General features: G+C 43.6%; 130 protein-coding genes and 4 pseudogenes (2 of these 134 cut by a window edge). 96 read left to right on the top strand and 38 right to left on the bottom strand.

What is annotated here, in order from left to right:
- The 5 genes from rho to NSQ12_RS19620 all read left to right on the top strand — a co-directional run.
- Positions 1 to 362: the final stretch of a transcription termination factor Rho gene (gene rho, locus NSQ12_RS19640; protein ID WP_003221939.1), read on the top strand. Its footprint begins 922 nt before the window's first position; 362 of the gene's 1,284 nt are visible here — the last part of the coding sequence; its start codon lies beyond the left edge, outside the window; its stop codon occupies positions 360 to 362.
- 118 nt (positions 363 to 480) lie between these two features.
- Positions 481 to 681 carry a 50S ribosomal protein L31 gene (rpmE, locus tag NSQ12_RS19635; protein WP_003151132.1) on the top strand — a complete coding sequence of 67 codons (201 nt, stop codon included), beginning with the start codon at positions 481 to 483 and terminating at the stop codon, positions 679 to 681.
- Between the two features lie 88 nt (positions 682 to 769).
- A complete protein-coding gene (locus NSQ12_RS19630; RefSeq protein ID WP_014478269.1) occupies positions 770 to 1,357 on the top strand; it encodes a thymidine kinase in 588 nt (195 codons plus the stop codon).
- A 289-nt stretch (positions 1,358 to 1,646) separates the two neighbouring features.
- The gene (gene malS, locus NSQ12_RS19625) at positions 1,647 to 3,344 is read left to right on the top strand and encodes an oxaloacetate-decarboxylating malate dehydrogenase (protein WP_003244309.1); all 1,698 of its coding nucleotides are present in this window, start codon (positions 1,647 to 1,649) and stop codon (positions 3,342 to 3,344) included.
- 81 nt (positions 3,345 to 3,425) lie between these two features.
- Entirely contained in the window at positions 3,426 to 4,385 is a 960-nt protein-coding gene (locus NSQ12_RS19620; protein ID WP_003242497.1) for an AEC family transporter, read from the top strand.
- Positions 4,386 to 4,418: 33 nt separating this feature from the next.
- Here NSQ12_RS19620 and racA read toward each other — a convergent pair whose 3' ends face one another.
- Both racA and NSQ12_RS19610 read right to left on the bottom strand, forming a co-directional pair.
- Positions 4,419 to 4,973: a chromosome-anchoring protein RacA gene (gene racA, locus NSQ12_RS19615; RefSeq protein ID WP_003227642.1), complete on the bottom strand. Its 555-nt coding sequence runs from the start codon at positions 4,971 to 4,973 to the stop codon at positions 4,419 to 4,421.
- 121 nt (positions 4,974 to 5,094) lie between these two features.
- On the bottom strand, positions 5,095 to 5,481 hold the full coding sequence (locus NSQ12_RS19610; protein ID WP_003227644.1) for a VOC family protein: 387 nt from the start codon (positions 5,479 to 5,481) through the stop codon (positions 5,095 to 5,097).
- 125 nt (positions 5,482 to 5,606) lie between these two features.
- Between NSQ12_RS19610 and prfA the strand changes: the two genes are divergently transcribed.
- Genes prfA through NSQ12_RS19595 form a run of 3 tightly spaced genes read left to right on the top strand, consistent with a single transcriptional unit; the run spans position 5,607 to position 7,892 of the window.
- Entirely contained in the window at positions 5,607 to 6,677 is a 1,071-nt protein-coding gene (gene prfA, locus NSQ12_RS19605; RefSeq protein WP_003227645.1) for a peptide chain release factor 1, read from the top strand.
- A gap of 1 nt (position 6,678) precedes the next feature.
- Positions 6,679 to 7,545 carry a peptide chain release factor N(5)-glutamine methyltransferase gene (prmC, locus tag NSQ12_RS19600; RefSeq protein WP_021480814.1) on the top strand — a complete coding sequence of 289 codons (867 nt, stop codon included), beginning with the start codon at positions 6,679 to 6,681 and terminating at the stop codon, positions 7,543 to 7,545.
- A 59-nt stretch (positions 7,546 to 7,604) separates the two neighbouring features.
- Positions 7,605 to 7,892 (top strand): DUF5316 family protein, encoded by a 288-nt coding sequence (locus NSQ12_RS19595; protein WP_116315750.1) that lies wholly within the window; start codon positions 7,605 to 7,607, stop codon positions 7,890 to 7,892.
- 16 nt (positions 7,893 to 7,908) lie between these two features.
- On the opposite strand, the gene NSQ12_RS19590 is transcribed toward NSQ12_RS19595, so the two are convergent.
- The gene (locus NSQ12_RS19590) at positions 7,909 to 8,271 is read right to left on the bottom strand and encodes a UPF0715 family protein (RefSeq protein WP_014478265.1); all 363 of its coding nucleotides are present in this window, start codon (positions 8,269 to 8,271) and stop codon (positions 7,909 to 7,911) included.
- Between the two features lie 140 nt (positions 8,272 to 8,411).
- On the opposite strand from NSQ12_RS19590, the gene spoIIR reads away from it, so the two are divergent.
- The 18 genes from spoIIR to NSQ12_RS19500 all read left to right on the top strand — a co-directional run bounded on the left by spoIIR (position 8,412) and on the right by NSQ12_RS19500 (position 22,694).
- Positions 8,412 to 9,086 (top strand): stage II sporulation protein R, encoded by a 675-nt coding sequence (spoIIR, locus tag NSQ12_RS19585; RefSeq protein ID WP_003227654.1) that lies wholly within the window; start codon positions 8,412 to 8,414, stop codon positions 9,084 to 9,086.
- Between the two features lie 66 nt (positions 9,087 to 9,152).
- A complete protein-coding gene (locus NSQ12_RS19580; RefSeq protein WP_003244265.1) occupies positions 9,153 to 9,596 on the top strand; it encodes a hypothetical protein in 444 nt (147 codons plus the stop codon).
- 156 nt (positions 9,597 to 9,752) lie between these two features.
- Positions 9,753 to 10,793, top strand: coding sequence for an L-threonylcarbamoyladenylate synthase (locus NSQ12_RS19575; RefSeq protein WP_019712588.1), 1,041 nt, complete (start codon positions 9,753 to 9,755; stop codon positions 10,791 to 10,793).
- Positions 10,794 to 10,871: 78 nt separating this feature from the next.
- Positions 10,872 to 11,429 (top strand): manganese efflux pump MntP family protein, encoded by a 558-nt coding sequence (locus tag NSQ12_RS19570; RefSeq protein WP_042975495.1) that lies wholly within the window; start codon positions 10,872 to 10,874, stop codon positions 11,427 to 11,429.
- Positions 11,430 to 11,504: 75 nt separating this feature from the next.
- Positions 11,505 to 11,957, top strand: a complete 453-nt coding sequence (gene prpB / locus NSQ12_RS19565; protein WP_014481190.1) for a protein arginine phosphatase PrpB — start codon at positions 11,505 to 11,507, stop codon at positions 11,955 to 11,957.
- Between the two features lie 156 nt (positions 11,958 to 12,113).
- Positions 12,114 to 12,563, top strand: a complete 450-nt coding sequence (gene rpiB / locus NSQ12_RS19560) for a ribose 5-phosphate isomerase B (RefSeq protein WP_003221910.1) — start codon at positions 12,114 to 12,116, stop codon at positions 12,561 to 12,563.
- A 12-nt stretch (positions 12,564 to 12,575) separates the two neighbouring features.
- The gene (locus NSQ12_RS19555; protein ID WP_003227667.1) at positions 12,576 to 13,118 is read left to right on the top strand and encodes a TIGR01440 family protein; all 543 of its coding nucleotides are present in this window, start codon (positions 12,576 to 12,578) and stop codon (positions 13,116 to 13,118) included.
- Positions 13,119 to 13,324: 206 nt separating this feature from the next.
- Positions 13,325 to 14,572: a serine hydroxymethyltransferase gene (gene glyA, locus NSQ12_RS19550; protein WP_003227669.1), complete on the top strand. Its 1,248-nt coding sequence runs from the start codon at positions 13,325 to 13,327 to the stop codon at positions 14,570 to 14,572.
- A gap of 134 nt (positions 14,573 to 14,706) precedes the next feature.
- Positions 14,707 to 15,336, top strand: a complete 630-nt coding sequence (gene upp / locus NSQ12_RS19545; RefSeq protein ID WP_003227670.1) for a uracil phosphoribosyltransferase — start codon at positions 14,707 to 14,709, stop codon at positions 15,334 to 15,336.
- Positions 15,337 to 15,759: 423 nt separating this feature from the next.
- A complete protein-coding gene (gene atpI, locus NSQ12_RS19540; RefSeq protein WP_015251014.1) occupies positions 15,760 to 16,143 on the top strand; it encodes an ATP synthase subunit I in 384 nt (127 codons plus the stop codon).
- Positions 16,144 to 16,150: 7 nt separating this feature from the next.
- Positions 16,151 to 16,885, top strand: coding sequence for a F0F1 ATP synthase subunit A (atpB, locus tag NSQ12_RS19535; RefSeq protein WP_003242621.1), 735 nt, complete (start codon positions 16,151 to 16,153; stop codon positions 16,883 to 16,885).
- Positions 16,886 to 16,930: 45 nt separating this feature from the next.
- Entirely contained in the window at positions 16,931 to 17,143 is a 213-nt protein-coding gene (gene atpE / locus NSQ12_RS19530; protein WP_003151167.1) for a F0F1 ATP synthase subunit C, read from the top strand.
- A gap of 162 nt (positions 17,144 to 17,305) precedes the next feature.
- Complete coding sequence (atpF, locus tag NSQ12_RS19525; RefSeq protein WP_003244051.1) at positions 17,306 to 17,818, top strand: F0F1 ATP synthase subunit B; 513 nt, start codon at positions 17,306 to 17,308, stop codon at positions 17,816 to 17,818.
- Positions 17,815 to 18,360 (top strand): F0F1 ATP synthase subunit delta, encoded by a 546-nt coding sequence (locus NSQ12_RS19520; RefSeq protein WP_003243176.1) that lies wholly within the window; start codon positions 17,815 to 17,817, stop codon positions 18,358 to 18,360. Before atpF ends, NSQ12_RS19520 begins: the two co-directional genes overlap by 4 nt.
- A gap of 16 nt (positions 18,361 to 18,376) precedes the next feature.
- Positions 18,377 to 19,885, top strand: coding sequence for a F0F1 ATP synthase subunit alpha (gene atpA / locus NSQ12_RS19515; RefSeq protein ID WP_003243657.1), 1,509 nt, complete (start codon positions 18,377 to 18,379; stop codon positions 19,883 to 19,885).
- Positions 19,886 to 19,961: 76 nt separating this feature from the next.
- Complete coding sequence (gene atpG, locus NSQ12_RS19510; protein ID WP_003244388.1) at positions 19,962 to 20,825, top strand: ATP synthase F1 subunit gamma; 864 nt, start codon at positions 19,962 to 19,964, stop codon at positions 20,823 to 20,825.
- A 25-nt stretch (positions 20,826 to 20,850) separates the two neighbouring features.
- Complete coding sequence (gene atpD / locus NSQ12_RS19505) at positions 20,851 to 22,272, top strand: F0F1 ATP synthase subunit beta (protein ID WP_003227686.1); 1,422 nt, start codon at positions 20,851 to 20,853, stop codon at positions 22,270 to 22,272.
- Positions 22,273 to 22,295: 23 nt separating this feature from the next.
- Positions 22,296 to 22,694: a F0F1 ATP synthase subunit epsilon gene (locus NSQ12_RS19500; protein WP_021480810.1), complete on the top strand. Its 399-nt coding sequence runs from the start codon at positions 22,296 to 22,298 to the stop codon at positions 22,692 to 22,694.
- Positions 22,695 to 22,727: 33 nt separating this feature from the next.
- Here the strand turns inward: NSQ12_RS19500 and NSQ12_RS19495 are convergent, their stop codons facing one another.
- Positions 22,728 to 23,201: a hypothetical protein gene (locus tag NSQ12_RS19495; RefSeq protein ID WP_043940215.1), complete on the bottom strand. Its 474-nt coding sequence runs from the start codon at positions 23,199 to 23,201 to the stop codon at positions 22,728 to 22,730.
- Positions 23,202 to 23,370: 169 nt separating this feature from the next.
- Here NSQ12_RS19495 and NSQ12_RS19490 point away from each other — a divergent pair, with 169 nt between their 5' ends.
- From NSQ12_RS19490 to NSQ12_RS19395, 20 genes and pseudogenes are all read left to right on the top strand, one after another.
- Positions 23,371 to 23,601, top strand: a complete 231-nt coding sequence (locus NSQ12_RS19490) for a DUF1146 family protein (RefSeq protein WP_003227691.1) — start codon at positions 23,371 to 23,373, stop codon at positions 23,599 to 23,601.
- Positions 23,602 to 23,735: 134 nt separating this feature from the next.
- Entirely contained in the window at positions 23,736 to 24,476 is a 741-nt protein-coding gene (locus NSQ12_RS19485; protein WP_032727046.1) for a YwmB family TATA-box binding protein, read from the top strand.
- 33 nt (positions 24,477 to 24,509) lie between these two features.
- The gene (gene murA, locus NSQ12_RS19480) at positions 24,510 to 25,820 is read left to right on the top strand and encodes a UDP-N-acetylglucosamine 1-carboxyvinyltransferase (RefSeq protein WP_029726057.1); all 1,311 of its coding nucleotides are present in this window, start codon (positions 24,510 to 24,512) and stop codon (positions 25,818 to 25,820) included.
- Positions 25,821 to 26,015: 195 nt separating this feature from the next.
- Positions 26,016 to 27,047: a stage II sporulation protein D gene (spoIID, locus tag NSQ12_RS19475; RefSeq protein ID WP_029726056.1), complete on the top strand. Its 1,032-nt coding sequence runs from the start codon at positions 26,016 to 26,018 to the stop codon at positions 27,045 to 27,047.
- Between the two features lie 385 nt (positions 27,048 to 27,432).
- Positions 27,433 to 28,116, top strand: coding sequence for a VWA domain-containing protein (locus NSQ12_RS19470; protein WP_024571497.1), 684 nt, complete (start codon positions 27,433 to 27,435; stop codon positions 28,114 to 28,116).
- Between the two features lie 130 nt (positions 28,117 to 28,246).
- Entirely contained in the window at positions 28,247 to 28,387 is a 141-nt protein-coding gene (locus tag NSQ12_RS19465) for a hypothetical protein (RefSeq protein ID WP_003227702.1), read from the top strand.
- Between the two features lie 52 nt (positions 28,388 to 28,439).
- A complete protein-coding gene (locus tag NSQ12_RS19460) occupies positions 28,440 to 29,114 on the top strand; it encodes a VWA domain-containing protein (protein ID WP_029726055.1) in 675 nt (224 codons plus the stop codon).
- A gap of 94 nt (positions 29,115 to 29,208) precedes the next feature.
- On the top strand, positions 29,209 to 29,370 hold the full coding sequence (locus NSQ12_RS19455; protein ID WP_003227706.1) for a hypothetical protein: 162 nt from the start codon (positions 29,209 to 29,211) through the stop codon (positions 29,368 to 29,370).
- Between the two features lie 246 nt (positions 29,371 to 29,616).
- On the top strand, positions 29,617 to 30,405 hold the full coding sequence (gene fdhD / locus NSQ12_RS19450; RefSeq protein WP_003227709.1) for a formate dehydrogenase accessory sulfurtransferase FdhD: 789 nt from the start codon (positions 29,617 to 29,619) through the stop codon (positions 30,403 to 30,405).
- Positions 30,406 to 30,420: 15 nt separating this feature from the next.
- Positions 30,421 to 31,446 (top strand): GTP 3',8-cyclase MoaA, encoded by a 1,026-nt coding sequence (moaA, locus tag NSQ12_RS19445; RefSeq protein ID WP_003243488.1) that lies wholly within the window; start codon positions 30,421 to 30,423, stop codon positions 31,444 to 31,446.
- Between the two features lie 191 nt (positions 31,447 to 31,637).
- A complete protein-coding gene (gene rapB / locus NSQ12_RS19440; RefSeq protein WP_003227715.1) occupies positions 31,638 to 32,771 on the top strand; it encodes a response regulator aspartate phosphatase RapB in 1,134 nt (377 codons plus the stop codon).
- Positions 32,772 to 32,926: 155 nt separating this feature from the next.
- Positions 32,927 to 33,406 (top strand): hypothetical protein, encoded by a 480-nt coding sequence (locus tag NSQ12_RS19435; protein WP_003244390.1) that lies wholly within the window; start codon positions 32,927 to 32,929, stop codon positions 33,404 to 33,406.
- Positions 33,407 to 33,478: 72 nt separating this feature from the next.
- Positions 33,479 to 33,667 carry a stress response protein CsbD gene (csbD, locus tag NSQ12_RS19430; protein WP_003227718.1) on the top strand — a complete coding sequence of 63 codons (189 nt, stop codon included), beginning with the start codon at positions 33,479 to 33,481 and terminating at the stop codon, positions 33,665 to 33,667.
- Between the two features lie 213 nt (positions 33,668 to 33,880).
- Positions 33,881 to 34,049 (top strand): annotated as a pseudogene (locus NSQ12_RS19425) (urea ABC transporter substrate-binding protein); the annotation flags it as partial.
- Positions 34,050 to 34,320: 271 nt separating this feature from the next.
- A pseudogene (locus NSQ12_RS19420) lies at positions 34,321 to 34,481 on the top strand (hypothetical protein).
- 190 nt (positions 34,482 to 34,671) lie between these two features.
- Positions 34,672 to 34,989: an urease subunit gamma gene (gene ureA, locus NSQ12_RS19415; protein WP_003227724.1), complete on the top strand. Its 318-nt coding sequence runs from the start codon at positions 34,672 to 34,674 to the stop codon at positions 34,987 to 34,989.
- Complete coding sequence (ureB, locus tag NSQ12_RS19410; protein WP_003227726.1) at positions 34,986 to 35,360, top strand: urease subunit beta; 375 nt, start codon at positions 34,986 to 34,988, stop codon at positions 35,358 to 35,360. Before ureA ends, ureB begins: the two co-directional genes overlap by 4 nt.
- Positions 35,357 to 37,066 carry an urease subunit alpha gene (gene ureC, locus NSQ12_RS19405; protein ID WP_003243090.1) on the top strand — a complete coding sequence of 570 codons (1,710 nt, stop codon included), beginning with the start codon at positions 35,357 to 35,359 and terminating at the stop codon, positions 37,064 to 37,066. The genes ureB and ureC overlap by 4 nt, the downstream gene beginning before the upstream one ends.
- A 134-nt stretch (positions 37,067 to 37,200) precedes the next feature.
- Positions 37,201 to 37,602 carry an Rrf2 family transcriptional regulator gene (locus NSQ12_RS19400; protein ID WP_003227734.1) on the top strand — a complete coding sequence of 134 codons (402 nt, stop codon included), beginning with the start codon at positions 37,201 to 37,203 and terminating at the stop codon, positions 37,600 to 37,602.
- 67 nt (positions 37,603 to 37,669) lie between these two features.
- Entirely contained in the window at positions 37,670 to 38,311 is a 642-nt protein-coding gene (locus tag NSQ12_RS19395) for an NAD(P)-dependent oxidoreductase (protein WP_029318720.1), read from the top strand.
- Between the two features lie 34 nt (positions 38,312 to 38,345).
- Here the strand turns inward: NSQ12_RS19395 and NSQ12_RS19390 are convergent, their stop codons facing one another.
- Positions 38,346 to 38,729: a DUF5362 family protein gene (locus NSQ12_RS19390; RefSeq protein WP_003227738.1), complete on the bottom strand. Its 384-nt coding sequence runs from the start codon at positions 38,727 to 38,729 to the stop codon at positions 38,346 to 38,348.
- A 142-nt stretch (positions 38,730 to 38,871) separates the two neighbouring features.
- Here NSQ12_RS19390 and mta point away from each other — a divergent pair, with 142 nt between their 5' ends.
- Entirely contained in the window at positions 38,872 to 39,645 is a 774-nt protein-coding gene (mta, locus tag NSQ12_RS19385) for a transcriptional activator Mta (protein ID WP_263723548.1), read from the top strand.
- Between the two features lie 20 nt (positions 39,646 to 39,665).
- On the opposite strand, the gene cls is transcribed toward mta, so the two are convergent.
- Positions 39,666 to 41,114 carry a cardiolipin synthase gene (cls, locus tag NSQ12_RS19380; protein WP_003243311.1) on the bottom strand — a complete coding sequence of 483 codons (1,449 nt, stop codon included), beginning with the start codon at positions 41,112 to 41,114 and terminating at the stop codon, positions 39,666 to 39,668.
- 242 nt (positions 41,115 to 41,356) lie between these two features.
- Between cls and NSQ12_RS19375 the strand changes: the two genes are divergently transcribed.
- Entirely contained in the window at positions 41,357 to 41,791 is a 435-nt protein-coding gene (locus NSQ12_RS19375; protein WP_003244359.1) for a DUF5392 family protein, read from the top strand.
- Here NSQ12_RS19375 and NSQ12_RS19370 read toward each other — a convergent pair.
- From NSQ12_RS19370 to NSQ12_RS19360, 3 genes are all read right to left on the bottom strand, one after another.
- Entirely contained in the window at positions 41,788 to 41,919 is a 132-nt protein-coding gene (locus NSQ12_RS19370; RefSeq protein WP_003227748.1) for a hypothetical protein, read from the bottom strand. The two genes, NSQ12_RS19375 and NSQ12_RS19370, sit on opposite strands and share 4 nt — an antisense overlap.
- Positions 41,920 to 42,077: 158 nt before the next feature.
- Positions 42,078 to 42,596, bottom strand: a complete 519-nt coding sequence (locus NSQ12_RS19365) for a DUF5362 family protein (RefSeq protein WP_015714857.1) — start codon at positions 42,594 to 42,596, stop codon at positions 42,078 to 42,080.
- Positions 42,593 to 43,084 carry a GNAT family N-acetyltransferase gene (locus NSQ12_RS19360; RefSeq protein ID WP_072173812.1) on the bottom strand — a complete coding sequence of 164 codons (492 nt, stop codon included), beginning with the start codon at positions 43,082 to 43,084 and terminating at the stop codon, positions 42,593 to 42,595. Before NSQ12_RS19360 ends, NSQ12_RS19365 begins: the two co-directional genes overlap by 4 nt.
- A 140-nt stretch (positions 43,085 to 43,224) precedes the next feature.
- Here NSQ12_RS19360 and spoIIQ point away from each other — a divergent pair, with 140 nt between their 5' ends.
- Both spoIIQ and NSQ12_RS19350 read left to right on the top strand, forming a co-directional pair.
- Positions 43,225 to 44,097 (top strand): stage II sporulation protein spoIIQ, encoded by an 873-nt coding sequence (spoIIQ, locus tag NSQ12_RS19355; protein WP_014481160.1) that lies wholly within the window; start codon positions 43,225 to 43,227, stop codon positions 44,095 to 44,097.
- Between the two features lie 110 nt (positions 44,098 to 44,207).
- Positions 44,208 to 44,630: a VanZ family protein gene (locus NSQ12_RS19350; protein WP_003227753.1), complete on the top strand. Its 423-nt coding sequence runs from the start codon at positions 44,208 to 44,210 to the stop codon at positions 44,628 to 44,630.
- Positions 44,631 to 44,670: 40 nt separating this feature from the next.
- Here the strand turns inward: NSQ12_RS19350 and bcrC are convergent, their stop codons facing one another.
- From bcrC to amtB, 3 genes are all read right to left on the bottom strand, one after another.
- Positions 44,671 to 45,252, bottom strand: a complete 582-nt coding sequence (gene bcrC, locus NSQ12_RS19345; protein WP_015714854.1) for an undecaprenyl-diphosphate phosphatase BcrC — start codon at positions 45,250 to 45,252, stop codon at positions 44,671 to 44,673.
- 181 nt (positions 45,253 to 45,433) lie between these two features.
- A complete protein-coding gene (locus NSQ12_RS19340; protein WP_003221829.1) occupies positions 45,434 to 45,784 on the bottom strand; it encodes a P-II family nitrogen regulator in 351 nt (116 codons plus the stop codon).
- A gap of 11 nt (positions 45,785 to 45,795) precedes the next feature.
- Positions 45,796 to 47,010: an ammonium transporter AmtB gene (amtB, locus tag NSQ12_RS19335; RefSeq protein ID WP_015251031.1), complete on the bottom strand. Its 1,215-nt coding sequence runs from the start codon at positions 47,008 to 47,010 to the stop codon at positions 45,796 to 45,798.
- A gap of 281 nt (positions 47,011 to 47,291) precedes the next feature.
- Between amtB and NSQ12_RS19330 the strand changes: the two genes are divergently transcribed.
- The 5 genes from NSQ12_RS19330 to NSQ12_RS19310 all read left to right on the top strand — a co-directional run bounded on the left by NSQ12_RS19330 (position 47,292) and on the right by NSQ12_RS19310 (position 53,030).
- Entirely contained in the window at positions 47,292 to 47,756 is a 465-nt protein-coding gene (locus tag NSQ12_RS19330; RefSeq protein ID WP_072173785.1) for a hypothetical protein, read from the top strand.
- A 183-nt stretch (positions 47,757 to 47,939) separates the two neighbouring features.
- Positions 47,940 to 48,509 carry a hydrolase gene (locus NSQ12_RS19325; protein ID WP_003227761.1) on the top strand — a complete coding sequence of 190 codons (570 nt, stop codon included), beginning with the start codon at positions 47,940 to 47,942 and terminating at the stop codon, positions 48,507 to 48,509.
- Positions 48,509 to 49,867, top strand: coding sequence for an MFS transporter (locus NSQ12_RS19320; protein ID WP_080530095.1), 1,359 nt, complete (start codon positions 48,509 to 48,511; stop codon positions 49,865 to 49,867). The genes NSQ12_RS19325 and NSQ12_RS19320 overlap by 1 nt, the downstream gene beginning before the upstream one ends.
- Positions 49,868 to 50,045: 178 nt before the next feature.
- Positions 50,046 to 51,518: an allantoin permease gene (gene pucI / locus NSQ12_RS19315; protein WP_003243156.1), complete on the top strand. Its 1,473-nt coding sequence runs from the start codon at positions 50,046 to 50,048 to the stop codon at positions 51,516 to 51,518.
- A 105-nt stretch (positions 51,519 to 51,623) separates the two neighbouring features.
- Positions 51,624 to 53,030: a right-handed parallel beta-helix repeat-containing protein gene (locus NSQ12_RS19310; RefSeq protein ID WP_032722677.1), complete on the top strand. Its 1,407-nt coding sequence runs from the start codon at positions 51,624 to 51,626 to the stop codon at positions 53,028 to 53,030.
- A gap of 92 nt (positions 53,031 to 53,122) precedes the next feature.
- Here NSQ12_RS19310 and NSQ12_RS19305 read toward each other — a convergent pair whose 3' ends face one another.
- Together NSQ12_RS19305 and NSQ12_RS19300 are read right to left on the bottom strand one after the other, a co-directional pair.
- The gene (locus NSQ12_RS19305; protein WP_032722676.1) at positions 53,123 to 54,313 is read right to left on the bottom strand and encodes an MFS transporter; all 1,191 of its coding nucleotides are present in this window, start codon (positions 54,311 to 54,313) and stop codon (positions 53,123 to 53,125) included.
- Positions 54,314 to 54,334: 21 nt separating this feature from the next.
- Positions 54,335 to 54,748 carry a MarR family transcriptional regulator gene (locus tag NSQ12_RS19300; protein WP_032722675.1) on the bottom strand — a complete coding sequence of 138 codons (414 nt, stop codon included), beginning with the start codon at positions 54,746 to 54,748 and terminating at the stop codon, positions 54,335 to 54,337.
- A 224-nt stretch (positions 54,749 to 54,972) separates the two neighbouring features.
- Here NSQ12_RS19300 and NSQ12_RS19295 point away from each other — a divergent pair, with 224 nt between their 5' ends.
- The 5 genes from NSQ12_RS19295 (at position 54,973) to flhP (ending at position 58,363) form a co-directional block, all read left to right on the top strand.
- The gene (locus NSQ12_RS19295) at positions 54,973 to 55,083 is read left to right on the top strand and encodes a protein usd (RefSeq protein WP_010886628.1); all 111 of its coding nucleotides are present in this window, start codon (positions 54,973 to 54,975) and stop codon (positions 55,081 to 55,083) included.
- A 14-nt stretch (positions 55,084 to 55,097) separates the two neighbouring features.
- Positions 55,098 to 55,379 carry a sporulation transcriptional regulator SpoIIID gene (gene spoIIID, locus NSQ12_RS19290; protein WP_003221804.1) on the top strand — a complete coding sequence of 94 codons (282 nt, stop codon included), beginning with the start codon at positions 55,098 to 55,100 and terminating at the stop codon, positions 55,377 to 55,379.
- A 165-nt stretch (positions 55,380 to 55,544) separates the two neighbouring features.
- Positions 55,545 to 56,546, top strand: a complete 1,002-nt coding sequence (gene mbl / locus NSQ12_RS19285) for a cell shape-determining protein Mbl (protein WP_003227776.1) — start codon at positions 55,545 to 55,547, stop codon at positions 56,544 to 56,546.
- Between the two features lie 162 nt (positions 56,547 to 56,708).
- Positions 56,709 to 57,521 (top strand): flagellar hook-basal body complex protein FlhO, encoded by an 813-nt coding sequence (gene flhO / locus NSQ12_RS19280; RefSeq protein ID WP_032722674.1) that lies wholly within the window; start codon positions 56,709 to 56,711, stop codon positions 57,519 to 57,521.
- Positions 57,522 to 57,553: 32 nt separating this feature from the next.
- Complete coding sequence (flhP, locus tag NSQ12_RS19275; protein WP_032722673.1) at positions 57,554 to 58,363, top strand: flagellar hook-basal body complex protein FlhP; 810 nt, start codon at positions 57,554 to 57,556, stop codon at positions 58,361 to 58,363.
- A gap of 22 nt (positions 58,364 to 58,385) precedes the next feature.
- Here the strand turns inward: flhP and rapD are convergent, their stop codons facing one another.
- Positions 58,386 to 59,450 (bottom strand): aspartate phosphatase RapD, encoded by a 1,065-nt coding sequence (gene rapD / locus NSQ12_RS19270; RefSeq protein ID WP_014481149.1) that lies wholly within the window; start codon positions 59,448 to 59,450, stop codon positions 58,386 to 58,388.
- 191 nt (positions 59,451 to 59,641) lie between these two features.
- Between rapD and fabZ the strand changes: the two genes are divergently transcribed.
- Together fabZ and mscL are read left to right on the top strand one after the other, a co-directional pair.
- Complete coding sequence (fabZ, locus tag NSQ12_RS19265) at positions 59,642 to 60,067, top strand: 3-hydroxyacyl-ACP dehydratase FabZ (RefSeq protein WP_003221796.1); 426 nt, start codon at positions 59,642 to 59,644, stop codon at positions 60,065 to 60,067.
- A gap of 71 nt (positions 60,068 to 60,138) precedes the next feature.
- A complete protein-coding gene (mscL, locus tag NSQ12_RS19260) occupies positions 60,139 to 60,534 on the top strand; it encodes a large conductance mechanosensitive channel protein MscL (RefSeq protein WP_021445844.1) in 396 nt (131 codons plus the stop codon).
- A gap of 46 nt (positions 60,535 to 60,580) precedes the next feature.
- On the opposite strand, the gene NSQ12_RS19255 is transcribed toward mscL, so the two are convergent.
- The gene (locus NSQ12_RS19255; RefSeq protein WP_029726040.1) at positions 60,581 to 61,417 is read right to left on the bottom strand and encodes a histidine kinase; all 837 of its coding nucleotides are present in this window, start codon (positions 61,415 to 61,417) and stop codon (positions 60,581 to 60,583) included.
- Between NSQ12_RS19255 and NSQ12_RS19250 the strand changes: the two genes are divergently transcribed.
- Positions 61,325 to 61,690, top strand: coding sequence for a prealbumin-like fold domain-containing protein (locus tag NSQ12_RS19250; protein ID WP_259407082.1), 366 nt, complete (start codon positions 61,325 to 61,327; stop codon positions 61,688 to 61,690). The two genes, NSQ12_RS19255 and NSQ12_RS19250, sit on opposite strands and share 93 nt — an antisense overlap.
- A pseudogene (locus tag NSQ12_RS19245) lies at positions 61,677 to 62,069 on the top strand (class A sortase); the annotation flags it as partial. The gene NSQ12_RS19250 and the pseudogene NSQ12_RS19245, both read left to right, overlap by 14 nt.
- Before the next feature lie 139 nt (positions 62,070 to 62,208).
- Here the strand turns inward: NSQ12_RS19245 and NSQ12_RS19240 are convergent.
- Positions 62,209 to 62,619: a YwpF-like family protein gene (locus tag NSQ12_RS19240; protein ID WP_003227794.1), complete on the bottom strand. Its 411-nt coding sequence runs from the start codon at positions 62,617 to 62,619 to the stop codon at positions 62,209 to 62,211.
- A gap of 174 nt (positions 62,620 to 62,793) precedes the next feature.
- On the opposite strand from NSQ12_RS19240, the gene ywpG reads away from it, so the two are divergent.
- The 4 genes from ywpG (at position 62,794) to ywpJ (ending at position 65,459) form a co-directional block, all read left to right on the top strand.
- On the top strand, positions 62,794 to 63,177 hold the full coding sequence (gene ywpG, locus NSQ12_RS19235) for a DynA interaction protein YwpG (RefSeq protein WP_014478204.1): 384 nt from the start codon (positions 62,794 to 62,796) through the stop codon (positions 63,175 to 63,177).
- A 76-nt stretch (positions 63,178 to 63,253) separates the two neighbouring features.
- A complete protein-coding gene (gene ssbB, locus NSQ12_RS19230; RefSeq protein ID WP_029726038.1) occupies positions 63,254 to 63,595 on the top strand; it encodes a single-stranded DNA-binding protein SsbB in 342 nt (113 codons plus the stop codon).
- A gap of 224 nt (positions 63,596 to 63,819) precedes the next feature.
- Positions 63,820 to 64,596: a transcriptional regulator GlcR gene (glcR, locus tag NSQ12_RS19225; RefSeq protein ID WP_003244075.1), complete on the top strand. Its 777-nt coding sequence runs from the start codon at positions 63,820 to 63,822 to the stop codon at positions 64,594 to 64,596.
- 5 nt (positions 64,597 to 64,601) lie between these two features.
- Positions 64,602 to 65,459 carry a phosphatase YwpJ gene (gene ywpJ / locus NSQ12_RS19220; RefSeq protein WP_029726037.1) on the top strand — a complete coding sequence of 286 codons (858 nt, stop codon included), beginning with the start codon at positions 64,602 to 64,604 and terminating at the stop codon, positions 65,457 to 65,459.
- 125 nt (positions 65,460 to 65,584) lie between these two features.
- Here ywpJ and NSQ12_RS19215 read toward each other — a convergent pair whose 3' ends face one another.
- Positions 65,585 to 68,353 carry a DEAD/DEAH box helicase gene (locus tag NSQ12_RS19215; RefSeq protein ID WP_029726036.1) on the bottom strand — a complete coding sequence of 923 codons (2,769 nt, stop codon included), beginning with the start codon at positions 68,351 to 68,353 and terminating at the stop codon, positions 65,585 to 65,587.
- Positions 68,340 to 69,950, bottom strand: a complete 1,611-nt coding sequence (locus NSQ12_RS19210) for an SWIM zinc finger family protein (protein ID WP_029726035.1) — start codon at positions 69,948 to 69,950, stop codon at positions 68,340 to 68,342. Before NSQ12_RS19210 ends, NSQ12_RS19215 begins: the two co-directional genes overlap by 14 nt.
- A 203-nt stretch (positions 69,951 to 70,153) precedes the next feature.
- Here NSQ12_RS19210 and NSQ12_RS19205 point away from each other — a divergent pair, with 203 nt between their 5' ends.
- From NSQ12_RS19205 to NSQ12_RS19145, 13 genes and pseudogenes are all read left to right on the top strand, one after another.
- On the top strand, positions 70,154 to 70,297 hold the full coding sequence (locus NSQ12_RS19205) for a hypothetical protein (protein WP_003242876.1): 144 nt from the start codon (positions 70,154 to 70,156) through the stop codon (positions 70,295 to 70,297).
- A 233-nt stretch (positions 70,298 to 70,530) separates the two neighbouring features.
- The gene (gene tkmA, locus NSQ12_RS19200; protein ID WP_003227811.1) at positions 70,531 to 71,277 is read left to right on the top strand and encodes a protein-tyrosine kinase activator TkmA; all 747 of its coding nucleotides are present in this window, start codon (positions 70,531 to 70,533) and stop codon (positions 71,275 to 71,277) included.
- Complete coding sequence (ptkA, locus tag NSQ12_RS19195) at positions 71,267 to 71,983, top strand: tyrosine-protein kinase PtkA (protein WP_015714839.1); 717 nt, start codon at positions 71,267 to 71,269, stop codon at positions 71,981 to 71,983. Before tkmA ends, ptkA begins: the two co-directional genes overlap by 11 nt.
- Positions 71,984 to 72,031: 48 nt before the next feature.
- Positions 72,032 to 72,796, top strand: a complete 765-nt coding sequence (locus NSQ12_RS19190; protein WP_014481136.1) for a tyrosine-protein phosphatase — start codon at positions 72,032 to 72,034, stop codon at positions 72,794 to 72,796.
- Between the two features lie 194 nt (positions 72,797 to 72,990).
- Positions 72,991 to 74,313 (top strand): UDP-glucose 6-dehydrogenase UglF, encoded by a 1,323-nt coding sequence (uglF, locus tag NSQ12_RS19185; RefSeq protein ID WP_015251054.1) that lies wholly within the window; start codon positions 72,991 to 72,993, stop codon positions 74,311 to 74,313.
- Positions 74,314 to 74,512: 199 nt separating this feature from the next.
- On the top strand, positions 74,513 to 75,298 hold the full coding sequence (locus NSQ12_RS19180; RefSeq protein ID WP_015714838.1) for a YwqG family protein: 786 nt from the start codon (positions 74,513 to 74,515) through the stop codon (positions 75,296 to 75,298).
- Between the two features lie 49 nt (positions 75,299 to 75,347).
- Positions 75,348 to 75,470, top strand: a pseudogene (locus tag NSQ12_RS19175) (hypothetical protein); the annotation flags it as partial.
- A 219-nt stretch (positions 75,471 to 75,689) separates the two neighbouring features.
- Entirely contained in the window at positions 75,690 to 76,112 is a 423-nt protein-coding gene (locus NSQ12_RS19170; protein WP_010332155.1) for a DUF5082 family protein, read from the top strand.
- Between the two features lie 9 nt (positions 76,113 to 76,121).
- Complete coding sequence (locus NSQ12_RS19165; protein WP_032722664.1) at positions 76,122 to 76,382, top strand: YwqI/YxiC family protein; 261 nt, start codon at positions 76,122 to 76,124, stop codon at positions 76,380 to 76,382.
- Between the two features lie 18 nt (positions 76,383 to 76,400).
- Positions 76,401 to 78,407 carry a T7SS effector LXG polymorphic toxin gene (locus tag NSQ12_RS19160; protein WP_339175398.1) on the top strand — a complete coding sequence of 669 codons (2,007 nt, stop codon included), beginning with the start codon at positions 76,401 to 76,403 and terminating at the stop codon, positions 78,405 to 78,407.
- A complete protein-coding gene (locus NSQ12_RS19155; protein ID WP_326146909.1) occupies positions 78,407 to 78,892 on the top strand; it encodes a hypothetical protein in 486 nt (161 codons plus the stop codon). Before NSQ12_RS19160 ends, NSQ12_RS19155 begins: the two co-directional genes overlap by 1 nt.
- A 185-nt stretch (positions 78,893 to 79,077) precedes the next feature.
- A complete protein-coding gene (locus tag NSQ12_RS19150; protein WP_187001930.1) occupies positions 79,078 to 79,728 on the top strand; it encodes a hypothetical protein in 651 nt (216 codons plus the stop codon).
- A 109-nt stretch (positions 79,729 to 79,837) separates the two neighbouring features.
- Positions 79,838 to 80,554 carry an endonuclease V gene (locus NSQ12_RS19145; RefSeq protein ID WP_339175393.1) on the top strand — a complete coding sequence of 239 codons (717 nt, stop codon included), beginning with the start codon at positions 79,838 to 79,840 and terminating at the stop codon, positions 80,552 to 80,554.
- Positions 80,555 to 80,640: 86 nt separating this feature from the next.
- Here NSQ12_RS19145 and NSQ12_RS19140 read toward each other — a convergent pair whose 3' ends face one another.
- Positions 80,641 to 81,522 carry a LysR family transcriptional regulator gene (locus tag NSQ12_RS19140; protein WP_086344401.1) on the bottom strand — a complete coding sequence of 294 codons (882 nt, stop codon included), beginning with the start codon at positions 81,520 to 81,522 and terminating at the stop codon, positions 80,641 to 80,643.
- Between the two features lie 122 nt (positions 81,523 to 81,644).
- Here NSQ12_RS19140 and NSQ12_RS19135 point away from each other — a divergent pair, with 122 nt between their 5' ends.
- Positions 81,645 to 82,190 (top strand): flavodoxin family protein, encoded by a 546-nt coding sequence (locus tag NSQ12_RS19135; protein ID WP_032727010.1) that lies wholly within the window; start codon positions 81,645 to 81,647, stop codon positions 82,188 to 82,190.
- Positions 82,187 to 82,408 carry a hypothetical protein gene (locus NSQ12_RS19130; RefSeq protein ID WP_032722655.1) on the top strand — a complete coding sequence of 74 codons (222 nt, stop codon included), beginning with the start codon at positions 82,187 to 82,189 and terminating at the stop codon, positions 82,406 to 82,408. The genes NSQ12_RS19135 and NSQ12_RS19130 overlap by 4 nt, the downstream gene beginning before the upstream one ends.
- A 26-nt stretch (positions 82,409 to 82,434) precedes the next feature.
- Here the strand turns inward: NSQ12_RS19130 and chrA are convergent, their stop codons facing one another.
- From chrA to chrS, 3 genes are read right to left on the bottom strand one after another with little or no spacing between them, the layout of a single operon-like run.
- Positions 82,435 to 82,971, bottom strand: a complete 537-nt coding sequence (gene chrA / locus NSQ12_RS19125; RefSeq protein ID WP_014665634.1) for a chromate resistance efflux protein ChrA — start codon at positions 82,969 to 82,971, stop codon at positions 82,435 to 82,437.
- Positions 82,968 to 83,561 carry a chromate efflux transporter subunit ChrB gene (gene chrB, locus NSQ12_RS19120; RefSeq protein WP_015251064.1) on the bottom strand — a complete coding sequence of 198 codons (594 nt, stop codon included), beginning with the start codon at positions 83,559 to 83,561 and terminating at the stop codon, positions 82,968 to 82,970. Before chrB ends, chrA begins: the two co-directional genes overlap by 4 nt.
- 13 nt (positions 83,562 to 83,574) lie before the next feature.
- On the bottom strand, positions 83,575 to 84,051 hold the full coding sequence (chrS, locus tag NSQ12_RS19115; RefSeq protein WP_014478181.1) for a chromate efflux transcriptional regulator ChrS: 477 nt from the start codon (positions 84,049 to 84,051) through the stop codon (positions 83,575 to 83,577).
- A 213-nt stretch (positions 84,052 to 84,264) separates the two neighbouring features.
- Here chrS and ggt point away from each other — a divergent pair, with 213 nt between their 5' ends.
- Positions 84,265 to 85,842: a gamma-glutamyltransferase gene (gene ggt, locus NSQ12_RS19110; protein ID WP_128422436.1), complete on the top strand. Its 1,578-nt coding sequence runs from the start codon at positions 84,265 to 84,267 to the stop codon at positions 85,840 to 85,842.
- Positions 85,843 to 85,846: 4 nt separating this feature from the next.
- Here ggt and NSQ12_RS19105 read toward each other — a convergent pair whose 3' ends face one another.
- The 3 genes from NSQ12_RS19105 to cotG form a co-directional block, all read right to left on the bottom strand.
- Positions 85,847 to 86,182, bottom strand: coding sequence for a DUF4181 domain-containing protein (locus NSQ12_RS19105; RefSeq protein ID WP_014481121.1), 336 nt, complete (start codon positions 86,180 to 86,182; stop codon positions 85,847 to 85,849).
- A gap of 177 nt (positions 86,183 to 86,359) precedes the next feature.
- Positions 86,360 to 86,977 (bottom strand): flavin reductase family protein, encoded by a 618-nt coding sequence (locus NSQ12_RS19100; RefSeq protein WP_160221866.1) that lies wholly within the window; start codon positions 86,975 to 86,977, stop codon positions 86,360 to 86,362.
- A 173-nt stretch (positions 86,978 to 87,150) separates the two neighbouring features.
- The gene (cotG, locus tag NSQ12_RS19095) at positions 87,151 to 87,738 is read right to left on the bottom strand and encodes a spore coat protein CotG (protein WP_339175386.1); all 588 of its coding nucleotides are present in this window, start codon (positions 87,736 to 87,738) and stop codon (positions 87,151 to 87,153) included.
- A gap of 140 nt (positions 87,739 to 87,878) precedes the next feature.
- On the opposite strand from cotG, the gene cotH reads away from it, so the two are divergent.
- The 3 genes from cotH to NSQ12_RS19080 all read left to right on the top strand — a co-directional run bounded on the left by cotH (position 87,879) and on the right by NSQ12_RS19080 (position 91,136).
- Positions 87,879 to 88,967 (top strand): spore coat protein CotH, encoded by a 1,089-nt coding sequence (cotH, locus tag NSQ12_RS19090; protein WP_015714831.1) that lies wholly within the window; start codon positions 87,879 to 87,881, stop codon positions 88,965 to 88,967.
- Between the two features lie 127 nt (positions 88,968 to 89,094).
- Positions 89,095 to 90,399, top strand: coding sequence for a spore coat protein CotH (locus tag NSQ12_RS19085; protein ID WP_339175383.1), 1,305 nt, complete (start codon positions 89,095 to 89,097; stop codon positions 90,397 to 90,399).
- A 59-nt stretch (positions 90,400 to 90,458) separates the two neighbouring features.
- On the top strand, positions 90,459 to 91,136 hold the full coding sequence (locus tag NSQ12_RS19080; protein WP_003227857.1) for a DUF2642 domain-containing protein: 678 nt from the start codon (positions 90,459 to 90,461) through the stop codon (positions 91,134 to 91,136).
- A 55-nt stretch (positions 91,137 to 91,191) separates the two neighbouring features.
- Here NSQ12_RS19080 and NSQ12_RS19075 read toward each other — a convergent pair whose 3' ends face one another.
- Both NSQ12_RS19075 and alsR read right to left on the bottom strand, forming a co-directional pair.
- Positions 91,192 to 92,520 carry an arsenic transporter gene (locus NSQ12_RS19075; RefSeq protein ID WP_080529885.1) on the bottom strand — a complete coding sequence of 443 codons (1,329 nt, stop codon included), beginning with the start codon at positions 92,518 to 92,520 and terminating at the stop codon, positions 91,192 to 91,194.
- Between the two features lie 210 nt (positions 92,521 to 92,730).
- On the bottom strand, positions 92,731 to 93,639 hold the full coding sequence (gene alsR, locus NSQ12_RS19070; RefSeq protein WP_003227859.1) for an acetoin biosynthesis transcriptional regulator AlsR: 909 nt from the start codon (positions 93,637 to 93,639) through the stop codon (positions 92,731 to 92,733).
- Between the two features lie 157 nt (positions 93,640 to 93,796).
- Between alsR and alsS the strand changes: the two genes are divergently transcribed.
- The 3 genes from alsS to NSQ12_RS19055 all read left to right on the top strand — a co-directional run bounded on the left by alsS (position 93,797) and on the right by NSQ12_RS19055 (position 96,965).
- Complete coding sequence (gene alsS, locus NSQ12_RS19065) at positions 93,797 to 95,509, top strand: acetolactate synthase AlsS (protein ID WP_014478171.1); 1,713 nt, start codon at positions 93,797 to 93,799, stop codon at positions 95,507 to 95,509.
- Between the two features lie 61 nt (positions 95,510 to 95,570).
- Entirely contained in the window at positions 95,571 to 96,338 is a 768-nt protein-coding gene (gene budA / locus NSQ12_RS19060) for an acetolactate decarboxylase (RefSeq protein WP_003244457.1), read from the top strand.
- A 99-nt stretch (positions 96,339 to 96,437) separates the two neighbouring features.
- Entirely contained in the window at positions 96,438 to 96,965 is a 528-nt protein-coding gene (locus NSQ12_RS19055; RefSeq protein ID WP_015714827.1) for an NAD(P)H-dependent oxidoreductase, read from the top strand.
- Between the two features lie 39 nt (positions 96,966 to 97,004).
- On the opposite strand, the gene NSQ12_RS19050 is transcribed toward NSQ12_RS19055, so the two are convergent.
- From NSQ12_RS19050 to NSQ12_RS19015, 8 genes are all read right to left on the bottom strand, one after another.
- Complete coding sequence (locus NSQ12_RS19050) at positions 97,005 to 97,301, bottom strand: DUF3892 domain-containing protein (protein WP_003227867.1); 297 nt, start codon at positions 97,299 to 97,301, stop codon at positions 97,005 to 97,007.
- A gap of 155 nt (positions 97,302 to 97,456) precedes the next feature.
- Positions 97,457 to 97,993: an SH3 domain-containing protein gene (locus NSQ12_RS19045; protein WP_015251071.1), complete on the bottom strand. Its 537-nt coding sequence runs from the start codon at positions 97,991 to 97,993 to the stop codon at positions 97,457 to 97,459.
- 81 nt (positions 97,994 to 98,074) lie between these two features.
- Positions 98,075 to 98,992, bottom strand: a complete 918-nt coding sequence (gene rbsB, locus NSQ12_RS19040; protein WP_015714825.1) for a ribose ABC transporter substrate-binding protein RbsB — start codon at positions 98,990 to 98,992, stop codon at positions 98,075 to 98,077.
- A 12-nt stretch (positions 98,993 to 99,004) separates the two neighbouring features.
- A complete protein-coding gene (rbsC, locus tag NSQ12_RS19035) occupies positions 99,005 to 99,973 on the bottom strand; it encodes a ribose ABC transporter permease RbsC (protein ID WP_003227873.1) in 969 nt (322 codons plus the stop codon).
- 1 nt (position 99,974) lies between these two features.
- Positions 99,975 to 101,456: a ribose ABC transporter ATP-binding protein RbsA gene (gene rbsA / locus NSQ12_RS19030; RefSeq protein WP_014478164.1), complete on the bottom strand. Its 1,482-nt coding sequence runs from the start codon at positions 101,454 to 101,456 to the stop codon at positions 99,975 to 99,977.
- Positions 101,457 to 101,471: 15 nt separating this feature from the next.
- Positions 101,472 to 101,867 carry a D-ribose pyranase gene (gene rbsD / locus NSQ12_RS19025; protein WP_088327110.1) on the bottom strand — a complete coding sequence of 132 codons (396 nt, stop codon included), beginning with the start codon at positions 101,865 to 101,867 and terminating at the stop codon, positions 101,472 to 101,474.
- On the bottom strand, positions 101,864 to 102,745 hold the full coding sequence (gene rbsK, locus NSQ12_RS19020; RefSeq protein WP_339175375.1) for a ribokinase: 882 nt from the start codon (positions 102,743 to 102,745) through the stop codon (positions 101,864 to 101,866). Before rbsK ends, rbsD begins: the two co-directional genes overlap by 4 nt.
- 1 nt (position 102,746) lies before the next feature.
- On the bottom strand, positions 102,747 to 103,727 hold the full coding sequence (locus NSQ12_RS19015; protein ID WP_032722637.1) for a LacI family DNA-binding transcriptional regulator: 981 nt from the start codon (positions 103,725 to 103,727) through the stop codon (positions 102,747 to 102,749).
- 783 nt (positions 103,728 to 104,510) lie between these two features.
- Between NSQ12_RS19015 and pgsB the strand changes: the two genes are divergently transcribed.
- The 5 genes from pgsB (at position 104,511) to pgdS (ending at position 108,881) form a co-directional block, all read left to right on the top strand.
- Complete coding sequence (pgsB, locus tag NSQ12_RS19010) at positions 104,511 to 105,692, top strand: poly-gamma-glutamate synthase PgsB (RefSeq protein WP_198878452.1); 1,182 nt, start codon at positions 104,511 to 104,513, stop codon at positions 105,690 to 105,692.
- Between the two features lie 14 nt (positions 105,693 to 105,706).
- Positions 105,707 to 106,156, top strand: coding sequence for a poly-gamma-glutamate biosynthesis protein PgsC (gene pgsC / locus NSQ12_RS19005; protein ID WP_003227889.1), 450 nt, complete (start codon positions 105,707 to 105,709; stop codon positions 106,154 to 106,156).
- A gap of 18 nt (positions 106,157 to 106,174) precedes the next feature.
- The gene (gene pgsA, locus NSQ12_RS19000; RefSeq protein ID WP_003243306.1) at positions 106,175 to 107,317 is read left to right on the top strand and encodes a capsular polyglutamate synthetase PgsA; all 1,143 of its coding nucleotides are present in this window, start codon (positions 106,175 to 106,177) and stop codon (positions 107,315 to 107,317) included.
- Between the two features lie 14 nt (positions 107,318 to 107,331).
- Positions 107,332 to 107,499 carry an extrachromosomal elements maintenance protein EdmS gene (gene edmS / locus NSQ12_RS18995; protein WP_003227896.1) on the top strand — a complete coding sequence of 56 codons (168 nt, stop codon included), beginning with the start codon at positions 107,332 to 107,334 and terminating at the stop codon, positions 107,497 to 107,499.
- A gap of 140 nt (positions 107,500 to 107,639) precedes the next feature.
- Positions 107,640 to 108,881, top strand: a complete 1,242-nt coding sequence (pgdS, locus tag NSQ12_RS18990; RefSeq protein ID WP_339175372.1) for a gamma-DL-glutamyl hydrolase — start codon at positions 107,640 to 107,642, stop codon at positions 108,879 to 108,881.
- 33 nt (positions 108,882 to 108,914) lie between these two features.
- Here pgdS and ywtE read toward each other — a convergent pair whose 3' ends face one another.
- Positions 108,915 to 109,775, bottom strand: a complete 861-nt coding sequence (gene ywtE / locus NSQ12_RS18985; protein WP_198878453.1) for a 5-amino-6-(5-phospho-D-ribitylamino)uracil phosphatase YwtE — start codon at positions 109,773 to 109,775, stop codon at positions 108,915 to 108,917.
- 155 nt (positions 109,776 to 109,930) lie between these two features.
- Positions 109,931 to 110,899, bottom strand: a complete 969-nt coding sequence (gene tagT / locus NSQ12_RS18980) for a polyisoprenyl-teichoic acid--peptidoglycan teichoic acid transferase TagT (protein ID WP_017697352.1) — start codon at positions 110,897 to 110,899, stop codon at positions 109,931 to 109,933.
- 332 nt (positions 110,900 to 111,231) lie between these two features.
- On the opposite strand from tagT, the gene NSQ12_RS18975 reads away from it, so the two are divergent.
- A protein-coding gene (locus tag NSQ12_RS18975) for a sugar porter family MFS transporter (RefSeq protein WP_024571920.1) crosses the window boundary here: on the top strand, positions 111,232 to 111,348 show its beginning. The gene runs 1,257 nt beyond the window's last position; only the first 117 of its 1,374 coding nucleotides appear in the window; the start codon lies at positions 111,232 to 111,234; its stop codon lies beyond the right edge, outside the window.

Here is a 111,348-nt window from a genome sequence, read left to right as displayed (position 1 = left end):
AGGGCGGCAGCTTAACCATCCTTGCTACGGCTCTGGTTGATACAGGTTCACGTATGGATGATGTCATTTATGAAGAATTCAAGGGAACAGGCAACATGGAACTCCATCTTGACCGCTCTCTTGCCGAGCGCCGCATCTTCCCTGCCATCGATATCCGCCGTTCAGGAACGCGCAAAGAAGAACTGCTTGTGCCTAAAGAGCATCTTGATCGTTTATGGTCTATCCGCAAAACGATGTCTGATTCACCTGATTTCGCAGAAAAGTTCATGAGAAAAATGAAAAAAACCAAAACAAACCAGGAATTTTTCGATATTCTCAATCAAGAATGGAAACAGGCAAATCTATCATCCGCAAGAAGGTAAATTGTATTTGCAAAAGAAGTAAATCACTGATATAATTTTCTCATATGCGTTTCGGACAATGCTCCGAAATAATAACTCTGTTTCCACACGGGATTCAGGGCGGAAGGAGATGGATACAATGAAAGCAGGAATTCATCCTAATTTCAAAAAAGCAACAGTTAAATGCGCTTGCGGAAATGAATTTGAAACAGGCTCAGTAAAAGAAGAGGTACGCGTTGAGATTTGCTCTGAATGCCACCCATTCTACACTGGCCGTCAAAAATTCGCTTCTGCTGATGGTCGTGTTGATCGCTTTAACAAAAAATACGGTCTTAAGTAATAATAGATTTCTCAACAGGCAAGCAGCAGTCTTGCCTGTTTTTTATATTGTCTAAAACACAGCTGGCAGAGAGAGGGGAGCGAAGCCTATGTACATAATGAAACAAAGCGGGTGGCTTGAGCTGATTTGCGGCAGCATGTTCTCGGGGAAATCTGAAGAGCTGATCAGAAGAGTGAAGAGAGCAACTTATGCCAAGCAGGAAGTCAGGGTATTTAAGCCTGTAATTGATAACCGATACAGCGAAGCTGCTGTTGTCTCCCATAATGGAACATCGATGACGAGCTATGCCATTTCGTCTGCTGCGGACATTTGGGATCACATCAGTGAAAGTACAGATGTGATTGCGGTTGATGAAGTGCAGTTTTTTGATCAGGAAATTGTTGAGGTTTTATCATCTCTTGCCGATAAAGGCTACCGTGTGATAGCAGCAGGCCTTGATATGGATTTTAGGGGAGAGCCGTTCGGTGTCGTCCCGAATATCATGGCGATTGCGGAAAGTGTGACAAAGCTGCAAGCCGTCTGTTCTGTTTGCGGATCACCGGCGAGCAGAACACAGCGCCTCATTGACGGCAAACCTGCTTCTTACGATGATCCGGTCATTTTGGTTGGTGCATCTGAATCATATGAAGCAAGATGCAGACATCATCACGAAGTCCCAGGTAAATCTAAAAAATAGTCCAAAACATGGGTATAAAGATAGAATGCACCGGCTAAAAACACCGGTGTTTTTTTTATATTCTGATAATATGCAATTAAAAAATTTAAATAAGTATATTAAAAAATTAAGTAATTTTCTTCCCTTGAATTTTGATTTTGACAGGCATACAATAGCTTACGTAATGTAAATAGTTTTGAGACATTGTTCGAATAATTGTCACAAAGTCGCATAAAGATCATGATCGGTCATATTTTAGATGGGTTATTACTTAACTTGGTTAACTATTTCAAGAAAGAAGGAGATTTGCTTGAATAACATAAAAAAAACGAAAGAAGGCCACTTAGAAACAACTCTTAGAGGAAAAGAAGTTTTATCTATTCCTACTTTAAATAAAGGCGTTGCTTTTTCACTAGAAGAAAGACAAGAACTCGGCTTAGAAGGGCTTCTGCCGCCAACTGTACTTTCTCTTGATCAACAAGCACAACGCGCGTACGAGCAATTCCAAGCGCAGCCTGACCGCCTTCGTCAAAATGTTTACTTAAGTGATCTTGCAAACCGTAACGAAGTTCTTTTCTATAAATTGCTGAAAAACCATCTTCGCGAAATGCTTCCTGTTGTGTACACGCCAACAGTTGGTGAAGCGATTCAGGAATACAGCCATGAATATAGAAGACCTCAAGGAATCTACTTGTCAATCGATAACATTGACGGTATTGAAAAAGCGTTTGAAAACCTTCATGCGACAGCAGGCGATATTGATCTTATCGTTGCTACTGACTCCGAAAGCATTCTCGGTATCGGTGACTGGGGTGTAGGCGGTATTAATATTGCAATCGGTAAATTGGCTGTCTACACTGCTGCAGCTGGTATTGACCCTAGCCGTGTTATCCCGGTTGTGCTTGATGTCGGTACGAACAACGAAAAACTTCTAAACGATCCTTTATATATTGGTAACAAGCATGAACGTGTTCAAGGTGAACGCTACGAAGCTTTCATTGACGCTTATGTAAAAGCTGCATTGAAATTCTTCCCTAAAGCGCTTCTTCACTGGGAAGACCTTGGCAACAAAAATGCACGCAACATCATGAAAAAATACAATCATGAAATCCTGACATTTAATGATGATATTCAAGGTACTGGTGCGATTACACTTGCAGGTGTGCTTGCCGCTATGAAGAAAACCGGCGCTTCTATTAAAGATCAGCGTGTTGTTATCTTCGGTGCTGGTTCTGCTGGTATCGGTATTGCTGACCAAATCCGTGACACAATGGTGCTAGCCGGATTATCTGAAGAAGAAGCTAACAAACGTTTCTACACACTTGATTACAGAGGCTTGCTGACTGAAGACATCGAAGGCATCCTTGATTTCCAAAAACCTTACCTTCGCAATGCGGATGAAGTGAAAGACTGGAAGCGCGATGAAAAAGGTCAAATTCCATTCGATGAAGTTGTTCGTCAAGCGAAACCAACAATCTTGATTGGTACTTCAGGGGTTTCAGGTGCATTCACAGAGGAAATTGTAAAAGAAATGGCATCTCACGTAGACCGTCCGGTTATCATGCCGATGTCTAACCCGACTCACCTTGCTGAAGCTGTTCCTGAAGATCTGTTCAAATGGACTGACGGAAAAGTGCTTATTGCAACAGGAAGCCCATTTGACAATGTAGAATACAACGGTGTTTCTTATGAAATCGGACAATCTAACAACGCATTCGCGTTCCCTGGTCTTGGACTTGGTTCAATTGTAGCTGAAGCGCGTATCATTACACCTGCTATGTTTGCTGCAACTGCTGATGCGATTGCTGAAATGGTTGATCTTGAAACACCTGGAGCAGGATTGCTTCCAAGCATTGATAAGCTTCAAGAGGTTTCTATCCAAGTTGCGATTGCCGTTGCTGAAGCAGCAATTAAAGACGGCGTGGCAAATCGTCAGCCTGAAGATGTGAAACAAGCGGTACTTGATGCAATGTGGACACCTGAATACAAAAAAGTCATCGCGAAATAATTAGCGAGTAAATTTTTCTGTCCGAGGGAAAGCTTTTTGTAAAGCTAAAGTATACGGACATAGGATTTGGAGGAGAATATTTTGAGCATCTTAGATATCTTAATCCTCCTGGCGCCGATCTTCTTTGTTATCGTGCTGGGTTGGTTTGCAGGACATTTTGGAAGTTATGATGCCAAGTCGGCAAAAGGGGTAAGTACGTTAGTAACGAAATACGCACTTCCAGCTCACTTTATCGCTGGTATTTTGACAACTTCCAGAAGTGAATTTTTATCACAAGTACCTTTAATGATTTCTTTAATTATTGGGATTGTTGGTTTCTATATCATCATTCTTTTGGTTTGCAGATTTATATTCAAGTATGATTTAACGAACTCATCTGTATTTTCTTTGAACTCTGCACAGCCGACATTCGCATTTATGGGTATCCCGGTATTGGGAAGCTTATTCGGAGCGAATGAAGTTGCGATTCCGATCGCGGTCACAGGTATCGTGGTTAACGCGATTCTTGATCCGCTCGCGATCATTATCGCTACTGTTGGTGAGTCTTCTAAGAAAAACGAAGAGAGTGGCGACAGCTTCTGGAAGATGACAGGAAAATCAATCCTGCATGGTCTTTGTGAGCCGCTTGCAGCTGCTCCGTTAATCAGTATGATCTTGGTGCTGGTTTTCAATTTCACTCTTCCTGAGCTGGGTGTTAAAATGCTTGATCAGCTTGGAAGCACAACATCTGGTGTTGCTCTCTTCGCTGTTGGTGTTACCGTTGGTATTCGTAAAATTAAACTCAGTATGCCGGCTATCGGTATTGCGTTACTAAAAGTTGCGGTTCAGCCTGCGTTAATGTTCCTGATTGCTCTTGCTATCGGACTTCCGGCTGACCAAACAACAAAAGCAATCCTTCTTGTTGCATTCCCTGGTTCTGCCGTTGCAGCCATGATTGCGACTCGTTTCGAGAAACAAGAAGAAGAAACTGCAACTGCGTTTGTGGTCAGTGCGATTCTGTCATTGATTTCACTTCCAATCATTATCGCGCTTACTGCGTAACAAAAAAAGCTCCCTTTAAGGGAGCTTTTTGCTTTAGGTTTGAAATTTGAACAGTGACAGCAGCGGTTTTTTTCTTGTTTTGGTTTTTTCAGAAGCAGCAGCAGTCTCGGGGATCGAATGAGCGGTGAATTCTTTCATTTGTGAGGTCAGTGATTGCAGATCTGCAAGAATATCATCGATTTCTCTGCGGTGCTGAAGCAGCTGGTAAGATACACCTTCATCGGCTTTTTGTTTCAGCTGGCGTTCCAGTTCCGACATCCTTGCCATCAATTCGCTTTCGTCCTGCCTTTGCTGTAAAAGGGTGTCCAGCTTTTGTTCAAGCTGCTCGATTCTTCGTTCTGTGTCGCTACTTGTTTTTTGGACAAGGAAGCCTGTGCGCTTTTTAGCGCTTTTCGGCAGATGAATATCCTGAATCGCCGTGCCTTCAGAGATTTGTTTTTGAACGGATTTTAGAACCTTCACGTCTTCTGCCGTGAACGAATAGTGTCCGAGCTCATTGCGTTCGGCCGGAAGATTCAGCTGCTTCACCCACCGCTGCACCGTTTTTGCGGAGACGCCGAGTTCACTTGCTACCATATTTGTATTCATGATCCCATACCTCCTTTTAAGCTAGGTATTCGACCATAGAATGCGGTTCCCTTCCCGTTAGACAAAACAAGAAAAGATTCGGCAAAGAAAGTGGGTATCTCCTTTTTTTCTTCAAAAACTGTTATTGTTCATACAGTTCTAATGGAAGCTGGTCAGGATCAAAAAAGAAGGTGAAACGCTTGCCGGTCAGCGGATCTGTTCTGATTGGCTCTGTTTCGATTCCTTTTTCATGAAGCTCCTGAACCGCCTTATCCAAGCTGCCGACTGTAAAGGCGAGGTGACGCAGGCCTGCGGCTTCAGGCCGGGTTTGTCGTTCGGGCGGATCGGGAAACGAGAACAGCTCAATGACATACGAGCCGTTAAGCGACAAATCAAGCTTATAGGAGCCGCGCTCTTCGCGGTACGTTTCTTGAATCACCTGAAAACCAAGCTTATGTACGTAGAAAGCTTTCGACTTTTCGTAATCTGAACATATGATTGCAATATGATGTATGGATTTCAGCAACATCATCCCTCCTCGAATTCCAGTATAGCAGAGGGAGCTTTTCCAGCTGGGATTGAAATGCTTTTGACTGGGGTTAATCACTATACTATAATGAGAATGTTACGCACAGGAAAACAGAGGTGAAGACCGTGTTAGACCGTTTAAAATCAATTGAAGAACGATACGAGAAATTAAATGAGCTTTTAAGCGATCCAGAAGTAGTCAACGATCCGAAAAAGCTAAGAGAATATTCAAAAGAGCAATCTGATATACAAGAAACAGTTGACGTATATAGACAATACAGAGATGCGTCAGAACAGCTGGCTGATGCAAAAGCGATGCTTGAAGAGAAGCTGGACGCTGAGATGCGCGACATGGTGAAGGAAGAGATTTCTGAACTTCAGAAGGAAACGGAAACACTGTCAGAACGGCTGAAGGTGCTCCTGATCCCGAAAGATCCTAATGACGACAAAAACGTTATCATGGAGATCCGCGGGGCTGCGGGAGGCGAGGAAGCCGCTTTATTCGCGGGCAACCTGTACAGAATGTATTCCCGTTATGCTGAGCTTCAAGGCTGGAAAACAGAGGTCATGGAAGCGAATGTAACCGGAACGGGCGGCTACAAAGAGATCATCTTTATGATTACAGGAAGCGGCGCGTATTCTAAACTCAAATATGAAAACGGCGCCCACCGCGTGCAGCGTGTTCCGGAAACGGAATCCGGCGGCCGTATCCATACATCCACTGCAACAGTGGCATGTCTTCCTGAGGCAGAAGAGGTAGAGGTTGACATCCATGAGAAGGATATCCGTGTCGATACGTTTGCTTCAAGCGGACCGGGCGGACAAAGCGTTAACACAACAATGTCTGCGGTTCGTCTGACTCACTTGCCGACAGGTGTAGTTGTATCATGCCAGGATGAAAAATCTCAAATTAAGAACAAAGAAAAAGCAATGAAGGTTCTCCGTGCCAGAATCTATGATAAATTTCAGCAGGAAGCCCAGGCTGAATATGATCAAACACGGAAATCAGCAGTCGGATCTGGTGACCGCTCTGAACGTATCCGCACATACAACTTCCCGCAAAACCGTGTGACGGATCACAGAATCGGTTTGACGATTCAAAAGCTTGATCAGATTCTTGAAGGAAAACTTGACGAAGTGGTTGAAGCGCTGATTGTTGAAGATCAGGCAAGCAAGCTTCAGCAGTCGGAAGGTTAAGATGAAGACGATATTCGAAGCCCTGAAATGGGCTTCTTCTTATTTAACCGAAGCGGGAAGAGAAGAAAATGCGGCCGAGCTCCTATTGCTTTATGATACCGGAATGGAGAGAAGCAAACTGCTCGCAAGCTTACAGGAACCGATTGGTGAAGACGAACTGTATCGCTTTAAGCGTCACGTTGAGATGCATAAAGAGGGCGTGCCGGTTCAATACATTATAGGAAAAGAGTTTTTTTATGGACGGGAATTTATGGTGAATGATGATGTGCTGATCCCGCGGCCGGAAACTGAAGAAGTTGTCTTTCATTTGCTTGAAAAATATCGGAGTGTCTTTTCTGAAGACGGCAAGCTCGAAGTTGTTGACGTTGGTACAGGGAGCGGCGCAATAGCCGTCACGCTTGCGCTTGAAAACCAAAGCTTTTCTGTGTCGGCGGTCGATATTTCGAAAGAGGCGCTGCAAGTCGCCTCTGCCAATGCAGAAAAACTCGGAGCAAATGTGCGCTTTTATCAGGGCGATCTGCTTGAGCCTTTTATTAAGGCGGGAAAAAAAGCGGATATCATTGTCTCAAACCCGCCATATATTTCAGAGGAAGAAATGGCTGATTTATCGGAAATTGTCCGTTTTCATGAGCCGCTGCACGCTCTCACCGATGGCGGAGACGGGCTGAAATTTTATAAGCGGTTTATGGAAGACATTCCGCTTGTCATGAAGGATAAAGTATTTGTCGTTTTTGAAATCGGCTGGAACCAGGGAGCGGCGGTCAAAGACCTGATCCTCAAGGCGTTTAAGGGAGCGGAAGTGGAAGTGCTGAAAGATATTAATGGAAAAGACAGAACCATATGCGCTCTGATTCATAAAAATAAATAAGCAGCTTGCTGGCGAGTGAATGGATCAAGCTGTTTAACACCAGCAAAGGGGATGTAAACATGAAAAAGGCCCTGACAGCAGGAATCCTGCTCATTGCGATTGAGAGCATGATTGGCACCATTTTTCCGCAGGCTCTTTCATATGAAGCGATTTTTGGCGTTGCGTCTCTCGTTTTAGTGGGGCTCGCGATCATTACATCGGGTTTGGCTGTAAGCGGAAGCGATCAGCGGGCAAACTACCATTCAGAAACCAAAGAAGGCCGTACATCTCGCATGAAAATGGCGGCCGTTTTCTTTGTTGCGGCGATACCTTCCATTCTATGTTATTTGCTGACGATTTTGTTTTAATAAAAAAGGAAGCCTCTTAGGCTTCCTTTTTTTGCAGTAAAACAGAATCCCATATCCAATAGATAAGAGCTGTTAATACAGCGAAAAGATAGAAGGCTGTATTTTGAAACAAAGATTGTCCCGAAGGCTGAAGCACGCCGAATATGATCGCGTTGGCAATAAAAGCAGCGGCAAGGTAATACAGCAGATACAAAGGGCTGAACCGTTTCGGCTTTTTATTCATCATGATTTGAAGCGGCAGTGCGAAGATCAAATAAGGAAACAGAAAATAAAATGCCATTGTGATGAGAGCGGCAATGATAAATGAATGAATATAAATTACTGAATAAAGAACGGACATCGTGAATGCTGATAACAGCACTGTATAATTGTATTTCATCTTAAACCTCCTAAAACACTATCGTACCATAAATAAGATTAACAGCTTGCTAGATTTTTTTCACCCTGCACGTTTACCCCCGGCTATCCTTGTCCATAATAGGGCTAGAAACAAAGCACGGAGAGGAACGGTGGGGACCGATGAAAAAAACAGTAATCATTTGTATATATATCTTTCTTTTACTATCTGGAGCGCTCGTAGGGCTGGCAAAAGAAGAGACGGCACAGAAATCGGAAAATCAGCCGGTGGTCATACCGGATCAGGCGATTCGTCTGAGAATATTGGCAAACAGCGATAGTGACCAAGATCAGCAATTAAAACGTCATATAAGAGACGCGGTGAATAAAGAAATCACAACTTGGGTAAAGGATATTACTTCTATTGAAGAAGCGCGTCGCGTGATTCGTTCAAAGCTGCCTGAAATCAAAGCAATTGCAAAGGAAACAATGGAGAAAGAAGGAGCGAATCAGTCGATATCCGTTGATTTTGACAAAATCTCGTTTCCGACAAAGCTTTACGGCAACATGGTATATCCCGCCGGTGAGTATGAAGCGATTTTGATTACGCTTGGAAATGGAGACGGAGCCAACTGGTGGTGTGTGCTGTTCCCGCCCCTCTGCTTTCTCGATTTTTCTAACGGGGAAGCCGTCAAAGAACAAGAAGATAAAGAAGCCTCAAAAAAGCAGACTGAAAAAGTGCTTGAGGACGTAACCGCTAAAGCGGAAAAAGCCAAAAAAGAAGAGAACGAAGAAAAAGAAGACGGCACAGAAGTGAAATTCTTTTTAGTCGAATGGATTTCCGACCTTTTTTCCTAATCATCTGGTCTAAAAATAGATTTGCCTCATAGATTGGAAGAAAGAACGCAAAAACGGGGTGAACGGATGTTTTATCAACTGCGGGTGGCAAGGGAAAAAGACGGAGATGTGCTCGAGGCATTTTTAAAACAGGCAAAAACCAGCTATGAAGGCGTGAAAGAAGGCTTCACTCAATTTCTTATGCTGGAGGACAGTGAGAAAAACATTGCCGGATGCCTCGGTATTGAAAAAATAAGCTGTGACCAGGGGCTGCTGCGATCACTTGTCATATCGGACAAGCTTCACCAAGGCCACATCGTCACGCTTTTTCAAAGCATGGAGGTGCTGTGCGAAAAGCATCAGATCAAAACCGTGTACCTAGTAGCAAATCAGCATTCCTCTGCGGACTTTCTGACGGCCATGGGTTTTGAAAGAGCTGAGAGTGTACCGGAGGAGCTGTTTTCTTCTGATCACTTCTGTGAATCGCGGCAAACAGAAGGAGCCGTTTTGATGAAAAAAGCGTCTGGATAAGTGCAGTTTATACACATACTTATCCACTTCTTTATTAGCGTTGTCCACAATTTGTGGATAACGCTTGTTTTATTACAGGACATCTTTTATACTTTCAAAAGGATTACACGCGTAAAACAATCGTTTTATTGTTGTGAATAAGGAGTTTGGTCAGAAATGAAAACGAAAAGATGGTTTGTGGATGTAACTGACGAGTTATCCACAAATGATCCACAAATTGCACAAGCAGCCGCTTTGCTCCGAGAAAATGAGGTCGTTGCCTTTCCGACAGAAACAGTATATGGCCTAGGCGCAAACGCAAAAAATACGGATGCCGTCAAAAAAATATATGAGGCGAAAGGGCGGCCGAGCGATAATCCCCTGATTGTCCACATTGCGGATATCAGCCAGCTTGAGGATTTAACGGGCCCGGCGCCGGAAAAGGCGAAAACATTGATGAAACGGTTTTGGCCGGGAGCACTTACGCTCATTCTGCCTTGCAAACCTGATGCGCTTTCACCTCGTGTAACGGCAGGTCTTGAAACGGTTGCCATTAGAATGCCGGATCATCCGCTTGCCCTTGCATTGATTCGCGAATCGGGACTGCCGATTGCAGCACCGAGCGCCAATCTATCAGGCAAGCCAAGTCCCACAAAAGCGGAGCATGTGGCTCACGACTTGGATGGCCGCATAGCCGGTATTATGGATGGAGGCCCTACCGGAATCGGGGTCGAATCAACTGTGCTTTCATGTGCGGACGACATCCCTGTTCTCCTGCGTCCGGGCGGCATTACGAAGGAACAAATTGAGGCCGTGATCGGGCCGATCCATGTGGATAAAGGGCTCAGCGATCAAAACGAGAAGCCGATTTCTCCAGGGATGAAATATACACATTATGCGCCGACAGCGCCTCTTGCCATTTGCGAAGGCAGCCCAGAGCGCATTCAGCACCTCATTCAAGAATATCAACAGGGCGGAAGACGGGTCGGTGTCCTGACGACAGAAGAAAACGCGGGCGTTTATTCCGCTGATTATGTGAAGAGCTGCGGAAGACGGGCTCAGCTTGAGACTGTTGCGGCAGGGCTGTATGATGCTTTGCGCAGCTTTGATGAGAATAAGGTGGATTTCATTATAGCGGAATCCTTTCCGGATACAGGTGTCGGTCTTGCTATTATGAACAGGCTGATGAAAGCCGCCGGAGGAAGAGTGATTCGCTGAAAGCAGTCAGATGTTCTAACCCTTTTTGGACACGCATAGGCTAAAAAAGCGGGGCGTGTCCAAGGGGGTTATTTATGTATGTCGGATTTGTTTATAGGCGAACTGATTACATTAAGCATCATGGCGTTTGCTTTAGGGATGGATGCTTTTTCTGTCGGCCTTGGAATGGGCATGGTCAAACTTAGAAAGAAGCAGATATTCTATATTGGTTTCATCATCGGCCTCTTTCACGTCATCATGCCTCTCGCAGGGATGGCGGCCGGTAACATGCTGTCAGGGCTCCTCGGCGTGTTAGCGGTTTATATCGGTGGGGCGCTGCTTTTTGTTCTTGGGGTTCAAATGCTTATGGCCTCTTTTAAACAGTCAGAAGAACGATTCATGTCACCGGCAGGGCCGGGCTTATTGCTGTTTGCCATCGGTGTCAGCCTTGACAGCTTTTCCGTCGGCTTGAGCTTGGGGATATACGGCTCGCATCCGCTCCTCACAATTACCCTGTTCGGGCTGTTCAGCATGATGTTGACATGGCTGGGCCTGCTGGTAGGAAAACAAGTGCAGTCATGGCTTGGCACATACAGCGAAGCGCTCGGGGGCATCATATTAATCGCGTTTGGATTAAAGCTGCTTTTGCCAATTTAATATACCAATAAAAGAAACGAAGTCGCCGTTTCTTTTTTCTTCATATATAATAGAGAAAAATAAGGGGTGACTGACATGGATATTATTTTTGTCTGTACTGGAAATACGTGCCGCAGCCCAATGGCTGAGGCGCTTTTTAAATCAATTGCAGAAATGGAAGGGCTGAATGTCAATGTCCGCTCGGCAGGCGTGTTTGCTTCACCTAATGGGAAAGCGACGCCTCATGCAGTCGAAGCGCTGTTTGAAAAACACATTGCCCTTAATCATGTGTCTTCTCCATTAACTGAAGAACTTATGGAATCGGCTGATTTGGTTCTGGCTATGACCCATCAGCACAAACAGATCATTGCCAGCCAATTTGGACGTTATCGTGATAAAGTGTTTACGTTAAAAGAATATGTCACAGGCAGCCATGGTGATGTCATCGATCCGTTCGGCGGCTCAATTGACATCTATAAACAAACGCGAGATGAGCTTGAAGAGCTTCTTCGGCAGCTGGCAAAACAGCTGAAAAAAGACCGCAGATAAGTTGTCAGAAAATCTGCAAACAGGTCATTTGCAAATCCTGCGTGAAGGAGTAGAATATAGTGAAAAGCACATCATATGGTGTGAATCAAAGAGCGGACAGGCTGCGCGGTCAATAAAGCGGGCGGGCCGCATCACACACGCTGGGAGGAAAAGCAGATGAAAGTAGCCATTGCATCGGATCATGGCGGCGTTCACATTCGAAATGAAATCAAAGAGTTAATGGACGAATTGCAAATTGAATATATTGATATGGGCTGTGACTGCGGCAGCGGCTCTGTCGATTATCCGGATTATGCTTTTCCGGTGGCCGAAAAAGTGGTTAGCGGCGAAGTTGACAGAGGCATTTTAATTTGCGGGACAGGCATCGGCATGAGCATTTCCGCTAATAAAGTAAAAGGGATTCGCTGTGCGCTTGCGCACGATACCTTCAGCGCGAAGGCGACGAGGGAGCATAATGACACAAACATCCTTGCGATGGGTGAACGGGTGATCGGACCTGGTTTGGCTCGGGAAATCGCAAAAATCTGGCTGACTACTGAGTTTACCGGGGGAAGACACCAAACGCGTATTGGAAAAATCTCAGATTATGAAGAGAAAAACCTGTAGGGGTGCTGTTTAATGAATGAGTTGAAACAAACGTGGAAGACGATGCTGTCTGAGTTTCAGGACCAAGCGGAATTGAAACAAGATCAGCTCTTCGTCCTTGGATGCAGCACGAGCGAAGTGGCCGGCAGCCGGATCGGCACATCGGGCAGTGTAGATATCGCTGAAAGCATCTACAGCGGACTTGCCGAGCTTCGGGAAAAAACGGGAATCCATCTGGCGTTCCAATGCTGCGAGCATTTGAACAGAGCGCTTGTCGTCGAAGCAGAAACAGCCAAGCTGTTCAGGCTTCCAACCGTTTCTGCCGTGCCCGTTCCAAAAGCGGGCGGAGCGATGGCGTCTTATGCGTTTAAGCAGATGAAGTCTCCTGTTCTTGTTGAAACCATTCAGGCTGACGCCGGAATTGATATAGGCGATACGTTTATCGGCATGCATCTGAAGCCGGTGGCTGTCCCTGTGCGTGTCTCTCAAAACAGCCTCGGTTCAGCTCATGTGACATTGGCGCGTACACGGCCGAAACTAATCGGCGGAGTGCGGGCGGTTTATGAGTGCGAATGAAAGGACTGCATAGCCAGTCTTTTCTTTTATTTTAAGACAGTGAAATAAATTCCGAACTTTAAATTAAATTTAAGTTATCAATATTCGTTTTTACCAATAAAAATTTAGATTTTTTAAAAATAATCTTTTACATCGGCCTTAAAAACCATGTACAATAGTGATGGTAAAAACAAAGAACAGGATACGGATAGGAGAGGATCTCGCTGATGAAACATTTACCTGCGCAAGACGAACAAGTGTTTAACGCCATTAAAAATGAGCGTGAACGCCAACAGACTAAGATCGAATTGATTGCTTCTGAGAACTTTGTAAGTGAAGCGGTTATGGAAGCACAAGGATCTGTTTTGACAAATAAATACGCAGAAGGATATCCGGGCAAACGCTACTACGGCGGATGCGAGCACGTCGATGTCGTTGAAGATATCGCCCGTGACCGCGCGAAGGAAATCTTTGGAGCGGAGCATGTAAACGTTCAGCCTCATTCAGGCGCGCAAGCAAACATGGCAGTGTACTTCACGATTTTGGAGCAAGGCGATACTGTACTTGGGATGAACCTCTCCCACGGCGGCCATTTAACACACGGAAGCCCAGTCAACTTCAGCGGTGTTCAATATAACTTTGTTGAGTACGGCGTAGATAAAGAAACTCAATATATTGATTACGATGACGTGCGTGAAAAAGCCCTCGCTCATAAACCGAAGCTTATCGTAGCAGGAGCAAGTGCGTATCCTCGTACAATCGACTTTAAGAAATTCCGTGAAATTGCTGATGAAGTCGGCGCTTACTTCATGGTGGATATGGCACATATCGCAGGACTTGTTGCGGCAGGCCTTCATCCAAACCCGGTTCCTTACGCTGATTTCGTTACAACAACAACACATAAAACACTTCGCGGTCCTCGCGGCGGTATGATCCTTTGCCGTGAAGAGTTTGGCAAGAAAATTGATAAATCGATCTTCCCTGGAATTCAAGGCGGCCCTCTGATGCACGTTATTGCCGCAAAAGCTGTTTCATTCGGTGAAGTATTGCAGGACGATTTCAAAACATATGCACAAAACGTCATTTCAAACGCGAAACGTCTGGCTGAAGCCTTAACGAAAGAGGGCATCCAGCTCGTTTCAGGCGGAACAGACAACCACCTTATCCTTGTTGACCTTCGTTCGCTCGGACTGACTGGTAAGGTTGCGGAGCATGTACTTGATGAAATTGGTATTACGTCTAACAAAAACGCGATTCCATATGATCCTGAAAAACCTTTCGTAACAAGCGGCATCCGTCTTGGTACAGCTGCTGTAACCAGCCGCGGTTTTGACGGAGACGCATTAGAAGAAGTCGGTGCTATCATTGCGCTTGCATTGAAAAACCACGAAGATGAAGGAAAACTTGAAGAAGCAAGACAGCGTGTTGCTGCTCTGACTGATAAATTTCCTTTATATAAAGAATTAGATTATTAAGATCCTAAAACCCGCTTGGGCTTATGCCCGGCGGTTTTTTTGACGATGTTCTTGAAACTCAATGTCTTTTTTTGTAGAATCAATAGAAGTGTGTAATTGTTGATGGGACAATAAAAAAGGAGCTGAAACACAGTATGGGAAAGGTTTATGTATTTGATCATCCTTTAATTCAGCACAAGCTGACATATATACGGAATGAAAATACAGGTACGAAGGATTTTAGAGAGTTAGTAGATGAAGTGGCTACACTCATGGCATTTGAAATTACCCGCGATCTTCCTCTGGAAGAAGTGGATATCAATACACCGGTTCAGGCTGCGAAATCGAAAGTCATCTCAGGGAAAAAACTCGGAGTGGTTCCTATCCTCAGAGCAGGATTGGGAATGGTTGACGGCATTTTAAAGCTGATTCCTGCGGCAAAAGTGGGACATGTCGGCCTTTACCGTGATCCAGAAACCTTAAAACCCGTGGAATACTATGTCAAGCTTCCTTCTGATGTGGAAGAGCGTGAATTCATCGTAGTTGATCCGATGCTCGCTACGGGCGGTTCCGCAGTTGAAGCCATTCACAGCCTTAAAAAACGCGGTGCGAAAAATATCCGTTTCATGTGTCTTGTAGCAGCGCCGGAGGGTGTGGAAGAATTGCAGAAGCATCATTCGGACGTTGATATTTACATTGCGGCGCTAGATGAAAAATTAAATGAAAAAGGATATATTGTTCCAGGTCTCGGAGATGCGGGTGACCGCATGTTTGGAACAAAATAAAAAAGTGAAATCCCCAAAAGGGGGTTTCATTTTTTTATCCAGTTTTTTGCTATTCGGTGAATCTGTATACAATTATAGGTGAAATTGTGAACATTCTGTGGAGACGTAAAGTATAAAAAGTTTTTTAACTTTAAACAGATTGACACATGTTAGGGGCTATTGTATGCTAAACGAGGGTATTATGAGAAGGTTTTCATAGCTTTCATTATAGTCCTCATCCTCAATGTAAATCCTCTCAGCAAACCCGTATTATGAGGATTTATTTAAGCGAATGAAACAGCATCCCTGCAAGGCTTGCGGATGAATGATTTTTTCGAACAGGCCCGTTTTGCCGGTCAAAAAAGGTCTTCTACTAAGGGTTAACCGCTGATTTTTGCCGTATCCAAGCTATACATTATTTTTTCATCAGGAGACAGATAATTGATGGACGATCCCAAGCTTACATTTAGCAGACAACGCAAATATTTATTGTTCATTTTGGCAGTGTATGTACTGGGTTATGGTTTAACAGCGTATAAAACCGTTTTTTTAGGCCTTATTCTGGGAACTGTTTTCAGTTTGTTTAATTTTTTACTGCTCGTCAGAAGAATGAATGCTTTTGACAGAGCTGTTGAGAAAGGAAAGTCCATACGATCTCTCGGGAGCGCAGCGCGGTGGTGCAATGCGATTCTTGCTGTGGCTGTTGCCTATAAAAATCCCGGATATTTTCATATGGCAAGTACAGTTATTGGATTAATGACAATATACCCTGTCATTATGATAGATTCCTTTATCCAGCTTAAACGTTCATCAATGGAAGAGAGGTGAAAACCCTTTGAATCATGGTTACAGAACTATAGAATTTCTAGGTCTTACTTTTAATCTGACAAACATTCTGATGATTACTGTGGCGAGTGTGATTGTTTTATTGATTGCTATATTGACGACAAGAACGCTTTCGATCCGTCCCGGAAAAGCCCAGAACTTTATGGAATGGATTGTTGATTTCGTCCGCAATATTATTGGCAGTACAATGGATTTAAAAACAGGGGCTAACTTCTTGGCACTTGGTGTCACATTGCTGATGTACATATTTGTGTCGAATATGCTGGGGCTGCCGTTCTCTATTACAATCGGACATGAGCTCTGGTGGAAGTCTCCGACAGCCGATCCTGCCATTACATTAACGCTAGCCGTGATGGTTGTTGCTTTAACCCACTACTATGGTGTGAAGATGAAAGGGCTCAAGGAATATTCCAAAGACTATTTAAGACCTGTTCCATTCATGCTCCCGATGAAAATCATCGAAGAGTTTGCGAATACGCTGACTCTAGGTTTGCGGCTGTATGGTAACATCTTCGCCGGTGAGATTCTTCTCGGCCTGCTTGCGGGATTAGCAACAAGCCATTATTCGCAAAGCGTGGCTCTCGGTCTTGTCGGTACAATCGGTGCCATTCTGCCGATGCTGGCATGGCAAGCATTCAGTTTATTTATTGGTGCTATCCAGGCATTTATCTTTACAATGCTGACGATGGTGTACATGTCTCATAAAATCAGTCATGATCATTAAAACATTATATCCAAACGGATAACATTTTAAAGGAGGAACTTTTTCATGAATTTAATAGCAGCTGCGATTGCAATTGGTTTAGGCGCACTTGGTGCAGGTATTGGTAACGGTTTGATTGTTTCACGTACGGTAGAGGGGATTGCCCGTCAGCCGGAAGCAGGTAAAGAACTGAGAACTCTTATGTTCATGGGTATCGCATTAGTTGAAGCCCTTCCTATTATCGCTGTCGTTATCGCATTCTTAGCGTTCTTTGGCTAAGCATAAAAGCCTTATATGAACTAAAAATGGCGAAGATCATTCCAAGAGAACCTTCGCCATTGCTTTATGTCTGATAAGCATCCCGCCTTGCCGGCTGAAAAGAGACAAGTGCGGCTGCTGGATCAGCAAAGAAAAACCTGCAGAAGGGAGTTGCCGTAGTAGATGTCTCAATTACCACTTGAACTAGGATTGTCGTTTAACGGCGGAGATATCCTGTTCCAACTGTTAGCTATGTTAATCTTATTAGCGCTTCTGAAGAAATACGCTTTAGGGCCGCTATTAAACATAATGAAACAGCGTGAAGACCACATCGCTGGAGAAATTACGTCTGCTGAAGAAAAAAATAAAGAAGCGCAGCAGCTGATTGAAGAGCAGCGCGTTCTTTTAAAAGAAGCAAGACAGGAATCCCAAACTCTTATCGAAAACGCAAAGAAACTGGGAGAGAAGCAAAAAGAAGAGATTATTCAGGCTGCACGTGCAGAATCTGAACGTCTGAAAGAAGCAGCAAGAACTGAAATCGTGAAGGAAAAAGAACAGGCGGTTTCTGCTCTCCGTGAGCAAGTAGCGTCTCTTTCTGTCATGATTGCGTCGAAAGTGATCGAAAAAGAACTGGATGAACAAGCGCAAGAGAAATTGATCCAGGACTATCTTAAAGAGGTAGGAGAAAGCCGATGAGTGGATCAGCTGTCTCTAAACGATATGCATCAGCTCTTTTTGATATAGCCAATGAGTCCGCTCAGCTGAATCAAGTAGAAGAAGAGCTAATTGTTGTAAAACAAGTATTTCAAAATGAAAAAGCGCTTAATGATGTGTTGAACCATCCGAAGGTGCCGGCTGCGAAGAAAAAAGAGCTGATTCAAAATGCATTTGGCTCTTTGTCACAGTCCGTACTCAATACGATTTTTCTTTTGATTGACCGCCATCGTGCCGCGATTGTCCCTGAGCTCACAGATGAGTTTATCAAACTCGCAAATGTGGCCCGTCAAACAGAAGACGCAATCGTATATTCAGTGAAACCGCTGACGGATGCAGAAATGTTACCATTATCACAAGTGTTTGCAAAAAAAGCCGGAGTCGCTTCACTGAGAATCAGAAATGAAGTGCAGACGGATTTAATAGGCGGCATTAAAGTCCGCATTGGAAACCGGATTTATGACGGCAGCGTAAGCGGGAAGCTTCAGCGCATCGAACGTCAATTAGCCGGGGAAAATCGATAGAAGGGGTGAAACCTAAGTGAGCATCAAAGCTGAAGAGATTAGCACGCTGATAAAACAGCAAATACAAAATTATCAATCTGATATTGAAGTTCAAGACGTAGGTACAGTCATCCAAGTCGGTGACGGTATTGCACGTGTGCACGGCCTTGACAACTGTATGGCCGGTGAACTTGTCGAATTTTCAAACGGTGTTTTGGGTATGGCTCAAAACCTTGAAGAATCAAACGTAGGTATCGTCATCTTAGGACCTTTCAGTGAGATCCGTGAGGGAGACGAAGTAAAAAGAACAGGCCGCATCATGGAGGTTCCTGTTGGTGAAGAGTTAATCGGCCGTATTGTAAACCCGCTAGGCCAACCGGTAGACGGACTTGGCCCGATCCTTACAAGCAAAACTCGTCCGATTGAAAGCCCTGCACCAGGCGTTATGGACCGTAAATCCGTTCATGAACCGCTTCAAACCGGTATCAAAGCGATCGATGCACTGATTCCAATCGGCCGCGGCCAGCGTGAGCTGATCATCGGTGACCGTCAAACAGGTAAAACATCTGTTGCGATCGATGCGATCCTGAACCAAAAAGACCAAGACATGATCTGCGTATATGTTGCGATCGGCCAAAAAGAATCAACAGTCCGCGGCGTAGTAGAAACATTGCGTAAACACGGCGCGCTTGATTATACAATTGTTGTAACGGCGTCTGCCTCACAGCCGGCACCGCTTCTGTACCTGGCACCGTATGCTGGGGTTACAATGGCAGAAGAATTTATGTACAACGGCAAGCACGTTCTTGTTGTATACGATGATCTTTCTAAACAAGCGGCCGCTTACCGTGAGCTGTCCTTGCTTCTTCGCCGTCCGCCAGGCCGTGAAGCGTTCCCTGGGGATGTATTCTATCTTCATTCCCGTCTGCTTGAGCGTGCAGCAAAGCTTAGCGACGCGAAAGGCGCAGGATCAATTACAGCTCTGCCGTTCGTAGAAACACAAGCCGGAGATATCTCTGCTTATATTCCGACGAACGTCATTTCCATCACCGACGGACAGATCTTCCTGCAATCTGATTTGTTCTTCTCAGGCGTACGTCCAGCGATCAACGCCGGATTGTCTGTATCCCGTGTCGGCGGCTCAGCGCAAATCAAAGCGATGAAAAAAGTATCAGGTACTTTGCGTCTTGACCTTGCGTCATACCGTGAGCTGGAAGCATTCGCTCAATTCGGTTCTGACCTCGACCAAGCGACTCAGGCAAAACTGAACCGCGGTGCGCGTACAGTTGAAGTGCTGAAGCAGGATCTGAACAAGCCGCTTCCGGTTGAAAAGCAAGTAGCCATTCTTTATGCGCTGACAAAAGGATATCTCGATGATATTCCTGTGGCGGATATCAGACGTTTTGAAGAAGAGTACTACATGTACCTTGACCAAAACCATAAAGACCTGCTTGACGGAATTGCGAAAACAGGAAACCTTCCTGCTGATGAAGACTTCAAAGCTGCAATCGAAGGCTTCAAACGCACATTTGCACCAAGCAACTAACTCGAATGCTGATGAGAGAAAAAGGTTCTCTTTTTCTCTCTTTTTACGCAGATGAAGAGAAAAGGTGGTGAAATCTTTGGCCTCATTACGCGATATTAAGTCAAGGATCACGTCAACGAAAAAAACAAGTCAGATTACAAAAGCCATGCAGATGGTATCTGCGGCTAAGCTGAATCGTGCTGAAAACAATGCAAAATCATTTGTGCCATATATGGATAAAATCCAAGAGGTTGTGTCAAACGTCGGAAGAGTTTCCGGCAACGTGAAGCACCCGATGCTTCTCAGCAGAGAAGTGAAAAAAACGGCATACCTTGTCATTACGTCTGACCGCGGTCTTGCCGGCGCTTTTAACAGTTCGGTTTTACGGAGTGCTTATCAGGCCATGCAAGAACGTCATCAGTCTAAGGATGAGTATGCGGTGATTGCCATCGGAAGAGTGGGCCGTGATTTCTTTAAGAAACGGGAGATTCCGATCATTTCCGAGTTAACAGGACTTGGGGATGAAGTAACGTTTACAGAAATTAAAGATCTTGCCCGTCAAACGATTCAAATGTTTATAGACGGTGCGTTTGATGAATTGCACCTTGTTTATAACCATTTTGTCAGCGCCATTACTCAAGAAGTAACGGAGAAAAAACTTCTGCCGTTATCTGATTTGGGCAGCGGCGGCGGAAAAAGAACGGCGTCTTATGAATTTGAACCATCTGAAGAGGAGGTTCTGGAGGTTTTGCTTCCTCAATATGCAGAAAGCTTAATCTTCGGTGCGCTTCTTGACAGTAAAGCAAGTGAGCACGCTGCAAGAATGACGGCGATGAAAAATGCGACAGACAACGCGAAGGAACTTATCGATTCACTTTCGCTTTCTTACAACCGCGCTCGCCAAGCAGCCATCACACAAGAAATAACAGAAATTGTCGGCGGAGCAGCCGCTTTAGAATAGAAAGATTTTGTCAGGAGGGATAGCGATGAAGAAAGGACGCGTTAGCCAGGTATTAGGACCGGTCGTCGACGTGCGTTTTGAAGACGGTCACTTGCCTGAAATTTATAATGCGATTAAAATTTCACAGCCAGCTGCAAGTGAAAACGAAGTAGGTATTGATTTAACGCTTGAGGTCGCTCTTCATTTAGGTGATGATACAGTCCGTACAATCGCAATGGCATCTACAGATGGTGTTCAGCGCGGTATGGAAGCTGTAGATACAGGAGCGCCAATCTCAGTACCGGTTGGTGATGTAACACTTGGACGTGTATTTAACGTTCTCGGAGAAAATATTGATTTGAATGAGCCGGTTCCTGCGGATGCGAAAAAGGATCCGATTCACAGACAGGCGCCTTCATTCGATCAGCTTTCAACAGAAGTTGAAATTCTTGAAACAGGTATTAAAGTTGTTGATTTGCTTGCTCCTTACATTAAGGGTGGTAAAATCGGATTGTTCGGTGGTGCCGGTGTAGGTAAAACTGTATTAATCCAGGAATTAATCAACAACATCGCGCAAGAGCACGGCGGTATCTCTGTATTCGCCGGCGTAGGAGAGCGTACTCGTGAAGGGAACGACCTTTTCTACGAAATGAGTGACTCTGGCGTAATCAACAAAACAGCCATGGTATTCGGACAAATGAACGAGCCGCCGGGCGCACGTATGCGTGTTGCTTTGACAGGCCTTACAATGGCTGAGCACTTCCGTGATGTACAAGGACAGGACGTACTGTTCTTCATCGATAACATTTTCCGTTTCACACAAGCGGGTTCAGAGGTTTCAGCCCTTCTTGGCCGTATGCCTTCAGCGGTTGGTTATCAGCCGACGCTTGCAACTGAGATGGGTCAGCTTCAAGAGCGTATCACGTCTACGAACGTTGGATCAGTTACATCTATCCAGGCGATCTACGTGCCTGCCGATGACTACACTGACCCGGCGCCGGCGACAACGTTCGCCCACTTGGATGCAACAACAAACCTTGAGCGTAAATTAACTGAAATGGGTATTTATCCTGCGGTTGATCCGTTGGCATCTACATCACGCGCCCTTGCTCCTGAAATTGTCGGAGAAGAGCATTATGCGGTTGCGCGTGAAGTACAGTCAACGCTTCAGCGTTACAAAGAGCTTCAAGATATCATTGCGATTCTCGGTATGGATGAATTAGGCGAGGAAGACAAACTTGTCGTTCACCGCGCACGCCGTATCCAGTTCTTCCTTTCTCAGAACTTCCACGTGGCTGAACAGTTCACTGGACAAAAAGGTTCTTACGTGCCTGTAAAAGAGACGGTACAAGGCTTCAAAGAAATCTTAGCCGGTAAATACGACCATCTTCCAGAAGATGCGTTCCGTCTTGTAGGCCGTATCGAAGAAGTTGTTGAGAAAGCAAAAGAAATGGGTGTAGAAGTTTAATCTGGTCCTAGGAGGGTAAAAGCATGAAGACCGTTAAAGTCAATATCGTTACTCCCGACGGCCCAGTATACGATGCGGATATCGAAATGGTGAGTGTGAGAGCCGAAAGCGGCGATCTCGGTATTTTGCCAGGCCATATTCCAACCGTGGCTCCTCTTAAAATCGGCGCTGTCCGTCTGAAAAAAGACGGGCAGACTGAAATGGTTGCCGTCAGCGGCGGATTTGTCGAAGTCCGTCCTGATCAGGTCACCATCCTTGCCCAGGCTGCCGAGACAGCAGAAGGCATCGATAAAGAGCGCGCTGAAGCTGCACGCCAGCGGGCGCAGGAGCGTTTGAATACTCAATCAGATGATACTGACATTCGTCGGGCTGAGCTTGCATTACAGCGGGCTTTGAACAGATTGGATGTAGCAGGGAAATAAGAAAAAATCCTTCTCTTTATGAGAAGGATTTTTTTATGAACGAACAAGAGAATCAAACAGCGACAGCAGCGGGCGATCCTCTTTTTGGCGCAGGTATAAACCATCACAGGCATTCATTGTATGCCACGATTTGCGATGTCTTCTAAAGCCAAGTGTATAAGCGCCGTCTTTATAGGGATAAGGTTTTACAACCCATTCAGCATCTTCATGGCGGGCAATCACGCAATCTATAAGATAAACACTGATCATTTTCTCGAATTCTTCAATAGGAAGATTCCAATCAGCAAGCAAAAGTTCTTGTATACTTTGAAAATAGAGGTTTTCAAGCTCTTCAAGGCTTTCTCTCGTATAAGTAAGAGAAATGTTAAAAAACTGACACAATTCATTCAGTTCTTCAATCTGTGACTGTCTATAATCATAATAGAATGCAATTGCTTCCCATTCCTGATCAAAAATTGGCAGGTCCTCACCATATTGCTTTTCAGGCTGAAAAAAAGAATGATTCACATTTGCCAGCTCCTTTCCAATAAAGTATACCATGTAAAAGAATCGCACTTTAAGCGGGGATTAGCCCTAGATTTGGGTGATTATTCCGTTCTGTATAAAATGTATCATCTTTATCTGTGCTTCTTATATAATAAGAAAGGGTATGAACGCAGAGAAAGGAGTGTAATAGATGAGTGTATTGGGACAGCAGGCTGCAATCGGCATTGTCGTTCACCTGATTTTTATAGCAGTGACTTGGTGGGCGTTGCAAGCCGTCAATATAGATCCGTTAATAAAAAAAGGCAAAGTCGTGCAGGCAAGACTCCTGATGATTTTGCTGACAATCGCCATTGGAACGGCCGTTGCCAATTTCTTTTTAGATTACCTCAATTATTCACAGCAGCTTCCCTATCTATTTTAATAGGTTTTGAACATTATTATCATTAAATGGTTGGGAGAAGCGGGTTGAGGCGAATAGCTCGAGTTTTGACGAAGATTTTTACGTATGGCGCCTCTTGCCTCCGGTAAAACTGGGGATAAGGGGGAGAGATGAACATGAAGAAAAAACAAGTAAGCCACGCTATTATCATTTCCGTCATGTTAAGCTTCGTCATTGCTGTTTTCCATACCATTCATGCGAGTGAATTAACGCCGTTAGCAAAAATGGCAGAGGGGATGGAACGCCAAGATGTGTCAATAGATAAGTGGACATTGCATGCAAAACAAAACATGTCACTGACCGAAAAAGAATTTTATCAAAAAGTGCAACGTTTAAAATCAGAGTATCGTCAATATGATTGGGTGATTGCACGGGAAGATAAAATGATAAAGGCAATTGGCACATATACTGACAAAAAAAATCGTACTTCTTTTAGACTGCAGCTTGTCACAACCCTCAAAAAACACAATCCAACTTCGTATTTATTATATGAGCAAATGAGTCTAGAGACACCGGATAGCTGGAATGATACATATGAACAGTTTGAACGGGAGACACTTGGGATATTCCAAGAAAAAGTAGTTATTTTTACTTGTCTAAATGGTCACTTAGATGATAATATGAATATTGTTTTGCAAAAAAAAGCAAATCAGTTATTAAATGAATTTCAAGCAAGATCAGTAGAACATGTAGTTGAGCCAAATTTCGTTTCTATTTCTGCGTTTACAGATGAGTGGGAAGAGTACATTATGACCTCGAAACATAAAATGAATTTGCAAATTGCACTTAGAAGTGCAGGAATGGGCGGAAAACATACCGTTACGGTTGGCACACCAATCGTTACGACTGAATATTAATATAGAGAATTTAGGGACGCGGAGGGGAATACCTTGGAAAAAATCATCGTCCGCGGCGGTCAGAAGTTAAACGGCACAGTCAAAGTTGAAGGCGCTAAAAATGCCGTTTTACCTGTTATCGCTGCATCTTTATTAGCAAGTGAAGAAAAAAGCGTAATTTGTGATGTACCTACGCTCTCCGATGTATATACAATTAACGAAGTGTTGCGTCATTTAGGAGCAGATGTGCATTTTGAAAATAATGAAGTGACTGTAAATGCTTCATACGCTTTGCAAACTGAAGCACCTTTTGAATATGTTCGTAAAATGCGTGCGTCTGTGCTTGTCATGGGGCCGCTTCTTGCGCGTACAGGTCATGCAAGAGTTGCACTTCCGGGTGGATGCGCAATTGGTTCCAGACCGATTGATCAGCATTTAAAAGGTTTTGAAGCAATGGGCGCAAAAATCAAAGTCGGTAATGGCTTCATTGAAGCTGAAGTAAAAGGCCGACTGCAAGGCGCAAAAATTTATCTGGACTTCCCAAGTGTAGGAGCTACAGAGAACCTGATTATGGCAGCCGCTCTAGCTGAAGGAACAACAACGCTGGAAAACGTGGCAAAAGAACCCGAAATCGTTGATTTAGCAAACTATATCAACGGCATGGGCGGAAAAATCCGCGGAGCTGGCACCGGCACCATCAAAATTGAAGGAGTCGAAAAGCTTCACGGCGTAAAACACCATATTATTCCTGACCGTATTGAAGCGGGCACATTTATGGTTGCTGCTGCAATCACTGAAGGAAACGTATTAGTAAAAGGAGCGGTTCCTGAACACCTCACCTCTTTAATTGCAAAAATGGAAGAGATGGGTGTAACAATTAAGGATGAAGGTGAAGGTCTGCGTGTCATCGGCCCGAAAGAACTTAAACCGATTGACATCAAAACAATGCCTCACCCGGGCTTCCCGACTGATATGCAGTCACAAATGATGGCGCTTCTGCTTCGTGCAAGCGGCACAAGCATGATTACAGAAACCGTTTTTGAAAACCGTTTTATGCATGCGGAAGAATTCCGCCGTATGAATGGTGATATCAAGATTGAAGGACGTTCTGTCATCATTAACGGTCCTGTACAGCTTCAGGGAGCTGAAGTTGCAGCGACTGATTTGCGTGCAGGTGCAGCGCTGATTCTTGCGGGGTTAGTGGCTGAAGGTCACACACGTGTTACTGAATTGAAGCACTTAGACCGCGGTTACGTTGATTTCCATCAGAAGCTTGCCGCTCTGGGCGCAGACATCGAACGTGTAAATGATGAGTCTGCTTCTGAGCAAGAGAATAAAGAAGTCGTTTCTGACTTAAATGCATAAACTTACTTGAAAATCAGTATGTCACTCTGGCATACTGGTTTTTTATTTTTTGTGTATTATCATCATTATGCGCAAAATAGCAAAAAAGAATACGTAAATGACAAATAAAGTTTCTGTCCAAAACGAGAGTCATATTAGCTTGTCCCTGCCCATAGACTAGACTAGAGTCGAATCCCGAGCAGGAGGCAGCTGAATATGAAACAATTCGCAATCACACTATCCGTACTATGTGCATTGATTCTCTTGGTTCCCACACTCTTGGTTATGCCATTCCAGCATAATAAGGAAGCGGGGGCCAGCGTAGAATCAGAAAAGACAGCAGTCAGCACGAAACCAGCATCGAAAGGAGCAGAAACATTGAAAGCATCACCTGTTTCTATTCCCGTCTATCGAACCGCAAATCAATCCGTAGAAAACATTCCGCTTGAAGAGTATGTGATTGGAGTCGTCGCCTCCGAAATGCCGGCAACCTTTGAATCTGAAGCACTGAAAGCCCAGGCCCTCGCCGCCAGAACATTTATTGTCAGACTGATGGTGTCAAATTCAGCGGTTGAGGCTCCTAAAGGCTCACTGGTGGATGATACACAGATGTTCCAGGTGTATAAAAACAAAGCGGAGCTGAAAAAACAGTGGGGCACAAGCTATGAGACAAAACTGAAGAAAATCACAGCTGCGGTAGCCAGTACGCAAGGCAAAATCTTAACGTACAACAACCAGCCGATTGAAGCCTCCTTTTTCTCCACAAGCAACGGCTACACAGAGAATGCAGAAGCATATTGGACAAGTGCTATCCCATATCTAAAAAGCGTCAAAAGCCCATGGGATAAAAAGTCTCCGAAATATAAGGCAACGAAAACCTTTACAGCGGCAGAATTTCAGCAAAAGCTTGGCGTCAAGCTGGATGGATCTAGCGCAGTAGGGAAGATTACCGGCGAGACACCGGGCCACCAGGTTGCAACTGCCGTCATTAACGGCAAGACGCTGAAAGGAAGAGACATACGTGAAAAGTTGGGTCTCAACTCCGCCGATTTTGAATGGAAGCGAAATGGAGACACAATTACAGTCACGACGAGAGGATTTGGCCACGGTGTGGGGATGAGCCAATACGGAGCGAATTTTATGGCCAAAGAAGGCAAAACGGTTGATGACATTGTAAAGTACTATTACCAAGGCACACAAATTTCTGAGGCAGATGCGTTTTTGAATAAATATATGGCGAAAAAGTAGAAAAAGACGCTCATTGGGCGTCTTTTTCTGTTCTTGAATGTCTTTTATCTAAGAGCAGCTGAAACGGTTTAGAGGAGCTTCTGACCGTCTTTAAGGATCAGTCCTTTTTTCCTGATTTCAGGCTTTGAGATTGTGGTAAAGTCATCCACATGTGTCGACAGACTTCGACAGACTCATATAACGAAAGCCGAAAGGCGGACAATCTTCTCTTTTCATAGGGGCGTTAGGTGGAAATCACTAATAAAAACATAGGTTTCTATGCAAAAGTAAACAACAGCAATGGGGAAGCCCGCCCTATTTATTTCTCGGTTTTTGTTGATTACGATAGATTATGTTCAGCGTTGAACATCTGCACGCAGAAACAAATTGGTAAAGGGGTACGAACATGAAGAAAAGATTTTCACTGATCATGATGACAGGATTGCTTTTTGGATTAACTTCACCTGCTTTTGCAGCTGAAAAGAAAGAAACGGAGGCTAAAGCGCCGGCGAACGTGGCGGTCTTGCTTGATGCCAGCGGAAGTATGGCGAAAAGAATAGACGGTGTATCTAAATTTAATTCAGCCAAAAAAGAAATTTCAAAGTTTGCGAGCTCACTGCCAGAAGGAACTCAGGTGAAAATGAGCGTGTTTGGCTCTGAAGGAAACAATAAAAATTCCGGAAAAGTTCAGTCATGTGAAGCCATTCGCAACGTATACGGCTTCCAAAGCTTTAACGAGCAAAGCTTCCTCAATTCTCTCAATACAATTGGGCCGACTGGCTGGACGCCAATTGCCAAAGCGCTGAACGAGGCGAAATCTTCTTTTGACCAGCTTGATGCAAAAGGGGAAAAAGTGGTGTATCTGTTGACAGACGGTGAGGAAACGTGCGGAGGAAACCCGATTAAAACAGCAAAGGAACTGCAAAAAGACAATATCACTGTTAATGTGATCGGCTTTGATTATAAAGAGGGATACAAAGGCCAGCTGAACGCAATTGCGAAAGTAGGCGGCGGTGAATACTTCCCGGCTTATACCCAAAAAGATGTTGAGAAAATTTTCACTCAGCAATCACTAATGTTATCTAAATAAGAAAAAAGAGGCTGGTGATGGTCAGCCTCTTTTTGTATGTAACAAAAACTTCAAAACTAATTAGCTGTCTGCCTGTAGCATAGTAGCAGATTTCCGTTTTTCTGTCATAATCAAGGCGAAAAAAGAATGAATGATCACACAAGCTGTTTATGCTTTCTGGGCGGAAATGGCTAAAAATGAACGGCATTTCAAGCGATTTTGGACAGATCGTGAAAGCAGCACAAAAGGCAGCATGTCCTATATCTTTTTGCATTTTCGTATTCTAGCATAAAGAAGAATCCAACATATAGTTGGAAAATATGAAAAAGAAAGGAAGTAATCATATGAAAAAATTGCTGGCTGCCGGTATCATTGGATTGTTGACTGTTTCCATTGCCTCCCCGTCTTTTGCCGCTGAGAAACAGGCTGATACAAATGTAGCTGTTTTGTTTGACGGAAGCGGAAGTATGGTTCAAAAAACAGGAGGAGAGCGCAAAATAGACATTGCCAAAAAATCAGTAAAATCTTTTGCCGAACTTCTTCCGAAGGATACAAATCTTATGCTTCGCGTTTTCGGGCATGCAGGGAATAATAAACTGTCCGGTAAAGCCCTTTCGTGCAGTACGACGGAAACTATTTACGGCCTTCATCCATATGAAGGATCCCTGTTTGACAATTCATTGAGTGAGCTCAAGCCGACTGGATGGACACCGATTGCCAAAGCACTTGCAGACACAAGAAAAGAATTTGAGGCATTTGACGCAGACGGGAAAAACGTGGTGTATTTAATCACTGACGGTGAAGAAACGTGCGGCGGAGACCCTGCGGCAGAAATCGAAAAGCTCCGTGCATCAAATGTGGATACGATTGTAAACATCATTGGCTTCAACTTTGATGTCAAGGGTAATGAAGAGTTGAAACAAGCAGCTGTCGCTGGCGGTGGAGAATATATTTCAGCGAACAGTGCGGATGAGTTCGAACAGGCTTGGGAAAAAGAAGCACAAAAATTTACTGAGTAAGGAACCTAAAGATCAGGCGCTCCCCCAGGCGCCTTTTTTTATTGGTTTAAAAACAGTTTGGGCGGGAATGATACCCTAAAAAGGGGTTGAACATATGAAATTATTCGGAATGATTTTTCTTATAGCAACCGTTGCATTCATATTGCTTGGTGTTCTTCTAAAACTGGCAGCCTTCTTTTTTGTCAGCATTCTCACCTTGATCGCAGCTATTGTGCTGTTTACGGTTCTGAAAAAGAATCAGCATAATCAAACATAGAGTCCTTTATACAGAGGTGTCTCAGCGTGTCGACAAACCCCGCGTTCGTTGTCAATGCACATTGGTGCTCACGTGGTATAAAAGGAACGGCAGCTAAATGCTTAGGCGCCCTGCCTAAACACCGCCGTCATCACATCCTGTGAAAGCCCTTTATACAGAGGGCTCTTTTTTATGTCTCAGAATTCGACAAAATCCGAGGAGTGTGAAAAAATATAAAGGCAGGAACATTGCGGAGGGGAATAGACATTGAACGATAAAGTAACTGCGGTCAGGGATGTATGGCGCTATGAACAAGGGGAAATAAGCAAAGTAGAAGACCGGATGGTGACGGAATTCCCTTTGACAGTGATACTGAATGGCAGTGAATTTGTGACGCTCGTTTGTACGCCTGAGCATATCGAAGAGCTTGTCATCGGATTTCTCGCATCAGAGGGTGTTATACGATTTCAAAAAGAAATTAAAAGGTTTACAATAGATGAAAGTCTCGGTTTTGTATATGTCGACCTCGTTCACCCTGAGACATTGGATCAAAAGGATTATACGAAACGGGTGATCGGCTCATGCTGCGGAAAGGGCCGTCATTTTTATTTTCAGCAGGATGTCAAAACAGCCAAGACGGCTGTCAGCCAAATCAAGATATCGCCTGAGGCATGTCTGGCGCTTATGAAAGACATGCAGCAAGGGAGCGGGACGTTTCAGGATACGGGAGGCGTCCATAATGCGGCGCTTTGCGACACAGAGAAGCTTCTGTTGATGCGCACCGATATCGGTCGGCACAACGCACTTGATAAACTATACGGACACTGCCTTCTAAACGGGATGTCCGTACGCGACAAACTGATTGTGTTCAGCGGCAGAATCTCATCAGAGGTCCTGTTAAAAGCGGCCAAAATCGGCGTGTCGATTGTCATTTCCAAATCGGCCCCGACGGAGCTTGCGATTCAAATGGCTGAAGAATTGAATATCACAGCGATTGGATTTGTCAGAAACGGATCATTTAATGTATATACACACCCTGAGAGAATCAGGGAGTAGGAAGGGGCTGTAGCTATGATTACAGAGTCGCGTCAGATGTTGGATAAAAGAAACAGACCGCTGAGAGACCTTCGCATTTCTGTTACAGACCGCTGCAACTTCCGATGCACGTACTGTATGCCCGCCGAATTATTCGGCCCGGATTATCCTTTTTTAAAGAAAGAGGAGCTGCTTTCATTTGAGGAGCTGGAACGGCTTGCGACATTGTTTGTCACAAGATTTGGCGTTGAAAAAATCCGCTTGACCGGCGGAGAGCCCCTCATGAGAAAGGATATGCCGGAATTAATCAAAAAACTGGCCCGCATACCGGGTATTCGTGACATCGCGATGACGACAAACGGATCACTGCTGCCTGTTTATGCTAAGAGGCTCAAGGAGGCTGGGCTGAAAAGGGTTACGATCAGCCTTGATTCTTTAGAAGACGAGCGTTTTAAGAAGATAAACGGGCGCGGTGTTTCTGTCAGCAAGGTGCTGGAAGGCATTGAAGCGGCGAAGCAAGCGGGGCTCGGTGTTAAAATCAATATGGTCGTTCAAAAGGGCGTCAATGAAAAAGATATACTGCCTATGGCCCGTTATTTTAAAGAAAAAGGGCATATCCTGAGATTCATTGAATTTATGGACGTAGGCAACACCAACCAATGGGAAAAGAAAGACGTCATGACAAAGGCGGAAATCATAGATTTGATCAATAAACACATGCCGGTTGAGCCGATAGCGCCTAATTATATAGGCGAAGTGGCTTCCAGATTCCGCTACTTGGACGGCTCCGGAGAAATTGGCGTCATATCATCTGTATCTGATGCATTCTGCGGATCTTGCAACAGAGCCCGTCTTTCTGCGAGAGGAGAGCTGTTTACCTGCTTATTCGCTTCAAGCGGATTTGACCTCAGAGCTCCGGTTCGCCAGGAATTAAGTGATGACGAACTATCAGAAATGATCGGGACAGTATGGAAAAATCGGATCGATCAGTATTCAGTCGATCGTACGCTATCAAAAGCATCTGGCAAAAAGAAAGTGGAAATGTCTTATATTGGCGGTTAATTTGAAGTCAAAAGCTTATCGGCACTGTCCGGTAAGCTTTTTTATTAGAATCCGAGTGCAAAAAATACGTAGAAAAACCGAAATATATAAGGATAGGCATAAAGAAGGAATCATTGTAAGAAAATTTAATTCCAAAGCCATACATTATGATAAAATATAACCAATTAGAAAATAGAAAGGGTTGGAGGGGCATGGCCGCGTACGAGATCCCGTCATCTCAAGTAGGAGTGAAAATCAATAAGTGGTATAAGCACATTTTAGCATTTCAAGTGGCTGATGCCGTAAAACTGAAAGAAGAAATTGATCTAGATATCGAACAGATGGAAGAGGATCAGCTGCTTCTCCTGTATTATCAGCTGATCAGCTACCGGCACCAAATTATGCTGGATTATGTAAAGCCTGACCTGCACGAGGAATCTCAGCTTCAATATCGTGAATTGATCAAAACGCTGGAAAGCAATCAGGACAGCATCTCCGGATTATCTGAGTATTATTTTCACTTGTTTAGAGGAATGTACGAATTTGAACAGAACAATTACATCTCGGCTATATCCTTTTATCGGAAAGCTGAGAAGATGCTTGCGTTTGTAGAAGATGAAATTGAAAGAGCGGAATTTCATTTTAAAGTGGCGGAAGTCTTTTATATTATGAAGCAGACGCACTTTTCCATGAACCATGCCGTACAGGCGCTGGAGACGTATAAGGCTCACGATTTTTACAGAGTCAGAAGAATTCAATGCCATTTCGTCATATCAGGAAACTACATTGACTACAGAAATTATGAAAAAGCGCTTGAACATTTAGATGACGCGTATCGCCTTGCTTTATTGGAAGGACAGCCCCGTTTGATCGGATCAGCCCTTTATAATATTGGTAATTGCTATGATGACAAGGGGGAGCTGGATCAGGCCGCCGAATACTTTGAAAAAGCGCTTCCTGTCTTCGAGGATTATCAGCTGGAACAGCTTCCAAAAGCGCTCTTCAGCCTGACTCGCGTTCTTTTCAAAAAACAAGATAGCGAAGCCGCGATACGGTACTATGAAAAAGGGATTGCTATTGCCCAAAAACGAAACGACTTCTTCAGTCTGGCAAAATATAAATTTCTGCAGGCATTATATGTGGAATCTGTCAATTTGAATATGATTCAAGAAGTATTTGATTATATGGAAGAAAAGGGCCTGTATGTATATATTGAAGAATTTGCTTTAGATGCTGCCTCTTATTTCAGTCATCGCGAACAATATAAAGAAGCGGTGTATTTTTATGAAAAAGCGGTCAGCATGAGAGAGATGATTCAAAGGAACGATTGTTTATATGAAGTATGAGACAAAACCATCTGCTGGCAGATGGTTTTTTTTTATGCAAAAAAAGGGGAGCATCGGAACGTTTATTTCCGGGGAGAACAGGAAAAATCGCTACAGCACTGTTTTTTGAACAAAAGCCGTTTTGGGATGCAGATATGCATGTGAGGGGGAATTCAATGTTTGGTTTTAATGATATGGTGAAGTTTCTGTGGTCTTTCCTCATTGTTCTGCCGCTTGTACAGATTATACATGTTTCAGGGCACAGCTTTATGGCTTTTATTTTTGGCGGAAAGGGATCGTTGGATATAGGCATGGGAAAAACGCTGCTTAAAATTGGACCCATACGGTTCAGAACGATTTATTTTATCGATTCTTTTTGCCGGTACGGGGAGTTGAAAATTGACAATCGATTCTCAAATGCACTCGTGTATGCAGGGGGCTGCTTGTTTAACCTCATCACGATTTTTGCAATCAATCTGCTGATTATACACAGTGTATTAAAGCCGAATGTGTTTTTCTATCAGTTTGTCTATTTTTCTACGTATTATGTGTTTTTTGCCCTGCTGCCGGTCCGATATTCGGAGAAAAAGTCATCAGACGGGCTGGCGATATACAAGGTGCTCCGTTACGGAGAGCGCTACGAAATCGATAAATAACATTAGAATGTTTATTGCCTCTCAGATCGGGAAGTTAACAAGTACACACATAATTGAGAGGGGAGAATTAACATGGGTAACGATAGTGTAAAAGACAAAATGAAGGGCGGCTTCAATAAAGCCAAAGGAGAAGTGAAGGATAAAGTCGGAGATATGGCTGACAGAACGGACATGCAGGCTGAAGGCAAAAAAGATAAGGCAAAAGGCGAAATCCAAAAGGATATCGGGAAAGCCAAGGATAAATTTTCAGATAAAGATTAATCGTACGGAAGAGGCAGGAAACGAAATGTTTCTTGTCTTTTTTTTTTTCGCTTTTTCTGATGTGAATAAATATAACAAAAAAAGAAGCTGATTTGGTCAAGGTAACTAAATTTTTTAAATATTCTTTGAATTAATAGGCCTCTTCTATATAATGATGACATAAGTTGTAAACTTTTATAACATCATTTGAAGAAATCAAACAAAGGGGTTTTGATGACGGAATGTACTGCACCGAAGAAAGTGTCGGAAGCCACGGGAGTGCGAGAAAACAGTTGATATCGACACAAGCGGGGATTCAGTGAAGGCCGGAATTCTTCACTCATTAAGAGGAACGGTGGCGATCAGCGAAGTGACCGTCCATGATGCGGAGTTAATGGCAATAGTCGGGTTCTCGGTATCGTGGAGGTCGGCGCCTCAGACTGGCCTCCATGCCATGCTTCCGGTTGCGGAGCAAAACAACGGGCTGCCATCAGGAATGTAACGTCTGGTTATGATCAATCGATGGTTTTGCACAGCCTTAGCTTCGCCCGGGGCAGATTGTCGCTGTATTAGGCCGACTCCGGCTAAACAGAGGGGGCTATTTGTTTTAATCAAACGTTTGTTCAAAACGAAAAGGCGGTCAACAGCAGCAGCTTGCAATCGCCAGAGCGCTGATGGTAAATCTGAAAAATATTTTACTAAATAAACAATTGGAAGGAATTCAGATTTTAATTGTCGAACTAGTCAGACAAGTTATTATAGAAATTTCCAGAAAAAAAGACATTTCTGTTATCTTAGTCGAGCGCAGTCTGGAAAACGCGTTAATCTGTGCTGACTATCTTTTGTGATCGACAGGGGAACGGCTGTTACCATGGGAAGGCCTAAAGAAACGGCATGCCGCTTTGAAAGGCACCCTACCGTATGACCCCCATTCTCGAAGAAAGGGAGGTGATGTCCCGCCTGCATGCTCCACAAATTCGTAGTAACCGCATCCGCTTTATATGACAAAAGAAGGAGGATTACAGATGAAACTGACACCGGTTGAACAAGAAAAATTGCTCATTTTTGCAGCGGGGGAATTAGCCAAACAGCGAAAGGCGCGGGGCGTTCTGCTGAACTATCCTGAGGCTGCTGCTTATATCACCTGCTTTATTATGGAAGGCGCACGTGATGGGAAGGGAGTAGCAGAGCTGATGGAAGCCGGCCGCCATGTATTAACGGAAAAAGATGTGATGGAGGGGGTGCCTGAGATGCTTGACAGCATTCAGGTGGAGGCCACATTTCCGGATGGAGTAAAGCTTGTTACGGTACATCAGCCAATTTCTGCGGAGGTGAAGTCATGAAGCCGGGAGCATTTCAAATTGCTGAGGGAACCATTACGATTAATGAAGGCCGTGAGATACGGGAGGTAACGGTAAAAAACACCGGATCACGCTCCATTCAAGTCGGTTCGCATTTTCATTTTGCGGAGGCCAACGGGGCTTTATTATTTGACCGTGAGCTGGCGATCGGCATGCGTCTTGATGTTCCATCAGGCACGTCGGTCCGTTTTGAGCCGGGAGAGCAGAAAACGGTCTCACTAGTGGAAATCAGAGGACGCAAGACAATTAGAGGGCTGAACGGAATGGCCGACACGTTTATCGATGAACGCGGCAAAGAAAAAACGTTGGCCAACTTAAAACAAGCCGGCTGGATGGAGGGTGTAATCCGATGAAAATGTCACGGGAGGAATATGCGGAACTGTTTGGCCCGACAACGGGCGATAAAATCAGATTGGGCGACACGGATTTATGGATCGAAGTCGAAAAGGATTTCACAGTATACGGTGAAGAAATGATCTTTGGCGGCGGAAAAACTATCCGAGACGGCATGGGCCAAAACGGCAGAATCACAGGGAAGGACGGCGCTTTGGATTTGGTTATCACCAACGTCGTGCTATTGGATTACACAGGCATTGTCAAAGCGGATGTCGGTGTGAAAGACGGCCGGATTGTTGGTGTCGGAAAAAGCGGAAATCCTGATATCATGGATGGAGTCGATCCGCACATGGTCATCGGAGCGGGTACAGAGGTGATTTCCGGTGAAGGCAAAATTTTAACAGCCGGGGGAGTGGACACGCACATTCATTTTATTTGTCCTCAGCAGATGGAAGTTGCGCTTTCTTCAGGTGTGACGACCCTTTTGGGAGGCGGAACAGGACCCGCTACAGGAAGCAAAGCGACAACATGTACATCCGGCGCGTGGTATATGGCAAGGATGCTGGAAGCGGCCGAGGAGTTTCCGATCAATGTCGGCTTCTTAGGGAAAGGGAATGCATCCGATAAAGCGCCGCTGATCGAGCAGGTGGAAGCAGGCGCCATCGGCCTTAAGCTCCATGAAGACTGGGGCACGACGCCAAGCGCCATTAAAACGTGTATGGAAGTCGTGGACGAGGCTGATATTCAAGTTGCCATCCATACCGATACGATTAACGAAGCGGGCTTTTTGGAAAACACGCTCGACGCGATCGGGGACCGGGTTATTCATACTTATCACATTGAAGGGGCAGGCGGCGGCCACGCTCCGGATATTATGAAGCTCGCCTCTTACGCGAACATTCTGCCGTCATCTACAACGCCAACCATTCCTTATACCGTTAATACGATGGATGAGCATCTTGACATGATGATGGTCTGCCACCATTTAGATGCGAAAGTGCCTGAAGATGTGGCATTCAGCCATTCCAGAATCAGGGCGGCGACGATTGCCGCGGAGGATATTCTCCATGATATAGGTGCGATCAGCATGACATCATCGGATTCCCAAGCGATGGGGCGGGTCGGTGAAGTGATCATCCGAACATGGCAGGTAGCCGATAAAATGAAAAAACAGCGCGGCGCTCTTGCCGGTGAAAACGGGAATGACAATGTGCGCGCAAAACGGTACATTGCCAAATACACGATTAATCCGGCAATTACGCACGGGCTCAGCCATGAGGTCGGCTCGGTGGAAAAAGGGAAGCTTGCTGATCTCGTTCTGTGGGACCCGGTATTTTTCGGCGTGAAACCGGAACTGGTCTTAAAGGGCGGCATGATTGCACGTGCGCAAATGGGAGATCCGAACGCGTCCATCCCGACTCCTGAACCGGTTTTCATGCGCCAAATGTATGCTTCTTACGGAAAAGCCAACCGCTCAACCTCGATTACATTTATGTCTCAGGCAAGCATAGAGCGTGGTGTGGCAGAAAGCTTAGGGCTGGAAAAAAGGATTTCTCCAGTCAAAAATATCAGAAAGCTGAGCAAGCTGGATATGAAGCTGAATTCGGCTTTGCCAAAGATTGAGATTGATCCAAAAACCTATCAGGTCTTTGCTGACGGGGAGGAATTGTCTTGCCAGCCTGTCGATTATGTCCCACTTGGACAAAGATATTTCTTATTTTGATAAGACGCGGCCGGAGTGCATCCGGCCGTTCTATTGACTAAAAACGGTGCACAAAACCCATGTATTTAGTGTATATTAGATGTTGACAAACGAATCAAATGTAACTATTATAGTTACAATGGTGGTGAAAAAACATGATTAACAGCCGTCTTGCTGTTGCCATTCATATTTTATCCCTCATCTCGATGGATGAAAAAACATCTTCAGAAATCATTGCAGACAGTGTCAACACGAATCCAGTAGTCGTGCGAAGAATGATCAGCCTGCTGAAAAAAGCTGATATTCTCACCTCACGCGCAGGGGTGCCGGGTGCAAGCCTCAAAAAAGATCCTGCTGATATTTCTCTTTTAGAAGTGTACCGGGCTGTCCAAAAGCAAGAAGAACTCTTTGCGGTTCATGAAAACCCGAATCCGAAATGTCCGGTAGGGAAAAAAATTCAGAACGCTCTGGATGAAACGTTTGAAAGTGTGCAAAGAGCGATGGAAAATGAACTGGCAAGCAAGTCATTAAAAGATGTTATGAATCATCTCTTTTAATCAAAAGGGATGACTTCTCACTGCTAACATGTAACTAAAATTGTTACAAATAAGGAGGAAATGAAAAATGAAAATTGGTATTATAGGCGCAAGCGGGAAAGCGGGAAACGAGATTTTGAAAGAAGCGAAAACAAGAGGCCATGAAGTGACAGCCATCGTCAGAAACGCTTCAAAAGTGCAGGGGCAGGACGTAGCGGTTTTGGAAAAAGATGTGTTTGAACTGACTGCGGAAGACATCAAGCCTTTCGACGCAGTCGTAAACGCTTTTGGAGCAGCACCCGGCCAGGAACATCTTCATGTTGAAGCAGGAAGAGCACTCATCAACATCTTAAAGGACGCGAAGCGCACAAGATTGCTTGTTGTTGGCGGAGCGGGAAGCCTGTTTGTTGATGAAGCCAAAACAACCCGTTTAATGGATACGCCGGAATTTCCGAAAGAATATTTGCCAACTGCATCAAATCAAGGAGAGAACCTGAAAGATTTGCAGCAGACAGACTCCATTTCCTGGACGTTCCTCAGTCCTGCGGCATTTTTTGATCCAGCAGGAAAACGGACTGGCTCTTACCAAAAAGGAAAAGACAATGTCATCGTAAATGCAAAAGGCGACAGCTATATCAGCTATGCAGATTATGCCATTGCCGTGTTGGACGAGCTTGAACATCCCGAACACAAAAATGAACGCTTCACAGTGGTAAGCGAAGCGGAATAATAAAAAACCCGGAGCCAGCTCCGGGTTTTTCTCATTAATAAGTGCTGTACGTATCGCTGAAAAGGCCGTCAGCAATCCCAAGCATTAAAAAGATGAAGAAGGCGATAATCGCAAGAATGGATACAGCAATGCTTACGATCAAATAAATCCCTTGCATCTTTACGAATTTCGCGTAATTCTCCAGCATTAAGTCTTCAGACTGTCCGCTATTGTGTTCAGCCATTTGGCCTGCTTCCCTAGCTGACCTCATCAAAAAGATACCGGAAATAATTTGCAGTACGCCTGGCACGGCACCGATTAGAAAAAAGAACGCGCCTGAAAGCGCGGTAATTGCGCCCATAATAATAAATAAAATGCCTGTAGCTTTTCCCCATTTCGAAATGCTGATGAGGGTTTTGTTCATTGTTTCAGGATTCATGTATACTGGCTCCCCTTTACAAAAAAATACTCACTTTTCTTTTATACACTATTTGTGAGAAGTTTTGTATAGAAAATAACATTTTGGGGATTGACCCTAACGTTGCGTGATTGTTTACGATAAAAAAGAGGAGGTGTTATGTATGAAATATCAAGTTAAACAAGTGGCGGAGATATCAGGTGTTAGCATTCGGACGCTTCATCACTATGACAATATTGAGCTTCTGAATCCTTCAGCGCTTACTGATGCTGGGTATCGTTTGTACAGTGACGCAGACCTGGAAAGACTGCAGCAGATTTTATTTTTCAAGGAAATCGGGTTTCGTCTGGATGAGATTAAGGAGATGCTGGATCATCCGAATTTTGACCGGAAAGCGGCACTTCAGTCGCAAAAGGAGATATTGATGAAGAAAAAACAAAGAATGGATGAGATGATTCAAACAATTGACAGGACGCTTTTGTCCGTTGATGGAGGGGAAACGATGAATAAGAGAGATTTATTTGCCGGATTAAGCATGAAAGACATTGAAGAGCACCAGCAGACATACGCTGATGAAGTCAGAAAGCTGTATGGAAAGGAAATCGCAGAAGAAACAGAGAAAAGGACATCTGCATACTCGGCAGATGATTGGCGCTCGATCATGGCTGAATTTGATTCGATTTACAGACGAATTGCGGCGCGAATGAAGCATGGGCCCGATGATGCAGAGGTTCAGGCCGCAGTGGGGGCATTTCGCAATCATATTTGCCAATATCATTACGATTGCACACTCGACATTTTCAGAGGACTCGGGGAAGTGTATATCACTGACGAGCGATTTACCGATTCAATCAATCAATATGGAGAAGGTCTTGCCGCTTTTTTGCGGGAGGCGATCATCATTTACTGTGACCATCAGGAAAACCCCCGGCCGTAAAGGCTGGGGGTTTTCGCATCTTATAAGATCGGCGACAACAGCCGCGAGACGGATTCTTTTATTCGAATCCACAACGGGCGCTGCAGATACTCCTCATAGGTGAATTTTCTGGATACTAGCAAATCTTCTTTAAAAGTTGAAACCAGTTTTTTAGCAATGGTGATATCGTAAATAAATGCATTAACCTCAAAATTCAGCCTGAAGCTTCGGACATCAATGTTCGCTGTGCCGACTGAAGCGATTTCGTCATCCACCACGATGGTTTTCGCGTGAATAAAGCCGTTATCGTAAATATAGACAGTGGCTCCGGCTTTCAGCAGATCGCCGATATACGAAAGTGTCGCCCAGTATACAAAGGCGTGATCGGGCTTGTTCGGAATCATAATGTTAACGTCAATGCCCGAAAGGCAAGCGATCCTTAAAGCATCCAGCAGGCTTGCATCTGGGATAAAATAAGGTGTTTGTATCAAAATGGAACGCTTGGCGTTCGAAATCATTTTGATGTAGCCATTTTTAATTTGTTCCCATTCCGAATCAGGGCCGCTTGTGACAATCTGCATCCCGACGTTGCCTTTTGGGCCGTAATCAGGAAAGTGATTTGGAATATATGTCAGCGTATGGTGATGAGAAGCTTGGTTCCAGTCAAGGATGAACCGTGTTTGGATGGCGTGTACGGCCGTTCCTTGCAGCCGGATATGCGTATCCCGCCAATAACCGAATTTCGGATTAAGCCCTAGATACTCATCTCCGACGTTAAAGCCTCCGACATAACCGGTCATACCGTCTATGATCACAAGCTTTCGATGGTTCCGGTAATTCAGCCGCAGGTTAATCGGCCTGAGCTTTGACGGGAAAAAGACCTCCACATGCCCGCCAGCCTCGCGAAGCTCTTTAAAAAACTTTTTTCTCAGCGTTCTGGACCCGAGTTCATCATAAAGCACTCTGACCTGAACACCTTCTTTCGCCTTTTGGATGAGAGCGTCCCGCAATTTTTTGCCTAATTCATCGCCTTTATAAATATAATACTGTAAGTGGATATGATCCTTAGCCTTTGAAATGTCACTCAGCAGCCGCTGAAATTTATCCCGTCCATCTGTAATGACGTCAACTGAATTATCCTCTGTAAACACAGCATGGTTATTCATAATCAGCATATAAATTAAATCTTTGTTATCAAAGGTTGCCCGGTTGTTAAACTGGAATTGCTTGGTTTCTAAATCTTCAAGCTGATGCTTCAGCAGCCTTTCAATTCCAATCTTTTTCCGGTCTTCCCATTGAAACAAATGCTTGCGTCTGAGATTATGGCCGAATAATAAGTATAAAATAAAGCCTAAAACGGGAATAAAGAAAAGAACAAGCAGCCACGCCCAAGATGCACTGGCATCGCGCCGTTCTTTGAAGATGACAATGATGGCCAAAAGAATATTTAAAATGAAAAAAAGTGATAAAAGGATGGAAGAAATACTCACTTTGTAACCCCGCTCATTCATATTTATCAAGAAGATTGCCATTAGTATTCCATGAATAACAGTGATCTGATTCCCATTACAAATTATAACACTCACATTTTAAAAGAATAAAGAGCGGCGATCCAGATTCTTCGTGAAAAATACGGGCAGATTTCTTTAAAACCAGCTTGCACCTGCGTTAAAATAAACACATATGATAACGTTCGTGAAGCTTGAAACATCAAATAAAGGGGGAGGATTACATGAACTTTTACAGAGTCGAACAAATGCCGGGGTTCATCAAAACAGAAATGCAAAAAATTCAAAAGGCCGTACAGCCTTTCATGAAAAAAACCGTCATTTACCGTTTTCTTGCTATTCCGCTTGCTGCATTCTCTCTCTTTAATTTAGCTGCTTTTCTATTTCATGCTTCAGCTGACAGGGAGTCCCTGATCAGCGCAGGCATATTCGCCCTTTTGGCGGCGCTCGGGCTCGCATTTTTTAAAGAGGCAGGCTATCAGCATAAACAAATCCAAAAAACGGTTCACATCTATATGCTGAACAGGATCAAAAAGAGCGAAATCCTTTCAGAAGAGCGGAAAAGCTCCTACGCACGACAAATAAAGGAAGAGCCTTTTGCGATGCGGAGTTTTGTTGAATTTTTGACTGAGGAAGACAGACGCAAAAAAATGTATTAAAGAAGATCTGCACCCGGATTGTTGAGATTTTCCAGACGATCCGGGTGTGTTTTTTTGCATGCAGACACCCGAAATAAAAAGTGCGGTTTCGGATTGATTCCGACTTCATCCGTTTTTTTGATATTCATTTCTGGGTAACAGCGTTGCTTTGTTGATTTCCTCTACTAGAGATGTCTATTGTATGCTTGCTTCAGGATTTGGTGTTTACGCCGGCCTGCTTTGAATAGTCAAATAAAATAGGCATGGTTCCGTTTATATGGAACTCATGCCCTGTCCTGTCTCATCATTATTCAAACACCGGATCATCCTCATAATAATAAGAATCCGGATCATCATACGAAGGCGTGTTCTCAAAAGCAGCAATGCCGATTACCACCAGCACGAAAATGGCTACAATGATCCCGATCAGGACAGTAACGATACTGGATGCTGCATAAAACAGCTGCATTTTTATAAATGTCCCGTAATTTTCAAGCATGCTTTCGCCAGCGCTGCCGGTTAGATTTCCTTCGGCTTCCGCGGCTGCTTTTGCTGAGCGCATCAAAAATACGCCTGAAATAATGAGCAGTACGCCCGGAATGGCGCCAATCACTGTCATCAAAACAGAAAGAGTGACAAGCGATCCCATAATGATTAACAAGATGCCAGAAATTTTGCCCCACTTGGCAATGTCGGATAGCGACTTGACAGCAGAGGCACTCAGCTGGCGGGTCTCCTGCTCAACAGGTGCAGTCTCCTGTTTAACAAGGCTATTTTCTTCATTATGATTTTCAATTTCGTTTTCATCTTTATCCAGACTAATCATGAAAGCTCTCTCCCTAAAATTTTTAAATCGTATCTTTTCCCGTCCATTTCGGCGATGCCGGGGAATAGTCCCCATTCTGCAAACCCGTGCTTTTCAAACAGCTTCAGGCTTGGTTTATTATGCCCGAAAATGAAGGCCATAAGTGAGCGGATGCCAAGATTCGGGGCAATGCGGAGCGCTTCTTGAAGCAAATATGATCCAACACCTTTGCCGCGGCATGCTTCGTCAATGTATATGCTGACTTCCGCTGTTTTATTATAGGCTGGCCTTCCATAAAATGTTTCAAAGCTGATCCAGGCAGCGACGTTTCCGTTTTCATCCTCGGCCACATAGAGCGGACGTGCCTCTGTATGTCCCGAAAACCATTCCATCCGGTCTTCAGGAGTTACCGGTTCGGTATCGGCTGTTACCATTCGAGAAGCAATCGTTGAATTATAAATCGCAACAACAGCCTCCAGATCTTTATTTTCAGCAAGGCGCAATGTCATGTTCATACGTTTTTGGCACTCCTCTCAAAAAAATACATATTTTCGTTCAGTCTGTGCAAACTACATCTAAAAAAGTTTTTTTGGATAGGTTGTATATATTTTCAGAAAAGTGTTCAGAATGTTGCTGAGGTGATGAAACAATGAGAGAGGAAGAAAAGAAAACTTCTCAAGTCAAAAAACTTCAGCAGTTTTTTCGTAAACGCTGGGTGTTCCCTGCAATTTACTTAGTCAGTGCGGCCGTCATTTTAACAGCTGTCCTTTGGTATCAATCAGTATCAAATGATGAGGTAAAGGATCAGTTGGCTGATAACGGCGGAAACTCCGCATATGACAACAACGACGATGCAGTTGAAGTAGGAAAGTCAATGGAAAATGTCGCAATGCCAGTTGTTGATTCTGAAAACGTTTCTGTTGTGAAAAAGTTCTATGAAACCGATGCCGCAAAAGAAGAGAAAGAAGCAGCACTCGTTACCTATAATAACACGTACAGCCTAAGCAAAGGAATTGACTTAGCTGAGAAAGACGGAAAAGATTTCGATGTCTCTGCTTCTCTGAGTGGTACGGTTGTTAAAGCTGAAAAAGATCCAGTGCTGGGATATGTTGTGGAAGTAGAACATGCCGACGGTTTATCGACTGTGTATCAATCTCTTTCCGAAGTAAGCGTTGAGCAAGGTGACAAAGTAAAACAAAATCAAGTGATCGGAAAATCTGGCAAGAACCTTTACAGTGAAGACAGCGGAAACCACGTGCACTTTGAAATCCGTAAAGATGGGGTCGCAATGAATCCGTTAAACTTTATGGACAAACCAGTTTCTTCTATTGAAAAAGCAGCAGCTGCTGAAGAAAAAGCTGCCACCCAAGAAACAGAAGAATCCATTCAGCAATCTTCCGAGAAAAAGGACGGATCAACTGAAAAAGGAACAGAAGAAAAATCCGGTGAGAAAAAGGATGATTCCACTGACAAATCTGGTTCCAAAGAAAGCAGCACAACAGAAGACACTGAACAGTCTTAATGAAGAAAACGTCTATCCTTGTGATGGGCGTTTTTTTCTGTTACTTTTTGCTTTGTTTTACCGTCTATGTAGTTACATGTAGGCACGTACGTTATATAGGAGGTTATGTCATGAACCGCCTATTGCTCGCAGGCTGGATCTTTTTTATCCTGCTTTCTGTCTGTACGGAAAGCTTCAGCGGCATGGTCGTATCGCAAACGGTGGCTTTTCATTTTCAGCCGCACCCTGATCTGTCTCAATTTTTAGTTATGGATTTTACTGAGCTTACTGTACCTGAAGCGTTTATTCAAAAAATCGGGCACGCGTTTTCCTTCTTTGTGCTGACATATTTGCTGTGGAAACAGCGGGGCAGCATAAGATCAGCTGCAGCCGGCTCGTTCGCATTTGCTTTTTTCACAGAAGTTCTTCAGCTCTTCTTCAGCAGGAATGGTTGTATCCGGGATGTGCTCATCGATGCTGTTGGTATTGGATTGTTTTATGGTTTATATGTGTTGGCGAAGCGAAGAAAACAAGAGATGTATGAGAAATATTAAAGCCGGCTGTCTTGATTTCAGACGCCGGCTTTTGTCTTTCTTAGAAATTTTGATCGGTTGGTTTTTTCGTCAGTTTATTGATAATGGCTTCATAGATCCTCACGATCAAATCGACGAACGGGCGAAGCAGATCTGAAAATCTAAAGAAAAGGAACCCGATAATGATGGCGACAACGAGGCTGCCCAATACATCTACCGGATAGTGATGTCCCACCCAAATTCTCGAAAATCCTGTCAAAAGCCCAAAAATGACAAGCGGCCAGCCGATTTTGCGGTTTCTGAAAAGCATCGCAATAGAAATCGCTAATGCACCTGTCGTGTGGTCACTTGGAAATGAAGCATCCGCAGCATGCGGAATCAGTGTATGCACTGTATGCGCAACGAACGGGCGCGGTTCGAAATAAACAAGCGTAATCAAATAGTTGATCACAAGGCCTGCAATTCCTGTGATGCCTGCGTATAGCACATGTTTTCTGCTTTGTGTGTTCCCAAACAGCCAGATTGCCAATAGGATAAGGGCATAGGCGACAATGGCATATTCCGTGATGAAGACCATAATGGAATCGAGAACTGAATTGTGATGAGATAGTCCATGGATTGCTTTAAAAATTTCGTAGTTCAAATAATCACCTTTTACATTTTTATATTTAGTAGACTAATCTTACTCATGAAAAGTTTCAAATAAAAATAGAGATTGTCTGAAATAACGGCGCTTGAAGAGAATTCGAAGAGGAATCGCGGTTTCTGGGGGGGATTCTGTGCACAAAAAAAGAGATCCGGAGTGTCCGAATCTCGTACCGATATTAAAGTGCTTCAGGTCCTTCTTCGCCTGTGCGGATGTTGATCGTATTGCTGATTTCATAGACAAATATTTTACCGTCACCCGGTGATCCCGTTTTCAGCACCCTTTTAGCGGTCTCAGTCACTTGATCAACAGGAACCTTGCTGACCACAATTTCTATTTTTAAACGTTCGTATACATTGCTTTCTATTTTTACCCCTCGATAGAGCTCCGTATGTGCTTTTTGAAGGCCGCAGCCGTGTACATTGGAGAAAGTCAGAGAGGTCACTCCGATTTTTCCGAGTTCCTGCTTCAGCTTTTCAAAATTTGCCGGACGCGTTACAATTTCTACCTTGAACATTTGACCGCTCATAGCGTCACTCCTCACATAGAATCTTGATATGCTTTTTCCCCGTGCATCGTTAAGTCAAGCCCAAGTGACTCTTCTTCTTCAGTTGCACGAAGGGGAAGGAAGAGGCTTACAAATTTAATAATAACGAAAGTGACAATAAATACAAAAACATAAGTGGCGGCGATGGCGACGATTTGTTTCCAGATTAAGCTTGCATCACCGTAAAATAACCCATCTGCGCCCGCTGAGTTAACAGAGGTTGTTGCGAATAATCCTGTTGCGATTCCGCCCCATGTGCCGCCGATCCCGTGCAGGCCAAAGGCGTCAAGCGCGTCGTCGTATCCGAATTTCTTTTTAAGCGAGAATACTCCCCAGAAACAAACAGCTCCGCCGATGATGCCGATAATAATGGAAGCGAACGGTGTGACAAATCCGGCAGCCGGCGTAATGGCGACAAGCCCGGCGATTGCGCCAGATACCGCTCCGAGCATTGTCGGTTTTTTGTTAATGATCCATTCTACTAAGATCCAGCCGGCGATCCCGGCTGCAGCTGCGGTGTTTGTGTTGATGAACGCGTACATGGCTACACCATCTAAAGTCAAAGCGCTGCCGACGTTAAAGCCGAACCAGCCGAACCAAATCAAAGCTCCTCCTAAGAAGGTGTAAATGAGGTTATGCGGAGAAGACGCTGTGCCGTCTTTCCGTTTGCCTAGCACAATGGCAAGAACAAGTCCTGCCACACCGGAGGAAATATGAACAACATTGCCGCCAGCGAAATCGAGCGCTCCAAGCTGGCCGATCCAGCCGCCGCCCCATACCCAGTGCGCTACGGGTGTGTAAACCAAAGAGGCCCATAAAACCGAGAATAAAAGAAAAGCGCCGAATCGCATCCGCTCTGCGAAAGCCCCGGAAATAATCGCTGTAGTCAGAACGGCGAACGTCATTTGGAACATCATAAATAACGAGTGGGGAATGGTATCGCTGTAATCTCCCGGATCAAATCCGACCCCTTTGAGGCCTGCCCACTCCAGCCCGCCGATGATTGAATTGCCTGGTGCGAAGGCAAGTGTATATCCGAACAGCACCCAAACGATGGAAACGATGGCAATGGAAGAGAAACTGTGCATGGCAGTGCTCAGCACATTTTTGCTCTTTACCATTCCTCCATAAAATAACGCTAATCCCGGGGTCATCAGCCACACGAGTAAAGCGCAAAAGAACATAAAAACTGTATCGCCCATTTGCATGTCTCATTCCTCCGTATCTTTCAGAATAAAAAGCAATTATTATATTTCTTCATTATATAGAAAAAAGAATGATAAAACATTTTCATGTAAGATTTCCTGACATGGTTTTTAAGGAATGTTATCGAGGGACGGAAAGAAAGGAGAACGGCATTTTTTACGATATAAGACTTTGTATCTATAAAAGAAGCTATTCATATGAGCTGAAAAGGGAATTGACATTAATTAGAATACTATATACTGTATTAAGTGTACTATATCAAATAATACACTAAGGGGGATGTATGATGAAGAAAGGCGGCAGGCTGAGGAAAGCGGTACGCAAGTCGATTCCCGCGACGTTCCGATTGTTTTTAGCCTTTAATTTTTTCGTGTACGGTCTGGCGAAAGTGGTAATTGGCCAGTTTGGCGAGGTGACGCCTGAAATCGAGGCGGCTGCCGGGAAGGGGTTTACGATCGCGTGGACATTTTTCGGTTATTCTCATGTCTATGAACTGTTTATAGGTTTTGGTGAAATCCTGGCAGCTGTTTTATTACTGATTCCGCGAACGGCTGCATTAGGGGCGGTTATTTTTATGCCCATTATTGTGAACATCGTCTTGATTAACTATTGTTTTGATATTGGCGTGCAGGATCTTAGCACGATATTAATGGTTATGTGTCTTATCCTGCTTTGGATGGACCGCCGCAAATTCATGGGCATTTTCAGGCAGGAACCGATAGACAGCAGGCAGGTGATGAAGCGATGACGCCCCTTATGATTACAGTGCTTGCCGGTTTGTTCGTATGCACAACCTGTTACTACTACATAAAAGAAAAATCATGAGAAAACGTTCCTTCTGAGAATTTCACAAGCATCATAAAAGAACTTAGGCAGTGTGAAGAGTAAAATATGCAATGTGAGAAACACTAACAGTATCAGGAGGAGACGTATGATGAATACACTCAACATTGATTTTCAAAAAACAGCATTGGTTATCATTGATTTACAAAAGGGGATTGTGCCGATTGATCAAAGCGGCCAGGTTGTCCCGAACGCGAAAAAGCTCGTAGATGAATTTCGGAAACATAACGGGTTCATCAGCTTTGTAAATGTGGCCTTTCATGATGGAGCGGACGCCCTGAAGCCGCAAACGGATGAGCCTGCGCAGGGAGGTTCAGGGGAAATGCCGGCGGACTGGGCCGAATTTGTTCCGGAAATCGGTGTGCAGGATGGCGATTATACTGTGACAAAACGGCAATGGGGTGCTTTTTTTGGCACAGATTTAGACTTGCAGCTGAGACGTCGCGGCATTGATACGATTGTATTGTGCGGCATCGCAACGAATATCGGGGTGGAAAGCACAGCACGGGAGGCATTTCAGCTTGGCTATCAGCAGATTTTTATTACAGATGCCATGTCCACATTTAGCGATGAAGAGCATGAAGCCACACTGCGCTTTATTTTCCCGAGAATCGGTAAATCGCGGACAACGGAAGAGTTTCTGGAACAAGTGAAATGATGTTATCGAAAAAAAGCCGAGCTGTTTTTTTAACAGCTGTGGCTTCGGGAACAATGCTGAATCCGCTGAACTCGTCTATGATCTCTCTTGCGCTCCATAGCATCCAGCATGAGTTTCACCTCTCGTTTACAACGGTTTCCTGGCTGATTTCCTCGTTTTACTTGGCGAGTGCCGTAGCGCAGCCCGTAACGGGAAAGCTCGGTGATTTGATTGGGCGGAAACGCTTGTTTTTATTCGGGCTTATTCTTGTTGCGGTTTCTGCCATCGGGGCGCCGTTTGCGCCGACGTTTATGACATTATTGGTCATGCGGCTGTTTCAATCGGTGGGGAGCAGTGCGATTTATCCGTCAGGTGTCGGCTTGATTCGGAATCATATTCATGAGCGCCAAGCTTCAGCCTTGGCTGTACTCTCTATTTTTGCGTCCGCCATGACGGCGCTGGGGCCGACAGTCGGCGGGTTTTTGATTGTATGGGGAGGCTGGCCGGCGATCTTTATCGTTAATTTGCCGTTTATTATCCTCAGCTTCTTATTGGGCCTGTATATGTTCCCGAAAGATCAGAAAAAAGGGGCAGGAATCAAAACCATTATTCGGCAGCTCGACATTCTTGGAATTGTTTTATTTGCCGGGGGAATCATTTTCCTTCTATCCTTTTTGCTGTCGTTCAGCACGTCGCCGCATGCGGTTGAAGGTGTGCTTGGCTTGCTTCTGCTCTGTGCGTTTGTCTGGCGCGAGCTGAAAACGGATAAGCCGTTTATTGATGTCCGTCTGTTTAAAACACAGCGAAACCTGTCAGCCGTGTATGTTCAGTTTATTTTATTGAATGTTTTCTTCTATTGTTTATTTTTTGGTCTGCCAAGTTACTTTCAGGATGAAATGCATCTTTCTGTTCAAACGAGCGGCCTGTTTATGCTGTTTATGTCTGGAATGAGCATCGTTGTGTCACCTTTAACTGGCAAATGGATCGACCGATCTGGTGTCGTCAAGCCGATCTTTGCGGGAGCGCTTTTGATGACGGCTGGAGCCGTGCTCTTAACCATCTTTTTTATCAATGTCGAGACCATTGGGAAAGGCCTCATTCTATCGCTCTTGGGTATAGGCTACGGACTGGGAAATGTCGCGCTTCAGGCAGCGATGCTGAAAACGAGTCCTTCCAACATGGTAGGAACGACTTCAGGCCTGTTTCAAACCTGCCGTTACCTAGGATCGATTTTGTCTTCGGTGATCCTTGGCATTCTTTTTGGTAAAGAAATCACGGCAGCCCATTTTGATATGATGGGAATCATTATGATCATAGCGGGCGGAGCAAGCCTGTTAATGGCTGTGAGATTTGCTGCATTAATGAAAACTGCATCTTAAGAAAGAGACGGGCTCTGAGGTCTGTCTCTTTTTCTTGTTTAAGCTGTTCAAATACAAACGGGAAAATTGTATATCATAGCCAGTGTTATTGTCTGACTCTTCAGTTATATTAAGTGACATCTAATGTCAAAAAACATAACGTGATGACATATAGACAATATGGAAAGGGGAGCCGGCTATGAAATTAAAAGAGAGTCAGCAGCAATCCAACAGGCTGAGCAATGAAGATCTGGTGCCTTTGGGACAGGAAAAACGGACGTGGAAAGCAATGAACTTTGCCTCCATTTGGATGGGATGTATACATAACATACCGACCTACGCGACCGTGGGAGGATTAATTGCGATCGGCCTTTCGCCTTGGCAGGTGCTGGCGATCATTATTACGGCATCACTTATCCTATTTGGCGCTCTTGCCTTAAACGGCCATGCGGGGACAAAATACGGGCTGCCGTTTCCCGTGATCATTCGGGCTTCTTACGGGATATACGGCGCGAATATCCCCGCGCTTCTAAGGGCGTTTACAGCTATCATGTGGCTTGGCATCCAGACCTTTGCGGGTAGCACGGCACTGAACATTTTGCTTTTGAATATGTGGCCAGGCTGGGGAGAAATTGGCGGCGAGTGGAACATTCTCGGCATTCACTTGTCCGGTTTGCTTTCCTTTGTATTCTTTTGGGCCATTCATTTACTCGTATTGCATCACGGCATGGAGTCGATTAAACGTTTTGAGGTGTGGGCAGGGCCTTTAGTGTATCTGGTATTTGGAGGCATGGTATGGTGGGCCGTTGATATTGCCGGAGGATTGGGCCCGATATACTCTCAACCAGGAAAGTTTCATACGTTTTCAGAAACATTCTGGCCGTTTGCTGCCGGAGTTACTGGCATCATCGGCATCTGGGCGACATTGATCTTAAATATACCTGATTTTACACGGTTTGCTGAAACACAAAAAGAGCAAATCAAAGGACAATTTTACGGCTTGCCGGGAACGTTTGCGCTGTTCGCATTCGCAAGTATTACGGTGACCTCCGGCTCGCAGGTCGCGTTCGGAGAGCCGATTTGGGATGTTGTCGATATTTTGGCGCGGTTTGATAACCCTTATGTCATCGTCTTGTCCGTGATCACACTCTGCATCGCCACGATCTCTGTAAATGTCGCGGCGAACATCGTATCGCCCGCTTATGATATAGCGAATGCCCTGCCGAAATATATCAATTTCAAACGTGGCAGCTTTATCACAGCGTTGCTCGCTTTATTTACGGTTCCATGGAAGCTGATGGAGAGCGCGACAAGCGTGTATGCGTTTCTTGGCTTAATAGGCGGCATGCTTGGACCGGTGGCAGGCGTGATGATGGCCGACTATTTTATCATTCGCAAACGTGAGCTCTCGGTAGATGACCTGTATTCCGAAACAGGACGGTATGTGTATTGGAAGGGCTACAATTACCGTGCGTTTGCAGCCACAATGTTAGGAGCGCTGATTTCGCTGATTGGCATGTATGTTCCTGTATTGAAGAGCTTATACGATATTTCTTGGTTTGTAGGTGTGCTGATTTCCTTTCTTTTCTACATTGTTCTGATGCGTGTTCACCCGCCTGCATCATTGGCAATTGAAACAGTTGAACATGCGCAGGTCCGCCAGGCTGAATAAGATCTATTTAGACGGTATATTTTCATATTTTTGAAATGGTTTTCCATAAATAGAACATTTATAATGGTTTTAGAAATCTATTCTAAAACGAAATGGGAATCGAAAATGAGAAAATGGTATTTTATTCTTTTGGCGGGTGTTTTAACGTCTGTCATCCTCGCTTTCGTTTATGATAAGACAAAAGCGAATGAGGAAGGATCTGGGGATTATCTGTATGTTTCGCCAAATGGCAGTGATCAAAATGAAGGAACAAAAGAAAAGCCGTTTCGTACATTGGCACACGCATTTGAGAAGGCTGCTGCCGGCACAACTGTCATGATTCGGGAGGGCACGTATCATGAGACCCTTGATGTAAAGCACAGCGGTACGGACGGAAAGCCTATCACATTCCGAAACTATGAAAATGAAAACGTCGTGATTAGCGGTGAATCCGTTGCGAACGCTGAATATGAAACACCGCTTATTCGTATTCACGATAAACATGACATTGCCATCAGCGGTTTAACAATTCAAGATCTTTCTGTTTCATCTGAGGAAGCAACTGCTATAGGGATTTATGTATCAGGGTCCAGCAGTCATATCGCCATTAAGGATAATCACATCCGGGGTATTAAGACAACTGCGGATGAAGGAAATGCTCACGGAATCGCAGTTTATGGGACTGGCAGCATGAAAGACATCCGAATCGAGGACAATACAGTTGAGAAACTGACGCTTGGAGCGAGTGAAGCAGTTGTGCTGAACGGTAATATCGACGGCTTCACAGTTGCAGGCAATGTGGTCCGCAACAATAACAACATCGGGATTGATCTAATTGGTTATGAGGGAACCGCGGATAAAAACGATTACGTGCGAAACGGAGTCGTAGAAAACAATACAGTTTATCAAAACTCGACTTACGGCAATCCTGCTTATGGAGATGAATACTCAGCGGGCGGGATTTATGTCGATGGAGGACACGATATCGAAATTAAGAACAACACAGTTTACGATAACGATATTGGGATTGAAGCAACGTCTGAACACAAAGGAAAGTATGCAAATGCCATTCAGATCACTGACAACAAAGTGTACAACAATGCGTACACCGGTATTTCAATCGGAGGATATGACAAAAAGCGGGGCGGCACCAGCAATTCTCTGATTGCCCGCAATATTATGTACCGGAATGACACAAAGGGACTGTACGGCGGACAGCTGCTGCTGCAGTACGATACGAAAAACAACACAATTGAAAAGAATATATTGACGGCCGGTGATTCCAGATTATTTATCGGAAACGATTTTACAGAAAATGAAGGAAATACGGTCAATCATAACGTGTACCACAAGGAAGCGGATCAAGACGGCATATGGATGTGGAAAAAGAAAGAATATGATTCATTTTCTTCGTATCGAAAAGCAACAAAAAACGATCAGCAATCCATTTATGCCGATCCGATGTTTCGTGATGAAGCGTCCTATGATTTTTCGTTAGATCCTGATTCACCTGCGCGGCCTGTCATTGAATAATTGCCATAAGCGGCGTTCTCTCGTTCAACTGAGAGGGACGCCGTTTTTTATATGTAAAAAAGACTGCCGGGATTTCCCGGCAGTCTGACAAGTTATTCTGCAATAGACACTTTTCCTTCAGTCTCAGCAGGTTTTTTCTGGCTCCACGTGTAGAGAAGCAGGGCAATTAAAACGAACAGCCCCGCTGTTAAATAAATGGCAGAGAAGCCGGCAGATGCTACAAACAATCCGAATACATAAGATCCTACAGCAATTCCGCTGTCAAAGAAGGTAAAGAACGTTGCCGTTGCAAAACCGGAGCGGTGAGCCGGAGATTTCTGAATCGCCAATGTTTGCATGCAAGGAACGATTGATCCGTAGCCAAGACCGATAACCGCCCCTGAAAGCAGAAGCATTAAGCCGCTATGTGTGAAGGACAGCATGCAGAGTCCAACAGAGAAAATCAGGATTGATGGATAAATGACAATGCCCGGTCCGACTTTGTCGAACAATTTCCCTGTGAACGGGCGTGCAATCATCATTGTCACCGCAAAACAAACAAAGAAATATCCGCTGATATCCGAAAGGTCAACTGATTTGGCGAATACAGACAGATATGATGTGACTGTTGAATAACAGAAAGAAATAAACAAACCGACCGTCGCAATTTTGAGTGCGCCCTTTTCAAACATATCCGAGAACGCAAAACGGAATACAGTCGTACCGCTGTCCTTACTTTGCGGCACTTTTATCAAGAACGAAACAAGTAAGCCCGCAACCATAAACAGCGCAAAGGCTGTAAAGAATACAGGAAAGCTTACCACTCTCATCAAATTCAGACCAAGGAAAGGCCCGATCGCCATAGCGAGGTTCATAGACATGGCAAAGTATCCAAGCCCTTCACCGCGCCGTTTGGCTGGAATAATATCAGCGGCAATTGCACCTGTAACAGTCGTTAAAATGCTGAACCAAATTCCTTGGAAGAACCGCAATCCGAGCAGCAGGGAAAAGTTATGAATCGGCATATACAGAAAAGATGATAGGGCGAAGAGCGCCATTGATACAATCGCCATTCTTTTCTTCCCGAAACGCTCAACGATGGCTCCGGAGAAAGGCCGTGTAATGATCGCAGACAGAAGGAACAGGCTGATTAAAAGCCCGCCTTGTGATTCTGTGCCGCCAAGCTCTTGCAGCGTATAGATCGGCAATACAGTTAAAAATGTATAAAAGAACACAAACACAAATAAATTGACAAGCAGGACCATAATAAAATCCTTGGTCCATATCGCATCCGCTTTTTTCAAATGTATGTCACTTCCTTATTTTCATTGTTGTAAAAACATGCGGAAAAAATGAGAAAAAGCTTCTTTATCTTCATCCCGGAAATCTGCAAGCAGCTCTTCCTCGAATTTCAGCATTTTCACATTGATTTCTTCGTATTTTTTCTCGGCTTCTTTTGTGAGGACAACAAGTTTTTCCCGTTTGTCTTCACCTTGCCGTCTCTGAACCCAGCCGTTCTCCTCCAGGCGTTTGATCGTCCGAGTCACAGTCGGCGCTTCCACATTTAAATAGGACCAAATCTCTTTTTGAGTCATTGGTCCGATCGTACGCAAACAATATAAAACTGACCATTGAGATGAATAAAGGCCGAATGGCTCTAGCTGTTCATTGGCTTTCTTGGCAATCAGGCGGGCGCTTTGGTTGATTTGATGAATGAGGTGTCTGTTGACGTAGGACATGTCGGTCTCCTTCTAAAAAACTTACCTAAGTAACTAATTGCTTATTTCATTTTACAGGAGCGATCAATAGTTGTAAAGATGAAAATTTAGTGACGCGAAATAGTTTGCTGAATCTGAAAAAGTTTGTTTCACCCCTTGTCCTTATTGAGTTTTTAGCATATTCCCAAAAGAATGCTAATACACTGTTACAAACCTAACAAAGAGAGTGTTTGAGGTGAGGGATCGTGGGCATATTTCACAAACTTACTTTTAAAACCATACAACGAAGAAGCGGCATAATGAACGACTCTTTACAGAATACGGATCTCATTTCACACTTCTCACATCCATTTTAGGGAGGTCGAGTGGTGTGCACGATTACATCAAAGAGCGAACAATCAAGATAGGGAAGTACATCGTGGAGACAAAGAAAACCGTTCGTGTCATTGCGAAGGAATTTGGTGTTTCCAAAAGTACAGTACACAAGGATTTAACAGAGCGTCTGCCTGAAATTAACCCCGACTTGGCAAACGAAGTGAAAGAAATACTCGATTATCATAAATCCATCAGGCATTTAAGAGGAGGAGAAGCGACAAAGCTCAAATATAAAAAAGATGAAATTCTCGAAGGAGAGCCTGTTCAGCAATCGTAATCACCTGGCATTGCCTTCTTGAAATCGTTCATAAAACATCCGCAAAAATTTGTAAAGAACTTATTGTGCTTCCAACTTTTTTTCTATATTTTATGATAATATATATAATTAGGGCACAATGTGGATATTTACTGTGAAACAGATTTTCAAGGAGGATATAAATAGATGTTTGCAAGGGATATTGGTATTGACCTCGGTACTGCAAATGTACTGATCCATGTTAAAGGTAAAGGAATTGTTCTGAATGAACCTTCCGTTGTTGCACTTGATAAAAACAGCGGCAAAGTGCTGGCGGTTGGAGAAGAGGCAAGACGAATGGTTGGACGTACACCTGGGAATATTGTTGCGATTCGCCCGCTGAAAGACGGAGTTATTGCTGACTTTGAAGTAACAGAAGCAATGCTGAAACATTTTATTAACAAGCTGAATGTAAAAGGCCTGTTCTCAAAGCCGCGCATGCTCATTTGCTGCCCGACGAATATTACATCCGTTGAGCAAAAAGCAATTAAAGAAGCTGCAGAAAAAAGCGGCGGGAAACATGTGTACCTTGAAGAAGAACCTAAAGTTGCCGCTATCGGCGCGGGTATGGAAATATTCCAGCCAAGCGGTAACATGGTTGTAGACATCGGAGGCGGGACGACGGATATCGCGGTTATTTCAATGGGCGATATTGTCACCTCCTCTTCTATTAAAATGGCTGGGGACAAGTTTGACATGGAAATCTTAAATTATATCAAACGCGAGTACAAGCTGCTGATCGGCGAACGTACTGCGGAGGATATTAAGATTAAAGTCGCAACTGTTTTCCCAGACGCACGTCACGAGGAAATTTCCATTCGCGGACGGGACATGGTTTCCGGTCTTCCAAGAACAATTACAGTAAACAGTAAAGAAGTTGAAGAAGCCCTTCGTGAATCTGTCGCTGTTATTGTTCAGGCTGCGAAACAAGTGCTCGAAAGAACACCGCCTGAACTTTCTGCTGATATTATTGACCGCGGCGTTATTATTACCGGCGGAGGCGCGCTCTTAAACGGCCTTGACCAGCTGCTTGCTGAAGAGCTGAAGGTACCGGTCCTCGTTGCTGAAAATCCTATGGATTGCGTAGCCATCGGCACAGGTGTCATGCTTGATAATATGGACAAGCTTCCTAAACGCAAACTAAGCTGATTTCACAAACCTCATTCTGAAAAAGAATGAGGTTTTTTTATGAAAAAGCCTTCACGAAAAGATGTTAAATGACGATAATAGGATAAAATACTGAGTTTTTATTATAGAACGAACGTTCCTATATGACAACTGGAAAAAATGCCATTTTTAGAGGTGGGAAATTTGTTAAAAGGATTATATACAGCAACATCCGCAATGATTGCCCAGCAGCGAAGAACGGAAATGCTTTCAAATAATATTGCTAACGCAAATACATCAGGATATAAAGCTGATCAAGGCTCGATGCGCGCGTTCCCTGAGATGCTGCTCAGCAGAATAGAATCAAAATCTCCGGCCGGGACATCAAGGACGGAAATCGGTTCCGTGAATACCGGAGTATATATGCAGGAGCTCAAGCCTCTCTTTACACAGGGAAGCCTGAAGTCCACAGACCAGCCTACAGACATTGCATTGATCGAAAATCAAGTTCCGATGAATGCGGAAACCAATGAAAAAGCTGCTCTTTTTTATCCGGTTCAAACAGCGGATGGAATCCGTTATTCAAAAAGCAGCACATTTTCACTAAATGAGAACAATCAGCTGACGATCAACGGACGCCCTATTTTATCGACGGATCGCCAGCCAATCACTGTTGATAATGAGAATTTCACTGTGTCTGAAAACGGTACTGTGACAACGAACGGACGCACAGCCGGCCAGATTGATGTCAGAATGGCGGAAGATGTCCGCAATCTCAAACGGGACGGAAATGATTTGTACAGCACGGCGGACGGTAATGATCTGCCAAGCGCAGCCGGAAATAATCAGGTATCCTATTTATTAAAACAAGGCGTCTCAGAGCTTTCAAACGTGGATGTGACAAGCGCCTATACAGAAATGACTGAAGCGTACAGATCGTTTGAGGCGAATCAGAAGGTTATTCAGGCTTACGATAAAAGTATGGATAAAGCAGCAAATGAAATTGGAAAAATTTAAGATAACGGAAGAAAAAACGGGGGACATCAACTATGCTCAGGTCAATGCTAACGGCATCAACAACCTTAAACCAGCTGCAGCAGCAGATTGACACAATCAGCAGCAACCTTTCAAACAGCAACACAACCGGCTATAAGGCAAAAGATACGAATTTTTCTGAGCTTGTCAGACAGCAATTCGATCAGGTTGATGAAAAAAACGAGGAAGTGGCAAAAGCCCGAAAAACGCCGCCCGGCTTGCGCCTTGGCGTCGGAGCGATGATGAATTCACGCCTGGTCTCTGATCAAGGAAGCATTCAGAAGACCGATCGCGATCTGGATATCGCATTTACGTCTCCATACCAGTATCTTCAGGTAAATGTAAATGGAAACCGCCAGTATACGAGGGACGGGGCGCTGTATGTAACGCCGTCCGCTGCGAATGCCAACCAGCTGCAGCTCGTCACTGGAAATGGGTATCCCGTACTTGATGAGAACGGCAATACAGTGAACATCGACAGCTCAATGAAGAATATCACCATCAATAAGAACGGTACCTTAACCGCATCTGACGGAAACGCGGTTCAGCGGTTTAATCTTGGCGTTGTCCAAGTGAATAACCCTCAAGAGCTGAAATCCGAAGGGAATAACCTTTTCTCTATTGATAATGCGGTAGCTTTTGAAGAGCTAAACGGCGCTAATAGACAAAACATCGGCATGCAGCAGGGCTCACTTGAGATGTCCAATGTCGATATTTCAGAACAAATGACAGATTTGATCACGTCCCAGCGTTCATATCAGCTGAACAGCAGAACGATCACAATGGGAGATCAAATGCTCGGTTTAATCAATTCAGTCAGATAATAAGAAAATGGGCGTTTTTCAATCAGCCGCGCATGATAAAAAAAGCGGCTTTTTCGAAATCGTCCTTTTTTTTGTAGTATTCCGTAATATCTTCTAACAGCACTTCTAAATCCACCCACGCCTCGATTTTTTCTAATTCAAGCACATATTCGAGCAGCTGCTCATAGGGATCTTCCACTGAGGTGTAGAGGGCTTCAAGCGTTTTTAATTTTAAATAAATGGTTTGAATGTCTACCTTTTCAGATAATTCTTTTCCTTTTTGAAGGACGGCTTTAGCTTCTGTGATGTTCCCTGTTTTAAAAAGCGCTCTGACAGACTCGTACACACAATGAAGATATGAGACTGGTGAATTCATTTCAAATTCTTGATTCTTTAATACTTTTCTAAAGTAAAGAAGCGCTTCCTGGTCTTTTTTCTCGGTCGCTTTTAAAAAGCCAAGGTTATAATAAGCGTGGCATAGCAGGTTTTCGTCATGTAGTTGCTGGGTTTTCTTAATGATTTCTTTGAAAAGCTGTTCAGCTTTTTCATAGCGTTCTTGATCAATATAATTCACGGCGAGCAAAAGTTTACAGGTGATTACCTTTTTGATATAGCCGAATTGGTGCAAATAGATGTGTAATGCTTTTTTGACGTATTGGATGGAAAGCGGCGGTGATTTCATCAAGTAATAGGCGCCGGCGGTTTGATAATATAAATCAGCGGCTTCAAACGTATTTTGAATGGCGGCCAGGTACTGTTCAGCTTTTTTAAAATGATGTACTGCATGTTTCGGAGCTGTTTTTACCATCTCATATAACCCAGAGAAAAAATACAGATAATATTTCAATTCATCATCCATTTTGTCTTCCAGGCCATATAGGTCATCGAACAATGAATCGAGTCCGTTCTGGTTTTCAAAAAGCAGCTGATGGCGGGCCTGAAACAATTGATAACGCATCCAAAGTTTTGTGTTCTTTTTGATCTTTGGAAGGTGCTGATCAATTTTCTCTTTCAGTGTGCAAACGTGATTCATTTTGCGTTTGCTCATTGCGGAATACCACTCGTCTAACATGTTTAGCATTCTTTTTTCAATAAACTTCGAAATCATTTTCCTACCTCTTTGCTATTGGTAAAATCTATAATTATCATATCATAACTTTTGACGGCTCTCATTGACAGTTGGTTACATTTTAGCGCGGTTGAAAAAGAGATTAATTCATAATATACTTTTCAAATGTACAGATTGGATCTTTGATGATTGCTATACATACTAATGCAGATGAAGGAGATGTCAAGACAATGCTTGATACTCAGCAAATTAAAGAAATTATTCCTCACCGTTATCCGTTTTTGCTTGTGGATCGGATTACGGAAGTTGAAGAGGGCAAACGGGCAAAAGGCTATAAAAATGTAACCGCTAATGAAGAGTTCTTTAACGGACATTTTCCTCAGTACCCGGTTATGCCCGGCGTATTAATCGTAGAAGCACTCGCTCAAGTCGGAGCTGTTGCGATGTTGATTAAAGAAGAAAACCGCGGCAGACTGGCTTTTTTTGCAGGCATTGATAACTGCCGCTTTAAAAAACAAGTCAAGCCTGGTGACCAGCTTCACCTTGAGGTTGAAATCATTCGTGCCCGCGGCACAATCGGGCGCGGAAAAGGCGTTGCCACAGTTGATGGCGAAGTCGTTTGCGAAGTAGAACTGACTTTTGCCCTCGGAGAATAATTGAAAAAAGGCAGATGGCCAGCGGCACATTTGTCTTTTTTCTTTACAAATATAGAAAAGCAGGTGATTGTATGTGGAATGAATTTAAAGCCTTTGCCATGCGGGGGAATATCGTAGACCTTGCGATTGGTGTTGTGATAGGCGGCGCTTTTGGAAAGATCGTCACATCTCTAGTAAATGATATCATTATGCCTTTGGTCGGTTTGCTGCTGGGAGGGCTTGACTTTTCAGGCCTGTCGTTTACGTTTGGCGATGCTGTAGTGAAGTATGGCAGCTTTATACAGACGATTGTGAACTTCTTAATTATATCGTTCTCCATTTTTATCGTCATTCGGACTTTGAATGGGTTAAGGCGCAAAAAAGAAGCAGCAGAAGAAGAGGCTGCGGAGGAAGCTGTGGATGCGCAGGAGGAGCTGCTGAAAGAAATCAGAGACCTGCTGAAGCAGCAAGCAAAGTCGCCGGAATAAAAAAGATGCCGTTAGAAACGGCGTCTTTTTTTATCTCAATTTTCGTTTAGGTTTGTTCTATGTCCTTCAGTCCCGCGGGGCTTTCCGTTGTTTCAGCGAGATGAATGAGCATTGAGACAGAGGTGCCTGCATCCGGAGTGCTGATGATCATCAACTCGCTTCCGCAAAAATGTTTCAGCCGCTGATTGATATTTTTCAACCCGACGCTGCGATCGAAATCCGCAGATAAGAGATCTTTTTGTTTTTCCGGAGGCATCCCCGCACCGTTATCCTCTACTTTGATGTGATACTCATTTTTGCTTTGTTTTTTAGCTGTCAGTTTGATCCATCCTCCGCCTCTTTTCTTGCTGACACCGTGAAGAACGGCATTTTCCACCAAGGGCTGAATCATTAAAGGCGGAAGGATAAAGTCAATGTCTTCATCTATATCGAAAAGAACCTCAAGCCGATTACCGAATCGCGTCTTTTCTATAGAAAGATAGGAATTGATAATCGAAAGCTCATGTCTGAAGGAACTGATGGCTGATGTATTTTGAAAGTCAAAACTCATTCTTAAATAGTTGGTAAATTCCTCTGTTACCTCCCGGGCCTTTTCAATATCCAAATGAGTGAGAGAAATAATCGTGTTTAATACATTATAAAGAAAATGAGGCTTGATTTGCGACTGGAGAAACGCCATTTCCATTCTTGTGGCTTGATTTGCTGTATGTTTCATCATGATCAGGTTTTGAATACGCGCCATAAATTCAGAGTAATGATAAGGTTTTTGCAAAATGTCATTCGCTCCGGCATGAAAAGCCTTGTATTTGTCATGGCCGATAATGGCAGCTGTAATGATCAGAACCGGAAGATCCACCATGCTGAATCGTTCGCGAATTTTCATACAGACTTCGAAACCAGTCATATCCGGCATCATAAAGTCACAGCTTCAGGCCTTGCACCGGGACAATACGCTTTTGTTGAAACGAAAGCGCCAGCCGGTTATGTGCTGAACACTGAGAAAATAGAGTTTGAGATTTCTGATTCCTCTGAAGGAAAGCCTGAAGCTACAGATGCCGGGATCGCCATTAAAGCATTCCAGTCAAGTGGAGAACGTCGAAAGCACGTGAAATATACTTATTTTTACTTCACAATCAAGGCGGCAGATAACAATTAAAAGTGTCGATCTGGAGCTTCCGATCGTAAAAGGCACAACCAATGAAAATCTTTTGATAGGGGCGGCAACAATGCGCCCGGATCAAAAAATGGGTGAGGGAAATTATCCGTTGGCGGGCCATCATTTGAAGCAAAAGAATCTTCTGTTCGGACCTCTGGAGAATATAAAAACAGGTGCCCAAATTGTCATCACGGATTTTAAAAAGGATTATATCTATTCTGTAACATCTAAAGACATCATATCGGAAACGGATGCAGATGTAGTTGAGGAGACAAACAAAAAAGAGATTACGCTAATCACATGTGACAAGGCTGTCAAAACTGAAGGGCGCCTTGTTGTGAAAGGGGAATTGGTTGATTCTTTTGGCCATACAAATTAAATATGCAAGGGTGAAAGCACGAAGAGAAAAGCTGCCGTTCAAAACGGCAGCTTTTTTCATGCAGAACATATCTATTCAAAATGTCTATTGTGATGCTCTTCGGTTCTGTGTCTGTTTTGGGGAACATGCCCCCTCATATTTATAATTTTTGCTTAAATGCCTCAATGAGTTTTGTTCCTGTATAGCCCTCTTTTACAAGGGACTCGAGAATGGTTTCAGTGCCCTGCTGTTTTCTTGTGACCATTTGTCCGTAGAGTAAAACCTGGATGCTTTCTTCCAGCTTGACGATATTTTTCACTGCTGCTGTCAGCTGGGCGGGGCGATTGCTTTTTTTCGTGATCGTTACAAATACTTTGGCTTCAGATTGGCTGTTTTGAAGCTGTTCAAAAAAAGACAGATGTTCTTTCTGTACAAGCGCCTCAATCAGCCAGTGATTTTCACCGTCTTCTTTATTTATAATCAGTCCGTCAATAAGGGGAAACTGTTCGATTGATTGTTCTTCCTTGTCCACTCGTTCCACATTCAGGTCAACCAGTTTAAAGGTTTTCATTTCTTCTCACCCCGATTACTTCCAAAGTTTTCTTGCCTTCCATTATAACATAAACGTTTTCGAGGAAAAAATCCTGCAATGCTGGGGCTAAAGAATTTTGTATGAGCGAAACATTTAATAATTTCTATTTTTTCATTATACTGTAACTGACTATGGATTACGGAGAGATGTGGTATGAATCAATTTCGTTTAAAAGAAATTTATATTGACGGCGCTCCTTCTGAAAGCCATTTGATTCAAAAGGAAGTAACATATATGTTAAGCCGTAAAGAAGTGTTTGAGGTTCATCTGAACAAAAAAGGAAGAATAAGTTTTTTATACGAAACACAAGATGGCATGGAGCAGTATAAAATCAAGCTGTCAATGCCGGAAAAAAAATTGAGCTTTCAGTGGTTTGCGTGGGATGGCTCTTCCTATGTGCGCATGAATACGCAAAACTGGCTGACAAAGCAAATCTTTTTCCGTTTTTTAAAAAGTACATATTTCTTCAAAGGGAAAAAGCAAAAGATGTTTTTAGCTGAAGGAAAAATGAAAACGAAAGATAAAAACAGAGGCTGAAAGCCATTTTTAAGCGTTTTTCTTTTCTTGTTGCATCATTTACAATACATACAACCGCAAGGAGAGGAGGAATCGCATGTTCAATCATGTCATGCTTGTCGGACGTCTTACAAAAGATCCTGATCTTCGCTACACTTCCGCCGGTGCGGCAGTTGCACATGTTACGCTCGCGGTGAACCGCAGCTTCAAGAATGCTTCAGGTGAAATCGAAGCTGATTACGTCAATTGCACACTTTGGAGAAAAACAGCTGAAAACACGGCGTTGTATTGCCAAAAAGGTTCTCTCGTCGGCGTAAGCGGACGGATTCAGACACGAAGCTATGAAAACGCGGAAGGCGTTAACGTGTATGTAACAGAAGTGTTGGCTGACACTGTTCGTTTTATGGACCCTAAACCCCGGGAAAAAGCTGCTGATTGACACCCCTTGCTCCTCCCGTTATCTATCCATTCACCATTATCCGAATCTTCGCATCATCCCCTCAAAATTGACCAGTCGACCAGACTGGTTCTTTCTTTTTGTCCACTTAGGAAAAATTGGTTCTCTCGACGCATTTTTACTTAAAATCACTTATTAATGTTGAATAGAATTAAATAAAAACTTATAATTACTTATAAATGATTGCTGAGAAAAGGAATGAGGGCGTGTACCAAGAAGAAAGATTAGTAGCGATTTTGGATTTTTTAAAACAGCATAACCGAATTACAACGGAGCAGATCTGTACGCTCCTGCAAGTGTCAAGGGATACAGCGCGACGAGATCTTGTGAAACTTGAGGAACAGAATGCCATCATCCGCACAAGAGGCGGCGCCATTTTGCCGACTGTGCATCAGAAAATTCAAAGCTATTCCGGCCGCCTGAAAACAGTGTCTGAGGAAAAAAATAAGATCGGCAGGCTTGCAGCATCGCTTATTCATGATGGTGACCGGGTGATTTTAGACGCCTCTACAACTGTTCAGGCATGTGCAAAGCACTTGAATGCGGTTGATTGTACGGTAATCACCAATTCGATTAATCTTGCGGATGTGCTGTCCGATAAAGAGGGAATTGAAATTTATCTGCTGGGAGGCAAGCTGGAAAAGGAGCACCGCTTTCTGTACGGGTCCTCTGTGATTGAAAAGCTCTCAAGCTACCATGTTGATAAAGCGCTGATTGGTGTGGTCGGTATTTCCGAACATGGCATTACAATTGCGCATGAAGAGGATGGCATGGTGAAGCGGAAAATGATACAGCAGGCAAAGCAGGTCATCGCGCTTGCAGACCATTCGAAGCTGGGCAGCACCAGTTTTTATCAGTATGCGGAGCTGAATGAAATCGACCTTTTGATTACAGACAGGCTGCCGAATCAGGCATTTTGTGACTTGCTTGACCGAAACGGCGTTGAGCTTCTCGTGACAGAACAGGATGAAGGAAAGGACTGACAAACGTGAAATTAATTGCGATTGATTTAGATGGAACCTTACTCAACAGCAAGCATCAGGTAAGCTTGGAAAATGAAAACGCACTGCGGCAGGCGCAGCGGAACGGTATTGAGGTGGTGGTGTCAACTGGGCGCGCTCATTTTGACGTCATGTCAATCTTTGAACCGCTGGGGATCAAAACATGGGTCATCAGTGCAAACGGCGCCGTCATTCACGATCCCGACGGCAGGCTTTATCATCACGAAACGATTGATACGAAACGGGCGTATGACATTCTCTCATGGCTTGAGTCGGAAAACTATTATTATGAGGTATTCACAGGTTCAGCGATTTATACGCCTCAAAACGGCAGAGAACTTCTTGATGTTGAGCTGGACAGATTCAGAAGCGCAAATCCGGAAGCGGATCTTTCTGTCCTTAAGCAGGCGGCCGAGGTGCAATACAGCCAATCGGGCTTTGCTTACATTAACTCCTTTCAAGAGCTGTTTGAAGCCGATCAGCCAATCGATTTTTACAATATTCTCGGCTTTTCTTTCTTCAAAGAAAAGCTTGAGGCAGGCTGGAAAAGATATGAGCATGCCGAAGATTTGACGCTTGTCAGTTCGGCTGAGCACAACTTTGAGCTTTCTTCCCGCAAAGCTTCCAAGGGGCAGGCGCTGAAGAGGCTTGCAAAACAGCTGAATATTCCGCTCGAGGAAACCGCTGCTGTAGGTGACAGTTTAAATGACAAATCGATGCTGGAGGCTGCGGGAAAAGGTGTAGCGATGGGCAATGCCCGGGAAGATATCAAATCGATAGCCGATGCGGTCACCTTAACCAATGACGAACATGGTGTCGCACATATGATGAAACATTTGATGTAGGTATATGTGCTGCTCCAAAAGCGCATTCTGTTGATAACCGGCGTAACGGATTTTTTGGAAATTCGGCGTGACGGCTATGAACGGAAAAAAGCTGGCTCTTTTAGAGCCAGCTTTTTTAGTCATGATTATTGCGCTGTTGCGCTTAATGTAAACAGTTCTTCAAGCTCCTGTGTGGAAAGCTCGGTAATCCAGTTTTCACTTTGGATAATTTGATCGTTCAGGGTTTGCTTGGATTCAAGCATGACATCAATTTTTTCCTCGATTGTTCCCGTCGTAATCATTTTATGAACGTGGACAAAGCGCTCCTGGCCTATGCGGTATGCACGGTCAGTCGCTTGATTTTCAACCGCCGGGTTCCACCATCTGTCATAATGGATGACGTGATTGGCGGCGGTCAAATTAAGTCCGGTGCCTCCAGCTTTGAGTGAAAGAATCAGTGTCGGATATTCTTTCCTTTGAAATTTCTCAACGAGTGTATCCCGCTCTTGCTTGGAGAGACTCCCATTTAAAAATTGCACAGGTTCCCCGAACGTTTTTTCAAGCAGCCGCTTCATCATGTTCCCCATCTGAATGTATTGCGTGAAAATCAGGCAGCTTTCGTTTTGGGCGCGAATCGCTGTCATCAGTTCCAGCAATTTTTCGAGCTTGACTGATCTGCCGGCCAGCAGCTCGGTTTGCTCTTCCTTTAAATAAAGCGCGGGATGATCGCATATTTGCTTGAGCCGTCCAAGCATGCTGAGGATCAGCGCTTTTCGCTGCATGCCGGTCAGGGATGTCATATGGTCAAAAGTGTCTTTGACGAGCTGCTCATAAAGGGATGCCTGCTCGGCTGACAGCGGGATAAATTCTTTTTCTTCCAGCTTCTCAGGAAGATTAAGCGCGACCTCTTCATCCCGTTTCGTCCGGCGGAGAAGGAATGGCCGGATTAATTGCTGAAGCTGTCCGATTCTCTTTTCGTCCCGGTCTTTTTCGATCGGCAGCACATAGCGTTTATGGAAGCCGGTCAAACTGCCGAGGTAGCCTTTATTCATGAAGTCAAAAATAGACCACAGCTCAGTCAGTCGGTTTTCCATCGGCGTGCCGCTCAGCGCGATATGGTGAAGCCCCTTCAGCTTCCTGATTGCGCGTGATTGCTTCGTATGCGCGTTTTTAATATTTTGCGCTTCATCAAGGCAGATCGTGTTCCATGTCACAGAAGAAAGCTCTTCAGTATCGGCATGTGACAGTCCATATGAAGTGAGCACCACGTCTGCGTTTTCATAATGCGCGGCGAAATCATCACCCTTTGGCCGGCGCGGCCCATAATGGAGCGCGACAGACAGATCAGGTGCAAAGGTTTGAAGCTCCCGCTGCCAGTTGCCAAGTACGGATGTCGGCGCAATAATCAAATGAGGCGTTTTTTGCCGGCCGCTTTCCTTCACGTGAAGGAAATAGGCGATCATTTGAATCGTTTTCCCAAGCCCCATATCGTCAGCTAGACAGGCGCCAAAACCGCTTTCCCGCAGAAACAGCAGCCAGTTCATGCCGTATTTCTGATAAGGGCGGAGCGTTCCTTTGAAAGAAGGACTGACTTCGTGCTCCGGCAGGTTTTCCGCGGCAGTGAGCTTTCGAATCAGTGACCTGAGCTGTTTAGACAGATCAAACTGAATGCCGGCAAAAGCGGATGTATCAATCAGGTCCGAATCCTCAAGTCCGCCATCCTGCTGATCCATTAGCTCCCGCGCCAGAATATCAGACATGTGGAGTCCCTCTGATTCTGCTTTTTCCATCAGGCGTTTCATCTGTTTGATAAACTGCGGATCGATTTTAACCCATTGCCCGCGGATATTAACAAGGCGCCTGTTGCTGGCGACAAGCTCATTAAATTCAGCCTCAGTCAGTTCAATTCCATTTGTCGCAAACCGCCAGTTGAAATCAAGCAGTGCATTCATGCCGACAAATGACTCGCCGCGCGGGGAGGACGACACCTTTGCTTTCAGCATCATGTTGCTGTCTCTGACAATCTGCCACCAGGACGGCAGGAGGATTTCTACCCCCATATCGACAAGCGTCTCACTTGCTTCTGACAGGAAGATCCAGGCTTCTTCCTCCGAGATCAGCGTTGTCCCGGAATCAAACGACAGCCACGGAACCGTTCTGTGAAAGCGGTCCTGCTCACGCGCGATTTTATCGCTGTACGCCTGCCACGATTTTTTGAGGCTCTTCAGTCCGTCAAAGAATTCTACAGCACCGCTCTTTTTATCGCGTAAAAACATCTCGATCTTCCATTCGTCTCCGTCAAAGTCCGGTTCATTTAAGCGCAAGCCGACAGTAAATGGAGATTGATCGTCAATCCAGCCAATGCCTTCCAGAAAATCCTCTTCATCAAGAAAATGGCCGCGGAATGTCGTAACCGCAGGCGATTTTTCCTTGATATGTTCCCATTTCTCCCGCAGGTCATCGTCGTACTGGATGTAATCCTGTACGGCAGAGGAAAACCATTCCGCAGTAAAGCCTTCCAGTATATTATCGCGGTCTTTCCAGCGAAAAACACCGTTTGTCCATGCGTCATAGTCAGGCAGAAAATCGCCGTCCGCGATAAATTCATAGATGGTCGATGCCGCCTCGATCAGCGGCTCCGTTTCTTCTGTAAGCTGCACGGAGCTGAATGAGTTGAACGAGTTTTTGCCGAGAAGCTCTACAGTCATCCATGGCGATAGCAGGACAGCAGTCGTCCCGATGAAGCTGACATCCTCTAGAAAGGTTCCGTAAAATGAGGATTCATGCCATTGGAACAAATGCTTTTTCATATGGCTGTAGGGAAGAGGCTGCTCATTTTCATCAAAGGCTGAGAGCGTAAATGACCCATCTTCCATTTGTTCGACGTGGATGAGAATTTCTTTAAGACTCGCCATCAATCAACTTTCCTTTCTGCAGTTCTTCTTGAAGCGCACGCAGGCGCTTGTAATGCGAGCTCAGCAGCTGAATATACCGCTCCCACACCTTCTGCTTTTTCGCTTTTTTGTACAGGGTGCGCAATTTTTTCAAATACCGGGCGGCTTCCTTGTACGAGCTGCGGTTCTTCTGATCAATGAAAAAAGCCACTTCTCTATGGTAAGCCGGTATAAGCGCCTCAGGGTCGCTCGCTGCAATTTCCTTGAGCATCATTTTATCCATTTCATTGATGGAAAAGCCGACAAGGCTATGAATTTCAATCCACTCGGCATAGCGTTTTTTTTCATATAAATAATGGCTGTATTCTGTGAACGTATACGGCAGACAGCCCGCGGCAAAGCGCTCAAACAGCGCTTGATCATTGGTTTGCTGCACATAGGCATTCAACAGAAGGAACAGCTCGCCGATCACATCGCGAATCTCTTTAAACGGCTTATCCAGCTTCGTATAACCCATCGCAATTGGCTCAATTTGCTGGTACCATGTTTTAAGCCGTTTCCAGTCCTTCTTGGCAGTCATTTCACTCAGCCATTGGAACGTATAAGGGAGCGCTTCCGGTGGGAATTGATCCGCTTCCGCAAAAATAACGTCATCATTCTTTTGCAGGAATTCCAAATGCAGGCGCCCGAATTGCAATTCGGGAGAAAAACGCCGTCCTGCTTCTTTTTTCAATATCTCCTGTTCGCGTGCCACCCATTTTGGCCGCGACAGCAGCGCACTCCAAATTTCACCGAAGACGCGGATGCGTTCATATTGGAAAATTTCTTCTTTCAACAGCAAAGGTCGGATAACATCCGGTGTTTTATCCAAAAACGGATCAAGCGCAAAAGACAGCGCGTACGTTTTTAATTTATCAATAGAGCTGTAGATTGTATCCATCAGCTGTTCAACGTACGGATTGAGGGAATAAAAATCTTGTTCGGGGTTTAGCTTGCCCGCTTCAATCAATGTGAACATGCGAAGCCAAACCGCAATCGCGGAATGAATCTGATACAGGCTTTTCAGCTCCGGCTTGTTCGGCGCATGTTTTTTTAATGCGGACAGGTAGCCGTAATAGAGGCCCTGCATGTTTTGGCTGCCTTCTGGCGTACGTGCCTGCCAGAGAGAAAACTCTGAATCAAAAAAAGCAAGCCAGCTTGAAAGTGATTCTTCATTAGGCAGCACCTTTTCCTGAAACTGGCGGCGGACGAGCTCTTTGCTTTCCTCAAGCTTTTCCCTCTCCAGCCAATACTCTGTAAAAGTACCCACTCGCTCGAACATTGCATATACATATAAAAACACAGCCAGCATATGGCGGCAGATTCTTCCGGACGGACATGAACAGCCGCTTTTGACTATGACAAACAAGTTCAATGTGACCCGCACAGGCACAACATCCTGCACGTAAGCCGTAACTTCCGTCGGACTCACTGCTTGTAAACGATAGACTGAATCCTGCCGATATAAAATAAGGGCTTTTTTGATCAGCTGAACATTTTCCTCATTGTAAGGAAGAAGTTCTTTTAACTGTTCAGCAGATGCCAGCACATCGTCTTTGGAAATCATATTCTGAAGCATGATTATCGCTCCTAACCGAGTCACGTAATAAAAAGATCCAATTTCTCTATTATATCGCAACACATCGGCCTTAAAAAGTTTTTCCTAAAAAAGGACATAAAAAATAGGATGTGTCGAATGATGTATTAGAGATTGCAAATTGATAACCAGCATCATATAATAATCGTGTTTTCAACTTAATGGAAGCTGAAAGGAAAAAAAAGATGAGTGAAAAGAAATTGAATCAAGAAGAATTTCTGAAAATTTTGATGCATGCACATGAAATTGGTGAGCAGTCATCTGAGATGACGACGAAGGAAATGCTTGAAAATTTGATTTCTCATATTAAAAATGGATATGCAACATAAAAATCCCGCACGCCTTTTGCGGGATTTTTTTATGCGAGGTTACGTGACTGCACGAATAAGAGAAAATGAGACAGCGTTGTCAACACAGTAAATATAGCGCTTACATAAAAAAGAGTAACATTTCGTTTTGTAAAAAAATGTCGAATTATGTCACGTGAAAAGCTGGAGAAATGCGGTTTCAACGTTGTATAATCGTAAATGGAAAAGGATGTTATAAGAGATTTGGAGGTATCATGGGAGAATCTACTAGCTTAAAAGAGATATTATCAACGTTAACAAAACGCATACTTTTGATTATGATTGTAACCGCAGCTGCCACTGCTGCCGGCGGACTCATTAGTTTCTTCGCACTTACACCCATCTATGAAAATTCAACTCAGATTCTGGTCAACCAATCGAAAAATGAACGAAAAGAAGTCCAATTTAACGATGTCCAAACCAATCTTCAGTTAATCAATACGTACAATGTCATCATTAAGAGCCCTGCCATCTTAGATGAAGTCATTAAAGAAATGGGCCTGTCGATGACATCCCAAGAACTGAATGACAAAATTACCGTATCCAGCGAACAGGACTCCCAAGTGGTCAACATATCAGTCAGGGATGAAAACGCGGAAACAGCGGCTCATATTGCCAATACTATAGCATCTGTTTTTCAAGACAAAATCACATCCATTATGAATGTTGACAATGTCAGCATTCTGTCAAAAGCCGAGGTTTCAGAACATCCGTCCCCTGTATCGCCAAAGCCGCTACTAAACATTGCCATCGCGTTTGCGGCCGGATTGGCGGGAAGCATCGGACTGGCCTTCCTGCTTGAGCATTTGGATAATACGATCAAATCGGAAGAGCAGCTCGAATCCTTGCTGGACATACCTGTTTTAGGGACAGTTTCCACCATTGCGAATGAGCAGAAAACAGCTAAGACCTTACAGGGTTTCCAATCTGAAAAAACGGGGAGTGGACATTTTGGCGCTTAGAAAAAGCAGAGACTCGCGGATGCGGAGAAATGTCATTGCAATGACAGAGCCGAAATCCTTGAACTCTGAACAATATCGGACGATTCGCACGAATATAGAATTTGCTTCAGTGGACCGCCAGATGAAATCAGTCATGATCACATCGGCTTGTCCCGGAGAAGGAAAATCAACAACGGCCGCCAACCTGGCTGTCGTATTCGCCCAGCAGGGAAAAAAAGTGCTCCTGATTGATGCTGATTTGCGAAAACCAACAGTACATACGGCCTTTTTTCTTGAAAATACGGTTGGCTTAACATCTGTTTTATTAAAGAAAAGCTCTATGGAGCAGGCTGTACAGGCATCGAATGAAAAACATCTTGACGTGCTGACGAGCGGCCCGATCCCGCCAAACCCGGCCGAGCTTCTCTCCTCGAAGTGGATGAAGGAGCTTGCATACGAAGCGTGTGCGGCATATGATATGGTCATTTTTGATACGCCGCCTATTCTTGCCGTAGCAGATGCACAGATTTTAGGCAACGTGGCAGACGGTTCTGTTCTGGTTATTTCAAGCGGGAAAACAGAAAAAGAACAAGCCGCAAAAGCGAAAGAGGCGCTTGAAACGTGCAAAAGCAAGCTTCTTGGGGCGATTATGAACGGCAAAAAGCTTTCGAAGCACTCTGAATACGGATATTACGGAAACAAGGACAATTTCATGCAAAATAAATAACGTGCATCGTGCCCGTTATTTATTTTTGCGAAAAAAGGGGGCTAGGACATGATCGATATTCACTGTCACATTCTTCCCGCAATGGATGACGGGGCAGGTGATTCGGCCGACAGCATAGAAATGGCAAGAGCCGCTGTTCGTCAGGGAATCCGGACGATCATTGCGACACCTCATCATAACAACGGTGTGTATAAAAACGAGCCAGCTGCAGTCAGAGAAGCAGCAGATCAGTTAAACAAACGTTTAATCAAAGAAGACATTCCTTTACATGTGCTTCCGGGACAGGAAATCAGAATCTACGGCGAGGTGGAACAAGACCTTGCCAAACAGCAGCTGCTTTCGCTGAATGATACAAAACACATCTTGATTGAGTTTCCGTTTGATCACGTTCCCCGATATGCGGAGCAGCTTTTTTATGATTTGCAGCTGAAAGGATATATTCCGGTTATCGCCCATCCTGAACGCAACAGGGAAATTCGCGAAAACCCGTCCTTGCTGTATCATCTTGTGGAAAAAGGAGCAGCATCTCAGATTACTTCAGGAAGTCTTGCGGGGACCTTCGGCAAGCAGCTGAAAGCATTTTCTCTCCGGCTGGTTGAAGCCAATTTGATCCATTTCGTAGCCTCAGATGCCCATAATGTGAAAACGAGAAATTTTCACACTCAAGAGGCCCTTTATGTTCTAGAGAAAGAATTCGGCTCGGAACTTCCTTATATGCTGACGGAAAATGCAGAGCTTCTCCTGCGGAATCAGACCATCTTCAGACAGCCTCCGCAGCCGGTCAAAAGAAGAAAATTGTTTGGTCTTTTTTAACAGCCGATTCTCATTTCACCACTTTCTTTTTGAGAGCGATATAATAGTGTATTGTATGGTTGAATCACATTTCAGAAATCTGTACAGGCTGTACCCGACAGGCTATGCGGGAGATCATTCGCATTCATGATAGGATGTTCTCATACGATATTACGGAAGCTGCAAAGCAGCAATTTAACTGTTGGAGGGAAACAATGAATATAACAGTCATCGGAACAGGCTATGTCGGTCTTGTGACAGGTGTTTCTCTTTCTGAGATTGGACATCATGTAACCTGCATTGATATTGACGCTCACAAGATTGATGAAATGAGAAAGGGCATTTCCCCCATATTTGAACCAGGTCTTGAAGAGCTGATGAGAAAAAATACAGCTGATGGACGGCTGAACTTTGAAACGAGCTATGAGAAAGGCTTGGCACAGGCAGACATCATTTTTATAGCGGTCGGCACACCGCAGAAAAGCGACGGGCACGCCAATCTGGAGCAAATTACAGATGCGGCCAAACGCATCGCAAAGCATGTCAAACGAGATACAGTCGTGGTAACGAAAAGCACAGTGCCCGTTGGGACAAACGATTTGATTAATGGACTGATTACTGAACATCTAGCGGAGCCAGTCAGTATTTCGGTCGCCTCCAATCCGGAATTTTTGCGTGAGGGGTCGGCGATCTATGATACCTTTCATGGTGACAGGATCGTGATCGGGACGGCCGATGAGAAAACAGCAAATACGCTGGAGGAGCTCTTCCGTCCGTTTCAAATCCCGATTTACCAAACGGATATCAGAAGCGCCGAGATGATCAAATATGCCTCAAATGCTTTTCTGGCCACTAAGATCAGTTTTATAAACGAAATTTCGAATATATGTGAAAAGGTCGGCGCCGATATTGAAGCAGTCGCGTACGGGATGGGACAGGATAAGCGGATCGGGAGCCAGTTTTTGAAAGCGGGCATAGGCTACGGCGGCTCTTGTTTTCCAAAGGACACAAACGCCCTCGTGCAAATTGCCGGCAATGTCGAGCATGATTTTGAACTGCTGAAATCGGTTATCAAAGTCAACAACAATCAGCAGGCGATGCTGGTTGATAAAGCGCTGAACAGGCTCGGCGGGGTGACGGGAAAAACGATTGCCCTTTTAGGCCTGTCATTTAAACCGAATACCGACGATATGAGGGAAGCGCCGTCAATTGTTATTGCAGACCGTCTCGCTGCGCTCGACGCCCGTATCAGAGCCTACGATCCCATTGCAGTTGGTCATGCAAAGCATGTTCTCCCGCAAGCTGTTGAATATAAAGAGACGATCGAGGAAGCTGTCAAAGGGTCTGACGCCGTCATGATTTTAACCGACTGGGCTGACATTAAACAATTCCCGTTAGCGGCTTATCGGGATTTGATGGAATCGCCGCTCATATTTGACGGCAGAAACTGCTACACATTGGATGAAGCTGCGGCTTCAGGAGTGGAGTATTATTCTGTCGGTCGGAAGGCGGTTGTTCCGTCAGGTGCAATTCAATAGATGAAAAAGAAAGGCTGGTTGCGCACCAGTCTTTTTTTCATCTATTGCGGGGTGCTGAATACATTTGCTACTATTTAACTATTGTTTGGAAAATTATACAGAAGTAGGGCTTCTTTAAACAATCGTTTGAAAAACATTAGAAGAAACGAAGAAAACCAGAAAATAAAACCTTGGAGATGCCGGAAAAGGAGAGAATCTGATGAATCATCTGCCCGAAAAAATGAGACCGTACCGCGACTTGCTGGAGAAATCAGCGAAAGAATACGTGAAACTGAATGTGAGAAAAGGGAAAACAGGACGATATGACAGCAAAATTGCCGGTGATCCCTATTTCCCCAAGCATGAAACATACCCGACTGATGAAAATGGACAGCCGATGAAGCTTCTGGCACAGATTAATTTCTCACACATTCCCCAGCTTGACGGCTACCCTTCTTCAGGTATCCTGCAGTTCTACATTTCTGTTCATGATGACGTCTATGGATTGAATTTTGACGATCGATGTGAACAAAAGAATTTCAGAGTGATCTATTTTGAAAATATCATAGAAAACGAAGACGAGCTTGTTTCTGATTTTTCATTTATTGGCACAGGCGAATGTGATTTTCCGATTTTATCAGAAGCGGCAGTCGAGCCTGTGAAATCTTCGGAATGGGTGCTGCCTACAGATTTTCAATTTGAGCAGTATACGGGCATGGAAACAATGGAGTTCTTTGGTCAGTTCGGCGAGGATGAAGAAGACATTTATAATGAACTGGCTGAAAACGGATTTGGCCATAAAATCGGCGGATACGCTTCTTTTACCCAGCATGATCCGCGGGAATACGCATATAAAGAACACACCATCATGCTTTTACAAATTGATTCAGACGATGATATCGATTCAATGTGGGGAGACGTCGGCATCGCCAATTTTTTCATAACACCTGACGATCTAAGGAAAAAAGACTTTTCAAACGTTCTGTATAACTGGGACTGCAGCTAATACAAGCTTTTGATCCAAAGGGTCAGAAGCGGGGAATAATAGAAGCCAAATGACAAAATCAGACGTGGCCGACCAGATGAAGAACATAAACATGAACAATAAGCTCAGCGCCGAAAGAGGCAGATCAACAACATCTGCCTCTTTCAAGTGCCTTTATAACTATGACATTAGGTATTTCTATTTGATAAAACGCTTTTATTAACTGTATAACGAACAAAAACAAGATCAAATACCTACATTTCAAGAGCGTTATATGCCTAAATTAAGCCATTTACCCTATTTAAGCCGCCTTCTGGCTATTTTAAAATATAATATATGGAAATAAAGTATGGAAAAGTCTATCTTCATCAGCCCCTCCATACGACTTTTTGAGTATTAAGAGGTGATTCAGATGGGTTATGAAAGTATGCTAGCGGATATCAAAAGTTCGCTCAACGGAAAAATTTCCGACGTGGAAGACAAGATCGAAAAGCTGAAAAAAGCAAAAAAGGACATAGACACGCTGCAAGAAGAGGCAATCACTGAAATCAAAGAAATTGTAAAACCAGAATTGGGCAAGCATTGGACGGGAACAAAAGCCGATGATTTCGACAAGGGAAGAGAAGAGGCGAAATCGGAAGCATCTAAGATTGTGAATGATAAATATAACGAGTATATGGCTTCGATTCAAAGCAAAATATTCTGGCTTGAGACAGAGAAATTTGAGCTTAATTTGACAAAAAGTGCAGCGAATGCCGCAGGCGACCTTCTTGCTAAAGGAGAAGATTTCGTAGAAGAAGCAGGAAGACAAATTAGTAAACTAAAATGGTGGTGATCTTTTTTTATGTCAGAAATTAAGCTGAAGTACGACACAGTCATCAAAACATTAGATTCTGTCAAAGATGCGCTTGCTGACGTAACAATCGGCGCCGCGGGGTCCAATGGAAAAAATAAACTCGATTATACGAAAAAATATCATGAGCGTGAGGAGAACATCAAAACCATGCTCGGAGATTACAAAAAAGCGGTACAGAAAAATATCGAGGATACAAAGGATAACGTAGATTCACTCAAAGAGCAGGACGCGGCGATAGCGGTAAAATAGAACAGAAAGGGCAGTGCGATGAGTAAAGTATTTGAATCAAAATCTTTAATCGAAGAAGCGAAGAGCAGAAAAAAGCAATATGAGACGCTTGAAGAGCAGCTGAATACGCTGAAAAAAGCGTTTCAGGGAGTTGCAGATTTAGGCGACAATTTTAAAGGAAAAGGCGCGGACAATATTAAAGATTTTTTTCAGGGGCAGGCGGAAATCGTAGACAGCTGGCTGACGCTTGTCTCTGCTCAAATTGCGTTTTTAAACGGCATTTCAGGAGATATTAAAGATCAAGAACTCAATGATTCATATGTGGAAACTTCATTTTTGGATCATGAGCTGCCCAATGGAGACCTGAAAGCCTCAGAGATAGTCTCCGCTCATAAAGAAGAAATCGATTCTATTTTGTCAGGCATCAGCGATATTATTGATCTCGACATGTACACGCTTGACGAGTATGCAGATAAGATGGGCGATGCCCAAAAAGTCAGACGTGACACGATCACAGCTGTCGATAAGCTTGATGAATCCCTGACCACTGAATATCAAAATTTAGAATCTCTGGACAACGCAGTGCTCACCAAATATTCTGTTCTCATGCAGGCCACCAGCAATGGGAAGAGCGCATCCCCTATGTACTATGACAAAAAAGCCTTCCACAGCAATGAAGTTTACAAAAGCGTGATTGAAGTAGAAAATCAAGGAACAACCTATATTGATGCAAAATCCCAGCAAGCAGAAGCAAGACGTCTCCAGGAAAAAGCCGAGGAAGAAGCAAACAAACCATGGTACGAAAAAACATGGGATGGAGTTTGCAACTTTACTGGAGAAGTCACTGGCTATTATGATTATAAAAGAGCAACTGAAGGCGTTGATCCGGTTACCGGAGAAAAACTCTCCACCGCAGAACGTGTGACAGCAGGAGCTATGGCCGCAGCCGGATTCATCCCAGTCGTCGGCTGGGCAGGCCGGGCCTTCAAAGGCGGAAAAGCCATCTACAAAACCGGAAAAGCAGCTATCGCTGCTGAACACGCATTAGACGCCTACAAAACAGGCAAATCCTTAGACATTCTCAAAATGACAGAAATGGGCGCATACGGCCTTGTTGCGTCAAACGGATTCTCAGAAGCCGTCACAGGACGAGATATGTTTGGAAACAAAGTGTCTGAGGAGAAGCGGAAGCAAGGGGCGCTCGAAGCGGCATTGAGCTTGGTTGGAGCCGGTGCATTGGCGAAACATATTGATAAAGGCATCCCGCTTGCTAAATCGCCACAAGTAGCAAAAGTTGAAAAAGGGAGAAAGATTCTAGATCAAGTAAAAGAATTCAAAGTGCCGACGAATGTAAAAATTCGTGTCCACAAGACTGTCACACCGGATGGGACAACTTTCCCAATTGTTCACGCTGATGTGAAAACGAAAGCTGTGAAAGATCTTGGGATTGTGAAGATGGTGGGTAGAGGTAGCAGTGGAAGCACTACCACAAGATTAATTCCAGGGACCCCAGGAAAGGTTACAGGGGGGAGTTCAACTAAATTAGGTAAGAATATGTTTGAGCAAATGGGACTTCCACGTTCAACAAAACGTACTCCATATCAGGCTCAACATATTATCCCGAAGGAGTTTCGAAGTCATCCTGTTTTGAAGAAGTTAGGAATGGATATGGATGATGCGTCAAATGGCTTTTTCTTAAGGGTCCCGGATGATGATATAAGTGCTACTTCACGGCATAAGGGATATCATTCAGTTTATAGTAGTTTTGTGAGAAAAAAATTAGATGAGATTAATGTTAACCAAAGTGTAGACGTCATTGAAAAACAGGTATATGATTTACAACAAAAATTAAGAGAATTACAAGAAAAAGGGTTGCCTCTTTATATGAGGGATGATTATTTAGAAACAGAATTAAAGAAAATAAAGGAGAAAGGATTAGAAGCATATAAATTAGAAAGGAAAGAAGGTAGCGCCTCAAGAAAACCCGTTTGGAAAAGAGGCGGTGGAGCAACAGTTGATCTTTGGGAAAGGTGGTATAACAAGTAATGAATTTTGGAAAATATCATAATCTGGTGGAAGAGGTAGTTGAATTTTCAAAAACCTTCAAGCCTATAAATTCAGTTGATGTATCTAATTTTACTCAAATAATTAATGACCAAGAAAAGGCTGAATACTTGGCTTATGAAGAAGTATATGGAGAAGATGAGTATACATGGAAAGATATAAGGGAAATTGAAATGAGTGAAGTATGGGAGCGGTTTTACGAATTAGAAGATAATCAAAAGCCGGAAAATATAGACGCATTATTAGATATTTTTTCTGAAAGCATCAGACATGCTTCTACTGAATTCAAGACTTTTTTTGAGGATATAGTAGCTGACCTAAACAATTGTGCTATTAATAGAGCAATTAATGGTAATACAAATAATTTTTTTGAAAAGGTTTTTGAAATTTATAAAGCGGGTTATTTCCCGTGTGGTTGGAATGGCGATTATCCTAACGGGAATTTTATCGTTTTTAAAAAAGGTTAAGAGAGGTTTTCAAGAAACGTCAGTCTATGGACACCAAGGGCTGGCGTTTTTGTTTCTCATTGTATACAGCTTTCAGTAGGAGGTTAACGTTAGAAGTGCCTTGTTTACTGATATATTAGAATAGTTTAAACTTCTTTTTGGGTTGTCAATCGGCAGATTTTTTAGAATAATGAAGGAGAAGCGGGATGGGCAGAGACCATATTTCTCAACTACAGCCATTAAAAATCTGTAATGGCTGGTCTGTAGTACTGAACAATTTATGTTCAGAAAAAAGAATGCAAGAAAAATGTGAATTACTAATACTACAAAATGAAAAACGTAAGGCCTTTATTAAGGTAAGTTATGAAAATAATCAATACCATATTAAAGTAGCTGGCTTACATACAGATAAGATTTATGAAGATGAGTCTTTTAATGAGATAGAACAATTATTAGAAGAGTTAGAATATCAAATCTGGAGTGTGGGAAGCGGGGTTTTAGAGGGTTTGCAGCCACTAAGCCAACAGATTCCCAATTTTTTAAGGCTAAAGATACCGGCTGGTTGGACTGTTGATTATATTACATTAAAAGATACTGATCCTAAGACGCTAGAGGCAAATGACGATGCTTGGTTATTTGACTTTAATCAAGATCTCCTGCAGATTTCTCATAAGACAAAAAATTTGCTGCTTGACGTAGGGTGGTGCCCAGAAGGTGATCCAGCCGGAAGCTATGGGATTGAACTGATAAAAAACGGAGATTGGGAAAATCCTTTAGAGGATATTATGTGTACTGAACTTAAAGAATTAATTAAACAATTGGATTATATTTTTATGAAAGAAATGAAAAATGAATAGTAATAAAAAAGCAGATTATACTATCTGCTTTTTTCAATGATATAATTTGGTGTCATTGCTAGAATCGATATGCAGGACAATTGAGCGCGAAGAGAGGGAAACAAGTAAAATGGAAATACATCAAATACACGATTTTCATCTAAAAGATGAATCGGATTTTGTTCAAACACAACAATCCCTAAGAAATTGTATCATCCTATCCCACACGATCCATCCCAACTCCATCAACACCTGCGCTGGCGTCGACCTGGCCTATTGGGAGCAGAACGGAGAACCATACGGAGTGTGCAGTATTATCGTGATTGACGCTGATACAAAAGAAGTCATTGAAAAAGTGCACAGCATGGGGAAAATCAGCGTGCCGTATGTTTCCGGTTTTCTTGCGTTTCGTGAGCTGCCTTTGATCATCGAGGCGGCGAAAAAGCTGGAGACGGAGCCGGATGTCTTCTTGTTTGATGGCAACGGATATCTGCATTACAACCATATGGGCGTTGCCACCCATGCGGCTTTTTTTCTGGGCAAGCCGACGATTGGGATTGCGAAAACCTATCTCAAAATCAAAGGCTATGATTTCATGATGCCTGAAAATGAAGTCGGTGCATACACCGATATTCTCATTGACGGCGAGGTATATGGCCGGGCGCTTCGAACGCGGCGGGACGTGAAGCCTATTTTCTTGTCTTGCGGTAATTATATTGATTTAGACAGCAGCTATCAGATCACGATGAGCTTGATCAATCAAGAAAGCAGGCTGCCGATCCCTGTCCGCCTGGCTGACCTTGAGACGCATGTTTTGCGAACGTTTTATCAGAAAAATCACATGTAACACTTGGGGCTCTAAGTCATCAAGTGTTTTTTTGTATGTGTGTGCTTTCCTGGTCTCAAAAACCTTGTCGTCCTTGTGGAGAGGTTTTATTTGAATGTTTTCCGTGTCAAATCGATAAAAGCCTTTAATGGCGCAGACATCCATTTGTCCTTATGCCATGCTAATTGAGTGAAAACGGGGCAATCGCTCTGCCAATTGAGTTCTTTCATCCGGCCTGCTGCAATATCATCTTTTACTGTCATTTCAGGCAAGATTCCAATCCCAAGTCCGGCCATCACGCATTGTTTGATGGCTTCTATGCTGACGAATTCCAATTTGTTAGGATAGACACCGGAGTCATGCAAATTGTTCTCAAAGAGCGTGCGGTACGAGCAGCCGTCCTCTGTCAGCAGAAGAGTTTCGTTTTGAAGATCCTTCAATGTTATTGGTAAATCCGCAGGAAAAGGATGGTCATTAGCAGCCACCATTTTGATCTCATCCTGAATCAAAGATTCAACGTGCAGTGCGTCTTCCATCCGGTTTACATCCAAGATGAAGGTGATATCAAGCTGGCCCTGTAAGAGCTGTTCTTTCGCTTGTTCATTGGAGATATATGGTTTGAATATGAGCTTTACTTGGGGAAAAGCCTGTTTAAATTCTTTTATGATAGGGGGCAGGCGGTATGTGCACTGGCTTTCTGTCGCCCCGATTTTTAAGGTTCCGGTTGTTTCTCTTACTTGATTTGCGGCCATTTTCGCTTCTTCTGTTAACGCAATGATCTTCTGTGCATAAGATTTGAACGTTTTTCCTGCTTCTGTCAAGATAAGCCGCTTGCCGAGTCGTTCAAATAAAGGCGTCCCAATTTCTTCTTCAAGTGATTTGATCTGAGAGGTAACGCTTGATTGTGCATAATTAAGCATTTTGGCGGTTAGGGTGAAGTTTACATGTTCTGCCGCCGTAATAAAGGTGATCAGCTGCTTCAATTCCACTTGTTCTCTTCCTTTCTAAATCGGTTTTAGCGATTGTATTAATCGAAATAATCATCTGTATTGATTGATGAATCCATTATAAGATGAAGAAAATCATTCGTAAACAAAGGAGCAGATGCATCATGAAAATTGCGGTTATTAACGGCGGAACTCGGTCTGGCGGAAATACGGATGTTCTTGCGGAGAAGGCTGTTCAAGGATTCGATGCGGAGCACATTTATTTGCAGAAATATCGAATTCAGCCAATTGAAGATCTGCGTCACGCCCAAGGCGGCTTTCGTCCTGTTCAAGATGACTACGATTCTATCATTGAACGGATATTGCAGTGCCATATTCTTGTATTCGCCACCCCAATTTATTGGTTTGGCATGTCAGGGACATTAAAGCTGTTTATTGATCGCTGGTCACAGACGTTGAGAGATCCGAGATTTCCTGATTTTAAACAGCAAATGTCAGTGAAACAGGCATATGTAATAGCAGTGGGCGGAGACAATCCAAAAATAAAAGGGCTGCCGCTGATTCAGCAATTCGAACATATTTTTCATTTTATGGGAATGTCCTTTAAAGGCTATGTGCTGGGAGAAGGCAATCGTCCAGGCGATATTCTTCGTGATCATCAAGCGCTGTCCGCTGCGAGCCGCTTACTGAAAAGAAGCGATGCGATATGAAGTTTTTGCTGTCGGTCATTGCTGGCTTGCTGATTCTTGCACTCTATTTATTTTGGAAGGTCCAGCCTCCTGTTTGGATACAAGTTGAAACCAATTCGTCCGAGTTGAAGCAATCTGTGAGAATGGCAGGAACCACGCTGCAAGTCAAGCACATCATCAAGAGTGACGCAGGAGAAGAAACAGCTGTCATATCAAACGGCATTTCTGGGCCAAAATAAAAAAGCACCTGTCCAGGTGCTTTTTTCTATAAATGAGGGATCACAAGGCCCCCATATAAAAACGCCGCGATAATCAAAAATGCCGGATGCATTTTGAATTTTGTCATGGCAAGGAGCGAAATTCCCGCAATCACGATCGATTGGATCCAGCCGATCGCTTTGATGCCGTCTGCGCCGATTTGCCAGGTAAGAATGAGCATCATGACCGCGATGACAGGCTGGACGGACAGCGTCATGCCTTTGATGACAGGTGATTGGCGGAAGCGCTGGATGATGCGCAGCAGGACGATCAATGCGAGCGCCGACGGTACGACGGTTGCGATCAGGGCAATTAGGAAGCCGGGCCACCCGCCTGCGCTGTAGCCGACATACGCAGCGATTTTCGTGGCGATCGGGCCCGGCAAAGCGTTCGCAAGTGCGAGCATATTTGAGAATTGATCGTTTGAGAGCCAGCTGTATCTGTTTACAACTTCTTCAAACATTAGCGGGATAGACGCAGGTCCGCCGCCATATCCCAGTAGGTTTGCGATAAAAAACGCCATAAATAAATAGATCGATATCATGAGGCTGACATTCCTTTATCTTTTGAATGTTTATTTGTGATTTTGTCTTTCAGTTTAAAATGAAACGCCCCGTACGCTAAGAAAATGATAATGACCAGGCCGGGATTAATCTGTAAAGTTTGCAGGCCGATAAAAGCGATGATAAAAAACAGGATGCCGGTAACCCAGCCGAAACCTTTAAGCGCTTTTTGGCCAAACTCGTACGCCATGATTCCGAGCATTACCGCAATTACCGGCGTGACGGCACCGATCATACCTGCAACAATTGCTGAATGGCTTAACACATTTACAGCCGCAAACAAGCCCACCATCGCAAGACATGTAGGCAGAATGTGGGCGAGGGTCGCCACAACTGCACCTAATGTGCCTTTTAGCTTAAAGCCCAGATAAGCAGCCATTTTGGTGGCAATCGGTCCGGGAAGCGCATTAGCGATTGCTAATATTTCTCCGAATTCATCATCGTCAATCCATTTATATTTATTGACCGCTTCATGGCGGATCAGCGGAATCACGGAAGGTCCGCCGCCGAACCCTAATATGCCGGTGCGAACCATTGCGGCCGTCATATCCCGATAAGGATGGTTTTTCATTCGTTTCTCTCCTTTACAGCTTCATTCCCATACGGCTTTTGTATCGTTTGATCAGCATCTGGCAATCAACACTGACGACGCCTCGCAATGGATACAGCCGTTTTGTTAAGAATTCTTCCATTTCTTGATCGTTGGCAAAGATCCCATGCATATGCAGCTTGCTCGGGCCTGTCATGTGATAAAGGCTGGTGACCGCAGGCTCTTCCTCAAGCTTAAGAGCGACCTCTTCTAAAAATTGCGGTTCTACCTCGACATTGAAAAACACGGAAACATGAATGCCGATTTTAGCGGGATTGATGACAGCGGTGAATTTTTCAATAACACCGGCTTCAATTAATTGGTTGATACGGGCCTGGACGGCGACCCGTGACAAATCGACTCTTTTGCCAAGATCCGTATAAGAAATTCTGCCTTCTTCATGCAAAATCGTGAGAATTTGTTTATCAGTCTCATCAAGTACAAGGTTGGGGATTTGATATTCATGACTCAATTGCTCCACCTGCTTTCGTAGCCTTTTAGCAATCATTTTATCATAAAAGTTACGTATCGAAATAATAATTTTTTATTTGTTTTCGAAATGAATGCAAAAATATCTTGTTATTTGCGAAAAGTAGAAAGTTCGTCAGTTTTTCTGCCGGATCAGTAGATGTGAAAAATCAGGCTCCCTATACTGAAGAAAATTTCTTAAAAAAGGGGACTTGTGATGAACAAATCTGTCATCGGTACAAAGCAAATGGTCGTCAGTCCGCATTATCTCGCTTCTCAAGCCGGAAACCGCATACTGGATAAGGGAGGCAACGCGTTTGACGCCGCTGTTGCGGTGAGTGCTTGTCTTGCGGTTGTGTACCCGCATATGACCGGACTTGGCGGGGATTCCTTTTGGCTGACCTTTCACCAGGAAACAAAGGCAGTAAAAGTCTACAATGGCAGCGGCCGTTCAGGAAAAAACGTAACGAGAGATGTATATAAGGGAAAAAGCGCGATTCCGCTGCGGGGAATTGACAGTGCCATTACCGTGCCGGGAATGGTTGATAGCTGGGATGCGGTCCTGAAGGAGTACGGGCGTCTGTCTCTTGCAGATGTATTGGAGCCCGCACGCGATTATGCCCAAAATGGGTTTCCTGTATCAGCTGATCAGTGTCGTCACACAGAAAAGAATATTGAATTGCTGGCTTCCACGCCTTACACGGCTGACATCTTCACGAGAAGGGGCAAAGCACCTGTCCCGGGAGAGCGGTTTGTGCAAAAAGAGCTTGCAGACAGTCTGAACTTGATTGCTGAAAAAGGAAGAAGCGCATTTTATGAAGGAGATCTCGCTCAGCGGATTGTCTCACATTTACAGAATAACGGCAGTTACATGACAATCGATGATTTTAAAGCGCATCGGGGTGAGTGGGCAGCGCCTGTATCAAGTGATTATCGAGGATACAGTGTGTATCAGGCGCCGCCGAATTCTCAGGGATTTACCGGTTTATTAACACTGAACATTTTGGAAAACTATGATTTCACCCAAATCGAACACAGTTCATTTGAGTATTATCATGTGCTTGTGGAGGCGCTGAAAAAGAGTTTTGTAGATCGGAATGCCTTTTTGACTGACCCTGCGTTTGCTGACATTCCGCTTGAAAGGCTTTTGGATAAAAATTATGCGAAACGATTGGCGGGAGAAATCGGCTATCTGGCAGAACCGGCAGAAAGCAGGCCGGTGGGAAGTGATACGGCATATGCGGCCGTAATTGATGCGGATGGCAACGCAGTGTCATTCATTCAAAGCCTGTACTTTGAATTTGGCTCGGCAGTCACTGCCGGTGATACAGGCATATTACTGCAAAACCGCGGATCATTTTTCTCACTGGATGAAAATCATGTCAACACGCTTGAACCGAGAAAGCGCACCTTCCATACGTTGATGCCGGCTATGGTCTGTAAAGGCGGAAAGCCAAAAATTCTGTACGGCACACAAGGCGGCGAAGGCCAGCCGCAGACTCAGACGGCCATCATTACCCGAATGCTGGACTACGGAATGCATCCACAGCAGGCAATCAGCGAACCGCGCTGGGTATGGGGCAGAACGTGGGGAGAGGAATACGAAGGTCTCAGAGTCGAGGGCAGATTCACAGACAAAACAATCCAAAAACTGAAAGACAGCGGGCATCTCGTGGAGGTTGTCGGTGACTATGATCCGCTGATGGGACAAGCGGCTGCAATCAAAGTTGATGAAGAAGGCTTTCTCCAAGGCGGAGCCGATCCTCGGGGAGACGGAGCGGCTGTGGGGATTTAAATAACTATAGGGTACAAATATAAATCAAAAGCATAAACATAAGGGAGACCTCTACAATGTGGTACATATACTGTTTATCTTCAGGTCTATAATGCCACTCCATAAAAATTCGTATTGAGTCAATCACAATAAAAAATAAAAGAAGCAAATATTCAACGGGAAAAAAGGAGAGTGAAAACACAAACAAAATAAGTAAAGTGATTTCGATCCATTTGTGTGTATTGCTGACATGCTTATATCGCCAGCCGGATTTATCAATACCGTATTTTTTCTTTATAAAAAATTGAGAGGCGAGACTGATGGTAATAGCGATCAGCATTAAAATCCAAAAGTTTGTCATTCCAATTCCTCCTAATCTACCTTTATACGAAGAAAAAGGAAAAACGTTTCATAAAAGAACACCCCGAGCTTACTCTGGGTGTTCTTTTTTTTGATATTTTTTCAGTTATTTACAGGCGATATTTTGTAATCATAAGGTCTTTTTGACTAGTTTCTTCTATTTAAATAGTCCTTCTCTTCAGCTGGGACGAATCAGTGTGAATTCTTCCCCCAGCTTGGCATAGTGATTTCCCGCCAATCGTGAGGCAGGCTTTAATTCATCCGTTAAAATATATCCCTTTTCTGCATCATACACCTTTTCATCTAGGTGGAAGCAGACAACTCTTCCGATGAGCAGATCTGCTGTAGTGATGCCTTGATCATTGTCAAAGGTAATATGCCGCTCTAATTTGCACTCAAAGCGAACGCGGGCTTCCTTAATGCCGGGAACTGAAACAGCTTTGCTTTCAATAGAATGAAGCGAGGTGCGTGTAAGCTCGCTTTCATCCGGCCTTAAGCTTGCAGCTGTTTCATTGATATCTTCAATGATGGCTTCATCACTGACATGAACGACAAATTCTCCGTTCTCCACTGCGTTTCGCGCTGTATCTTTTTGGCGTCCTTCCGTCCTGTTAACAGAAATACTGAGAAGCGGAGGATCTGAGCTGACGACGTTATAAAAACTGAAAGGCGCGGCATTGACCGCTCCTTCTGAAGAAAGTGTTGTCACAAATGCAATGGGGCGGGGAATAACGGTACCTGACAATAGCTTGTATGTGTCTTTGGCACTAAGCTGATCAGCTTGAAATATGTACATAGCAACAACCGCCTTTATCGTTAGGATACCTTGATTATAACGAAATGGTTTAAAGGAAACCAAATGATGCGGGTTGCATATGTTATGTCATGACATATATCTAATACAGGGCAAATAAAAAAATAGGCTTCCGTACCTCCGCCGGCAGCCTATTGAAACAATGAAAACTTAGATTATTTGTATTTCTTTTTGACTACCCAGCAATTGCCGTCTTTCCAGTATTCTTTTTTGCTGTCATAATCATCGTGTCTTTTGTAGTCGTCGCAGTGGTGGTGCGGTTTTTTGTAGTATTTCTTATGGGAACGATAAGATTTTTTGTGTGTGCGGCATGACTTTTTATAGCTGCGAGATTTTTTCTTGTGAGAACAGTTTGACTTTTTGTAGCTGCGAGATTTTTTGTAAGAACGGCAAGATTTTTTATAGCTGCGAGATTTTTTGTAAGAACGGTAAGATTTTTTATAGCTGCGAGATTTTTTGTGAGAACGGTACGATTTTTTGTGGCTGCGAGATTTCTTGTGAGAGCAGTATGATTTTTTGTGGCTGCGAGATTTTTTGTGAGAACAGAATGATTTTTTGTGACTGCGAGATTTTTTGTGAGAGCAGTATGATTTTTTATGGCTGCGAGATTTTTTGTGAGTGCGGTGCGACTTTTTATGACTGCGTTTTTTTCCATGAGGCTCTTGGTATAAATAATCCTTTAAACCTTCTTTTTTTGCGGATTTCACCGCTTCTTCGATGTCAGAATGGGAATAGTGGCCCAATTTGAAATCCTCCTTTTAAAAATATGTTAAGGATGAAGATCCTTACTACCCTCATAGTACGCGCGGTTTTAAAAAGTGTATAAGTGTTCCGCTGAGATCTTATAAAAATAAAAGCCTAAAATTTGTAAGGAGGATTATGGATGAAGAATCAATCCAATTTACCGCTTTATCAGCTGTTTGTTCATCCAAAAGACTTGCGTGAATTAAAAAAGGATATATGGGACGATGATCCGGTGCCAGCTGTGATGAAGGTAAATCAAAAAAGGCTGGATATTGATATCGCTTATCGGGGATCACATATCAGAGACTTCAAAAAGAAGTCATACCATATTTCCTTTTATCAGCCGAAAACATTCCGCGGCGCGCGAGAGATTCACTTAAATGCGGAGTATAAAGATCCTTCCTTGATGAGAAACAAATTGTCTCTGGATTTTTTCTCGGAGCTAGGGACACTGTCTCCAAAGGCAGAGTTTGTGTTTGTAAAGATGAATGGGAAGAATGAAGGGGTTTATCTTGAACTTGAATCCGTAGATGAATATTATTTGGCGAAAAGGAAGCTGGCTGATGGCGCGATTTTTTATGCGGTGGATGATGATGCCAACTTTTCTCTGATGAGCGATTTAGAAAGGGAAACGAAAACATCGCTGGAGCTTGGATATGAAAAGAAAACAGGGACTGAGGAGGATGATTTTTATTTACAGGATATGATTTTTAAAATTAATACGGTCCCTAAAGCTCAGTTTAAGTCAGAAGTGACAAAGCATGTGGATGTCGACAAGTATTTGCGCTGGCTTGCCGGTATTGTATTCACCTCAAACTATGACGGGTTTGTCCACAACTACGCATTATACAGAAGCGGGGAAACCGGATTATTTGAGGTGATTCCTTGGGATTATGATGCGACTTGGGGCAGGGATATCCATGGAGAGCGGATGGCTGCCGATTATGTAAGAATTCAAGGATTTAATACACTAACCGCCCGGATATTGGATGAATCCGAGTTTCGCAAGTCCTACAGGCGCCTGTTAGAAAAAACGCTCCAATCTCTTTTTACAATAGAATATATGGAACCGAAAATCATGGCGATGTATGAGCGGATTAGGCCTTTTATCTTGATGGACCCATATAAAAAGAATGATGTTGAGCGTTTTGACCGTGAGCCGGATGTGATCTGCGAGTATATTAAAAACCGTTCACAATACCTCAAAGATCATTTAAGTATTTTATGAATGCGTGAAAATGGGTATTCGCGGAAAAAGCGACAATTAGGCTATTGAATTAGTTCAACAAATAAATGTGACACGTATATATGCAGTATGTTTATCATCTATGTATAAGTGACTAGGAGGAATTTGAATGAGCAAGAGGAGAATGAAATATCATTCAAATAATGAAATATCGTATTATAACTTTTTGCACTCAATGAAAGATAAAATTGTTACTGTATATCGTGGAGGTCCGGAATCTAAAAAAGGAAAATTAACAGCTGTAAAATCAGATTATATAGCTTTACAAGCTGAAAAAAAAATAATTTATTATCAGTTGGAGCATGTGAAAAGTATTACTGAGGATACCAATAATAGCACCACAACAATTGAGACTGAGGAAATGCTCGATGCTGATGATTTTCATAGCTTAATCGGACATTTAATAAACCAATCAGTTCAATTTAACCAAGGGGGTCCGGAATCTAAAAAAGGAAGATTGGTCTGGCTGGGAGATGATTACGCTGCGTTAAACACAAATGAGGATGGGGTAGTGTATTTTAATATCCATCACATCAAAAGTATAAGTAAACACGAGCCTGATTTGAAAATAGAAGAGCAGACGCCAGTTGGAGTTTTGGAAGCTGATGATTTAAGCGAGGTTTTTAAGAGTCTGACTCATAAATGGGTTTCAATTAATCGTGGAGGTCCGGAAGCCATTGAGGGTATCCTTGTAGATAATGCCGACGGCCATTATACTATAGTGAAAAATCAAGAGGTGCTTCGCATCTATCCTTTTCACATAAAAAGCATCAGCTTAGGTCCAAAAGGGTCGTACAAAAAAGAGGATCAAAAAAATGAACAAAACCAGGAAGACAATAATGATAAGGACAGCAATTCGTTCATTTCTTCAAAATCATATAGCTCATCAAAATCATCTAAACGATCACTAAAATCTTCAGATGATCAATCATCCAAATCTGGTCGTTCGTCACGTTCAAAAAGTTCTTCAAAATCATCTAAACGATCACTAAAATCTTCGGATTATCAATCATCCAAATCTGACCGTTCGTCACGTTCAAAAAGTTCTTCAAAATCATCTAAACGATCATTAAAATCTTCAGATTATCAATCATCCAAATCTGACCGTTCGTCACGTTCAAAAAGTTCTTCAAAATCATCTAAACGATCACTAAAATCTTCGGATTATCAATCATCCAAATCTGACCGTTCGTCACGTTCAAAAAGTTCTTCAAAATCATCTAAACGATCATTAAAATCTTCAGATTATCAATCATCAAAATCATCTAAACGATCACCAAGATCATCAGATTATCAATCATCAAGATCACCAGGTTATTCAAGTTCAATAAAAAGTTCAGGAAAACAAAAGGAAGATTATAGCTATGAAACGATTGTCAGAACGATAGACTATCACTGGAAACGTAAATTTTAATAGATAATGGAGGAGCATCAGATTAAGTGATGCCCTTTTTCAGTTAAAGGAGGAGAATCGTGAAAGGTTTGAATCAATTCCTTAACACAGATGTTGAGGTTGTCATTTCAGGAGATACAAGGTTTGTCGGCACCCTCATAGATATCGGACAGGATATTTTTGTTATTTTTGATGGCTGCAATTATCTTTATATTCCCTTGTTGCATCTTCATCAAATGAACAAGGCGAAAATAATGACCAGTACTGAGAAGCCATTTTTGATCAATCCGGAAGATCCAATGATAGAGGCAGAAACTCAAGCTTTTTCATATAGAAATACATTAAACAAGGTCAAAGGCCAGTTTATTGAAGTTTATGTAACTGGGGGTCGATCGATCCATGGGTATGTTACAAATGTTTTAAACGATTATATTGTATTTTTCTCACCCGTATTTAAAATACTTTTTATATCTATGCATCATTTAAAATGGTTTACCCCTTATTCAACTGAACAAACACCGTATACTCTTGACAACTCACAATTGCCGGTCGTGCCTTCCAAAGTTCCTCTTGTGCGTAATTTTGAGGAGCAGATCAAAAAAAATATTGGTGAATTGGTCATATTTGATATGGGAGAGGTGCCAGAAAAAGTTGGTCTATTAAAGGATGTCTCTAATAATATCATTGAGCTTATTAACGCAAGTGGAGAGCCAGTCATTTGGAAGTTAAATCATCTAAAGACAATGCATCTTCCCTAGTGTATACAAAACTGCCCTCTTAAAAGCAGAAGGCAGTTTTTCGTTTCATACTGTGCTAAAGAAATAACCAACTGATCCAAAAATATAAACATGTTAACGTAAAAAGAACAGTCAGCGGAATGATGATAATGGTCGTTTTTATATATTCGCCCCATGAAATACTTTCATCATGCTGTTTTAATATATGCATCCAAATAAGCGTTGCTAAGGTTCCCATAGGTAATAATAATGAACCGATATCACTGCCGATAATATTGGCCAAGTAGATGATTTTTGTTGCTGAAGGATTCAGGGTCATTTCAGTTAAGGTAAAAGTACTGATCATTAACGCTGGATGGTTGTTAAAGAGATTAGAAAAAACTGAAGTAGAGATACCTGATGCGAAAGTTGCATGGGCGAGGCTTCCAGAAACCACAGGTTCAAAATAATTCACAAGTAACTCTGTGAATCCAATATTATGCAGACCATAAATTAAGACATACATAGTAAAAGCGAATATAAAAATGTGCCAAGGCGATTTATATAACAAGTCTCTTGGGGAGGTTTTGAAATAAATCCATCTCCAGCTCAACAGGATAAAAGATCCGATGACAGCGACTAGAGGAACAGAAATACCGGTATATGATGCTGCAAATAGACTCATTCTGACGAGAAAAACAAATGCAAGCACAAACAACATGATTTTTGTTTGATTTCGTTCTGGTAAAGGAGCTGATGGCGAATGAAGAGGATGGTACCTTCTATGCCGCAGAGACTGAAAATGGCCCGGTATATCTGGCAGGTTCTTGGGAAGACGTTTATAAAAGAACATAAACAGTAGACAAGTCATAAAAATGAGTCCCATCATACTAGGGACAAACATCATGGCGGTGTGAAGATATAGATCCATTCCAATGATTTTGAGAGAAATTAAATTAACAATATTACTTACGCCAATCGGTGCGCTAGAGGCTGTGGCTATTAAAACACCGCTTAATAAATATGGGGCTTTTTGATGTTTTTTTAAACCTAAATATTTTAGTACAAGCAAAAGGATTGGAGTTGTGATCAAAATGCTCCCATCATTATTCAGGAAAATGGTCATGAGAAAGCAGAGCAAATTGGTTAGCCAAAAAAGCTTGATGCCTGAACCCTTGGATTGTTGGAGCAGTTTTGCAGCCACCCAATAAAAGAAACCAAAGCTTTCTAGTGCAATGGCCATAATCATAGTGGCAAGGATTGTAACCGATGCACCCGTAACTTTTGTTCCGATTTCCCCTAAGTCTGCCAATGACACACTTCCGCACAATAAAACCATTAAAGCGCCAAATGTGGCGGGGATAGCTTCATTTAGTCCTTTTGGTCTCCAGAAAATAAAAATCATAGTTACGAAAAAAGCGAGCAATGTGAATATGCCGGTGAACTCAATAATTTACTTCACCTCTCTATCTTTCATTATTAAAATCAAACTAATGTCCTGCGCTTACTAATGTCCTTGCCAACTATTTGTACTGTATGTATACGTATACTGATATAAAGTTGTACTAAGCGATTATATTAAATTAATAAAAATTCCATAAGAATCCCAAAAGAAAAAAGAGATTGCAAGTATTGTTCATGTACCTGCATCACTCTCTTTAGTTCTTGTCTGCTGACAATTTGAAATATGAATAAAATGCTTTATAAGCGGATTATGATTGTCTTTGCGGTAAGCGATAACCCATTCTGCATTAAGCTGTATTTGGTCCATTTTTCGATAAGTAACATCCAAATTAAATAATTTTTTGGCTGAGGAAGGAACAAATGTCATACCAATTCCGGCACTGACTAAACCAATCACCATTTGATATTCTGTGGCTTCCTGGACAATGTTGGGTCTGAAGCCCGCTTGTTCACAGAACTGAATAAAATCCATGTATAGAGTAGGCCATGCTTCTTTAGCAACAGTAATAATTGGTTCATCTCTTAAATCCTCAATCGTAATTGATTCCTTAGAAGTCAATGGGTGTTGCTTAGGCAAAGCTAAAACACAAGGGCTGCTTTGGGCGGTTTCGATATGTAAAGCTGTATGCTGTAAGGGAGGATGAAGTATACCAATATCAATGTTGCCCTTTAGTAGCTCCTCCTGCTGCCTAGACGAGGATATTTCACGCAGTTCTATTTTCACAGATGGGAATTTTTTACGATATTCCCGGACAATCGGCGGCAGAAATTCATATGTAGCTGATCCGACAAAACCGATTACGAGAAGGCCTTGCTCGCCGCGGGCCGTCCGCTGTGCCAGTTCAATTCCTTGTCCGATTTGCATCAATGCCATGCGGCAATGATTTAAAAAGATTTCTCCTGCTGCGGTAAGCTCGACAAATCGTTTTGTCCTTTTCAGAAGCGTAACTCCGACTTCTTCCTCCAGCTGTTTGATCTGCTGGCTGAGAGGAGGCTGCGTCATGTTCAGCCGCCGGGCAGCCTTTCCGAAATGAAGCTCTTCGGCTACTGCGATAAAGTATTGAAGATGGCGAAGCTCCATTCAATATGCATTCCTTTCCATAGGTTAATAATTCGTATTACATATTAATCATAAGGCGAATCGATATTGGAGGTCAATTTCCAAAGAGTGTATAGTGAAACTTATCACAAGATATTTAAAATTTTATGTTTAAAATGCATAATAAGGAGTGAGGGTGTTGACAAAAGCAACAAAAGAACAAAAATCCCTTGTGAAAAACAGAGGGGCGGAGCTTGTTGTTGATTGCTTAGTGGAGCAAGGTGTCACACATGTATTTGGCATTCCAGGTGCAAAAATTGATGCGGTATTTGACGCTTTACAAGATAAAGGACCTGAAATTATCGTTGCCCGGCACGAACAAAACGCAGCATTCATGGCCCAAGCAGTCGGCCGTTTAACTGGAAAACCGGGAGTCGTGTTAGTCACATCAGGACCGGGTGCCTCTAACTTGGCAACAGGTCTGCTGACAGCGAACACTGAAGGAGACCCTGTCGTTGCGCTTGCTGGAAACGTGATCCGTGCAGATCGTTTAAAACGGACACATCAATCTTTGGATAATGCGGCGCTATTCCAGCCGATTACAAAATACAGTGTAGAAGTTCAAGATGTAAAAAATATACCGGAAGCTGTTACAAATGCATTTAGAATAGCGTCAGCAGGGCAGGCTGGGGCCGCTTTTGTGAGCTTTCCGCAAGATGTTGTGAATGAAGTCACAAATACGAAAAACGTGCGTGCTGTTGCAGCGCCAAAACTCGGTCCTGCAGCAGATGATGCAATCAGTGCGGCCATAGCAAAAATCCAAACAGCAAAACTTCCTGTCGTTTTGGTCGGCATGAAAGGCGGAAGACCGGAAGCAATTAAAGCGGTTCGCAAGCTTTTGAAAAAGGTTCAGCTTCCATTTGTTGAAACATATCAAGCTGCCGGTACCCTTTCTAGAGATTTAGAGGATCAGTATTTTGGCCGTATCGGTTTGTTCCGCAACCAGCCTGGCGATTTACTGCTAGAGCAGGCAGATGTTGTTCTGACGATCGGCTATGACCCAATTGAATATGATCCGAAATTCTGGAATGTCAATGGAGACCGGACAATTATCCATTTAGACGAGATTATCGCTGACATTGATCATGCTTACCAGCCTGATCTTGAATTGATCGGTGACATTCCGTCCACGATCAATCATATCGAACACGATGCTGTGAAAGTGGAATTTGCAGAGCGTGAGCAGAAAATCCTTTCTGATTTAAAACAATATATGCATGAAGGTGAGCAGGTGCCTGCAGATTGGAAATCAGACAGAGCGCACCCTCTTGAAATTGTTAAAGAGTTGCGTAATGCAGTCGATGATCATGTTACAGTAACTTGCGATATCGGTTCGCACGCCATTTGGATGTCACGTTATTTCCGCAGCTACGAGCCGTTAACATTAATGATCAGTAACGGTATGCAAACACTCGGCGTTGCGCTTCCTTGGGCAATCGGCGCTTCATTGGTGAAACCGGGAGAAAAAGTGGTTTCTGTCTCTGGTGACGGCGGTTTCTTATTCTCAGCAATGGAATTAGAGACAGCGGTACGACTAAAAGCACCAATTGTACACATTGTATGGAACGACAGCACATATGACATGGTTGCATTCCAGCAATTGAAAAAATATAACCGTACATCTGCGGTCGATTTCGGAAATATCGATATCGTAAAATATGCGGAAAGCTTCGGAGCAACTGGCTTGCGCGTAGAATCACCAGACCAGCTGGCAGATGTTCTGCGTCAAGGCATGAACGCTGAAGGTCCTGTCATCATCGATGTCCCGGTTGACTACAGTGATAACATTAATTTAGCAAGTGACAAGCTTCCGAAAGAATTCGGGGAACTCATGAAAACGAAAGCTCTCTAGCACTCTGCGCATCACGACACTGTTTTATGAACAGCACTAAATAAAAGGAGTGAAGGGAAATATGAAACGAGAAAGCAACATTCAAGTGCTCAGCCGTGGTCAAAAAGATCAGCCTGTGAGCCAGATTTATCAAGTATCAACAATGACTTCTCTATTAGACGGAGTATATGACGGAGATTTTGAACTGTCAGAGATTCCGAAATATGGAGACTTCGGTATCGGAACCTTTAACAAGCTTGACGGAGAGCTGATTGGGTTTGACGGCGAATTTTACCGTCTCCGTTCAGACGGAACTGCGACACCGGTCCAAAACGGGGATCGTTCTCCGTTCTGTTCATTTACGTTCTTTACACCGGACATGACGCACAAAATTGATGCGAAAATGACACGCGAAGACTTTGAAAAAGAGATCAACAGCATGCTGCCAAGCAGAAACTTATTTTATGCAATTCGTATTGACGGATTGTTTAAAAAGGTGCAGACAAGAACGGTAGAACTTCAAGAAAAACCTTACGTGCCAATGGTTGAAGCGGTCAAAACACAGCCGATTTTCAACTTTGACAACGTGAGAGGAACGATCGTAGGTTTCTTGACACCAGCTTACGCAAACGGAATCGCCGTTTCTGGCTATCACCTGCACTTCATTGACGAAGGACGCAATTCAGGCGGACACGTTTTTGACTATGTGCTTGAGGATTGCACGGTTACGATTTCTCAAAAAATGAACATGAATCTCAGACTTCCGAACACAGCGGATTTCTTTAATGCGAATCTGGATAACCCTGATTTTGCGAAAGATATCGAAACAACTGAAGGAAGCCCTGAATAAAAGAAAAAAAGAAAGCCCCTTTTAGCAGGGCTTTCTTTTTATTTGGCTCTTTTCCTGATTTTAGATAAAATAACATCAAAACAGTAAAGGTGTGGTCTGATGAAAATATTGGTTTTGGCAGTTCATCCTCATATGGAGACCTCAGTTGTTAATAAGGCGTGGGCTGAGGAATTGAGCAAACATGACAATATCACAGTACGGGATCTTTATAAGGAATACCCGGATGAAGAAATAGATGTTGCGAAGGAACAGCAGCTGTGCGAGGAATACGATCGGATTGTCTTTCAATTCCCGCTATATTGGTACAGCTCTCCGCCGCTCTTGAAAAAATGGCAGGATCTTGTGCTGACTTACGGCTGGGCTTTTGGTTCAGAAGGAAATGCCTTGCATGGCAAGGAGCTGATGCTGGCTGTATCAACAGGGAGCGAAGCGGAAAAATATCAAGCGGGCGGAGCAAATCATTACTCGATCAGTGAGCTATTGAAACCATTTCAGGCCACGAGTAATCTGATCGGCATGAAGTATCTGCCTCCATATGTGTTCTATGGCGTGAATTATGCAGCTGCAGAGGATATTTCTCACAGTGCAAAACGGTTAGCCGAATACATCCAGCAGCCTTTTGTTTAAAATACAGCCCTGTCCAACATACGGCAGGGCTGTATTTGTTTAAAAATCCGGCAGCTCAGACAGGTTATTTTCCTTGATGCCGTCCGGTTCACTTCGCAAAATGTCACGCCCGTATTTATGGAAGACATCAACATGAGCGAGTTTTCCTGATTTTGCTTCTGACAGCGCAGTAGGGTAGTCGAGCTCTCTTCCTGTATTGGTTTTCACTGCGATAATATTGTCTTCCTCATTTCTTCTAACCGCAATAATTTCTTCTTTTCCAGATGGAACATTTTCTTGATCGACAGTTGTTTGCCGGGCTTTATACGATTCATATGCTGCTTCAAATTGATCCATATTTACACCTCCGCTTTTTAGCGTGAACAAAAATGTCGATGATCATGTAAGGTTTCGACACAGCATACGACAATATTTCCTGAGAAATATCTTGGGAATGTGACAAATCAATTCATAATAAAAGGGATTCCGCATTTATGCGGAATCCCTCTCAGTTATTTTGTCATGTGTAAATCCTTTGTTTTCATATAACCTGTCGCACCGCCGTAATCAACGAATACCCAATCAAAATCAAAACCGCCTTTATTCGTTTTACTCCAGCCTAAAAAAGAAACGCTTGTGTCTGCTGGAAGAGTCTTAATGCTCTTTCCGTCAGCGGATGTATACACTTTTGTTTTTGTTTTGGTTTTTACCGTTGTCGCTGCTTTAACAATGTAATGAGTGGATACAAATCCTGTTTTTCCATTTTTATACTTAACCTTTGCCCAGTCAGCATTTGAGAAGGAAATCAGCTTTAGGCTATCTCCTAAGTGCAGCGTATCGGCTTTCTGGCTTGATGCGGAAGGCTTCGTTCTGACATTTAGAGCCTCTGCTGATACCAAATAAGAATCAATCGGATAACTGTATAAATCATCAATGCTTACAGTTGTTTCTGGCTGTTGAGCATGGATCGTTCCAGCGCCCCCTGCAGCAGCCGCAGTCATTCCAGCCGCAAGTGCTAAAGTTGAAAATAGTTTTGTTGGTTTGTTCATGCCGTTCCTCTCCTCACGTAAGAGAAATAATTCATTCTATAACTCTATTCACGTTATCGCAGGTTCCTAAACATCAGACAATTATTTTTGTGTTTCTAGTTTGAGAGGCGCGGATATTGTTTTTTGCACTTTTTTTCCGTGCAAAATATCATCTGCTGCTTCTGTAGCCAGTTTACCGATTAACTCAGGCTGCTGAGCGACGGTTGCTGACAGCTTTCCGTCTTTAATGGAAGCGAGCGCGTCTTTATTGCCGTCAAAACCGATCACCAATATGTCTTTCCCCGAGCTGTTAATTGCCTCGAGAGCACCGAGCGCCATTTCATCGTTGTGAGCAAAAACAGCTTGGATATCAGGATGTCCCTGCAGCAGGTTTTCCATGACAGTCAGGCCTTTCGTGCGGTCAAAGTCAGCTGATTGTTTTGTGACAACATGGAGCTTTTGGTCTGCGATGTTATGGAATCCTGAGCCGCGTTCCCGTGTGGCAGATGCGCCGGGGACGCCTTCAAGCTCTGCCACCTTTGCTCCTTTTCCAAGTTTGTCGGCAATAAACGCCGCGGCCATTTCACCGCCTTTTACATTATCGGAAGCAACGAGGGTTTCAACTTTTCCTTGTTCGGCAGATCGATCGATTGTTACGACGGGCACACCGACTGCGTTTGCAGATTCTACTGCCGTTGAGATCGCCGAAGAATCAGTCGGGTTGATTAATAATGCATCAACACCTTGCTGAATTAAATCTTCCACGTCACTCGTCTGTTTCGATGAATCATTTTGTGCATCAACAATGATGACTTTCATTCCTCGTTTTTTAGCTTCTTTTTCGATACCCTTTTTTAATGAGACAAAAAAAGGATTATTAAGCGTTGAGACGGACAAGCCAATGGTGAATTCCTTTTTGTTCCCCGAGTTTGACGGCTTTGCCCATTGGGGAGGCTCAAGCGAACAGGCGGTTAACAAAAATAATGATAACGTTAAAATGACGGATACAGCCTTTTTCATGTGAAAACCCTCCTAAGCTGACTTCTTGCGGTCTAACAATACCGCAATTAAGATAACAATCCCTTTGACAACCAGCTGATAAAATGATGAGACGCCAAGCAGATTAAGTCCGTTATTAAGTGTGCCGATGATCAGCACCCCGATTAACGTGCCGACAATGCGTCCTCGGCCGCCGGAAAGACTTGTCCCTCCTAAGACGACTGCCGCGATAGCATCAAGTTCGTACGATTCCCCCGCAGTCGGCTGGGCCGAATGCAGGCGGGAAGTCAATATGGCACCTGCAAGAGCGGATAAAAGCCCGGCTAAAGAATAGATCATCACTTTCACGCGCGTCACTTTGATGCCTGAAATGAGCGCGGCTTTTTCGTTGCCGCCGATAGCGTACGTTCGGCGTCCGAATGGTGTTTTATGAAGAAGCACCCAAAGGATGACAAAGGCAAGAACCATCGTAATTGCCGGTACAGGAATGCCTAAAAAGTAACCGCGTCCGAACATCTGAAAAGCGTAGTTTGTGCCAAGTCCGGTAATCGGATTTCCATCTGTATACACTAGCGTCAGTCCGCGAAACACAGTCATGGTCGCAAGCGTGGCGATAAAGGGCGCCATTTTTCCTTTAGTAATCAATAATCCGTTGATCATGCCTAGTACGGCACCAATGATACAGCCAAGGATGATCGCGAGAACCGGATCGACACCGGACACAATCATCCCCGCAACTAAAGCACTGGACAGGGCAAGAATAGCGCCAACAGAAAGATCAATGCCGCCTGTCAAAATGACAAAGGTCATCCCGAACGCGATTAATCCGTTAATGGCGACCTGGCGAAGCAGGTTTAAAATATTCAGCGGTTCAAGAAAGCTGGGATTTAAAATAGATACAATGATAACGAGAATAAATAAACCAAGAAACGGGCCGAGTTTTTGCATGACTCCGTCGAAGTGAATCCGTTTTTGTTCTGTTTGCAGTTGTTCCGTTTTCATATTACCGCCCTCCCGTGGCAAGTGTCATAATTCGTTCTTGTGTTGCTTCTCGCGCATGGATTTCGCCGCTGATTCTGCCTTCATGGACAACGATAATCCGATCGCTCATTCCCAGAATTTCAGGAAGCTCTGATGACACCATGATGATAGCGACACCGCGTTCGGTCAGCTCATTCATCAGCGTATAAATCTCTCGTTTGGCGCCAACATCCACACCTCTGGTTGGCTCATCCAAGATAAGCACTTTCGGTCCGATGCCGATCCACTTGGCTATCACCACTTTTTGCTGGTTTCCTCCTGATAAATGGCGTGCGTGCGTTTCCGGTGATGCTGTTTTGATAGTGAGGCGCTTGATTAACAGATCGACAAATTCAGCCTCCCGCTTATGATCAATGAGACCCTTTGGTGAGAAGCTGGACAGATTGGGCAGGGCAATATTTTCGCGGATCGAGGTGTCGAGCAGGAGCCCTTCATCCTTGCGATTCTCTGTAATAAAGCCGAGACCTTTTTTCACGGCTTCCTGCGGGTTCTTAATAGCCGTTTTTTTCCCAGCGATCCATATCTCACCCGTGTCCAGCCTGTCAACGCCGAACAGCGCTCTCATCATTTCTGTCCGGCCGGCTCCCATTAATCCTGAAACACCGACGATCTCACCGGAACGCACATAAAAGCTGACGTCCTCAAAACTCCCTTTTACGGAAGCATTTTTCACCTCGAATACTTTGTCACCGAGAGAAGGAGTGCGTTTTGGATATCGTTCAGTCAGCTCCCGTCCGACCATTTTTTTGACGACTTCATCAAAATCAGTTTCTGAGATGTTTGTTGTATCTACCGTTTTTCCATCACGCATGATGGTAATTCTGTCGCAAATCGCAAAAATTTCTTCCATGCGATGTGAAATATAGACAATGGAGACGCCGTTCTTTTTTAACGCTGTAATGACCTCAAAGAGCTTGCTAATTTCACGCTCAGTCAACGCTGCCGTCGGTTCATCCATAATGATGACCTCGGCATTTGTCATAAGCGCTTTTGCGATTTCGATCATTTGCTGCTGTCCGACGGAACATTCGCCGGCTTCTTGATCAAGAGAAAGAGAGACGGAGAGTTTGTCAAATTGCTCTTTTGCTAGCGCTTTCATTTTTCTTGTTTGTAAGACGCCCAGCTTGGAGGATATCTCTTTACCGATAAATAGATTCTCAAGAACGGTCATTTCCGGCCAGATATTCAATTCCTGATGGATAAAGGCTATTCCATGCTGTTCCGCTTCTTTTGGATTGGAAAAATACGTTTCGTTGCCGTTTATGCTGATTTGACCTTTATCTGCTTTGTGCAGGCCTGTCAAAATGTTCATAAGCGTGGACTTGCCGGCGCCGTTTTCTCCCATTAATGCGTGAACCTCGCCAGGCATGAGCTGAAAGGAAACACCTGACAGCACCTGGTTTTTTCCGAATGCTTTATGAATGTCTTTCATTTCAATCTGCATGTTTCATCCTCCTTTCTAGAAAAGCACACCCGCCTGCAGAATGCAGTTGGCATATGGTGTGAATTCCCCTGTTCTTATGACTGCCTTTGCTTCTTTTGTCAGCAGCTTAAACTCCTTGTGAGAAAGGTATTCAATCTCTTGTTCAGAGAAAAGATTTTCTAGAAACTTTGCATTCTCCTGATTGGATGCTTTTATTTCAGCTGCAGCAATGACTTTTTCGACCGCCATTTCCTCAGCCAGTACTGCCGCTGTATCTTGGAAAGCCGGAAGGCCCGGCTTCAGTGAAAGATCAATTTTCAAAACGCTGTCGGGAACCGGCAGTCCGGCATCCGCGATGACAATTTTATCAGTGTGGCCAAGGTCTGCTAAAATCTTGGCAAGATGGCTGTTCAGTATACCGTGTTTTTTCATGACAGCAGCTCCTCTACTTCATTTCTTGTCGGCATTCCGCCTTGGGCCCCGAAGGAACAGACAGAAAGGGAAGCGGCACGATTGGCAAAGCGCAATGCGGCTTCAATATCTTTTCCCTCAGCCAGGGCCACGGCAAAGGCTGCGTTAAACGTATCACCGGCTCCGGTTGTATCAACGGGCTCTACAGGGAAGGACGGGATGAGCACCTCTTTGCTGCCAGCCGAATAGCGGACGCCTTGTTTTCCTTCCGTAATAAAGAGCTTTGCGGGATAAAGCGCCAGAGCTTCGGAAATGGTAAGCTCAGGGAATAAAATCGAAGCCTCGTGTTCATTCGGCGTCAGATAGGTAGCGTGATCAATTGTTTCCTGCTTGAGCGGGCGGGCCGGTGCTGGGTTTAGTATGATCGGGATATCGTGAGAATGGCAGTATTTGCACACCTCATCAACCGTTTCTTCTGGGATTTCCTGCTGAATCAGCACCATATCGACCTTTTCAATCTGTTCGAGCGCGTTTAACGCATACGCTGGGGTGATGTCATCGTTCGCGCCTTTGACAACGACAATGCTGTTGTCGCCTTCAGCAAGCACAATATGAGCGGTTCCGCTTTCCGAATGTGTAACCGGTTCCATATAGTCAGTGCGAACGCCGTTAGCTTTGAGATTATTCAAAATAGCTGTTCCATAATGATCGTCTCCAACCTTGCCGACCATAAACACTTGCGCCCCAAGTCTGGCTGCGGCAACGGCCTGATTTGCTCCTTTGCCGCCCGGCACAGTCTGAAATGACGTGCCAAGAACCGTTTCACCGGCTTTTGGGCGTTTGTCCGAGGTGACCACTAAATCCATAGAACAGCTACCAATCACACAAATATTACGCATCTTAATCTTCCTTTCTTGTCGTCTTTCTTCCTATATAGGTGACAGGCATTTGAATTGCCGTTTCTGCCAGCGGCTGTTTTTTGATGATACCCAAAAGCAGTTTGGCAGCTTCTTTCCCCATATCATATGCGGGCTGTTTAATTGTAGAAAGTGGCGGGAACAGAAGTCCGCTTTGCGGAATGTCATCATAGCCGATAATTTGAATGTCCTCCGGCACGTTTTTTCCGCGCCGCAATGCTTCATGTAAAACGGCAGCGGCTTGAATATCATTACTCGCGATCACACCATCTGTCGCTGGATAAGCGGCAAACAGCTCCTTCGCCATTGATTGTGCATCTTTAATTGAAAATGAAGCCGTCTCAATGACCTGAAAATCAACTTCAGCCTGCTTTAAGATTTCCAAAGCGCCGTTAAAGCGGTCTTGAGCGGTCGGCAGGTGAGCGGGTCCTCTCAAGAGCGTAATGCGCTGGCTTTTTCCGTGAATGATAGCCTGGGCGGCTAACTTTCCTCCTGTATAGCCGTCACTGGACACAGAAGGAGCCCCTTCAAGTGTTCTGTCCAGAAAAACAACTGGATAATTCATGCCGCTGTATTCCTCGAGATCCGGGTAATTTGTTGCGGCAATAATGCCTGCGACATGATTTTGCTTAAAGGTTTGAAGGTATTCAAGTTCTTTTTTCAATTCCTCGTCACTGTTGCCGAAAATAAGGCGATAGCCTTCCCGGTTCAATTCATCCTCCGCACCGCGGGCAAGCTGGGGGAAGAAAGGGTTTGTGATATCCGGGAGCAAAAGTCCGATCAGTCGGGATTCTCTTTTATATAGAGATCTGGCGACTTCATTCGGGTAATAGTTCAGCTTCGCCATCGCCGCTATGACACGCGTTCGCGTTTCTTCGTGTACATAGCCATTATCATTCAGGACGCGAGAAACCGTCGCAACTGAAACGCCCGCCGCTCCGGCGACATCTTTAATTGTAGCCAAAACAGCTCCTCCTTGTTTATGTAACCGTTTACATATATAGATTATCATGAACAATCCGAAGTTAGCAATAAAAATATCAAAAGAAATCTACTTGTAAATTGTATATATAATTGAAAAATTTAAGGTTTTCACTCTTTTTTTGACAAAGTCTTCACAAATATGGATGAAGATTTCTTGAACAAATATTAAGTTTTATTAAAATTGTTTCAAAGTCATGCGTTTAGACCTGTAAATGGTGAGAAACAGAAAAGACTATCATCCCAGAAAATGTTTAATTATGTTAGAGAATTCGGACTCGTATGTTTAGCGTTTTCATCTCGAACCTCCTTAGTCATTTTGGAATGGGCCTCATATTGCTTATTCCATGTAGAAAGGATGACATTATGACCTTGTCCTTAAGAAACAGGATAAAATTATTTTGTGTTCATAAGAACCGGAAACACGCATGATAGCAGGAAATGCTTGATAACACAGGCTGAAAAAAAGATTGATTTGAAATGCATATTAAATACAAACAGCAGGGTGTGACTATACGTCCAGAAGGATATCAGGAGAAAAATGAAAGCGCATTCTATTTGATTTTTTTAAAAAGTGATAAGGTATAAGTCCTGCTGTTTTCCAAAAATAGAAAACAGTTTGTGGGTATAAAATCTCTTTCAAAAGAGAAGTTTGGCTTAGTCGATTAGGGAAGATTATGTTACATAATGCCGATTGAGAATTCATAGTGATTCTATATACTGATGAATGAATTTACAACAATATAGAAGGAGATGTCGAAAAGCAATGTGGTTACTCATTATAGCCTGTGCTGTCATACTGGTCATCGGAATATTAGAAAAACGACGACATCAGAAAAACATTGATGCCCTCCCTGTTCGGGTGAATATTAACGGCATCCGCGGAAAATCGACTGTGACAAGGCTGACAACCGGAATATTAATAGAAGCCGGTTACAAGACTGTTGGAAAAACAACAGGAACAGATGCAAGAATGATTTACTGGGACACACCGGAGGAAAAGCCGATTAAACGGAAACCTCAGGGGCCGAATATCGGAGAGCAAAAAGAAGTCATGAGAGAAACAGTAGAAAGAGGGGCTAACGCGATTGTCAGTGAATGCATGGCTGTTAACCCAGATTATCAAATCATCTTTCAGGAAGAACTTCTGCAGGCCAATATCGGCGTCATTGTGAATGTTTTGGAAGACCATATGGATGTCATGGGGCCGACGCTTGATGAAATTGCAGAAGCGTTTACTGCTACAATTCCTTATAATGGCCATCTTGTCATTACAGATAGTGAATATACCGAGTTCTTTAAACAAAAAGCAAAAGAACGAAACACAAAAGTCATCATTGCTGATAACTCAAAAATTACAGATGAGTATTTACGTAAATTTGAATACATGGTATTCCCTGATAACGCTTCTCTGGCGCTGGGTGTGGCTCAAGCACTCGGCATTGACGAAGAAACAGCATTTAAGGGAATGCTGAATGCGCCGCCAGATCCGGGAGCAATGAGAATTCTTCCGCTGATCAGTCCGAGCGAGCCTGGGCACTTTGTTAATGGGTTTGCCGCAAACGACGCTTCTTCTACTTTGAATATATGGAAACGTGTAAAAGAAATCGGTTACCCGACCGATGATCCGATCATCATCATGAACTGCCGCGCAGACCGTGTCGATCGGACACAGCAATTCGCAAATGACGTATTGCCTTATATTGAAGCAAGTGAACTGATCTTAATCGGTGAAACAACAGAACCGATCATAAAAGCCTACGAAGAAGGCAAAATTCCTGCAGACAAACTGCATGATCTAGAGTATAAGTCAACAGATGAAATTATGGAATTGTTAAAGAAAAGAATGCACAACCGTGTCATATATGGCGTCGGCAATATTCATGGTGCCGCAGAGCCTTTAATTGAAAAAATCCACGAATACAAGGTTAAGCAGCTCGTAAGCTAGGGGGAAATGCAAACATGTTCGGATCAGATTTATACATCGCACTAATTTTAGGTGTACTACTCAGTTTAATTTTTGCGGAAAAAACAGGGATCGTGCCGGCAGGACTTGTTGTACCGGGATATTTAGGACTTGTGTTTAATCAGCCGGTCTTTATTTTACTTGTTTTGCTAGTGAGCTTGCTCACTTATGTTATCGTGAAATACGGTTTATCCAAATTTATGATTTTGTACGGACGCAGAAAATTCGCTGCCATGCTGATAACAGGGATCGTCCTAAAAATCGCGTTTGATTTTCTATACCCGATTGTACCATTTGAAATCGCAGAATTTCGGGGAATCGGCATCATCGTGCCAGGTTTAATTGCCAATACCATTCAGAAACAAGGTTTAACCATTACGTTCGGAAGCACGCTGCTATTGAGCGGAGCGACCTTTGCTATCATGTTTGTTTACTACTTAATTTAATGTAAGGTGTGTCAAACGATGAAAAAAGAACTGAGCTTTCATGAAAAGCTGCTAAAGCTGACAAAACAGCAAAAAAAGAAAACCAATAAGCACGTATTTATTGCCATTCCGATCGTTTTTGTCCTTATGTTCGCTTTCATGTGGGCGGGAAAAGCGGAAACGCCGAAGGTCAAAACGTATTCTGACGACGTACTCTCAGCCTCATTTGTAGGCGATATTATGATGGGACGCTATGTTGAAAAAGTAACGGAGCAAAAAGGGGCAGACAGTATTTTTCAATATGTTGAACCGATCTTTAGAGCCTCGGATTATGTAGCAGGAAACTTTGAAAACCCGGTAACCTATCAAAAGAATTATAAACAAGCAGATAAAGAGATTCATCTGCAGACGAATAAGGAATCAGTGAAAGTCTTGAAGGATATGAATTTCACGGTTCTCAACAGCGCAAACAACCACGCAATGGATTACGGCGTTCAGGGCATGAAAGATACGCTTGGAGAATTTGCGAAGCAAAACCTTGATATCGTTGGAGCGGGATACAGCTTAAGTGATGCGAAAAAGAAAATTTCGTACCAGAAAGTCAACGGGGTAACGATTGCGACGCTTGGCTTTACCGATGTGTCCGGGAAAGGTTTTGCGGCTAAAAAGAATACGCCGGGCGTGCTGCCCGCAGATCCTGAAATCTTCATCCCTATGATTTCAGAAGCGAAAAAACATGCGGACATTGTTGTTGTGCAGTCACACTGGGGCCAAGAGTATGACAATGATCCAAACGACCGCCAGCGCCAGCTTGCAAGAGCCATGTCTGATGCGGGAGCTGACATCATCGTCGGCCATCATCCGCACGTCTTAGAACCGATTGAAGTATATAACGGAACCGTCATTTTCTACAGCCTCGGCAATTTTGTCTTTGACCAAGGCTGGACGAGAACAAGAGACAGTGCACTGGTTCAGTATCACCTGAAGAAAAATGGAACAGGACGCTTTGAAGTGACACCGATCGACATCCATGAAGCGACACCTGCACCTGTGAAAAAAGACAGCCTTAAACAGAAAACCATTATTCGCGAACTGACGAAAGACTCTAATTTCGCTTGGAAAGTAGAAGACGGAAAACTGACGTTTGATATTGATCATAGTGACAAACTAAAATCTAAATAAACGGAGTGATAAAGATGAAATTTGTCAAAGCCATCTGGCCGTTTGTTGCCGTAGCCATCGTGTTCATGTTTATGTCAGCTTTTAAATTCAATGATCAGCTGACAGATCAGGAAAAACAGAAGATTGATATGGAAATGAATAAAATCCAACAGCAGGAAGAACCGGTAAATGCCAATAAATAATTCAAAAAAGAGAGTGTCTGATGAGACACTCTCTTTTTATTTGCCCAGCATATTCATTCTGTAAAAATATTAAAAAGTCTCTTAACATATTCAAAAAAATACCGATGTTAAAACTGCAAAAAGAGGAGGAGATAATAAAAGTGAACACACTGGCAAACTGGAAGAAGTTTTTGCTTGTGGCGGTTATCATTTGTTTTTTGGTTCCAATTATGACAAAAGCGGAGATTGCGGAAGCTGATACATCATCAGAATTGATTGTCAGCGAAGCAAAAAACCTGCTTGGATATCAGTATAAATATGGCGGGGAAACGCCGAAAGAGGGTTTCGATCCATCAGGATTGATACAATATGTGTTCAGTAAGGCTGATATTCATCTGCCGAGATCTGTAAACGACCAGTATAAAATCGGAACAGCTGTAAAGCCGGAAAACCTGAAGCCGGGTGATATTTTGTTTTTCAAGAAAGAGGGAAGCACCGGCACTGTTCCGACACATGACGCCCTTTATATCGGAGAGGGCCAAATCGTTCACAGTACACAGTCAAAAGGGGTTATCATCACCAATTACAAAAAAAGCAGCTATTGGAGCGGAACTTATATCGGAGCGAGACGAATCGCTGCCGATCCGGCAACGGCTGATGTTCCTGTCGTTCAGGAGGCCGAAAAATATATCGGTGTCCCATATGTGTTTGGCGGAAGCACGCCGTCAGAGGGCTTTGATTGCTCGGGGCTTGTGCAATATGTGTTTCAACAGGCACTCGGCATTTATCTGCCGCGATCAGCCGAACAGCAGTGGGCAGTGGGCGAGAAGGTAGCCCCTCAGAACATAAAGCCTGGTGATGTCGTCTATTTCAGCAATACGTATAAAACGGGAATTTCACATGCAGGCATTTATGCGGGCGCAGGCAGGTTCATTCAGGCAAGCCGGTCAGAAAAAGTAACCATTTCCTATTTGTCAGAGGATTACTGGAAATCGAAGATGACGGGTATTCGCCGATTTGACAACCTGACAATCCCGAAAGAAAATCCGATTGTTTCCGAAGCGACGCTTTATGTCGGAGAAGTGCCTTACAAACAGGGCGGAGTAACACCTGAGACAGGATTTGATACAGCTGGATTTGTCCAATATGTCTACCAGAAAGCAGCCGGTATTTCACTGCCTCGATACGCAACAAGCCAGTACAATGCCGGAACTAAGATTGAGAAGGCGGACCTGAAGCCGGGAGACATTGTGTTCTTTCAATCAACAAGCTTAAATCCCTCCATCTATATCGGAAACGGACAAGTTGTTCATGTCACATTATCAAACGGCGTGACCATCACCAATATGAACACGAGCACATATTGGAAGGATAAATACGCAGGAAGTATACGGGTGCAATAAAAGAAAAAGACTCCAATCTCTGGAGTCTTTTCTTTATGCATATTGTCCCGAAAGAAGCTGGTCTATAAAGTAGGCCACACCATTTTCGTCATTGCTTTTTGTGACAAAGGTGCTTTTTTCTTTTAATTCATCAATCGCATTTTCCATGGCGATACGGTGTCCGGCGACTTCAAACATGGACAAATCGTTTGGACTATCGCCGATCGCATAGATATCCTGTGTTTCAATTCCGTATAGGTCAGCCAGCTTTGTTAACGCGCGTCCTTTTCCTGACGAGGCCGGCAGGATTTCGATAATATGTTTTCCTGAAGAGGTTTGCGCCAGTTTTTTATGATGCTTCAGTTCTTCCTTCGCTTGTTTCAGCTTGTCCATATCAAAGGAGAAGCAAAGAAGCTTATAAATGTTTTCACCGCCGTCAAAAACCGATTCGATATGAGGGATTGGTTTAATGCCAAACTGTTTGAATTGAGTCATGGCTCCTTGCCACAAGTCATCCGTCTGCTCGTTTGGGTTTGCGCTCTTTAGAATGTCAAGCTCAGCGTGCAGCTTAGCTTCGCCGTCAAAAGGAGATAGCAGATGGTCATCTGTATATACCTCAAAGTAAATGTTTTTTGAAAGTAAGTAATCAGCAATCGCTTTACCGGCTTCCTGATCCATTAATGTCCGGCTGATCAAACGGTAACCCGTGTCATGGATCGTGCCGCCATTAGCTGCAATGATAGGGATGTCCAAGTCATTCAGCAGCGCTTTTACATCAAATGTCGCTCTTCCCGTGCAAATGGTGACGAGGATGCCGGCATCAACGGCCCGCTTGATCGCCTCTCTGTTTTCCGCAGAAATGACGCTTTCTTTATTGAGTAATGTTCCGTCTAGATCAATCGCAATACATTTCATATGTAGGGGAACCTCCTTAAAAATGAAGCTGCTTCGTGTAGTATGTTCAGCTTGCCTGTGAAACATAATCCATATAAATTAAGGCTAATCGTTACTTTGATAATTTTCAACAAGGAAATATGTAAAACGGGATGGCGTAATCGCCATCCCGTTCATTATACACCTAAATCGTTTTGCAGCTCTTTTTTAACTTCCTGCAGCTTTTGCTGATTCAATTTGAAATAATAGACTCCGGCAGGTTCATAATCATAACCCGTCAGCTGAATAGACTCAACTGATTTCAATGAAGTGATGAACGGGAACAGGCCGATGGCATCTTTAAGAGATAAGTTCATTTTTAAATTTTGCCCCATCGTATCCACAATATCATCATAAGCCGGAATTGAGCTCAATGATTTTGATTTATCTATAATGGCGCTCAGCACTTCCATTTGTCTTTGCCCGCGTAAAAGGTCACTGTCCGCTTTACGTGTTCTTACGTAAGCGAGCGCTTCTTCCCCATCAAGCGTATGTGTTCCTTTTTGAAGAACGACTTTACCTTTTGTATCTTTTTTGATTTGCTGAATGACTTTATCGCTTTTTACCGTTACTTTGACGCCATTTAACTCGTTTACGACGTCTTCAAAAGCCGTGAAATTGCTTTCTACGACATAATCGACGGGAATATCCAGCATTTCTTCAACTGTTTTCACAGTCAAGTCAACGCCGCCGTAAGCGTGAGCATGTGTGAATTTATCATACCCGTGGCCTGGGATGTTTACATAGGCGTCACGCGGAATGCTCAGCATTTTAGCTGTTTTTTCTTTCCGATTAAATGTAACCAGCACATTCGCGTCACTTCTTGCCTGATCGACGGTCTCGCCGTTTTTCTCCCTGGCATCAATTCCTAAGAGCAATACAGAAAAAGAATCTTTTCCAGGATCAAATTCTTTGATCCGTTTTACAGATTGTTCTCCGCGTGCAAGGCTGACGTGAGCTTCCTTAGAAGCATTGTTCAGCTTTACAAAAGCATAGGCGCCGACAGAGCCTGCCGCAATGACTAAAAAAGCCATTAATCCGGCAACAACTTTCACCCATTTTTTTAGTCTTCTTTTTTTCTTTCTGCGCTGTGATCGTTCTTCCATATATCAATACCTCACGTTTCTTTAATATTTGAAGCGTACCATTCTATTTGCCATGGGGCAACTACTCGAAAGACATTTTTCGATAAATATTCCTGTATTTATAAGTTCTTGTTTTTGAAAATTGATAACGATGATGTACTGAATCACCTTATATTGGACGCCGCAGCAGGTAAAATGTTTCGGCGACATTGAAAAAAATACAAGTAAATGATTGGAAAACTTATGATCAGCAAAATAAAAAGGTTTAATGGCCGGAAAAAGAGGCTAAAAGATTTCTAAAAAATTCCCACAGACAATATCATTGCAGCTGATGGAGAAAGGGAGTCATCTTTATGAAAAAGCAGTCAAATATATGGCTTTATTTTTTCGGAGCTCTTGGAGGCGCGTTATATGGCTATGATACCGGAGTGATTTCCGGAGCTATTTTATTTATGAAAAAGGAGTTAGGC

It is taken from the genome of Bacillus sp. PS95, from assembly GCF_037963565.1.
GTDB classification, from domain to species: domain Bacteria; phylum Bacillota; class Bacilli; order Bacillales; family Bacillaceae; genus Bacillus; species Bacillus subtilis.
This window is presented reverse-complemented; position numbering and strand designations above follow the sequence as displayed.

Bases quoted from the DNA above. Each gene is read 5' to 3' on its own strand.
- rpmE (WP_003151132.1), top strand. From the start codon at position 481: ATGAAAGCAGGAATTCATCCTAATTTCAAAAAAGCAACAGTTAAATGC.
- NSQ12_RS19630 (WP_014478269.1), top strand. From the start codon at position 770: ATGTACATAATGAAACAAAGCGGGTGGCTTGAGCTGATTTGCGGCAGC.
- racA (WP_003227642.1), bottom strand. From the start codon at position 4,973: ATGAATACAAATATGGTAGCAAGTGAACTCGGCGTCTCCGCAAAAACG.
- NSQ12_RS19610 (WP_003227644.1), bottom strand. From the start codon at position 5,481: ATGTTGCTGAAATCCATACATCATATTGCAATCATATGTTCAGATTAC.
- prmC (WP_021480814.1), top strand. From the start codon at position 6,679: ATGAAGACGATATTCGAAGCCCTGAAATGGGCTTCTTCTTATTTAACC.
- NSQ12_RS19595 (WP_116315750.1), top strand. From the start codon at position 7,605: ATGAAAAAGGCCCTGACAGCAGGAATCCTGCTCATTGCGATTGAGAGC.
- NSQ12_RS19590 (WP_014478265.1), bottom strand. From the start codon at position 8,271: ATGAAATACAATTATACAGTGCTGTTATCAGCATTCACGATGTCCGTT.
- spoIIR (WP_003227654.1), top strand. From the start codon at position 8,412: ATGAAAAAAACAGTAATCATTTGTATATATATCTTTCTTTTACTATCT.
- NSQ12_RS19580 (WP_003244265.1), top strand. From the start codon at position 9,153: ATGTTTTATCAACTGCGGGTGGCAAGGGAAAAAGACGGAGATGTGCTC.
- NSQ12_RS19575 (WP_019712588.1), top strand. From the start codon at position 9,753: ATGAAAACGAAAAGATGGTTTGTGGATGTAACTGACGAGTTATCCACA.
- NSQ12_RS19570 (WP_042975495.1), top strand. From the start codon at position 10,872: ATGTCGGATTTGTTTATAGGCGAACTGATTACATTAAGCATCATGGCG.
- prpB (WP_014481190.1), top strand. From the start codon at position 11,505: ATGGATATTATTTTTGTCTGTACTGGAAATACGTGCCGCAGCCCAATG.
- rpiB (WP_003221910.1), top strand. From the start codon at position 12,114: ATGAAAGTAGCCATTGCATCGGATCATGGCGGCGTTCACATTCGAAAT.
- NSQ12_RS19555 (WP_003227667.1), top strand. From the start codon at position 12,576: ATGAATGAGTTGAAACAAACGTGGAAGACGATGCTGTCTGAGTTTCAG.
- glyA (WP_003227669.1), top strand. From the start codon at position 13,325: ATGAAACATTTACCTGCGCAAGACGAACAAGTGTTTAACGCCATTAAA.
- upp (WP_003227670.1), top strand. From the start codon at position 14,707: ATGGGAAAGGTTTATGTATTTGATCATCCTTTAATTCAGCACAAGCTG.
- atpI (WP_015251014.1), top strand. From the start codon at position 15,760: ATGGACGATCCCAAGCTTACATTTAGCAGACAACGCAAATATTTATTG.
- atpE (WP_003151167.1), top strand. From the start codon at position 16,931: ATGAATTTAATAGCAGCTGCGATTGCAATTGGTTTAGGCGCACTTGGT.
- atpF (WP_003244051.1), top strand. From the start codon at position 17,306: ATGTCTCAATTACCACTTGAACTAGGATTGTCGTTTAACGGCGGAGAT.
- NSQ12_RS19520 (WP_003243176.1), top strand. From the start codon at position 17,815: ATGAGTGGATCAGCTGTCTCTAAACGATATGCATCAGCTCTTTTTGAT.
- atpD (WP_003227686.1), top strand. From the start codon at position 20,851: ATGAAGAAAGGACGCGTTAGCCAGGTATTAGGACCGGTCGTCGACGTG.
- NSQ12_RS19500 (WP_021480810.1), top strand. From the start codon at position 22,296: ATGAAGACCGTTAAAGTCAATATCGTTACTCCCGACGGCCCAGTATAC.
- NSQ12_RS19490 (WP_003227691.1), top strand. From the start codon at position 23,371: ATGAGTGTATTGGGACAGCAGGCTGCAATCGGCATTGTCGTTCACCTG.
- NSQ12_RS19485 (WP_032727046.1), top strand. From the start codon at position 23,736: ATGAAGAAAAAACAAGTAAGCCACGCTATTATCATTTCCGTCATGTTA.
- spoIID (WP_029726056.1), top strand. From the start codon at position 26,016: ATGAAACAATTCGCAATCACACTATCCGTACTATGTGCATTGATTCTC.
- NSQ12_RS19470 (WP_024571497.1), top strand. From the start codon at position 27,433: ATGAAGAAAAGATTTTCACTGATCATGATGACAGGATTGCTTTTTGGA.
- NSQ12_RS19465 (WP_003227702.1), top strand. From the start codon at position 28,247: ATGATCACACAAGCTGTTTATGCTTTCTGGGCGGAAATGGCTAAAAAT.
- NSQ12_RS19460 (WP_029726055.1), top strand. From the start codon at position 28,440: ATGAAAAAATTGCTGGCTGCCGGTATCATTGGATTGTTGACTGTTTCC.
- NSQ12_RS19455 (WP_003227706.1), top strand. From the start codon at position 29,209: ATGAAATTATTCGGAATGATTTTTCTTATAGCAACCGTTGCATTCATA.
- moaA (WP_003243488.1), top strand. From the start codon at position 30,421: ATGATTACAGAGTCGCGTCAGATGTTGGATAAAAGAAACAGACCGCTG.
- rapB (WP_003227715.1), top strand. From the start codon at position 31,638: ATGGCCGCGTACGAGATCCCGTCATCTCAAGTAGGAGTGAAAATCAAT.
- NSQ12_RS19435 (WP_003244390.1), top strand. From the start codon at position 32,927: ATGTTTGGTTTTAATGATATGGTGAAGTTTCTGTGGTCTTTCCTCATT.
- csbD (WP_003227718.1), top strand. From the start codon at position 33,479: ATGGGTAACGATAGTGTAAAAGACAAAATGAAGGGCGGCTTCAATAAA.
- ureA (WP_003227724.1), top strand. From the start codon at position 34,672: ATGAAACTGACACCGGTTGAACAAGAAAAATTGCTCATTTTTGCAGCG.
- ureB (WP_003227726.1), top strand. From the start codon at position 34,986: ATGAAGCCGGGAGCATTTCAAATTGCTGAGGGAACCATTACGATTAAT.
- ureC (WP_003243090.1), top strand. From the start codon at position 35,357: ATGAAAATGTCACGGGAGGAATATGCGGAACTGTTTGGCCCGACAACG.
- NSQ12_RS19400 (WP_003227734.1), top strand. From the start codon at position 37,201: ATGATTAACAGCCGTCTTGCTGTTGCCATTCATATTTTATCCCTCATC.
- NSQ12_RS19395 (WP_029318720.1), top strand. From the start codon at position 37,670: ATGAAAATTGGTATTATAGGCGCAAGCGGGAAAGCGGGAAACGAGATT.
- NSQ12_RS19390 (WP_003227738.1), bottom strand. From the start codon at position 38,729: ATGAATCCTGAAACAATGAACAAAACCCTCATCAGCATTTCGAAATGG.
- mta (WP_263723548.1), top strand. From the start codon at position 38,872: ATGAAATATCAAGTTAAACAAGTGGCGGAGATATCAGGTGTTAGCATT.
- NSQ12_RS19375 (WP_003244359.1), top strand. From the start codon at position 41,357: ATGAACTTTTACAGAGTCGAACAAATGCCGGGGTTCATCAAAACAGAA.
- NSQ12_RS19370 (WP_003227748.1), bottom strand. From the start codon at position 41,919: ATGAATATCAAAAAAACGGATGAAGTCGGAATCAATCCGAAACCGCAC.
- NSQ12_RS19365 (WP_015714857.1), bottom strand. From the start codon at position 42,596: ATGATTAGTCTGGATAAAGATGAAAACGAAATTGAAAATCATAATGAA.
- NSQ12_RS19360 (WP_072173812.1), bottom strand. From the start codon at position 43,084: ATGACATTGCGCCTTGCTGAAAATAAAGATCTGGAGGCTGTTGTTGCG.
- spoIIQ (WP_014481160.1), top strand. From the start codon at position 43,225: ATGAGAGAGGAAGAAAAGAAAACTTCTCAAGTCAAAAAACTTCAGCAG.
- NSQ12_RS19350 (WP_003227753.1), top strand. From the start codon at position 44,208: ATGAACCGCCTATTGCTCGCAGGCTGGATCTTTTTTATCCTGCTTTCT.
- NSQ12_RS19340 (WP_003221829.1), bottom strand. From the start codon at position 45,784: ATGAGCGGTCAAATGTTCAAGGTAGAAATTGTAACGCGTCCGGCAAAT.
- amtB (WP_015251031.1), bottom strand. From the start codon at position 47,010: ATGCAAATGGGCGATACAGTTTTTATGTTCTTTTGCGCTTTACTCGTG.
- NSQ12_RS19330 (WP_072173785.1), top strand. From the start codon at position 47,292: ATGATGAAGAAAGGCGGCAGGCTGAGGAAAGCGGTACGCAAGTCGATT.
- NSQ12_RS19325 (WP_003227761.1), top strand. From the start codon at position 47,940: ATGATGAATACACTCAACATTGATTTTCAAAAAACAGCATTGGTTATC.
- NSQ12_RS19320 (WP_080530095.1), top strand. From the start codon at position 48,509: ATGTTATCGAAAAAAAGCCGAGCTGTTTTTTTAACAGCTGTGGCTTCG.
- pucI (WP_003243156.1), top strand. From the start codon at position 50,046: ATGAAATTAAAAGAGAGTCAGCAGCAATCCAACAGGCTGAGCAATGAA.
- NSQ12_RS19310 (WP_032722677.1), top strand. From the start codon at position 51,624: ATGAGAAAATGGTATTTTATTCTTTTGGCGGGTGTTTTAACGTCTGTC.
- NSQ12_RS19300 (WP_032722675.1), bottom strand. From the start codon at position 54,748: ATGTCCTACGTCAACAGACACCTCATTCATCAAATCAACCAAAGCGCC.
- mbl (WP_003227776.1), top strand. From the start codon at position 55,545: ATGTTTGCAAGGGATATTGGTATTGACCTCGGTACTGCAAATGTACTG.
- flhP (WP_032722673.1), top strand. From the start codon at position 57,554: ATGCTCAGGTCAATGCTAACGGCATCAACAACCTTAAACCAGCTGCAG.
- rapD (WP_014481149.1), bottom strand. From the start codon at position 59,450: ATGATTTCGAAGTTTATTGAAAAAAGAATGCTAAACATGTTAGACGAG.
- fabZ (WP_003221796.1), top strand. From the start codon at position 59,642: ATGCTTGATACTCAGCAAATTAAAGAAATTATTCCTCACCGTTATCCG.
- mscL (WP_021445844.1), top strand. From the start codon at position 60,139: ATGTGGAATGAATTTAAAGCCTTTGCCATGCGGGGGAATATCGTAGAC.
- NSQ12_RS19250 (WP_259407082.1), top strand. From the start codon at position 61,325: ATGAAAAGCCTTGTATTTGTCATGGCCGATAATGGCAGCTGTAATGAT.
- NSQ12_RS19255 (WP_029726040.1), bottom strand. From the start codon at position 61,417: ATGAAAATTCGCGAACGATTCAGCATGGTGGATCTTCCGGTTCTGATC.
- NSQ12_RS19240 (WP_003227794.1), bottom strand. From the start codon at position 62,619: ATGAAAACCTTTAAACTGGTTGACCTGAATGTGGAACGAGTGGACAAG.
- ywpG (WP_014478204.1), top strand. From the start codon at position 62,794: ATGAATCAATTTCGTTTAAAAGAAATTTATATTGACGGCGCTCCTTCT.
- ssbB (WP_029726038.1), top strand. From the start codon at position 63,254: ATGTTCAATCATGTCATGCTTGTCGGACGTCTTACAAAAGATCCTGAT.
- NSQ12_RS19215 (WP_029726036.1), bottom strand. From the start codon at position 68,353: ATGGCGAGTCTTAAAGAAATTCTCATCCACGTCGAACAAATGGAAGAT.
- NSQ12_RS19210 (WP_029726035.1), bottom strand. From the start codon at position 69,950: ATGCTTCAGAATATGATTTCCAAAGACGATGTGCTGGCATCTGCTGAA.
- NSQ12_RS19205 (WP_003242876.1), top strand. From the start codon at position 70,154: ATGAGTGAAAAGAAATTGAATCAAGAAGAATTTCTGAAAATTTTGATG.
- tkmA (WP_003227811.1), top strand. From the start codon at position 70,531: ATGGGAGAATCTACTAGCTTAAAAGAGATATTATCAACGTTAACAAAA.
- NSQ12_RS19190 (WP_014481136.1), top strand. From the start codon at position 72,032: ATGATCGATATTCACTGTCACATTCTTCCCGCAATGGATGACGGGGCA.
- uglF (WP_015251054.1), top strand. From the start codon at position 72,991: ATGAATATAACAGTCATCGGAACAGGCTATGTCGGTCTTGTGACAGGT.
- NSQ12_RS19180 (WP_015714838.1), top strand. From the start codon at position 74,513: ATGAATCATCTGCCCGAAAAAATGAGACCGTACCGCGACTTGCTGGAG.
- NSQ12_RS19170 (WP_010332155.1), top strand. From the start codon at position 75,690: ATGGGTTATGAAAGTATGCTAGCGGATATCAAAAGTTCGCTCAACGGA.
- NSQ12_RS19165 (WP_032722664.1), top strand. From the start codon at position 76,122: ATGTCAGAAATTAAGCTGAAGTACGACACAGTCATCAAAACATTAGAT.
- NSQ12_RS19160 (WP_339175398.1), top strand. From the start codon at position 76,401: ATGAGTAAAGTATTTGAATCAAAATCTTTAATCGAAGAAGCGAAGAGC.
- NSQ12_RS19155 (WP_326146909.1), top strand. From the start codon at position 78,407: ATGAATTTTGGAAAATATCATAATCTGGTGGAAGAGGTAGTTGAATTT.
- NSQ12_RS19150 (WP_187001930.1), top strand. From the start codon at position 79,078: ATGGGCAGAGACCATATTTCTCAACTACAGCCATTAAAAATCTGTAAT.
- NSQ12_RS19145 (WP_339175393.1), top strand. From the start codon at position 79,838: ATGGAAATACATCAAATACACGATTTTCATCTAAAAGATGAATCGGAT.
- NSQ12_RS19135 (WP_032727010.1), top strand. From the start codon at position 81,645: ATGAAAATTGCGGTTATTAACGGCGGAACTCGGTCTGGCGGAAATACG.
- NSQ12_RS19130 (WP_032722655.1), top strand. From the start codon at position 82,187: ATGAAGTTTTTGCTGTCGGTCATTGCTGGCTTGCTGATTCTTGCACTC.
- chrA (WP_014665634.1), bottom strand. From the start codon at position 82,971: ATGATATCGATCTATTTATTTATGGCGTTTTTTATCGCAAACCTACTG.
- chrB (WP_015251064.1), bottom strand. From the start codon at position 83,561: ATGAAAAACCATCCTTATCGGGATATGACGGCCGCAATGGTTCGCACC.
- ggt (WP_128422436.1), top strand. From the start codon at position 84,265: ATGAACAAATCTGTCATCGGTACAAAGCAAATGGTCGTCAGTCCGCAT.
- NSQ12_RS19105 (WP_014481121.1), bottom strand. From the start codon at position 86,182: ATGACAAACTTTTGGATTTTAATGCTGATCGCTATTACCATCAGTCTC.
- NSQ12_RS19100 (WP_160221866.1), bottom strand. From the start codon at position 86,977: ATGTACATATTTCAAGCTGATCAGCTTAGTGCCAAAGACACATACAAG.
- cotH (WP_015714831.1), top strand. From the start codon at position 87,879: ATGAAGAATCAATCCAATTTACCGCTTTATCAGCTGTTTGTTCATCCA.
- NSQ12_RS19085 (WP_339175383.1), top strand. From the start codon at position 89,095: ATGAGCAAGAGGAGAATGAAATATCATTCAAATAATGAAATATCGTAT.
- alsR (WP_003227859.1), bottom strand. From the start codon at position 93,639: ATGGAGCTTCGCCATCTTCAATACTTTATCGCAGTAGCCGAAGAGCTT.
- budA (WP_003244457.1), top strand. From the start codon at position 95,571: ATGAAACGAGAAAGCAACATTCAAGTGCTCAGCCGTGGTCAAAAAGAT.
- NSQ12_RS19055 (WP_015714827.1), top strand. From the start codon at position 96,438: ATGAAAATATTGGTTTTGGCAGTTCATCCTCATATGGAGACCTCAGTT.
- NSQ12_RS19050 (WP_003227867.1), bottom strand. From the start codon at position 97,301: ATGGATCAATTTGAAGCAGCATATGAATCGTATAAAGCCCGGCAAACA.
- NSQ12_RS19045 (WP_015251071.1), bottom strand. From the start codon at position 97,993: ATGAACAAACCAACAAAACTATTTTCAACTTTAGCACTTGCGGCTGGA.
- rbsB (WP_015714825.1), bottom strand. From the start codon at position 98,992: ATGAAAAAGGCTGTATCCGTCATTTTAACGTTATCATTATTTTTGTTA.
- rbsC (WP_003227873.1), bottom strand. From the start codon at position 99,973: ATGAAAACGGAACAACTGCAAACAGAACAAAAACGGATTCACTTCGAC.
- rbsA (WP_014478164.1), bottom strand. From the start codon at position 101,456: ATGCAGATTGAAATGAAAGACATTCATAAAGCATTCGGAAAAAACCAG.
- rbsD (WP_088327110.1), bottom strand. From the start codon at position 101,867: ATGAAAAAACACGGTATACTGAACAGCCATCTTGCCAAGATTTTAGCA.
- rbsK (WP_339175375.1), bottom strand. From the start codon at position 102,745: ATGCGTAATATTTGTGTGATTGGTAGCTGTTCTATGGATTTAGTGGTC.
- pgsB (WP_198878452.1), top strand. From the start codon at position 104,511: ATGTGGTTACTCATTATAGCCTGTGCTGTCATACTGGTCATCGGAATA.
- pgsC (WP_003227889.1), top strand. From the start codon at position 105,707: ATGTTCGGATCAGATTTATACATCGCACTAATTTTAGGTGTACTACTC.
- pgsA (WP_003243306.1), top strand. From the start codon at position 106,175: ATGAAAAAAGAACTGAGCTTTCATGAAAAGCTGCTAAAGCTGACAAAA.
- edmS (WP_003227896.1), top strand. From the start codon at position 107,332: ATGAAATTTGTCAAAGCCATCTGGCCGTTTGTTGCCGTAGCCATCGTG.
- ywtE (WP_198878453.1), bottom strand. From the start codon at position 109,775: ATGAAATGTATTGCGATTGATCTAGACGGAACATTACTCAATAAAGAA.
- tagT (WP_017697352.1), bottom strand. From the start codon at position 110,899: ATGGAAGAACGATCACAGCGCAGAAAGAAAAAAAGAAGACTAAAAAAA.